We start from the raw sequence: 113691 nt of genomic DNA on the forward strand, positions 1-113691 counted from the left end.
GCGATCCGCGCTACCGCGCTCGGCAAGTCCGTCGTCATGATCGAGCGCGGCATCTTCGGTGGCACGTGTGTCAACACCGGCTGCGTGCCGTCAAAGGCCCTGATCGCAGCGGCCGAGGCCCGGCATACCGCAGCCGACACTGCCCGGTTCCCGGGGATCGCCACCACGGCCGGCCCGGTGGACATGGCGGCCCTGATCGCCGGCACGCACGATCTGGTGGAGTCGCTGCGCTCAGAGAAGTACCTCAACGTGGCCGAATCGTATGGCTGGCAGCGCATTCAGGGCCAAGCGCGGTTCGCCGGAACCCCGGACGCGCCCGTCATCGAGGTCGGCGATGCCACCATCGAGGCCGAGCACTACCTGATCGCCACCGGCGCGAACCCAGTCATCCCGCCCGCATTCGAGGGCGTCGCCTACCTGACCTCGACCACCGCGATGGAAGTCACCGAGGTCCCGGAGTCGCTGCTGGTGATCGGCGGCGGCTACGTCGCGTTGGAGCAGGCGCAACTGTTCGCCCGGCTCGGGTCAACGGTGACGGTGCTGGTCCGCTCCACGCTGGCATCGAAGGAAGAGCCGGAAGTCGGCATGGCGCTGCTGGAGGTGTTCGCCGACGACGGCATCCGGGTGGTGCGCCGCGCCACGGTGAGCGAGGTCGAGCAGGCCGACGATCAGGTCACGGTCACCGCGACCATCACCGGCGGAACGCAGCAGTTCCGTGCCGCGAAAGTCCTCGTCGCCACCGGCCGCCGTCCGAACACCGACGGCCTGAATCTCGAAGCGGTGCAGGTCAAAACCGGCGAGAACAACGAGGTCGTGGTGAGCGACGGGCTGCAGTCGTCGAACCCACGGATCTGGGCGGCCGGCGACGTGACCGGGCACCGCGAGTTCGTCTACGTCGCCGCCCATCACGGCGCGATGGTCGCCGACAACATCTTCACCGACGCCGGCCGCAGGGTCGACTACCGCCATCTGCCCCGCGTGACGTTCACCAGCCCCGCGGTCGGTGCGGCCGGGACGACCGAGGCCGAGCTCCTCGCCGCCGGGACACGGTGCGACTGCCGGGTGCTGCCGCTAAAACATGTGCCGCGTGCGGTGGTCAACCGAGACACCCGCGGTTTCATCAAACTCGTCGCCGACGCCGGCACCGGCCGCATCCACGGCATCACCGCCGTCGCCAAGGATGCTGGCGAGATCGCCGCCGCCGCGGTCTACATCCTCGACGCCGCGATGACCGTCGACCAGGTCGCCGGGTCCTGGGCCCCGTATCTGACCATGGCCGAAGGCATCAAAATCGCCGCCCAGTCCTTCAGCGCCGATATGTCCCGACTGTCCTGCTGCGCATCCTGACGCATGGCTCACTCGAAAGGTTCCTGATGCCCAATTTCCTTGACCGCCTGACCATTCCGGAAGAGTCCGGGCTCGACCCGACGATGCTGGTGCCGTTGCTGCGGCTGCTCGCCGCCGGCGAGCCGGTCACCGTGGAGGCGCTCGCCGCGGCCGTCGGCCTCCCGGTTGACGAGGTGACCCGGCGTCTGGCCGCGGTACCCGACACCGAATACGACGAGCAGGGCCGCATCGTCGGCCAGGGCCTGACCCTGCGCCCGACCCGCCACCGATTCACCGTGGCCGGCCAAGAGCTCTACACCTGGTGCGCCCTGGACACCCTCATCTTTCCCACCATCCTGGACCGGCCCGCCAGCATCGAATCCGAATCACCCGTCAGCGGGCACCCGATCAGGGTCTCGGTCGGCGAAAACGGTGTCACCAGCGTGCAGCCCGAGACCGCGGTGGTCTCGCTGGTCAACCCCGACGACCTCACCTCGATCCGGTCCTCATTCTGCAACCAGGTGCACTACTTCACCTGCGCGCAGGACGCCGCGCCGTGGCTCGCCGAGCACCCCGAAGGTCAGATCGTCAGCGTCGCTGAGGCCCACCAACTCGGCGCAGCCCTGACCACACAAATCCTTACCCAGCTCCATACCCCGCCAACTGCCCACCCCGGCTGCTGCAGCTGACCAGCCGCACCCAACCTGATGAGGAGAAATCAATGAATCAACGTCCACGAAGAAATCCCGTGCTGCTGGGTGCGGCAGCGGTGCTGGTGACGGCCCTGTGTTGCGCCGCGCCAGTCCTGATCGCCGGCGGCGCGCTCGCCGCCGTGTGTGGACTGCTCGAGAATCCATGGGTCATCGGGGCAGCCGTCGCGCTGCTGCTGGCGGCTGTGGTCGCCTTCGCCCGCCGCGGTCAACGCGGCGATCACTGCTGTCCCGCCGACAGCCATTCACCCGCGACGCACACGCTCGACGACCTGACGAAAGGAAGCATCGACAATGTCTGAAACGCGTTCGTTTACACCCCACAGGTGGGCGGGCGTTACGGCTGTGATGCTGGCAGCGGGCGCGCTGACCGCGTGCGGCCAATCGGCCACAACCAGCAATCCGACCTCACCGCCACACGCCAACGCCACAACCCAGGCGACGGCGGCGACACTGACCACGGTGGACGGCAAAACCGTCGAACTGCCCGCTGCCGCCCCGACCGCGATCCTGTTCTTCTCCTACGGGTGCGGCGAATGCGTCGGCGGCGGTAAATCCCTGGCCGCTGCTCGGGCGGCCGTGGAGAAAGCCAGAGGCAGCGCCAAGTTCCTAGCCGTCGACATCGTCCCCACCGAGAAACCCGCCGATGTTCGCCACTTCCTGGACCAGATCGGCGGCACCAGCCTGCCCGCGGTCGTCGATACTAACGGGGCCCTGACCAGCCGCTACCAGGTGACCGCGCCGACCACCGCCCTCGTCATCGACCCGTCCGGGCAGATCAGCTACCGCGGCCACGCCCCGTCCCAGGATCAGATCCTGGCCGCCCTCGGCAGCAGCGCCGCACGGTGAACCTGCTCGCGCTCGCGTTTACCGCTGGCATGCTCGCCCCGGTCAACCCCTGCGGGTTCGCGCTGCTACCGGCGTGGATCACCGGCACCATCGCCACCGGCGGCACCGATGCGGTGCTCGTGCGGCTGGCCCGGGCACTGCGCACCGGGGCCGTCCTGACCATCGGGTTCACCGGCACCCTCACCCTCGCCGGTATCGCGATCAGTGCCGGTGCCCGGACCCTGGTGACGGCTGCTCCCTGGCTCGGGATCACGATCGGGCTCACCCTGGCCATCTTGGGCGGCTTCATGCTCACCGGCCGCACCATCGGTCTGCGTATGCCTGCCCGGACGCGTCATCGGCCGGACTCCCCAACAGCCGGTGGTGTGCTCGCGGCCGGAATCGGCTACGCCCTGGCGTCACTGTCCTGCACCTTCGGGGTACTGCTCGCGGTGATCGCCCAGGCCCAGGCCACCAGCGGATGGGGCGGTCTGCTGGCAGTGTTCACCGCATACACAGCCGGTGCCGCCACCATCTTGATGCTGGTCAGCGTCGGCACCGCCATCGCCGGCACGGCCCTGACCCGGCATCTGGGTATCCTCGCCCGCCACGGGACCCGCGTCACCGCCGTTGTCCTCATCGCCACCGGCGCCTACCTCGCGTGGTACTGGCTGCCCGCGGCCACCGGGCACACCGCCAGCGGCGGCAACCTGCTCACCGGCTGGTCGGCCACCGCGACCGGATGGCTGCAGGACCACGCCCTCCCGGCCAGCGTCATTGCCGCCTTCGCTGTGGTGGTCAGCGCGGTGGCCGCGTGCTGGACCACCCACCGCCGGCCAATCACCGGCAAGCAGCGCCGCCGGTGATGATTCACCGGCCGATACACCCAGCCAGATACCACTGTCCCTAACGATTAGAAAGCCGATAGATACAACCGTCGGACACAGTCAGATGCACACCACAAGTGCCTTACTGATAAGGCACATTCAAGACTGCCGACCCCTAAGCGCGACACGCCAGTTCTGCGCCGTCTGAGCGTGTCGTCAATACGGCAGTGGCGAATAGGCGTCGGTACTGCGCCCATTGCTCGACGGGGGTGGCGTCGGCATGGTGGGCGCCGGTGCGTTCGTTGATGCGGTCGAGCAGTAGCGTCGGCCAGGCGGGTTCCGTTGGCGTCCTGGGCTGTTCAACCCGAGGGCGAGCTGTGAGCAATGTTGCGGCTACGGCGATCACATCGGGGTAGGCCACCACGTGCGCTTCTAGGCCATTCTGCAGAATCCCCGCCGCCACGTGACGCTCTGCGTGAGCCCAGAAGACCAGGATGTGGCGGGCGTCGCCCAAGGCGTCATGAAGGTCGACCTCTGAATACTGACGGGCCAAGCGCCGATGCGTGCGCCCGGCACTGAGCACCGTGGGCCGGTCACGAAGATCCACCTGGTCGTCAAGAACGCGCGTTGGTGAACCGATCCAGCGTCGGTGACGGTGGCATACGGAGACATGTGCAGGCAGGTAGCAGTAGACGGGTTCGTGTATTCCCTTGCGTGCCATACATCTTTGACACAAAGGGCGGCGGAGATATTGCTTGAGCGCGGTGGGGTCGCCAGCAAGCCCGCAGAGACGGGACCGGATTACCTGCTCAGGTTGGCCGCTGACGACGGCCAACCAGTCCGGTCGCGGCCGGGCTGCGCATGATTCGGCGACATGGCCGCGCAGTGTGGAGACGCCGATATGGTTGGCGCGGGCCAGCCTGTCGATGTAGGACGATACGGCTTCCCAACGGAACGGTGCGATCGTTCGCGGGAGCCGCTGGTGTGGCACCGCTCATCCTGATCGGTCTGCCCGTCAACGTCGCCTCCCTGCTCGCAATCGCGGTGGCGATCCAGCTGCTGCTGCAGCACTCCAACGCCGACTACCGCGTGGGCCCCGCCAAGCACGTCTTGGCTCTCAACGAAGGCCACCGCTTCCATCACCTCAAGTGGGCCGGCATCGGCGACGTCAACTTCGGGCTGTTCACCCTGGTCTGGGACCACCTCATGCGCACCTACTCCTATAACCCCACCCGCCGATTCGACTCCACCCAGCTCGGCATGGCCGCACACCCCGACTACCCCACCGCGTACGGGCGGCAGCTGATACACCCCTTCACCCCCGCCGGAGGGTGCAGCCTCAAGTCCACCACCGCGACGAAGGACCCCACCGCGTAGAAACCGACACTGGAGCAGGGCTGAGAGCGACCAGCGTCTAGCGCTCCCGGAACCGTGATTGCCTCAAGCGTTCCCGATCTACGCGTACTAGACCCATAGCCTCCTACGTGGCCCATTTCGCGCCACGGGCCGACGATCGACGAACAAACGATCGGCAGCCCGTTCGGCGCCTGCCAGAGCTAGCCGGATGCCATGTCGGGCAGGCCAGAGCGCAAGTCTGCGTCTTTACTGAATCTTCATCGAAGGACTAAGAAAGCCAAATGACGCATCAGCACACTTGAACCATATTCGTGAACGGTGCACCGCCGCCCGCGAACGGCCGTCGCGGCGCACGCAGTGCCCGCTCATCAGCGATGTCAACATTCGGATACGGAGACCACACTGATGCCGCAGGCGACTTGCCTCCCACCGTTTCGCAGGACGGCGCAGTGGCTGCGGACGGCCGTCCTAGCGATGGCGGTGCTGCTGATCGCGGCCGCGTGCAGCTCGTCGCCGGCCGCCGCGCCCCAGCCCGAGGTCATCACTGATAAAGGCACCCCGTTCGCCGACCTGCTAGTGCCCAAATTGCAGGCGTCGGTGACCGACGGAGCGATCGGCGTCGCGGTGGACTCCCCTGTTACCGTGTCCGCCGGTGACGGCGTTCTCGGCCAAGTCTCGTTGACCAACGAAGCCGGCGAACTCGTCGACGGACAGCTCAGCCCCGATGGCGTGTCCTGGTCGTCGGCCGAGCCGCTGGGCTACAACAAGCAGTACACCCTTCATGCCCAGGCCCTTGGACTGGGCGGCGCGACCACTACGACAGCGACCTTCGAAACCCACTCGCCCGACAACTTGACGATGCCCTACGTCCTGCCCAACGACGGGGAAACGGTTGGCGTGGGCCAACCCATCGCGATCCGCTTCGATGAGAACATCACCGATCGGATTGCAGCGCAGCAAGCGATCGACGTGACCACCAACCCCCCGGTCGAGGGAGCCTTCTACTGGCTCAATAATCGCGAAGTACGGTGGCGCCCAGCCGAATACTGGAAACCGGGAACAAAAGTAGAGGTGGCGGTCAACGCGTACGGCGTCAACTTCGGTGACGGGCTGTTCGGTCAGGATGACGTCACTACCCGGTTCACCATTGGTGACGAGGTCATCGCCACCGCCGATGACGCCACCAAAACGATGACTGTGCGGCGCAATGGTCAGATCGTCAAGACCATGCCCATCTCCATGGGTAAAGCCAAGACCCCGACCGATAACGGCGCCTACATCATCGGAGATCGTTACTCGTTTCTGGTGATGGATTCGTCCACCTACGGAGTTCCGGTCAACTCTCCTGACGGATACCGCACCGAGGTGGAGTGGGCGACCCAGATGTCCTACAGCGGGATCTACGTGCACTCTGCACCGTGGTCGGTGGGCAGCCAAGGTATCGCCAATGTCAGCCACGGATGCCTCAACGTCAATCCGGCCAACGCCCGCTGGTTTTACGACAACACCCGACGCGGCGACATCGTTGAGGTCATCAACACCACCGGCCCCACGCTGTCGGGGACAGACGGTTTAGGTGACTGGAACATCCCTTGGGATCAGTGGAAAGCCGGCAACGCCAACCTCTGAAACTCAGATCAGCAGCGGAGACTCACAACCGCCGCCTCCCAGTCACCTCGTGGCACCAGTTACGTGTGCCAGCAGGACGTTTCGCATCCACCGAACCGGGTTGCGAACTGCCGAGTGTCACCCAAGCATCGCGCCGTGGGGCCCACGCAGCACAGGTAGCGCAGCCCTTTCCGCTACGGCACCTTTGGTTTGCCGCCCTAGGTAAAGGCATTTTCACATGTCCGGACCACCGCTTATTTCGTAGCCTTTGCCATCGACGATCGACACTTTCAAGCACCCATTCGCAAAACACCATTAGCAATTTCAGCTGCCGAAATTCCAGCATTGTAATTATGTTGCAGGTGTTACTGATGAGGCATATGTGAGTTAGGCTGATCTACGTATTCGCTACGTACATCGTTGCTGCACAGTACGGAACGCTCTGTTTCGCCTTTCTTGGCGAAACCAATCACCGGCGCTCCGACAGCCGAAAGAAAGAACGCCATATGGAACCGATGGCCCGATGCGTCCGCCCGGAGGAAGGCCGCGTATCTGCGGTCGGCTTTCGCCTGACTGGGGTGATCGTTGCCGTCGTCGCGACGGTACTTTTGGCGTGCACGCCAGCAGCCTCCGCCGAGCCGACAGGCGGTCCGTGGGATCCACTCCTGCCCAAGATCCCGAGTGCGGGAGCGCCCGGCGATCCGGTTGCCATCGCCAACGCGTCCTTGCAGGCGACGGCCGTTGCCACCCAGACTGCGATGGACTTGGGGCGTAGCTTCCTGAGCAGTCTCGGACTCGTCAGTCCCGCGGCAAGCCCCCAAACGAGCGTCCGCGGCAACCGTCTCTACGGTGCCCAGGCGATCGAATACGTTATCCGCAGGGCAGGAACGCAGATCGGCGTTCCCTACTCCTGGGGAGGGGGCAGCCTCACCGGCCCTAGTCGCGGTGTCGACCAAGGCGCAGGCACCGTCGGTTTCGACTGCTCAGGACTGACACGATTCGCCTTCGCCGGCGTCGGAGTACTGTTGCCGCGATGGTCCGGCGACCAGTACAACGCTGGCCGCAAGGTACCTCCCGCGCAAGCTAAACGCGGTGACCTCCTGTTCTGGGGGCCCGGCGGAAGCCAACACGAAGCGATCTACCTCGGCGGCGGAAAAATGATCGAGGCGCAACAAACCGGCGTTCCCATCAAGATTTCACCGGTGCGTACCGCCGGGATGACACCCTACGTCATACGGATTATCGAGACCTGACCCCGAACGCTTCCGCCAACAGCTTCCTCCCACCAAACGCCTTGTCTGCACCGGGTAATGGTTCAGCCGGCCAGACAGTAGCCGATGCCGCGGACCGTCCGGACATAGCGCGGACGAGACGGGGCGTCACCGAGCTTGCGTCGAAGATTGCCGATGTGCACGCCCAGCGCCGACCGCCCGCCGGGCTGCGTCGCCCCCCAAAGGACTTCCTGAAGTCGTCGGCACGTCACGGGCTCCCCTGGATCATCGGACAACACCCGAAGGATCGCGAACTCCGTTCGAGTCAGCGATATGACGTTGCCGCGCTGATAGACCCGCCGGACCCCCACGTCGATCACCAGATCGTCGACGTGGCGTCGCTGCGCGCCGCCGACCTCGCTGCGCTGGTGAGAACGCCTGAGCGTCTGCCGTATTCGCGTGTTGAGTATGTCGCGGGAGCCGATGGGAGCCACTCCGACGCGCGATATTAGTGGCGCCATCTCTGTGTCGGCGAGGGCGACGACGCCGCACTGGGCGGCCTGGCGAACACGGTCAAGGACGACGGCGCCGTGCGCGGATGATCCCAGGCACACCACCACCACGTCGGGGTCATCGTCGCGCACCGCGGTGAGCGCTGCAGCATCTGAGCGTGCGACGTCGACGGCGAACTCTTCGGCGCGTAGGGTGCGGGCCAACATGTCGGCGTAGATGCGCCGAGGTTCAACCAGCAGAACGCGAATGCGCCCAGCGGCTACCGCCGGAGAGGCAACGCTGCCCGAAGCGGGGTGCGGCTCGATGGTCGTGGCAGTCTCCTTGCCAGCGTGGGCCATTCACGGCGTGAAGGTGTCCGCGCGCTGCTGGAACCAGCATATCGCCATCTACGTAGCTACTACGTAGATGGCGATATGGGGTGTCGGGCATGTTCGCGTCGTTGGGTGTTCAGCGGGGGGTTTGCGCGGAGGATGTCAGCTGTTCGGGTTGAAGTCGGCCCCGTCGGTCCAGCCGGAACAAGGCCGCGGCGGAGGCCAGCCCGATTGCCGACAGCAGAACCCACAGCAGCCAGGGTTGTCCGAGATCTCGGGCGGCCTGCATCAGCGAGCCGGTGGCCAGATTGCCGACAAGAATGCCGACTCCGACGATGGTGTTGTAGAAGCCGTAGTGCGTTCCGATGAGACGGTTGTTGGCCAATGAGACGACGGTGTCCATCTCGAACGGGAAGACGGCCGCCGACCCGACCGCCAGCACCGCCGTGGCGACGAGTAGCGCGGTCGCGGCGGCGACTCTGCCTGCCCTGGTGTCATCGGGCAGCACGATCAGCGGCAAAAACGACGCCGCGAGGATCAGCATGCCGATCACCAGGGAGCGGCCGGCGCCCCAGCGGTGGGCGAACCATCGTGTGATCCGCATCTGGCCGAGGACGGCAACCAGACCCGAGACCAGGAAGATCATGGCGGTGACAACGGAATCGTTGCGCGGAAACAGGTCTCGCGCCTGAAGCGGCAATGCCAGATAGACCTGGAATGACAAGACATACGACCCGATCATGGCCGCGGCGAAGAGCAGAAAGGAGCGGTTGGCCGCGACTGTTCGCCAGTCCTGCAGCACCGATGTTTTCTCGTCAGGTGTCCCCGCGGCGCGGTGGGGCAATGCGAAGAGTTGGGCCACGGTCAGCGCAGCGAACACCACCGCTGCGGCGGCAGCTGTCATTCGGAAATCGACGAACATCAAGGCCAGCCCGACAAGGGGTCCGGCCAGAATGCCCGCCTGATAGAACACGTTGAATACCGCGAAGGCTTCCACGCGCCGTGGGCCCGCGTCGGCCGCCAGATAGGCGCGCACCGCAGGATTGAACAGGGCGCCGGCGAAGCCGGTTGCTGCCGAGGCGATCAGAACCGCCGGTAGCGATTCAGCGAAGACGAGCAGGCCGAATCCTGCTGTCCGGAGGACACATCCGCAGACGATGAGCGGTTTGTAGCCCAGCCGGTCTGCCAGAGTGCCGCCGATGAGAAACATGCCTTGCTGGGAGAAGTTACGTACACCCAGCACCAGGCCGATGGCCCACGCGGCCAGCCCCAACGGGCCGGCGAGGTAGCCGGCCAGGTAAGGCATGAGCATGTAAAAGCCCAGGTTGATGCCGAATTGGTTGATCATCAGCATCCGGCTGGGCCAACCAAAGCTGCGGAAGGCTGACAGCAGGGTCATCGTGACTGCACCTCGGTGGGGTCGACAACGGTGGTGCATCGCGTCCACGCCGTGACTGTCTGGGTCATCGGGTCCTCAATGGTGGCGGGATGCCTCGGGGGCGCTGCGTCGAGCAGGCCGTGGGCGCGGCAGTAGTCGTCGTTGTAGATGGTGTCGAAGTAGCGTTGCGGGCCGTCCGGGAAGATCGCTGCGACAGTGGCTCCGGCAGGGCTATTGCGTGCGACCCAGCCTGCAACTAGGGCGACCGCACCGACGCTCCAGCCGCCACTGGCGTAGTGGGTGGCCGCCAGGGTGCGGCATGCCCACACCGACTCCGCGGGGGCAACCCAATGCACTTCGTTGAACGCTTGGTAGTCGACGTTGCCGGGATAGATGCTCGAGCCCAGGCCTCGCATGAGCCGAGAAGCCGCGGGCTGGCCGAAGATCGTCGAGCCCACCGTGTCGACGCCGATCAGCCGCAGCTGCGGGTTAAATTCTCGGAGGACGCGTGCGACGCCGGCCGAGTGGCCTCCGGTGCCCACCGAGCACACCAGGACATCAACGGCGCCGAGTTGTTCGTTCAGTTCCAACGCGAGCCCGCGGTAGGCCTCGACGTTATCGGGGTTGCTGTATTGATCGGGATGCCACGCGCGCGGGTCGGTGGCCAAGATCTTCTGCACGCGGTCACGGCGAGCCTGCTGCCAGCCTCCCTGTGGGTGCGGTTCAGTGACCAATTCGATGTCGGCGCCGAATGCGGCGAGCATATTCTGAATGATCGGCTCCATCCCGGGGTCGGTGACCAAGGTGACGGGGTGCCCGTAGACCGTTCCGGCTAGTGCGAGACCCAATCCCAGCGTCCCGCTGGTGGATTCAACGATGCGGGCGCCGGGGGTAAGTGCCCCGCGGGAGCGGGCGCGTTCGACCATGTGTAGCGCGGGTCGGTCTTTCATTCCTCCCGGGTTGAAGCCTTCGAGTTTGGCCCAAAAGCCCCGCTCTTCTGACGTGAACGGTGCGCCGATTCTCAAGACAGGGGTCTGGCCGACCATGGTGGCCGGCCGCTCGTTGCGGCCGCGTTGTGGCTGTGCCGATCGGGTGTGGGAAGTGCGTGCATGGCGGATTGGCAGGGCAGGATTCATCGATGAATGTCGCTTCTGTGAGGCCGCGACGAAGCACGGCGACTGACGGCAGGTAGCGGTCACCGGCCACCGTCGAAGACGACGGGGCCTGACGCTAGCCGATCAGCGGCGCGCGATACACAGGTGGGCGAGCACGTCGCGGCCGGTGCGCAGGGCGCGGGCGTTCCGTGGTGGACCGCGGATAGGCGCCTTCGCCGCCTGGCACCACAGCAGCGGAAGTACAGCCACGACGAGGCCCAACGCGAGCGCGATCAGGGAGACCGTTCCCCGCGGCAGGATCGCTTCGGCCAGGGTGTCGGGCGTGCACTCGGCGTCGGGTTGGGAGAGGTGGGGGTGGTCGAGCTCGACAGACATCGGCGCGCCGACCGCACTGGCGGCCAGGGTGTGCGGTCCGTGCGTAGGTGCCGCATTCACGCCGGGCAGTGCCCACTCGGCTCCGACGATGACGGTCCAGAACGCGATCAACGCCGCGACGATGGCGCGGCGGCGTTGCCCAGAGTTCGCGTCGAAGTACTTCACGATGTTGCCGACTGTAGCAGCGGATCGGCGATTTCAGGCTCGGCCCCCTAGCCGATGCCGGGTTGTGATCAGACAGCGACCGCCGTTGCGCCGAGCCATCCGGCCGTTCCGTCGCACGATCGACTTCGCCCGATGCCCTTGCGAAAACGCCCTTTTGGAGGTTCCGCGAAGGAGATACAACAGATCGTTGCGCTGCTTGTACCGCAGATCATCTACGGTTTTACTACGTAGATAATTTGCTCTCTATCGGCCCGCGCGCCAAGCGGTGTTTCCTTTGCTGGCGGCCTACGTGCATTGGCTCCACCTGCGGAACGTGCGGCGGGCGTTGAGGCGCTAGTGGTGGCAGAGCACCTGGATGAGGGCGGGTGTGGCGAGCATGGCGGTGATCGCGGCTGCCAGGCAGATGCGGTGGCGCCATCGCACGTGCCGGCGTGTGGGGGTGAGCAGGCGCTGCGCTCGCGCGATGACCGCTGTTCCCGCCGCGGCGAGGCCTTCCCGTGCAGGCGGGTGTTCTCCGGCCAGAGCAGATAATCCAGCCAACAGCGGATGCGTGCCGACGCGGCGCACGGCGGTGTCGTCAGCGCACATCTCCAGCAGTTCACCCACACGATGAGGGGCCGTCGCGAAAAGCGGAAGCCGCGGCAGTGTGCCCCCCAAAGCGCGGAGCGCCATGAGGATGTGGTGGTGGCGCCCGGAGATGTGCGCGTTTTCATGCGCCAGAACCGCTTTGAGCTGTGATCGGTTCAACGACTTCATCGCCGCGGAGGTGACGATGATGGCGTTCGGGCGTCCGACCACGCAGTAGGCAGCAGGCCGGTCGGCCTCCACGACCACCACATTGGGATGGTCGGTGGGTCGGCCGACGATCCGCGCGGCACGCGCGTGCTCGTGACTTCGCGCCCGCAGCCGCGACAAGCAGCGACCGATCCGCATTACGACGAACCCTGACGTCAGGGTTCCTACCGCGATGAGAACAACAGAACCGATTCGTCCGGCCATGGGGGTGTGCTCGGAGAAGCCAAACAGCTCCAGGCACAGCGTCACGACCGCGCCCGTACGAATACTGTCCGTCGTTGCGCCGATGACCATGATCAGCGCGACGAGCCACGCCGTCAGCGTCGCGGCGACGGTGGCCAGCCAGGCTGCCACTCCCATATGGGGGCTGATGCCGTGACGGGTCATCCGCCTCAGGACCGGTGGCGCCCACCAGGCCAGCGCGCTGCCGTAGAGGAGCAGCCACAGCGCGGCGGTCATCACCGACGACCCTTGCGCAGAGCCGCCTTCAATTGAGCGGACTGCTCGGCGTTCATCTGCTCAACAAAGAAGGCCAGCACCGCATCGGTATCCCCGCCGGCGTCGAACGCGGCCTTCATCAAACGCGCGGAACGCTCCTCGCGGCTCATGGACGCCTGATACACGTACGCTTTCCCATCGCGCTGACGTTGCAACCAGCGCTTGCGGTACAGGTTGTCCATCGTCGACATCACGGTGGTGTAAGCGATCTGGCGCCGTTGAGAGATCTCGTCGAAAACCTCACGCACCGTGACAGGCTCGGCGTAATCCCACACGCAATCCATGACCACCGCTTCGAGGTCGCCGAATCCTCGCTGTTCCATTTGCGCCTCCCGCTCTCCGCGACGAGCTGGCCTCCTCGCGCCCCGAGCTCTTCAGTCCCCAATGTAGCCGCCGAGCTGGGAAAAGCCGCGATACGCCTCACCTGGACCGCATAGGGCCAGCATCTGCACTACCGGCCGCGGCGCGTGAACCTAGCGCCCGTGGCGCACAGTTGTAACCGACCTGAGACTGTGACAGACGTTCCTCCTGATACCAAAGTGATGTACGTTCCGTCTACGTACTATTGTGCTACGTACTTAGCTCGGTAGTAGGAGTGCCGCGGGTGCCTTTCGGCTTAGGTGCGCGGCTCGACAACGCTCACCCCAGCTGAGGAGATTCGATGCGGCGCCTCACTTCTTTTCTGAGTCTCTTCGCATTAATGCCGGCACTGGTGATCAGCGCCCCGGGCACCGCTGTTGCCGGGCATGACGGCAGCCCCGACCGCGACGACGTTCCCTCATTGGTTGCGGCGGTCGCCGAAGCGAACCAGCGGATGGCCGACGTCGGTAGCGACATCCAGATCAAGCAAGAGGGCGTCAACCGTGCCCTGGTCGAAATCGCGGCCGCTCGCGACACCCTCGCGCAGGCCCGACGCGACGTTGTTGCCAGCGACCAAGCCCTTACCGACAGCCAACACGCGATCGAGGCCGCACAACAGCGCTTTGACCGCTTCGCCGCGTCGACCTATATGAACGGGCCGTCGGGTGCGTTGCCGCTGGCAAAAAGTCCCGAGGAGATCCTGGCCGGGGCCTCGACCCAGCAGACCCTCACCATCAGCTTTCAGCGGGTCCGCGACGACCTCCTGCGTCGGCAGACCGATCAGGCCAACAAGCTTTCTGCTGCGACGGCCGCGCGGGCGCGCGCCGAGAGCGCCGCCGCGGACGCCCAACGCCGGCAAGACGACGCGGTAGCCGCACTCCGGGACGCCCAGCAGACGTTTACCGCACAGCAACGCGAGGTCGAACGGCTCGCTACCGAACGCGACTCCGCTCAAGCTCGACTGGAAGCCGCCCGACCGGTGGCGGCGACAGCCGCCGCGCCCAGTGCCGCGCAACCCGGCACTGTTCCGGCATCCGGCGCTCCCTGGGACCGCGGCACCACGTCGCCGGGGGGCGCCACCAAGGGGGGCCTGTGGGACACCACGCTGCCGATGGTGCCCAGCGCTAACGTGGCCGGCGACCCGGTGGCCATCATCAATGCCGTCCTCAAGATCATGGCGACCTCGGCGCAGCTGACGGCCGACATGGGCCGCAAGTTCCTCACCAAACTCGGCATTCTGTCTCCAGTCACCGCCGCCGCAGATCCCGGCATCACCAACGGACGCATCCCCCGCCTCTACGGCCGCCAGGCCTCAGAATTCGTGATTCGCCGCGCCATGTCACAACTGGGCGTGCCTTACTCCTGGGGCGGCGGCAACGCCAACGGCCCGTCACGAGGCATCGACCAGGGCGCCAACACCGTGGGTTTCGACTGTTCGGGCCTGATGCTGTATGCCTTCGCCGGCGTCGGCATCAAACTCGACCACTACTCCGGGTCGCAATACAACGCAGGCCGCAAGATCCCCTCGTCACAGATGCGACGCGGTGACCTCATCTTTTACGGCCCCAACGCCAGCCAGCACGAAGCGATGTATCTGGGCGACGGCATGATGATCGAAGCCCCCTACACCGGGTCGGTCGTCAAGATCTCGCCCGTGCGCACCTCCGGCATGACGCCCTACGTCACCCGCTTGATCGAATATTGACGTCGCCGCGATGCCGCGCAGGTGGACCGGTCAGTGCGCCGCGGTGCGGCCGCTGCGAATCGGCCTCCTCGGGCACGTCAGGCCGCCCCGAACGACGCGGCCAGCGAGAGGCGTTAAATAGCGCCGTCGCGCCGGCGATCGCAGCCGCCCACAGCGCCACGACCACGGCACACAGGATCAGCCACGCTTGCCACCCGAGACTGTTCGGGCACACGTCCATCAGCCAACGCATGTCAGGCCCTCCTCCGCAGTGAGCCTCACCCCACCGTAGGAGGAAAACGGTATGAGTCGTGTGAAGATCTGCTGAAGATCGAGCCGCTCGGTCAGCCATACCTGGTTACGGGCGCACCAGCAGGCACCATATGGGACATGCAGCACCACCACCTGGGCGCGCCTGAGAGCGCGAAGGGATACCGCGCGCTGGTCGTCGACGACGAACTCCCCCTGGCCGAAGTGGTGGCCAGCTATCTCGAACGCGAGCAGTTCGAAGCCGTCGTCGCCGGCAACGGTGTCGACGCAATCGCCGTCGCACGCGACCTGGATCCCGATGTCGTCATCCTTGACCTCGGCCTACCCGGCATCGACGGACTCGAGGTCTGCCGGCAATTGCGGACCTTCTCCGACGCCTACGTCGTCATGCTCACCGCCCGTGACACCGAACTGGATACCGTGCTCGGCCTCACCGTCGGCGCCGACGACTACATCACCAAACCCTTCAGTCCCCGCGAGCTGGTCGCGCGCATCCGCGCCATGCTGCGGCGACCCCGCATCCTGCAAACAGCCGCCGCACCCGCCGAACGAGAGACAGCCCCGCCGCGCCGCTTCGGCGCACTGAGCATCTACGTCGCCGCCCGTGAGGTACATATCGACGACGAACTAATCCTGTTGACCCGCACCGAATTCGACATTCTCGAAGCCCTGTCCGCGCGGCCAGGAATCGTGCTGAGCCGCCGACAACTTCTCGAAATAATCCGCGACGAACCCTGGGTCGGCAACGAACACCTCGTCGACGTCCACATCGGACACTTACGACGCAAACTCGGCGACGACGCCGCACGCCCCCGCTACATCGCCACGGTTCGAGGTGTCGGATACCGGATGGGAACCGGACAGTGACTCCCCCACCCACGTCGACCCCTCGCCGGCGTCGACGGCCGGGCCGTCCCGGTATCGGCCTGCGACTCCTGGCGGCCCAAGCCATCGTGCTGGCGGCCGGAGCGGCGACGACCGCGGTGGTCGCTGCCGTGGTCGGCCCACCGCTGTTCCGCGAACACCTCCACCGTGCCGGTGTCCCGATGGACTCCCTGGAAGAAGTCCACGCCGAAGAGGCCTACGGCTACGCAACGGTGATCTCCATCGGAGGCGCTTTAGCGGTGTCAGCACTGGCCGCCCTCGCGGTCAGCTTCTACGTCAGTCGACGCCTCCAACGGTCCATCACCGAAGTCGCCGCCGCGGCCACCGATGTCGCTGAAGGGAACTACGACATCCGCGTGTCACCGCCGCGCCTCGGCGATGACTTCGACGCCCTCGCAACCGCATTCAACCAAATGGCCTCCCGGCTTCAAGCCGTCGATTCGACACGACAGCAACTGTTCGGAGACCTCGCGCACGAGATCCGCACACCCGTGGCAGTACTCGAGGCCTACATCGAGGCACTCGAAGACGGCGTGCGCTCCTTGACACCCCAGACAGCAGCCATGCTGCGCGACCAAACCCGTCGGCTGGTGCGATTCTCCGATGACGTCGCCGCGCTGGCGAAGGCCGAGGAAAGTGCGGTGTCTATGTCCTACGCCTCCCTCGACGTGGACCGCCTAACCCGCCAGTGCGTCGCAGCAGCACAAGAACGCTATAACGCCAAGGGGGTCGGACTGCACGTACACCTCCCGCAACCGCTACCGCCGCTTTGGGCCGACGAACAACGACTGTCTCAAGTGTTGGGAAACCTGCTGGAGAATGCGCTACGGCACACACCGCCCGGCGGGTCGGTACACCTTCACTGTCTTCGTGACGGCGACCAGGTAAAAATCGCTGTCGCTGACACCGGAGAAGGGATAGCCGCTGAGCACGTCACCCGAGTGTTCGAACGGTTCTACCGGGCAGACACCGCCCGCGACCGGGAGCATGGCGGCGCCGGTATCGGGCTCGCCATCGCCAAAGCGCTCATCGAAGCGCACGGCGGATCGATCTCGGTAGCCAGTGCTGGACCCGGCGCCGGCGCAACATTCACCATCGCCCTGCCCATCACCCCGATACGCAGCGAACACCACCCTGCGACGGCTGCTCAACGCGTCCCTGACTAGTGCCCTCTCCGCGCTACTTGTCCAACATTCCCTGCATCGTGTCGATCTCTGCTTGCTGAGAAGACACGATGTTGCGCGCCATCTCGACTGCCGCCGGGAACTGGCCGTTGTCAACTTCCTGCTGCGCCATCATGATCGCGCCCTTGTGATGCTCGATCATCTGCGTCAAAAAGAGTCGGCTAGCCTCAGCGCCCTGCGCGTTCTGCAGTGCAGCCATATCGGCTTCCGACATCATGCCCATACCGCCGCCGCTCATACCCGGCATATCACCCATGTCTCCGCTGGGCATTTGATGGCCAGGCATGTCATGACCGGGCATTGCGGCGGTGCTGGGGGCCGTTGTCGACGAGGACACTCCCCAGTCCTGCAGCCAGCCCTGCATCTGTTCGATCTCAGGACCCTGAGCGTTCTTGATCTCGTTGGCGAGTGACACTACTTCAGGATCAACTCCCTGCTTGCCGAGCAGCATGTCGCTCATCTCGATCGCCTGCTGATGATGAGGGATCATGCCCTGAGCGAACGTCACATCAGCATCGTTATGGGCAGCGTCACTGCTCGCAGCACTGGGCGAAGCCGACGCCGACGCTGCTGCCGAGGTGGTGCTCGACGACGATGACTGAGACTCGTTCGTTGCATTCGAACAGCCGCTGATATACAGGGCCGACGCCGCAAGCGCCGCAAGCCCGAATCCAAAACGCTTGTGCTGCATCGCACATCCTTCCTCGAACATCTTCGTGACACCATGCGTCCACACGGCAAGCCCTTGCGCCGCCGCACCCCAGCCTCAGCATGCCGAGTATGGGTCAGTTCGTGATCCGATGAAGATTTGATGAAGACGACTCCCCCGGTCTGTCACTCGCGGTCGCGCCACCCGAGGCGCAGCCACCTCACGCACCGCCCACCTACTATTGAACTACGTAGATCTCGTGACCGGAAGGTGTCCGTGTGCTGATCCGCAACCTTTTCGCCATCGCCCTGACCGGGGCTCTGGCCGCGGCCTGTTCGTCGAACGCCCCTGAAAGCCCGCCACCCGCCGTCGTGCCGGGCATGGTGCACATCCACGGCCTCGGCATCAACCCATCTGACGACAAGCTCTACGTCGCAACTCATTACGGCCTCTACACCGTTGAGCAAGATCAGGCGCCCCAACGAGTTGGTGAGCTCTCGCAGGACTTCATGGGCTTCACCGTCGCCGGCCCCGACGAATTCCTGGCTAGCGGCCACCCCGACCCCGCCGATCGTCAACAGCCCCCGCACCTCGGCCTGATCAAAAGCAGCGACGCCGGCCAGTCCTGGGAACCTCTGTCGTTGCACGGTAGCGCCGACTTCCACGCGCTCAAATACCGCCACGGACGGGTCTACGGTCACGACAGCCAATCCGGCACCGTGATGGTTAGTTTTGATCAGCGGTCCTGGCAGCAGCGCGCAGAAGTGCCCGCCGCCGTCGACCTCGCAGTATCACCGGGTGCCCCGGATGAGATTCTCGCGACAGCACGCCAAGGGCTGCTCCGAAGCACCGACGGGGCGAGGACGTTCAGCGCAGTCACCGGTGCGCCGGCACTGCTGTTCATCAGCTGGCCCGACCGCGGTCCCCTGCTCGGCGCCGACCTCGAAGGACGGCTGTACACCAGCGCCGACGACGGGCAGACCTGGCAGCCGGGCCACTCGCTCAACAACAAACCCCAGGCCCTGCTCGCCGCCGGCAACGGTCAGGTCTACATCGCCACTGATACCGCCATCTACACCTCCACCGACAACGGCGCGACCGTCAACGTCCTCACCGCTGTCGAATAGACACCCGACCGCAAAACCCCCGTCGAAGCCGTGCGAGACGGGTTTCGAGTACGCAGAACGATTGCCTGCTCAACCCTGCACATCGCTCACACCATCGACGACATCGGCGAATGGACCGAACCGCCAGGATTTCCTCTGGAATGGACCGGCCTCGCTGCGAAGCTCCTAGTACCGCCGCACGTTGTGAATCGGCGCCGACGAGATCGGCGCGACTTTCACCGGCGTTCCGTACGTCGACGCATGCACCATCAACCCGTCGCCGATGTAAATCCCCGCGTGAGACACGTCAGCATAGAAGGTCACGATGTCGCCGGGCTGAACGTCTGAAAGCGCCACCGGCTGCCCGCCCTGCGCAAGCGCCTGACTCGACCGAGGCAACGACTTGCCGTTCTGCAGAAACGCCCACTTAATCAGCCCAGAGCAGTCGAACGCATCCGGACCGGTGGCTCCCCACGAATAAGGCGACCCCACCCGTGTCAGCGCCGCCTGGACCACCGCAACACCGTTCCCCGAGGATCCACCGCCCGCCGGGCCCGGCATAGCAACGATGCTCGGATCGCTCACCGGCGGAGTCGACGGCAAAGGAGGCGGCGCGGGGCCAGGGTCAGCCAAAATCGCTCGCTGATCAGGCGTCAAAGCGTCGTAGCGGGCCTGCACAGCAGCAATCTGCTCCGCCATCCGACGCTGTTTGGCCTCCAGGTCGGTCCGCACTGCCGCCGCCTCATCGGCCGCACTCCGCGCTTGGGCTGCCGACTTCGCAGACCGCTCCGCAGTTGCCGCGGCCCGCGCACTGGCCGACCGGAACGCAGCCATCTGCACAGCCAGCTCCGACGCAACCGTCTTCTGGACTGCCAGCTGATCGATCAAATTCTGAGGAGACGTCGCCGTCAACGCCGCCGCCAAGGTATCCGTGCGCCCACCCATGTAGGCAGCCGCGGCCAACCTATCGACTGCAGCCTGATACCTCACCAGATCGGCCGCCGCTGCATCCGCGGCCATGCGATCCGAAACCGCCCCCTTCTCCGCAACCTGCTGCGCTGCGAGCTTCTCGTCAAGGTCGATCTGCGCCGTGTGAATCTGCTCGGTGGTCTGCTCCGCCAGACGCGACAATTCAGTCAGTTCGGCAAGGGCATCAGCCGCCGGATCAGCGCGGACACCGGTTGCCAAAAGCGCAGCAACAACGCCGAAAGCCACCAAAATGCAGACGAGCCGCCTGCCCAACGCGCGCGGCAGGACCGCCAGCACAGATGAAGTCACAAGAGCGAAAACCTTCGGCTAAGTAGCAAGTACGTACTAGATACGTAGGTCACGGTTAGGTTACGAGGCCAGGCAGCCGCTGTCCAGCCGGATTTTCTAGGGCGCGCTCTGAACTGATGGCCCGAAACTGCGTCGGCTCAGCGGCATCCTTCGGTCCCGCTGTTCGTCACCCACGCGACGTCAAGCGCTAAGGGTATGAAGAAGGCGCAATCGACACCACCGACTCATCGCCCCTTATCAGCTACCGCCTCACGACCGCTTCCCCTAGCGTCACGACGCGCCCTCCTGGTTGAAAGCCCTATTCGGAGTCATAGAGACATTCATCGTGGATAACGACTGATATCCATAGCGCGGTTGACTTGTCCCCCACGACCCGATCGAGTCGATGCGACAATATGCGGGAATCGAATATGCAGGTTTACCGGTATTAGTCTGCTTATTGCATCCGGTGAATTTGGCATCCTCGCACGGTCAGGACAACAAACATTCCCCAGCCGAGCGAGCGTCCAACAAGAACGAGCTGCAAGACGCTCCCCTGGGGCGGGGAGCAGGCCGCCGCCCCTAGTTAAGGGTGCCGCAGTTCTCCGTAGCGGGTAGGTGTCAGATCCTCGCTGTGGCTGACGTGGAGCCGACCGGGGCGGGTCCGTTGTTCGTAGGCGGTGATGACCAAGCCAATTCCCCCGGCGGCAGGCACCAGTACGCCTTGCACATGCAGGAACCATGCGGCATGGCCCACCGCTTGGCACGCCGACCAGTCGTCGCCATAGATGTCGTCGTCCTCGAGCCCCACCGCTTCGCGGGCGTCAGAGGTGATGAGATCCAGGACGGCCAGGTCGGTGGCCTCGATGGTGTGCAGTCGATAGGAAGCTTCGAGCATCTTCTCCGGGGTCGTCGACGCCGCCTGCGCGGCGCGTTCTACTTCGACCATGCACGCTTGCGTGGAGTCGGCCAGATAGATCGCCGAGAAGAGTCCGGCAGGGTTTCCACCTTCCACCGAATCTGCGCGCCCCTTCCCCCGACAAGGGGTCACGGTGGGCGCCGGTGTAGCGAGCGCACGTGCCCGACCACCGGCTGGTGCCGCGCGCGTCAATGCGCTGCACCAGGTCCTCGTCGAGCGCATCGCTCACACGAAGATCCCTTGGGCCATGGCGTCGATGAGGGCCAAGACGCGCTGGTACTCGCCGTCACGCACCAGGTCGGCGGGCTTGGCGTGGGCCAGTAATCGATTCGGGGAGAACATCCAGACGTTGGCCTGGTCTCGGGGAAGCACTTCGGCCAGCGCGTCGGCGACGTAGGCCAGTTCGATGAGTCGTTGTTTGTTGAGTCGTTGTGGAACGACCTGTCCTGAGGTCCAGCGCGCCACCGAGCGCGCCGACGCGTCGACGATGTCGCCGACCTCTTCGTAGGTCAATCCCAAGCGCTCGATCGCACTCGACACGGTCGAGGCGAGCGCGTTAGCTCCCATATCGTCTGCCTGTCTTCCTTTTGTCTGCGTGTGTGTCATGCATTCTGTCATGAAACAACGCCCGAGGTCGAGAGGACGTTTTCACACGATGGGCATTCAGTTTCGGCTCGGACCCAACGACCACAAGCAGGTCGAAGATTTCCTGTCGCGTGAGCACGCTGGCACCGACGCCATCACACTGGACACCAAAGCTGCACGTCACCAGGCCGCTGCGGCGGCAGCCGCCGTGGAGGCGGGCCTGCGGGTGTACTGGGAGCCCGCCGCTGAGCGGCTTGCCGACGAGGGCTTCGGCCTCGACAAGCTGCCGCTGTGCACCGGCCGTCCCTACGGCATCAATGCTCTTGCCGAGGATCAATCGGCACGCCGCGCTGGTAGACCTGACGGTGGAGAAGCACCCGGAGCTCGTCACCCACGTCACGGCCCCGCACTTCTACGTCACCGACGAACGCACTGCACGACTGAACGTCGATCTCGCCGAACGCACCCGCCTGGCCGTCGGCAAGGACAAGCCCACCCGGGCCGTGATTACCGTTCACGCTGAACGTCAAGTTCGCCAACCTCAACAAGGAGTACGGCCTCACCGTCGAGAACGCGGTGCTGCACTACGCTCCCGAGCCGGTACCGAACGCCAACGCCAGCCTGACACTGCTAAAGCCACGCTGGACGATATTCAGCTGGGCAACATCACCCTTGACGACGCCAAGAAGCAGAACAAACTCACCATCGATGGCCAAGAAGCGTCGTTCAACGATTTCCTTGGCCTACTCGACACCTTCCCGTTCTGGTGCAACATCGTCACCCCATAGCCCGAAGCCGGCGTCGCCGTTCACCGAAGACTGACCTGAGATAAAACCGGCCCTAGCTGTAACTCCCAGACAGGTTGTGAACGGCGTGGTGAGCGGAAGTAGGTGAGGACCTCCGGTATCGGTGTGGTTACCAAACACGCACATCCGATTACCGAGAGGTCCTCATGGTCCACGCTAATGCTTCGTTGACTCCTCGTGGGCGGTTGCGGCTTGCGCAGGCGGTTGTTGATCAGGGCTGGAGTTTGCGGCGCGCGGCTGAGCGGTTCCAATGTTCGGTGGCCACAGCCAAGAAATGGGCCGACCGTTATCGCGACGGTGGCGAAGCAGCGATGGTAGACCGGCCCAGCCGGCCGCATCGCAGTCCGTTGCGGTTGCCGAAACGACGTGAGCGGCGCATCGTCAACCTGCGCTTCACCCGGCGCTGGGGCCCACATCGCATCGCCGCTTACCTGCACCTGCCACGCTCGACCGTTGAGGCGGTGCTGCGCCGCTACCGGATGCCATTGCTGCGGCACCTGGACCAAAACACCGGGTTACCGGTACGCCGGCCCAAACCCCGCCGCTATGAGCACCCGGCTCCCGGCGACTTGGTCCATGTCGACGTCAAGAAACTGGGCCGCATCCCCGACGGGGGCGGCCATCGCAAGCTGGGTCGCCAAGCCGGCCGGCGCAACCGCTGCGGCATGGGATACACGTTCTTGCACCACGCCGTTGATGACCACTCCCGGCTGGCCTACTCCGAGGACCTCACCGACGAACGCAAAGAAACCGCCGCGGGATTCTGGAAACGCGCCAACGCGTTCTTCGCCGACCACGGCATCACCGTCAAACGAGTGTTGACCGACAATGGATCCTGTTACCGGTCAAAGAATTTCGCTGAAGCGCTCGGCCCCGACATCACCCACAAGAGGACCCGGCCCTACCGGCCACAGACCAACGGCAAAGTCGAGCGATTCAACCGCACCCTGACCACCGAATGGGCCTATGCGCAGACCTACCGCTCTGAGGCCGAACGCGCCGGAACCTACCAGCACTGGCTGCATCACTACAATCACCACCGACCCCACACCGGCATCGGCGGAATGACACCAATCGAGCGCCTACGCGTTCACAACCTACCCGTGAAGAACACCTAGCCATCGGCACCGATGGCACCTGTCCCAGATGTCGAGTCCGACACCGTGGGCCCGCACACCACATGGCGGTGAAACGCGCGATCTCCGAGGCGTGCGCCAGCCGGTCCACGATAACCTCGCCGCTCTCCTCAAGACCGGTGAACCTAACAGCCGGCACCTACGTTCACCGCGGCCCGCGTATTCGGCCACCGCACCACGCCGCACGCCCCATCAGACAGCGTCCGCGTCGACACGACCGCGACCCCGCAGCCGCGCTGCGGCGACGCATCGCTCAGTGCGCCCAGCAGGCCGGCGGGAGTGCGGGATCGCGGCCCCGCGGCAGCGTCCCCGCGACGGCATCAACTTGCGCGCTGCCCTGCGCCGTCGCAACGCCGCGCCGAGCGCCCTTCTGTCGTCGGGTTCAGGACGTAGCGCACCCTTGAGACTTCCGTCGCCGCGCCACCGCCGAACCGTCACGCTGGCGCCGCTCCGGCCGGCGGTTCGCCCGCGTCCGGGCCGACCTCCCCGTCCGCCGCCGCCTCCCCCGTTCCGGACACATTCCGACCTAGTGCCTGCGAACCGTTCCGCGATACCGGATTTGCCGCTTTCGGCGCATGCCGTGCCATCACGCGCACGATTGCGATCCCGAGGTCGTGTTTGGTGGCGATCGTCGTCAGCGTCTCACCCCGCTCACGCATCCGTTCGACGGCCGCGCCCGCCGCTTCGCGATCGTCGCCTACCCGTTTAGCTTCTTCGCGCGCCAACTGCGCGTCGGCCTGCGCGCGCAGCTCCGCGCGCCGCTGCTTCTTCCACTCGCCAATCGCGTCGAGTTTGTCGATCGCGTGAAGCAGGATCGTCGCGTCCTTGAGGTTCGCCTTCTCCCGCGCCGCAAGCTCCTCGTTGGCGCGCCGAGCCGCTTCCACAGCCCGGCGCCGGGCCTCCGCCTTGGATGTTCTCGCTGCCGTCATGGTTGAGGACCTTAGAAGTGTTCGGGCCGAGCAGGCCACCACCACAGCCACATTCGTCGCCCACGACTTTTTTCGTCCGCCCTCCTGACCGCTTCACCGTCGCCACCCTCAACCCACCGTCACCCACCCCACTCGCCAACCACCGCACCCACCGCCAGCCGCCCTCCTCACACCCCGTTTACAGCCCGCCGACAGACCACACACCTCTTGCACTTCGGAGCCGAAGGTCGCGAATCAACCTGAAGTTGACGCGTATATCTGGCGCATGGGACCAGCGCCGGATGCGCTTCATTGAACCACTTTCGTGTTCCTCCTGGTAGACGGATTTCGCTCGCAGGTGTGGTAACTTGCGGTTGTCATTGACAACTCTAAGTTGACGATAGATGGAGGTTCTCTTGTGAGCGTTCCGGGGTCGGCGCACTTGGTTCTTGCCTCGGGCGTGGTTCACCTGGACGAGGCCAGCGCAGTCTTCGAAGCGATGCTGTCTGGGTGGGGTCGTCAACAGGCGTCTCGGCTACTCGCTGCTGAGGCCACGATCGAGCCGCGGCTGGCGTTGGTGCGGCGGTTCGCAGAGTTCGCCGGGGCGCCTCCGTGGGACTGGACTGCCGGCGATGTCGAAGACTTCACGGCCGCTTTGATGTCGGGCCCGGAACGCAAAGCACCGTCGACCATTCGCGGCTATCACATGTCGTTGCGGATGTTCTGCGACTACCTACTCGATAGCCGCTACGGTTGGATCGCGCAATGCGAGAACAGGTTCGGACGGATCCCATCGCAGGTCTGTCACGACTACAACACCGCCGCGCATCTGGTCGACTACGAGGGCAAGCCCGCGCGTCGCCCGTTCACCTACGACGAACTGGAAACATTGTTCGATTTCCTCGATGATCGCGTCGATGTTCTCGCTCGGTCCAGGAACAAAGGCGCGTTCGCGGCGCTGCGCGACGCACAGATGATCAAGACGGCCTACGCCTTCGGTTTACGCCGCCGCGAGCTGTGCTATCTCGATCTCGCCGACCTGCGTCCGAACTCGCGGATGCCGGCCTGGGGCACGTTCGGCGCCGTCCACGTTCGCTACGCCAAATCACGTCGCGGCAGCTCTCCCAGGCGTCGCACCGTGCTCGCCGTTCCGGAGTTCGACTGGGTGATCGACGGACTGCGCCAATGGGTCGACCACGGCCGCCCACTCCTCAGCCCCGGGAACCGTCAAGAGCTCTGGCTGACCGAGCGTCGACGGCGCGTGGCGACCAAGACCATGGATAGGCGATTCGCCGTCGCACGGGTGCAAGCGGGACTGCCTGCCGAGCTCACCTTGCACTGCCTGCGGCACTCCTATGTCACCCATCTGATCGAGTTCGGTTATCCGGAGCGGTTCGTCACCGAACAGGTGGGGCACTCGTATGCCTCGACCACCGCGATCTATACCTCGGTGTCCGACGACTTCAAGACCAAAACACTGCAGGCGGCGCTGCGCCGCGTCTACGGATCATCCACGACGACAGGTGAAGGCGGAGATGAGCACTAGGACCGTGCTGCGGTGGAACCTGCGTCAGCTGATGGCCCAGAACGGAATGTTCGCCACCACCGACCTTGTCGCACCGCTGCACGAGCGTGGCGTGGAGATCTCCCGACAGATGGTGCACCGGATCGCGACCAAGCCCCCGCAGCGCATCAATCTCGACCTGCTCGCCGCCCTCTGCGACATCTTGTCGTGCACGCCCAACGACCTGCTCGAGCTCGTCGCCGAACAAGTCCGTGAGGCGCCCGCGGTCAACGACAGCGGACCCGGCATCGGCGACCTGCGACCCATCCGCGCCACCATCCGCCGCCCCCACGACAACCAGTGACTCAGCGGGCCTGCTGGGAGTGTGCAAGCACCATCCGGCTAACCCCACTGACGCACGGGCGTCGCATCTGTGTCGCATGCCGTCGCAGACGGCACTATCACCCCGAGAAATGCCCGCGGTGTGAGACCGTGCGGCCACTGGCGTGGCAGCTCGACGATGCCATCGTGTGCGCCTCCTGCGCCGGTGTCGCATCGATCTTCACCTGCAGCGAATGCGGCCGCGAAGAACACCCCTACGGGTTCTACCGATGCGCCCGCTGCTTCCTACGCGAGCGCCTCACCGAGCTGCTCACCGACCCGATCAGCGGCACGATTCATCACCGACTACGGCCCGTGTTCGACGAACTGATCAACGCCGACCGCCCACAGACGGTGCTCTGGTGGCTGCGAAAGAAGCCCGGTACCGGCCCGCAGCTCCTTCGCGACATGGCCTGCGGAACGCGTGAAATCAGCCACGACACCTTCAGCGATCTTCCCTCGGACCGAGCCCACGATTACTTGCGCAGCCTCCTGGTCGCGGTCGGCGTTCTGGGCCCGATCGACATCCGCGTCGAACGGATGCTGCCCTGGATCGAGGACGTTGTAGCCGAGCTTCCGGCCGAAGACGCCGCCATCGTTCGCCGATTCGCGCATTGGCATGTACTGCGCCAGATGCGCAAGGCCTCCCACGAGAACCGGCTGACGAGATCGATGACCGATGCCTGCCGTCGTCGCGTCCGCGTGGCGATTCAGTTCATGGCGTTTCTGCACACCCACGACGCCACTCCGGCGACAGCGACACAGGAGATGCTGGAGCGCTACCAGGCGCTCCACCGGAGGCCGCTCACTGCCGAGTACGCCTTCCTCGTCTGGCTACGCCAATCCCGCATCAACACCACACTGAGGGTCACCGATCCGCCACGGTCACCTCCCTCGGTAACCGTCTCGGATTCCCAGCGGTGGGCCGCCGTCGGGCGGCTGCTGCACGACGACACAATCCGCCGCAAAACCCGCATCGCGGGACTGCTCACATTGTTGTTCGCCCAACCTCTTTCGCGCATCGTCGCCCTGCGATCAAGCCAAATCTCGATCTCCGACGATCACGCCGTGCATGTCGTCTTCGCCGCCATCCCCATCCAAATGCCTCCCCTACTCGACGACCTCATCCGCGAGCATCTGGAGCAGCAATGCGAAAGCCGCTACACCCCATCCCATACGGGCTGGCTGTTCCCCGGCCGACTTCCCGGCACCCACCTGTCCACCGAGAACATCCGCACCCAGCTCGTCGCGGTCGGGGTGAAACCCTACGAACATCGCAAAGCCGCCCTCTTCCAGCTCGCCAGCGACATGCCCGCACCCGTGCTGGCCGAACTGCTCGCGATCACCACCAAGAACGCAGCCGCCTGGGCCAAACTCGCCGCCCGCGACTGGACCGATTACGTCACCGAACGCGGCAGATCAATGCCGCATCGAAGGCGGAGCTAACTCGCAACAGCGATGTCGTAACCACTCCATGCCGCCGAGGCCACGATTCGCCTGCTCTCGTCAAAGTTGTTCTTTGTCAATCCTCCTCGCCACAAGTCAAGCAATCGAGAAACGGGTTCAAGCAGTTGCGCGCCCTCAAGCGTCTGAGACGCCGAACCGCGGGTGACCTGCACTTCGGGTAGCTCACTACCCTGCTGCGAGTCTCCGCACCTCGCTGTGGAACGGAAACCAGCGTACGGCCTCGCCGATGATGGCGACGAATGGTCCTTCGATGCCATCACCGACGCGATTTGCGAGAGGCGAAAAGGGCCCGAAGACCAGCCGGCTCGACATTGTGATTTCGTTGTGCCTAGCGAGCTGAGCGCGCCGGGCGGCCCGTCTTCTTGGTGGCGATGTTCGATTTTATGGCGTCGCTGTCGGTGTTGCGGTGGGCGGCGAGAAAGTCATCGACGATGTTCGCGCAGTCATTGTGAGTGATAGTGCGAAGCCCGGTCATTCGGGCGAAGGCGAGTGGTCCGACGAGTTGGCAAAGCGCCAGTTCCTGGTCGAAGTCGTTGAGTTCGGCTTGAGCTTTTGGGCTGGTGAGTACGGCGTCAAATGGTTGACGATATTGATCGACAACTCGGGTCCGTAGCGCCCCGGATGTGTGGCGGTCTTCCGCTTGGGCATTGGAGCCGGTGGGCCCCAATGAGAGCCACGCGAGTGTCGTGACATGCAGCGGTGCGTCGTTGAAAAGGGCGGCTTGGCGGCTGAGCAATTCGATCAGCTGCTCACGGAGGGGTCCGCTGGTCGGTGCCGGAGTGGTCACTTGTGGAAGTAGGCGTTCGAACGTGGCTGCCAGTAAATGCGACGAACTGTGGAAGTGGCGGTACAGCGTGGTTCGGGCCACTTTGGATGCTTTGGTGACGGCATCGATAGTGACCGCTTCCACCCCACCGGTGCTCAGTAGCGTTGCCGCAGCATCCAGCAGCCGGGTGCGTGACCGGATGAGCCGAGGGTCCACGTCGTCGTCAGGGACGGGCACTGCCTGACTGTCGCTCACTCGTTCACCTCGGCGGTCGATCTTCACGCGATGCTGTCACGGCAGTCTAGCAGTGTGGTACTAACGGTAGCGCAGCGAAACCGATCGTATTGGAGGGTGACGGTGCCCGAAAGCCTGTTGCCGCCCGAGCGGCTGCCCTCGCACACCACGACATGCATGGGTTGCGGCCCGGACAACCCCCACGGACTGCGGTTGGTGGTGCATCGTAGCGGCGACGCGGTGTACACCGATGTGACGTTCGATGAGCGCCATATCGGGGCCCCGGGCCTGGCCCATGGCGGGGCAGTGGCCGCGGCATGTGATGACGTCCTGGGCTTCACGTTGTGGATCGCCGGAACCCCGGCGGTGACCCGCACCCTGACGGTCGAATATTTGCGGCCGGTGCCGCTGCATCAGACCCACCGGATTACTGCCCACATCGTCTCTCGTGAAGGGCGGGCGCTGCATGTCACGGCGACAGGCACGGGTGAGGGTGGGATCGCCCGCTTCACCGCCAGTGCAGTGTTCATTGTCGTCAGCCCTGAGCACTTCGCCGCACACGGCGATGTCAGCGCTTTCGGCGATCTTCTGGAGCAGTTCTCGCGCCGCGGCGGCCTCGACCCGGAGCCGTCATGACTGTCCCTCAGGCGCGCAGCCACGGGAAAACCCCGCCTTCGGAAGCGAACTCGGTCGCTGCAGAGAAGCGAGCCGCTAACGCGTCGCGTTCACGCGCGTCCGCACGGCGCCGGGAGACCATTCTTGATGCAGCTTTGGTCGTGGCCGCGGCGGGTGGTTACGAGGCGGTTCAGATGCGGACAGTTGCCGAGCGGGTCGGCATCGCCGTCGGCACGCTTTACCGCTATTTCCCGGCGAAAACCCACTTGCTGGTGGCAGCGCTGACGCGCGAGTTCCGTCGACTCGACTCGGCCGGGGACTGGGCGAGTGGTGAGGGCACACCGCTGGAACGGCTCGAACGGCTCACCGCACATCTGCATGACCGCTGGCAGCGCGACCCATGGCTGACGACGGCCATGACACGGGCCTTCGCAGTCGCAGATACCCGCGCCGCCGCGGAACTCGACCGCGCGGCCGATGAGATCCAGATCCTGCTGGCCCGCACGCTCAGGGGCGGCGAGCCCACTCCTACCGATCTGCACGTGGCTGGGATCATCTCCGACATCTGGCTGGCCAACCTCGTGGCCTTCAGCGGCCACCGCGCGACAGCCGCCGACACCCGCGACCGCATTGACCGAGCCACCAGGCGCGTCGTGACCAGCGCTGCTAGGCCAGCCGTCTACCGGTAACGATACTGCTGGTATCGCAGCGATACTTGGCGTACTCTTTGGGGATACGGCTCAACGATGCGTCGAAAAGAGACTGCCATGTACACCCAATGGATCGAAAACCTTGTCGTACAACGCCTCTCGCTGCACGGCGGCCTGGTTCTGGATTTCGATGATTACAACGAAATCGTCATCTCCTGCCCCCTACTATTGACGCTTCCTGCCGTCGGCACCTACCCCATCGAGGCGGTGCGTATTGACCCCCTCAGGATCGCGACCCACGAACGCCCGCTGCTGAACCTCGCCGGCGCACTGTGCACCCAGGCCTGGTCCAGCGACGATGGAGGGCTACACCTGAGCTTCTCGCGCGGACATCGCATCGATGTCGATCCCGACGCTGAACAGACAGCGTGGGAGCTCTATGGCATGCGCCACGGCTACATGGCCTGTCTACCTCAAGGACGGGTACGCGTGGTCCGCCATGACCTCCCCGACACCGACGACGCCAACATCGTCAACAGCGTCAGGCAATCATCGGCGGGGTCGGCGCGGCAGACCCACTAATCCGGCCGCGGACACTGCGACGGGTCGACTTGGGCGGCAATACGTGGATCAGGTTGAACGTGGACAGGACCGCCCTGGCGACATCGAGGCGGGCGAGCATTCCCGGATGATGCTGTCGAGGTTTTGTTGCACGCGTTCGGCAGTGATGCCGACCGATGGTGAATACAGCATGATGTGGTCGAGGACGCCGTTGTACCGTCTCAATTGTTCACGGACCTCGTGCGCCGTCCCGGCGACACCCATGGCGTCGATCATCTCCTCGGACACAGCGGCGAACATCGCCGGGAAATCGCGCTGGGCGAATGCTTGCCGGATGGCTCGGCCTTCGCTGGCGAAGCCGTTCACATCGAGTACCGTCTCGTAGGATTTGACCGAGGAGTAGAACGCAATCTGCTGCGCCAGTTCGCGCCTGGCGACCTCGGCGTCGTCGTGGATGGCGCACATCACCATGGAAATGATTTCCACGTCATTGGGGTCGCGGCCGGTGTGCGCGGCGCCCCTGGCGATAGCGGGCCGGACGACCTCTTCGACGTAGGTGGTTGTGAACAGCGGATGTCCGGCTAGGCCGTCGGCCACCCGCCCGGCCGCCTCGCACATCCGGGGCCGGACACCGGCAGTGACGATCGGGATCGGCCTGCTGGAGGGTCCCACGTCGCCGGTCGGGGTGAGATTCATTCTGTAGAAACGGCCCTCGTGATGGATCGGGCCTTCATGCAGGTTCCATATCCGGCGCAGCAGCATCACGAGTTCTTCCATCCGCAGGGCGGGTGCGGAGGTGTCGGGCACGCCGTGCCAGTCGCCCATCATCCGTTTGGTGCCGTTGCCGATGCCGAGTACCAGTCGTCCGTTGGAGAGTTCGTCGAGGTCGCGCGCCTCGGTGGCCAGCACCAGGGGGCTTCGGCCGACGCCGTAGAGAATGGAGGAACCGATCCGACAGTTCTGGGTGCTGTTGGCCATCGCGGCCATGGAGATCGATCCGGACCGAGAATAGAACTCCGAGGCCCATACGGCGTCGAACCCGGCCGCATCAGCGGCCTGGGCGGTCTGGGCCAGTGACTTCAGATCCGCGCCGAGAACCGACAGGCCGTAGGTGCTCATGACTGGTCTCCTGTGCGCGGGCGCAGCCCGTCGAACATGACGGCGCTGAGGGTGCTGGCGACCACCGTCTCGTCGAGGTGGTTATCGGTGACCAGGTACATGAGTGCATTGATGGTGACCGCGCCGAACAGCGCAATCGACGTCGATCGCGCATCGGGCTGAGCGACGAGGGATCCGTCGCGGGCCCCTTCGATGAGCAGGGTTTCGACGGGTTGTTGGTAGGCGGTATTGATCATCTCGGCGATAGCCGGCATGCGGGCCGCTCGTCCCAATTCGCCGATGAGTGCACGGCATACCGCTGGCCGCTGCGCCATTGCCCGCAGTTGTGCGCGGATCACGAGTTCGAGGCGTTCGGCACCGGTGCCGCCGGTGTGCACGATCGCGGTCACAGCATCGAAGATGTCCTTGAGGAGGTCTTCGAGCAGGAAAGCAAGGATGTCCTCTTTACCGGCGAAGTAGTAGTACAGCGTCGCTTTCGGCACACCGGTCACCGCGGCGACGTCTTCGATCTTGGAGTCGTTGAGCCCCTTCTCGGCGAACAAGTCCGCCGCGGCGGGAAGCCGGTCAGAGATCTGACGTGGAATCTTGCGCATTGCCCCCCTGTCCCGTTCGGCCGGTTTAGACTGCGAGTCTAAACCGTCGTTACTTTGGTGGTCGGAGGTCTTGGTGGTCTCGGTGCAAATTCGTTACGACCCGTTCGACGCCTCGATTCTCAACGACCCCTATCCGACGTATCGGTCGTTGCGTGACACGGCTCCGGTGTACCGCGCCGAGGAATCCCATACCTGGGTGTTGAGCCGGCACGCCGACGTCCAGGCCGCAGCACTGGATCACGGCACGTACTCCTCGGTGGACGGCATCTTCCCCACCCCACCGGGATCGGACTTCATCGGCTCGTTCCTGCCGATGATGATCGTGATGGACCCTCCGCGCCACGACCAGTTGCGTGCCCTGGTGAGCCGGGCGTTCACTCCCCGGCGGGTGGCCGGGCTGCAGGGCGCCATCACACAGATGGCCGCGGAGTTGTTCGAGCGCCTCGACGAGGGCTCTGGTTCGGCGGACTTCGTGACCGACTTCGCCGCGATCCTGCCCGCCGCGGTGATCGCCGATCTACTGGGCATTCCCGCCACCGATCGTGATCAGTTCCGATTGTGGTCGAGCCAACTGGTCCAGGTCGACGTCAACCACGGACAAACCACCGACGCACTGACCGCCGCCACCTCGATCTACGCCTACTTCACCGACTTCCTCGCCGACCGCCGCCAAACCCCCCGCGAGGACATGATGTCGGCGTTGGCGAACGCCACAGTCGACGGGATCAGACTGACCGACGAGGAAGTCCTCGGCTTCTGCGCGCTGCTGCTCGTCGCGGGCTACGAGACCACCACCAATCTGCTGGGGAACTCCGCGGTCGTGCTGGCCCAGCATCGGCAGACCCGCCGACGCCTGGCCGCCGATCGAACACTATTGGGGCCGGCAGTTGAGGAGTTGCTGCGCTACGACTCACCGGCACAGGGACTTTCACGAACCCTGACCCGCGACGTCACACTGCACGACACGACCATGCGTCAAGGTGAGAAGGTGCTGCTGCTGTTCGGGTCGGCCAACCGCGACGAGCGCGCCTTCCCCGATCCTGACGTGTTCGACATCGAGCGCACCAGTGAGCACCAGGTCGCCTTCGGTCGCGGCATCCACTTCTGTCTGGGCGCGGCACTGGCGCGGATGGAGGCCCGCATCGCTCTGGATGCTCTGTTGGACAAGGTGCCCGACTGGGAGGTCGATCTTGAATCGGCGCGGCGGCTGCGGTCCGGACCGATCCGCGGCTACACATCGCTGCCCATCACTTGGACCACACCGGTCTAGCCCGTGCCCCTCCTCGACGACGCGTCGTGTGCATCACCGCGCGGCCAGGTTCTTCATCGCCGTCGATATCGAGCACTCCGCCGCGCACGGCGACCTCGGCGCATTCGGCGACATGCTCAAACGATTCGCGGGCTCGAACGGTGATCGACCCATGACCGGACAGGAGAAAGGGGCATGGTGGTGGCAGTGACATTCGCGCACTTCGATGAGCAGATCGCCGACCAGCTGCTCAGATCGCCGAACACAGCAGGTGGACTGTCGAGGTTTCTGAGCTTTCGGCACACCGAACTCGCCGCCGGTCGGCTGGTGGCAGAGATGGAAACCCGTGCCGAACTGCTCACACCCTTCGGCACCCTGCACGGCGGATGTCTATCGGCGATGGTCGACCACTGTCTCGGAGTCGTGTTCTACCCCGTCATTCCGGCCGGATCATGGGTCGCCACCACCGAATTCAAGCTAAACCTGCTGCGACCCGTGTCCACCGGTGTGTGTGTCGCCGTCACCGACATCGTGTCGCTGGGCAAGCGCAGTGGAGTGGCGCGCATCGACATTAGCAACGGCGACAAAGCCGTCTGCGTAGCCCAGGGCACGGTCACGATCGTGAACGCCGCGGGCAACGCACTATGAAGGCGCTTGCTGCCGGGCCCACGCTTCGGGCGGACGACGATCTCGCCAGGAAGGTGTCATGACCTCCGCCGTGCAGCATCGGGTCCGAACCCAGGACGGGATCGCCCTGGCTGCGGACTGCTACGGCCACGATGACGCCCGTCCCGTCGTGCTGCTCCTGCACGGCGGCGGCCAGAACCGGCACGCGTGGAGCACTTCAGCGCGTCGCCTCCACGCATGCGGATACACAGTCGTCGCCTACGACACCCGCGGTCACGGCGACAGCGACTGGGACCCAGCCGGCAGGTACGACATCGAGCGACTCGCGACCGATCTTCTCGCCGTGCGCGAGCACTTCAGCGCCTATACCGCCCCTGCGGTCGTAGGTGCATCCCTTGGGGGCATGACCGTGCTCGGCACGCATCTGTTGACATCCGGGGCGTCGTGGGCGGCGGTCGTCCTGGTCGACGTCACCCCGCGACTTGAATTCCAGGGCGCCCGTCGCGTGGTGACGTTCATGGCCGCACATCCCGATGGCTTTAGCACCCTCTCTGACGCCGCAGAGGTGATCGCCGCGTACAACCCCCATCGCTCGCGCCCGGCCAACGTCGACGGCCTGCGCAAGGTGCTACGGCAGCGTCACGACGGCCGCTGGATCTGGCGGTGGGACCCGGCATTCATTCACTCCAACTTCGACTTTCTCCGCGACGAATCGACCACGGGAACGGAGCAATTCGACGCAATCAGCCACCTGCTGATCGACGGAGCCCGACGGGTCAATGCCCCAACACTTCTCGTAAGGGGCCTCTTGTCCGACGTGGTCTCCCAAGCCACCGTCGACGAGTTCAAGCAACTGGTTCCCCACGCCGAGACCGTCGACGTATCCGGCACCGGACACATGATCGCCGGCGACGACAACGACGCCTTCGGCTGCGCCGTCACCGAGTTCCTCGGCCGGAACCTCCTGTAGGTCGCGACGTTGGTCGAGCACCATCGATCGGCCAGTAGTCAGAACCGATCTTGACTTCACAGCGCGCGAAGCGGAGCCCATGAAGTGTTCTTCGGTTAAGGCCGACTTTGAACTGTGCCGGGCTCTGGTCGAGCTAGACGCCACTACGCACTTGCTGGCCACCATCGGCGTCGAAGAGTTCCTTGGTCCAGCGTTCGAGGATTTCTGCGCTGTCCCAGTCGTCGGGATGAAATCCGGCGCGGGTGTAGGAGCGAAAGCGCGCAATTGCTGCTGGGCTGAATAGCGGGTTATGACGGAAGGCTCGAAGGCTGCGCAGCAAGCGCACCGGGTTGTAGGCGGAACGGTCACCAGCCAGAGAGCGGGTGGTCTGGATGACCAACTCGCTGAACAAGAGGAGGCTGGCGATCCGCATCCCCCAGACCCTGGTGCGTTCGCTTCCACCGACCGTCTCGTAGACATCGAAAGCAACGGCCTTATGCTCGCATTCTTCCAGTGCGTGCCAGAGCAGAATAGGCCGCACTTCGGTGTCGCCGATCAGTTCTTGAGCTTCGTCGCTGGTGAGAATGATCTCGGCGAATGTCGCCGTGTAGTGCTCGAGGGCGGCCGTCACAGCCAGGCGCATCTTGGGAGAAAAACGCTTCTCAAGTCGGCCAACCAGCTTCTTGACATGCCGATCGATCCCCTCGGTGGGATAGCCCATTGCTTGAAGCCGATCGTTGAGCAGCCGATGCTGGTGTCGGTGGGTGGCCTCTTGTGCGATAAACCCCTTGACCGCCTCCTTGAGGTCAGCGTCGCTGATGTGGTCCCGGTACTCGCGGACTGACCGGATAAAGAAGTCTTCGCCTTCGGGGAACGTGGCCGACAAGGTGGACACAAAGTGGCTCATCACCAAGTCGCCATCAACGAAGTGCTGCCGACTGGTCCCAGCAGGCATATCGAATCGAACACGGCGGGGCTTCGGGACGACCCGTGCGGTGGGCCGTGTGGACGAATCGTCGCTCATGTTGTTCTCCCATTCGCCAAGGACGCGCTGTCAATCTGACTCTAAGCCTTGTCAGAATTAGATGGCAAGCTATCCACGTGGTTTCGGCGCGGGTGTATAGCGGAATGTCCGCCGAGGAGCGTCACCGGAACCGGCGCACCCGTCTCATCGAGGCCGCAACGGAGTTGATCGGCACGCGCGGCGTTGCCGCCGCCACTGTGACTGCCGTCTGCGCTGAATCGGGTGTCACGTCACGGTACTTCTACCAGCACTTCTCCGACCGAGACGCACTCCTGCGGGCTGTCTACCAGCAGCTCTATGCCACCTTCCAGGAGGTGATAGTCGACGCGATCCCCGATGCCGGCGAGCCACCGGAGGTATTGGCGTACGCGCCAATCCGCAGGCTGGTCGGCATGATCGACAACGACCCGCGGCTGGGTCGGATCCTGTTCGTGGAATCTGCAACCGAGCCGCTGCTCCGAGAGCTACGCAGCGAACTAATGGCAGGTTTCACCGACCTTGTCTTGCGCGAAGCCAGACTTCACCTCGACATCGCCGACTCTGCCGTGGGGGTTGCCCATTTGGCTTCGACCTTGGGCGTGGGAGGGCTATTCGAAGTCTTGCGCCGCCGACTCGACGGAGAACTGGAATTCACCACAGATGAACTCGTTCAGCACTGCGCAGGTTTCCTGGGCAGCCTAGGCAATTACGTGCTGCTGCAGAACACGGGCCAGTCGGCCACAACCGAAGCGCAAACCTAGAGCTAGCGGCCCCGCTACGCGATGTGGCCGTGCGTGCGCCCGACGACCAACGTCCGAGAACAGCAACAGCAAGACCCTGAACGGCATCCAAGGCCAGTGTCGTCGACTTACAGCGTCAGCCCTGGCTTCCAGAAACCCACTGAGTGTTCGATCATTCCTCTGCCCACTGCGACCGTCGGCCCGGTCCCGACTCGATAGCGGTCGCCGGCCCCTTCGCCAGCCGCGCGCTTTGCGCGGCCTGGCGACGACGGCCCCGCCACCACTTGCACTACATGCGGTAGCGTAGCGATACCGATAGTATCGCTACGATTCGCTACTAGTGGAGGCCCAGTGACCGACGGCACTGCAGATTCCCCAGGCCAGGCCACGCGCCGTGGCCAGCGGGACAACGGATCCCCCAACCCGGCCGAAACCCGCGAGTACAGCGAACGGTTGGCAGCGCTAGCCCGATTCACCCTCCGACACAAAGCGCTGGTCATCGGGGTATGGCTAGGCGCCGCGGTCGTCCTCGCGTTGCTGTTCCCCCAGCTAGAAACCGTGGTGCGCCAACAGTCGGTGGACCTCATCCCTCGCGATGCGCCGTCCTTGCAGACGGTTGACCGCATGAGCGCCGCTTTCGGCGAAGAAGGCTCAAAAACCATGGTGTTCGTCGCCATGGAAGACCCCAATGGCTTGACTCCGACTGCACGGCAGCGCTACGGCGAACTCGTGCGCCGGTTGCAGGGCGAAGGCAACCACGTCCTGCTGGTGCAGGACCTACTGTCCGATCCGATTACCGAAGCCCAGGCAGTCAGCGCCGACCGCAAAGCTTGGTACCTGCCCGTAGGTGTCACCGGCACCCTCGGAGACCCCACGGCCGCCGAATCGGTAAACGCGGTGCGCAACATCGCCGCCGAGGTCTTCACCGGCTCGACCACGACTGTGCAAGTGACGGGACCACCGGCAACCTTCAGCGACATGATCGCATCCGCCGAGCACGACCTGCTGCTGATCTCAATCGCTACCGCGGGCGTGATCGCCCTGATCCTGCTGATCGTCTACCGGTCGGTGTTCACCGCGCTGTTACCGCTGCTAGTAATCGGGTTGAGCCTGGCAGTCGGGCGCGGCGTGCTGTCCGCCCTCGGCGAGATGGGCATGCCCGTCTCCCAGTTCACCGTCGCCTTCATGACTGCGATCCTGCTCGGCGCGGGAACCGACTACACCGTATTTCTGATCAGCCGATACCACGAACAGCGCCGCGCCCAAGTACCCGCCGATCAGGCCGTCATCCACGCCACCGCCAGCATCGGGCGCGTCATCCTCGCCTCCGCCGCCACCGTCGCACTCGCGTTCCTGGCCATGGTCTTCGCGCGGCTCAGCGTCTTCGCCGCCCTTGGCCCCGCGTGTGCCATCGCCGTACTGTTCGGATTTCTGGCCACCGTAACCCTGCTGCCACCGGTGCTGTCGCTAGCCGCCAAACGCGGCATCGGTGAACCCAAACCCGATCGCACCCGCCGCTACTGGAACAGCGTCGCCGTCGCCGTGGTCCGCCGTCCCGTGCCACTACTCATCGTCAGCCTGGTCATCTTGCTCGCCCTGTCGGCAGCGGCAGCAACCATCAAAATCAGCTACGACGACCGCAAGGGCCAACCAGACACCACGGCCAGCAACCTGGGCTACCACCTGCTGGACCGCCACTTCCGCAAAGACGTCGTCATCAGCGAATTCCTCGTCGTGGAAAATCCGACCGACATGCGGACCGGCAAAGGACTGGCCGATCTTGACGAGATGGCCTCCCGCGTCTCCCAGATCCCCGGCGTCACCAAGGTTTCCGGAGTCACCCGCCCCACCGGAGAGCGCCTCGACCAAGCAGAACTGGCCTGGCAGAACGGCCAGATCGGCGACAAAATGGCCGGCGCCGTCGCCGAGGGCAACTCCCGCAAGGACGACCTCACCAAACTCACCGACGGCGCCGACCAGCTCGCCGACGGCCTCGCCCAACTCGACAGCACCGTGCGCACCGCCTTCACACCACTAGCCGGAATCCTCACCCAAGCCCAATCCGCAGGAACTCAGGTCAACCAATTCCGGCCGCTGCTGCAACAACTTTCCGCCACTGCCCCCGCCGTCGACCAAGCCATCCAATCCGGCCCAGGACTACGACCGCTGGCCAACCAAGCCCAAAACGCAATCACTCAACTCGACCCACTCGTCGGCGCCCTCAACACCTCACCCTGGTGCGCCACCACCCCACAATGCGCCCAAATCCGCAACCAGGTCCAGATCCTGGTCACTCTGCGCGACAACGGATTCTTCAACCAAATCGCCGACCTCGGGGACCGCTACGATCCCGCCACCAATGCCACCGTTGGTGGCACCCTCGCCAACGTCCAGAACGCAGTCGCCTCACTGGACAAGGCATTCGGAGCCCTGGGTGACCCCGCCGACCTGACCACAAATCTCCGCCGATTGCAGGACGGAATCGGACAGCTGGCCTCCGGCGCCCAAGCACTCGCCACCGGCGTCCGCACCCTCGCCGACAGCAACATCGAAATGCTGTCCGGCATGAGCCAGATCGCCACCCAACTACAGAACTCCTCGCGCGCAGCGGCCGACTCCGACTCCTCGAGCGGTTTCTACCTGCCCGCCAACGCATTCGAGAACCGGCAATTCACCGACGTCGCCGAACAATTCCTCTCACCGGACGGCAAAACAGCGCGGTTCATGATCGAAAGCAGCCACGACCCATACAGCGTTGAAGCCATGGACCTCGCCAGCCGCATCACCGACACCGCCAACACCGCACGACCCAACACGTCACTCGCCGACGCCACCGTGTCCGTAGCCGGCTTCCCCGCCGTCAACTCCGATATCCAACGACTCCTCTGGGCCGACTTCGCACAACTAGCCATCGCCACCATCATCATCGTCGGCGTCATCCTGGTCCTACTACTGCGCGCACTCCTAGCACCGCTCTACCTACTAGGCACCGTCGTGCTCAACTACCTCGCATCACTCGGCATCGGCGTCGTAGTCTTCCAATGGGGACTGGGCCACGAAATCGCCTGGCCCGTACCGCTGCTGGCGTTCATCATCCTCGTCGCCGTCGGCGCCGACTACAACATGCTGCTCGTCTCACGGCTCCGCGAAGAATCCGGAACCAACATCCGCGTCGGCGTCCTGCGCACCGTGGCAAACACCGGAGCCGTCATCACCTCCGCTGGCCTCATATTCGCCGCCAGCATGTTCGGCCTCATGGTCGGCTCAGTCGCCATCATGATCCAAGCCGGCCTCATCATCGGCTTCGGGCTGCTGCTCGACACCTTCCTCGTGCGCACCCTCACCGTGCCCGCCATCGCCACACTCCTACGCGAAGCCAGCTGGTGGCCCACCAAAGCAACAAACCCGCGACCCGGTCAGACCAACCCAGGAGGCATTAAGGACGCACCTCACGTGCTGGTCCAGGAGAGGTGAAAAGCGAACAGAGCAATACCCGGCGCTACATGCCGACCAGCGTGAAGGCGTATTCACCCCGAATGAATACGACCCCTGCGCCGGTACAAACAGCCGATTATCGACGGACGAAAATCAAAACGCCCGCCAACGAAGTTGCACGGGTCGACTGTTGGTTCGCGAGGATGGCGAGGCTGGCGAACCTCGCACATCTTGCATGCCGCAAACAATCGCGAGGTCCTCAACGTCCGCTCTGCTGCGTGCAGATCTCCACGCGAGAAACTGGCCGAGGCGGCCGATAGGGCTCGATAAGAGGGCTGAAACATTGACGGACGCGAGCACGCTGTACGAGCCCTACGCCAGGGTGGACTACCTAGGCTAAAGCGGGACTTACGAAGTTGCGCTTTGCTGCAACCAACACGTCTCCGTCGGACCCGCGTGAAACGATGTAGCCATGACCACGGTCAAGGTCCAAGCAGGTCAGTCCATTCTGGAGGGGTACGTCAAAAAGCCCTCCACTGGCCTGACCGAACTCATCTGGAACGCCTTCGACGAAGACGCGCACCACATCGCCGTGACCTGCGAGTACAACGACCTCGGCGGGATCGAACAGATCGCCGTGACCGACGACGGCAACGGCATGAATCGCGAGAAGGCGGAGCATGCATTTTCCCGTGTTGGCGATAGCTGGAAGCTGATGCCAGGCACTCGAAGCGAGAGTGGCCAGCGCGTAGTGCACGGACGGCACGGACGGGGCCGTTACACCGCGTTCGCGCTGGGCAGTCTGGTGCGCTGGGTCTCCACGTCGGAGCGCGTGGAGGGCGGGCTCGGCGTTGTGCAAGTGACCGGTCACAGGTCGTCGCTCGACACCTTCGACATCGAAGCCTCCGACGTCGGTTCGGACGTTGCCGAGTCCGGGACAGTCGTCTCAGTACACCAATTGGCGCCAGGTGCGTTGTCGAGCTTCGACGCACCCGACGACCTACGGCAGGCTGTTCTCACCGAGTTTGCACTGCATCTTGAGCGCTACAAGGATTTCCAAATTCGTTTCCTCGGCGAGCGTATCGATCCGGCGTCGGTCGAGATACACCGTGAGGAGATCCCGCTGAGCGACCCGCAACGCTGGGACGGCCAAGCCAACCTCACGGTCATTGAGTGGGATTTGCAGAACGTGCGGCGGTCCATCTTCCTCTGCGATGCGGATGCCCGCGTCCTCGACGAGGTAGAGGCCAGGGTCCAAGCTCCCGGCTCGGAATTCACCGCCTACCTGACTTGGGAGGGCTTCGTCAGCGACGATCCGGTCGCTTTGGAAGACGACACGGACACGCCTCGCGGGCAGTTGATCCACGCTGCCCGCGATGCGCTACGTGACCATCTCGCGGAAAGACAACGACTCCGCGAAGCCGCCACTGTCCAACGCTGGCGCGACGAAGGGGTGTGGCCCTACAAGGACCAGCCCAAAACACCCGTCGACCAGGCGACGCGAGACACGTTCAAGGTCGTCGCCCTTGCCGCTTCCCGGACCATTGACGAGAGCAAGAGCGGCGGCCCAAAAGCGATGGCGCTGCGACTTCTCAAAGAAACGTTCGAGACCGACCCCGAGGCGCTCTTGCCGATCCTGTCCGATCTGGCCCGGCTGCCAAAGTCTCGGGTGGATGAGCTCGCGCAGCTGTTGAGGCACACATCGCTGACGCAGCTGATTCAAACCGGCCGCGCCATCGGTACCCGCATGGAGTTTCTCAGCGGGTTGGGCACGATCCTGTTCGACCGGCAGATCAAGCGACGGCTGCTGGAACGCCGGCAGTTGCACCGCATCCTTGCGCACGAAACCTGGATCTTCGGCGAGGAGTGGAGCCTGACCGGTGACGACGAACGCTTGAGCAAGGTACTCAAGAAGTTCCTTGAGAAGCTGGGAACGCACGTCGAGCTAGCTGACCTTAAGGAGGTGCGGTTGGAGGACGGCTCAGATGCGATACCGGACCTGGTACTCGGCCGTCGGCTGCAGACGAATGCCGACTCGTTTGAACATCTCGTGGTTGAGCTTAAACGACCCAAGCACAAGCTGGATGACGACGACGTGAGCCAACTGCGGTCCTACGCCAGCGCAATCGTCAACGACGAGGCGTTTGCTCAACCGAATGTCAAGTGGGACTTCTGGCTGGTCGGCAACGAGACCACCCGGACCGTTGACGAGCAACGGCGGCAACCGCATCTGCCGTTCGGTGTCGTACAGGAGAGCCCGTATCGGATCGTCGTGAAGCAGTGGAGCGAGCTGATCTCGGACGCCGAGCACCGACTCAAATTCGTCCAGAACTCGCTGGAGTACGAAACCTCTCACGACTCGGGATTGGCTTACCTCCGAGAAAAATACTCGCAGTTCTTACCCGCCGAGGTCACCGACTCAGTCAGCCAAGAGGTTCAATCGGCTTAGAGTGCTGGCGTTGGCAGGCATTGTCACCTATTGTCTAGTCCCCTTGACTAGAAATAGTCCAGGCAACTAGACTAGAATTATGGTCAAAGAAGAGCCGACCCGAAAGGTCCACAGACGCTTGAGGGATGCCGGCTTCGCTCCAGCGGGCGGGAAGGGAGACCACACCAAGTGGCTGCACCCCAGCGGGTTCCACGTGTCCATTCCCGATGCTGACAAATCTATTTCGCCTGGAGTTGTGCGGCAAATAAACAAAGCAATCGAAAAAGCGGCGCAGTCCAGCAGGGCGAAGCCAGACACTGATCCCGCCGATGCGCAGAAGGGGGAATGATGACGCACCAGTACAAGATCGAAATTGCTCGTGAAGGCAAGTGGTGGATGGTCTACATCCCTGATATCGACGGGGTGACCCAAGCCCGAAGGCTGTCTGAAGCGACGACTCGCGCACGCGAGTACATCGCGCTAGATCAGAACGTCCCTTACGACGACATTTCGATCGAGACAGCCAGCGTCCGCATGCAAGACCCAGTATTTAGGGAGCTACTCGAGAGTGCCCGCGGAATCAGGAACATGCGTGCACACGCCCAAACGCTCGAGAACGAAGCAATGCGGAACGCTCAAGAGTTCGCACTCTGGCTCACTAGATACGGAATCCCGGTCCGAGACGTTGCCGAACTGCTCGACATTTCACCCCAGCGAGTCAGCCAACTGGCCAATGAACAAGGGGACGAGCGAGGTCCGGGGCTCGAAGGGCTGGACCCCGATGATGTGTCTGATCTTCTGGCGAAACTCGAGTCGAGCGTCGCTCGGCGTCGCGGAGTATCGCCTTCCCCTGTGACGGCGGTCAAGGCTGCAAGTCCAGTCATCGGAACCAGGCTCGCTCAGCCCGCTAAAGTGCCGATCAAGAAAGTTCCGACCAAAGCGGTGGCTCGCGCGAAGACAGGTGCGACAGCACGAAGGACGACCGGGCAAAGGCGTAGTCGAGGCTAAACGACAAAGCCCCCTTGCCATCTGCGTAAGCCTCAGGCGGATCTCGCGCTACATGTGTCTCCACAACCGGCGGCCCATTCGCGTATCGGAACGCCACGACCAGATCACCGGTGCTGACCGTTCGATTCCAGCCCAGCGCCCCGGGGAGAACGCCATGCCCAGAACCAAGCGCGCAGCCCCTTCTATGCAGCCATCCGGTCGAATGCGTCGTCGCACTCGACATAAAGCTACCGACCACGTCTCGGCCGGAAACCTGGTATGCGACTCAACGTCACCACCACGGTCGTGGGCGGCCCCGAAGAGCACGAACGCGAGAAGCCCTCAAGCACCGCGCACGCCGGCACCTTCAAAATGTACGCGTCGCGCTCCATCGCCGCCGCCAGCAGTCGCAGTCGCAGATCGGCGACCCAATGCCTGACGACAGCCCGGTCGTGAAGCTCTACGCCGCCGGTCTTGCCGAGGCTTCGTCCATCCAACGGCACCCCGTAACACGATCTCCAACCGCCGCGACCGCTGGATCCGGAGATGGCCGCCGAAGCAAGAAATAAGGATGCCGCGTATGAGGTGCGTAGGCGAAGGACCCACCAGAGATACCGCAGTGGATACCGCAGCGCTTTCAGCTAGCTCCACGGCGCGACAACACAACCAACTTCATAGTCGCAGCTATAGCGGATTGTTCCGTTGACTGTCGAAGCCACCCAACGCTCCAAACGCCCAGGTCGGAGGATTTTAAGTCCGCTGCCTCTGCCAATTGGGCTATGGGGGCCGTCGCCTGATCTTAGCGACGCGCTCCCCCGCATCCGATGACTGTCAACGTTCGGGCAACCTCATGTGGACCATAGCGCAGAGTGCGGTGGACCAAAGTGAGCCGACCAGCGCACCTGCAGTGCGCCGGCCGGCCGTTGGGCGTTGTCGGTGCGGTCCCCGACCTCAGCTCGTCGGGGGTTCGTAGTGCGCTTCGGGGTTCTTGGCGTGCCAGTCCTGTTGCTGAAGCTGCACTTTTCGGTGCATCCTGGCCAGCCACAGCAGTCCGCCGCCGATCAGGATCAGGGCAACAACGATTCCGATGATGCCGCCCATGGTGGCGGCATTGGCCAACGCGTACAGACCGACCACCAACGAGAGCACACCGAGGCCGACTGCGATCAGGCCCGGAGCGTTGTGGCCGGCCTTCATCGTCTCCCCGGCATGCTGGCGGGTGGTGCGGGCATGATCAACCGGATCTCTTGAGGTATCAGGCATTTCGTTCTCCTCTCGCCGTGGTATCTCGGCGTTCGTCACTGGTAAGGCGGGTACTGCGACTGCTGCAGCGCACGCGCCAGATGCACCGCGTTGCGGGCGGCCGCCGCGGTGGCCGAGGCCACCGATTCCGGCACCTCGTCGATGTCCTTGTAGTCGGTCGACCCCATCGCCGGGCCATTCCAATACGTGCACCCCTGCGCCGGAACACTGAAGCCGATGTCGTTGAGCCCCTGCAGAACATCGGCGACCACCTTATGCGCGCCGTCCTCATTGCCGACGACGCTGACGATCGCGACCTTGCCGGCCATCACGGGCCGGCCCTGATCGTCCTCGTTCGACATCTCGGCGTTGAGCCGCTCCAGCACCCGCTGGGTGACCGACGACGGATGTCCCAGCCAGATCGGTGTGCTCAGCAGCAGAATGTCGGCTGCCAGCACCTTTTCACGGATTTTCGGCCATTCATCACCGCCGCCCATGTCCGCCTCGATGCCCGGGGCGATGTCGTAGTCGACGCAGCGCACCGTCTCGCACTCTGCTCCCTGGCTCCGCAGTGTCTTGGCGACGTCGTCGGCGATCAGGGCACTGCTGGAATCGGCGGGGCTGGGTTTCAGACTACAAATCAACCCGACAGCCCGCACCGGTCTGTTGGTATCCGACATGCCTGCGAGATACCCGGCGTGATCATGACCAAACGGCACGCAAGACATCGGTAAGGAATGCCACACCGGCGCCCATCACGTCATCACCTCACGCGGGTTTCGGAACCCCGCGGCGCGGGCATCACTGCACGGACGCAACGTAGGAGGTCCGTCATGAGTGATCCGCGCTCCGAGAAAGCCGAATCTGACGTCGAATCCGACCCCAACGTCGCGGGGTCCCGCGTCGACGAGGACGGCGAAAATCCCGACTCCGGTCCTTATGTGGGGCGCATCGGCTCCGACGACGACATCGACGCCGAGGAGTCCGGTGCTGAGGCGCGCGCCAAAACGGAGTGACGTCAGTGGTTGCGCAATTTGGTGATCAGCTTGTCCTTCGTCAGATGTGAGTAGTTCGACATCCCGAGTTCTTTGGCGCGCTTCTTGAGGTCAGAGACGCTCCAGTCGTAGTAGGAACCGGAATGACCGCCCTTGCGGCCCACTGCTGACCTGCCCCGGGCCGCCGCAGCATTGGCGATGCGGGCCGACTTCTCTTTGGAGTTGCCCTGGTCCCGGAGCTCTTCGTACATTTTCTCGTTCTTTATCGACGAGTTCGGCATCTGCTGTCCTCCTCATATGACAAGTGACGACGGCTTCTGACCGGATTTCCACACCGCGGCGTGCCCAAACACCTCGTTCAGCTGCGCGCGACGCGCCGTATCAGCAATCGTGTCGCCTTCTCCAGCACCGCCTGCGCCTCATCGGGGTCGCCTACCTTCGAGGCCCGCTTGGTCGCCGACGTGATGGTCAGCCCCTGCTGGTAGCCGGTGACCACCCGTGGGTCGACGTAGGACGAGCGCGCCACCGCGGGCGTGTTACCCAGTTCCTCGGACACCTCTTTCATCACCCCGGCTGCGGCCCGCTTGATCGCCGTCTTCGATGTCGGCGGCTTGGCGTCGGCGAAGGCGGCTGCCGCCAGCACGGTGCCGTGCCAGGTCCTGAGGTCCTTGACGGTGTAGTCGTCGCCCACCAGTTCCTTGAACCGGGCGTTGAGGTCGTCGGCGCGCAGGTCGACCCAATCGCTGTTGGGGCTGCGGCACACCAGCAACCGGCCGGATCGGTCGGTTCGACGCATCAGCGACCGTACGGCGCGCACCACCTCCGGGTCGCTGACCTCGATGGTGCGCTGCACTCCACTCTTGGCCGGGTAGTCGAACTCGACCGCATCGCGCTTCAGCGTCACGTGCTCACACAGCAGCGTCGCCAACCCGTAGTGCTCGTGTTCTTCGGCAGACTGCTCACCCCCGGCGCGAAAATATCCCCGGTCCAGCAGCTGCAGCGCCAACGCCAACACCCTGTTGCGGGTGAGTCCGCGCCCGGCAAGGTCTTTGGCAACCTCGGCCCGCCACTGCGGAAGTAGCGCCGACATCTCCAACACACGGTCGAACTTTTCCTCCGCGCGCTCCTGCCGCCACCGCTGGTGGTACAGGTACTGCCGGCGACCCGCCGCGTCGACGCCGACGGCTTGGATGTGGCCGTTCGGTTTCGGACTGATCCAGACGTTCTTCCACGCCGGCGGGATGACCAATTCCTGAATGCGTTGAGCGGTGTCGGGGTCGGCGAGCAGCTCGCCGTCCGGTCCGTAGTACGCGAAACCTTTTCCGCGACGCTTTCGTGTGATACCAGCTGAATTCAGCTTGCTGCGGGCCAGCCTCACCGGGGCCTCTCAGGGCTCCAGGATGATCTTGACGGCTCCGTCCTGCTTCTTCTGGAAGACCTCGTAGGCGTGTGGGGCCTGATCTAGTGGCAGCACGTGGGTGGCAAAGGTGTCCACGCCCAGCGGGTCGGAGTCGGTCAGCAGCGGCATGATGTCGTCGACCCACTTCTTGACGTTGGCCTGGCCCATCCGCACCTGCAGCTGCTTGTCGAAGAGGGTCAACATCGGAATCGGGTCGGCCATCCCGCCGTATACCCCAATCAGGGACAGCGTGCCACCGCGCCGGACACAGTCGATCGCCGCATACAACGCATCGAGTCGGTCCACCCCGGCCTTCTGCATAAGCGGTTTGGCGATGGCGTCGGGAAGAAACGCCGTAGCAGTCTGAGCGGCATGCGCGATCGGCGAGCCGTGCGCCTCCATACCGACCGCGTCGATCACCGCGTCGCTGCCCCGGCCGTCGGTCAGGTCACGCACCACATCGCCGACCGAACCGTTGACCTCACGCAGATCGATGGTGTGGATGCCGCGGGCCTTGGCCCGCTCCAACCGCTCGGGAACCCGGTCCACCGCGAACACCCGATAGCCCAGATGCGCAGCGATACGCGCCGCCATGTCACCGATCGGGCCCAAGCCCAGAACTGTCACCGAACCGCCGTCCGGGATATCGGCGTAGGCCACCGACTGCCACGCTGTCGGCAACACGTCAGACAGGTAGACGAAGCGCGAATCTGGCGGCCCCTCCGGGACTTTGATGTGAGTGAACTGCGCCTGCGGAACGCGCAGATACTGCGCCTGGCCGCCCGGCACCTGACCGTAGAGCTCCGAGTAACCGAAAAGCGCCGCCCCCATGCCCTGGTCGCGGACCTGAGTGGTCTCACACTGGGTGAACAGTTGCTGGTCGCACATGAAGCAGTGCCCGCACGAGATCTGGAACGGGATGACGACCCGGTCCCCTACCGACAGGTTCGTCACCTCGGCGCCGACCTCACGGACGATCCCCATCGGCTCGTGGCCGAGGATGTCACCTTCGTGCATGAACGCACCGAGCACCTCATAGAGATGAAGATCGGAGCCGCAGATGTTGGTCGACGTCACCTCGATGATGGCGTCGCTGGGCTGCTCGATTTCGGGGTCGTCGACGGTGTCGACCCGGACATCTCGCCGGCCATGCCACGTGACTGCTTTCATGCCGCTGCGACTACCCCACGCCGCAGAAACCAAACGCTGCTCCGACCTCGCGACTGGCCGGCTGTCAGGTCATGGCCGAAAAGTTCTCAGCCTGGCAGTGTTTCACCACCGATGGGAGCCAGCACCTCACCGCTGTAGTACGACGACAGCCGCCCGGCAGCGAAGAACACGTAGGACGGGGCGATCTCGTCGGGCTGGGCGGCGCGGCCCATCGGCGTCTGCTCTCCGAACCCTTCGGTGTTCTCCTGGTCCATCGTGGCGGGGATCAACGGCGTCCACACCGGTCCCGGCGCCACACAGTTGACGCGAATGTTTCTCTCCGCCAGGGATTGCGCCAGTGAGTAGGTCAACGCGTTGACCGCCCCCTTGGTCGCCGAGTAGTCGATCAGGGTCTTGTTGCCCCGCAACCCGTTGATGGAGCTGGTGTTGATGATCGCCGACCCATCGGGCAGATGCCGCAATGCCGCCTTGGTCACATAGAAGAAGCTGTCGATGTTGACCGCGAAGGTCCGCCGCCACTGCTCGTCACTGATGTCGGTGAAGTCTGACATCGGCGACTGGAACGCCACATTGTTGACCACGATGTCCAGCCCGCCCAGCGCGCTGACCGTCTCCTCGACGACCGAGCGGCAGTGCGTCGCATCGGCGAGGTCACCACGCAACCTCACCGCGCGCCGGCCTTCGGACTCGACCAGCGACACGGTGTGTGCCGCATCGTCATCCTCCTCCAAATAGGCGATCGCGACGTCGGCGCCCTCTTTGGCGAACGCAACGGCCACCGCCCTTCCGATGCCGGAATCACCACCGGTGATCAAGGCGCGTTTGCCCGCCAGCAGGTTCGATCCGAGGTAGTCGCGCATCTCGTCCTGCGGCTTGTCGGCCATGTCGGCGGTCTTGCCCGGGTAGGGAATCACGCCCTCAGGTGTCACGTCGCTGTCAGCCATCACCCCTCCTTGAAGTGTCGTCAGCGCCGCATACCCTCGACCCAGCGCACGAAACTCCACGACCTGCAGGGACTACGGCGTCGGCTGCTGCGATCGACGCATCTCCAACGGCAGCAGCAGCCAGAACGCGCTGAACACCACCAAGGCGCAACCACCGGCCACCAGTGCGGGCACCGAGCCCACCACGGCGTAGAACACGACCACCGTCATCCCCACCACCGACAATCCGAGGAGCAGCACGCCCGCGTAAGCGCATACGTGCGAGGCCGACACCAGGCTGTCCAGCTTCTGCCGACGGAACAGCACTCGGTGCATCGCCACGGGCGCGACGAGCAGCGCGGTGGAAACCACCGCGGTGCACACGGTGAACAGGTAGACCACGCGCATTGGGCCGCTGAGAATGTCAAAACGACTCTGGAAGGGCAGCATCAACAGAAAGCCGGTCAGCACCTGCACGCCGGTCTGAACGACTCGCAGCTCCTGCAGCAAGCTGTTCCACTGGCGGTCCAGCCGTTCGGTCCTGGTCTCCCGGCGGCCGCGGTAGAGCTGTTGATCCTCGTCGTCAGGCACACCAGCCATAGCGTGATCATCGCATGTCAGCCGCGAAACACCCCAGGTTTGACCTCAGCGCGCTCGGGTACGCAGAGGTTCAGCCTGCGCCGCGCCACAGACACATCGGGAGTGAACCATGAGCAAACTGTCCAGATCGCTGTACACGCCGCTGTCACTGGCCGCCGGAGTCGGTGGCGGTCTACTGGCCGGCACCATTTTCAAACAGGTCTGGAAGCGTGTCGGCGACAATGACCCGGAGGCACCCGACCCGACCGACCTGCAGCAGTCCACCGTCACCGTCATCACCGCCGCGGCCATCCAAGGTTTGATCATGGGCGTCGTCCGCGCGAGTGTGCAGCGCGCCAGCGCCCACGGCTACCAGGCCCTGACCCACGAGGCACCGCCGTCCTAGCAGTCTCCAAGGAAGTTCACAGATTGCGGTGAGCCCGCTCTTAGCTACGGAGCTGATCGTGGAGGCATGACCGCGACAGTTGACCCTCGCCCCGCCACGGGTTTCGGCAACGCATGGCGGATCCGGTGGACCCCGATTCTGGCATTGCTGGCAAGCGTAGTGACGATGCTGGTTGTCACCAGCGCCGCGCTGGCCCCGACCGCATACTGGGTCCTGTCCAGCGTGGCTCTCACCGCTGCGCTGGCCGCGCTGGTGGTCGGCGAGACAACCTGGGAGAGCGCCGTCGACCGCGCCCGTGCGGCCGGCATCGTCGCGCACTGAACGCCGTAAGCGATCCGCCCGCGGAATAGCGTTCCTCATTGCGGAAATCGGAAATCTCTGACCTGGAATGCTGATATGGGGAGCGTTTTGTCAAGTGGGCAGGGTGAAGCGGCGGCCGCAACCGTCGTTGTGGCCGCCGCTTCCTCGGCCAGTGCGGTGGTGTCGATGCGGGACTGGCGCGCGTGTCGTGGCGACGGCTTGTCAGTCTGAAATGCGCGGGTTGGTTACCGCAGGGCGGTGTTTCGAGTGACGGTGGACCGCTGTCTATTCACGAGCGTGATCCATTGTGGCGTTTGGGGATTACTCATAGCATTCGCGCGGGTCACCGTCAGCTTGCCCGCCTGTACCCGGCAGCGACACGGCACTGGACGTTTGTGGGGTTGGCCTACTCGTCGAGGACGGCCAACGACCAGCACCAGCCGGCCAACTCGCGGGCGATCGCGGTGTTGGCCACCGCGGGGCGTTTGGCGCGGGCGTCAAACCCGCGCCAGCGGGTGTGCAGACGCTGGTTGGCCTGCTGACCGCGTCGGCGTGCCGCCGGGCTGGCTACCTGCCAGCGCCGTCGCAGCGCCACCCCGGGGCGGTAGGGGCGGCGATGGTGCCAGGCCGCCTCGATCAACAAGCGACGCGCGTGGGAGTTGCCGGTGCGGGTGATCGCTCCCTGCACTCTGGAGGCGCCCGAGGAGTACTCGGTAGGCACCAATCCCAGATAGGCCCCGATGGTGCGGCCGTTCAGCCGTGACCAGTCTCCGATCTCCACCGCTAAACCGAACGCCGTCAACGTGGACACCCCGCGCAGACAGCCCAGCCGACGCACCACCGCGCCGAACTCGCTGTCGCCGGCCATGTCGGTGATCGCGGCATCGAGGCGGTCCCGCCGATCCCCGCACGCCAACATCGTCTCCACCGCAGTGTCATAAGCAGCCTGGGCCGGCGCCGCGTCGAAGCGTTGCCGCTGCAGCCACGCCTCATGTGCCACCGTCCACGCAGATCCGCCGCTGTAGACCAGGTTGTGACGCAACAGCAGCGCAGCCACCCGATGTCGGGCCCGCATCAGGTCAGCCCGGCAGTCCTCCCGGGCGCGCACCAGATCCCGTGCCGCTTCACGCTCGAGGCTGGGAATACAGACCGGCGTGATCTCGCCCAGATGCAGCAGACGGGCCAGATGGGCGGCATCGCGGGCGTCAGTCTTGACCCGATCGCCGGACGGGCGCACCAACTTCGACGGTGCGGCAACCAGACACTCAACCCCAGCCTCAAGCAGGAACCGGGCTAACCCGAAACCGGTCGGTCCGGCCTCGTACGTCACCGCAACCGGGCCGGGCAACCCGCTGACCCAACTCTGGATCTCGCGGTGATCTGGACTCAACCGGCGCTGGAACACCTCACCGGTCTGACCATCAAGTGCACACCCGAACACCGAACGTGCGTGCACATCTAAACCAACACTCGTACGCTGAAACTTCACTGGGGCCTCCCACAGTTGTGGCTCTACCGGCCAGGACCCAATTCCTGACGGCAACCCACGCTCACATGTGGTGAGGCCCCAGCCTCCCCATACTGTCTATTCCGCGGCCCGGCGTTCTGAGTGACCTTAACGCGTGGTCAGTTCGGCTGCCAGGGCGTTGACGCGTGCGGCTATGTCGTCACGGATGATTCGCATGCGGTCGATTCCTTCGATACCGCGCAGTGACGGTTCGTCGGTCTCCCATCGCTGGATGAGCGTGTCGGGGTGGTGCTTGAGGTCGGCTTGAGTTCCTACGATGACGACTCGGTCGGCGTCGGCGATCATCTGGTCGGTGAGCTGGGTCGGACGATGGTCGCTGATGTCGACGCCGACTTCTGCCAATGTCTGCACAGCGACATCGTTGACAGCAGTTTTCGCGTGGGTGCCCGCTGAGGCGACGTGCACGTCGCCACCTGCGAGGTGGCGCATGAGGCCGGCGGCCATCACAGATTTTCCGGCGTTGCTGACGCAGACGAACAGCACCGATTTCGCTGACATATCGGGTTTTTCCTTGCGGTTAGGGCGGTGGGGACGTCCGGGTCGCTCGTATGTCGATGCCCACCTTCAGGAGCACACACCACGATATTGATAGTCATCGATTCGGTGCACAAGCGAACACCAGGTGAACCAACCCGGGATACAGGGATCGGCGCCGGGCCGTGCGGTACGGACGCCGATCCCCTCCCGCTGCATACCGTTCAGCAGCAGGCTGCGCCCGCGACGGCCGGCTGCTCGGGAGTCGCTTGTCCACCGCAGCACACGGCCTGATCGGAGTCCTCGGTCGGGCGCTGGGGGCTCGCGCCGAAGGTGTCGGAGTCAGCGAGCACGGTGTAGACCTCCCACTTCTCACCGCCGGGCCCGGTGACCCAGACCTTGTCCTGGGTGGCGAAACAGCACGTGGTGCCCATCTCTTCCTCGGTGAACAAGCCTTCGCCGGCCAGTCGTGCGATCTCGGCGTTCACGGTGTCGCTGGATCCCACCTCGACGCCCAGGTGGTTGAGCGTTCCCCCATGGCCGGGGTTTTCGAGGAGTACCAGCTTCAGTGGTGGCTCTGTGACCGCGAAGTTGGCATAGCCGGGCTTGCGTTTGGCCGGTTCGGTGTTGAACAGCTTGGTATAGAACGTGATTGCGGCCTCAAGGTCATCGACGTTGAGGGCCAGTTGAACACGGGACATGATCGACCTCCTGACAGAGAGTTAGACATATATCGAACTGACGCGTCAGCGCTCAGCATGCCACCTTTTTGATATATGTCAATATCTATGGCAGTCTGGGATCATGCCCAAAGCGCTGCCGGTGATCGACATCTCCGCTCCCGTTTGCTGCGCCCCGGTCGCCGCCGGGCCGATGAGCGACGACGACGCCCTGCAGGTGGCGCTTCGGCTGAAGGCCCTGGCCGATCCAGCGCGGGTCAAGATCATGTCCTACCTGTTCAGCTCGTCGGCCGGCGAGGAGATCAGCGGCGCACTCGCGGCCGCGTTGAACCTGTCCGACGGCACGGTCAGCCACCACCTGACCCAACTGCGCAAGGCCGGCCTGGTGATCTCCGACCGCCGCGGCATGAACGTCTACCACCGGCCACACCCGCAAGCCCTGCAAGCCCTCTGCGCGGTCCTGAACCCCGACTGCTGCACCTGACCACCCAGACCCGATGCCTGCGCCCGGCGAGCCCAGTGACTGCACCGCCGCCAGCATCGAATCCCACGCTGCGACGTCGGTATCGCAAGGTTCGACATCAGGGCTCGATCCGGAGATATCGGTCGCCAACGCCGGCATGCAGGCTCCCCGAATGGCCACCTCCCGCGCCCTGCTCGTCACCACCGTCGAGAACGGTGATCGCGGGACTCGGATGCTTGGCCCGCCGAAAGGGGATTCTGGGAACTGGTCGGACAACACCGCCACATCCGCACCGTTGTCCACCTGCGGAAGGGATCGTGATGGACACGTATGGCTTTCAGACCTGATACGACTACCTCACCCTCGCGACGCTGCTCGTCATGGCGTCGGTGACGGCGGGTGTTCCTGATTCGGGACTTCAAGAACAATCGGTCCGTCAACCGAGTCCGACGACGCGGTCGATGTCGTTGACCCGGCCACTGATGAGGATGACATCGTCGTAGACCAACTCGGTGTCTGCTGCCGCGTAGGTGAACTCCCCACCGTTGGATTTCACAGCTACCACAGTGACGTGAAACTTCGACCGTAACCTCGTCTCCCCCAGGGGCATTCCCACAAACGCGTGTGGTGGCCGGATCTTGGCGATCGCGAAGTCCTCGTCGACCTGGAGGTAGTCGAGCAACTGGCCGGAAACCAGGTGGGCAACCCGTTGCCCGGCTTCACGCTCGGGGTACACGACGTGTCCGGCACCGATCCGCTCAAGGATTCGCCCGTGATGGTCACTGACCGCTTTGGCCCAGATATCGTCGACCTCCATCTCCACCAGCATCGACGTGATCAGAATGCTGGCTTCGATGTCGGTGCCCACCGCGACCACGGCCCGGTAGAACTCGTCGACACCGAGTTCGCGCAGCGTCTCCTCATCGGTACAGTCTGCGGCGACCACACGGGTCAAGCGGCCGGCCAAGCTCTGCACCAACTTTGGCGACTGGTCGATCGCCAGCACCTCGGTTCCGCGCCGGGTCAGTTCCAGTGCGATCGAACTTCCGAAGCGCCCCAGTCCGATGACGACGACCGGCTCGTTCGAGACATCAGCCAAGATTGATCCTTTCCATCGGCAATTCGTATCGGCGCTCACGTTGCCGCAGCGCCAGCGCCGACGCCAGCGTCAGCGGTCCGATCCGGCCGACGAACATCAGCACGATCAACACCACTTGACCGGCCTCGGGCAGATCTGCGGTGATACCCGTCGACAGACCTACCGTCGCGAATGCTGAGACCACCTCGAACAGGACGTCCTCGAAGGCAAGCTTGGTTTCTGCCAGCAGGGCGAACACCGAGATCGCGATCAACGCCACCGACACCAGTACCACCGCCAGTGCCTGCCGCTGGTTGTCGGGCGGTATCTGACGGGGTCCGACGTTCACCCGATCCTCCCCGCGTAACTCGGCCCACACCACGACCGCCAACAGCCCGAATGTCGTCACCTTGATTCCCCCGGCTGTCCCTGCGCTTCCGCCCCCGATGAACATCAGGAACTCGGTGAGGAACAGTCCTTCAGGTGTCATCGCGCCGATGTCGATGGCGTTGAATCCAGCGGTTCGGGGCATCGTCGCGCTGAAGAACGCAGCCAACAGACGACCTGGTGGAGCCAGCGCACCCAGGGTGTCGGGGTTGGTGTGCTCGACGGCCGCCAGCGCCACCGTGCCGAGGAACAGCAGGACCACCGTCACCCAGACCGTCACCCGTGTGGTCACCGACCACGACCCCGGATGGCGCCACGACTTGGCCAGTTCGAAAACCACCGGGAAACCCAGTCCGCCGACGATCACCGCGATCGCGATGGTCAGCAGGATCCAGGCGTCTCCGACATAGCGGGTCAAGCTGTCGGCGTACAACGCGAAACCGGCGTTGTTGAAGGCCGAGATGGCATGGAACACACCGTGATAAAGCGCTGAGCCGAAGCTCATGTCCGTGCTCATCAACAATCTGGCCGTCAACACAGCCGACACGATGATCTCGCAGACCACCGCGAAGATCGTCACATTGCGCACCACGCGGCCGATGTCGCGCACCGTCAGTGACCGTGTCTGCGCGGCGGCGATCAACCGAGCGCGCAACCCCAGCCGGCGTGACAGGAGCACCACCGTCAACGACGCAATGGTCATGATCCCCAGCCCACCGACTTGGATGAGGAGCAAGATGACGACTTCACCGAAAGTGGACCAGTAGGTTGCGGTGTCGACGACGACCAGGCCCGTCACGCACACCGCGGATGTCGCGGTGAACAGCGCCTCCATCAGAGTCGCACTCTCCCCCGCCTGTGCGGCGATCGGCAGCGACAGCAGCGCGGTGCCCACGGTGATCGCGATGAGGAAAGAGCCGGCGATCACCAGACCGGGATGGCGGAACCTGTCATTTGTGGCCATCAACCATGCCCCCGCGGAATAGACAGTATGGGGAGGCTGGGGCCTCACCACATGTGAGCGTGGGTTGCCGTCAGGAATTGGGTCCTGGCCGGTAGAGCCACAACTGTGGGAGGCCCCAGTGAAGTTTCAGCGTACGAGTGTTGGTTTAGATGTGCACGCACGTTCGGTGTTCGGGTGTGCACTTGATGGTCAGACCGGTGAGGTGTTCCAGCGCCGGTTGAGTCCAGATCACCGCGAGATCCAGAGTTGGGTCAGCGGGTTGCCCGGCCCGGTTGCGGTGACGTACGAGGCCGGACCGACCGGTTTCGGGTTAGCCCGGTTCCTGCTTGAGGCTGGGGTTGAGTGTCTGGTTGCCGCACCGTCGAAGTTGGTGCGCCCGTCCGGCGATCGGGTCAAGACTGACGCCCGCGATGCCGCCCATCTGGCCCGTCTGCTGCATCTGGGCGAGATCACGCCGGTCTGTATTCCCAGCCTCGAGCGTGAAGCGGCACGGGATCTGGTGCGCGCCCGGGAGGACTGCCGGGCTGACCTGATGCGGGCCCGACATCGGGTGGCTGCGCTGCTGTTGCGTCACAACCTGGTCTACAGCGGCGGATCTGCGTGGACGGTGGCACATGAGGCGTGGCTGCAGCGGCAACGCTTCGACGCGGCGCCGGCCCAGGCTGCTTATGACACTGCGGTGGAGACGATGTTGGCGTGCGGGGATCGGCGGGACCGCCTCGATGCCGCGATCACCGACATGGCCGGCGACAGCGAGTTCGGCGCGGTGGTGCGTCGGCTGGGCTGTCTGCGCGGGGTGTCCACGTTGACGGCGTTCGGTTTAGCGGTGGAGATCGGAGACTGGTCACGGCTGAACGGCCGCACCATCGGGGCCTATCTGGGATTGGTGCCTACCGAGTACTCCTCGGGCGCCTCCAGAGTGCAGGGAGCGATCACCCGCACCGGCAACTCCCACGCGCGTCGCTTGTTGATCGAGGCGGCCTGGCACCATCGCCGCCCCTACCGCCCCGGGGTGGCGCTGCGACGGCGCTGGCAGGTAGCCAGCCCGGCGGCACGCCGACGCGGTCAGCAGGCCAACCAGCGTCTGCACACCCGCTGGCGCGGGTTTGACGCCCGCGCCAAACGCCCCGCGGTGGCCAACACCGCGATCGCCCGCGAGTTGGCCGGCTGGTGCTGGTCGTTGGCCGTCCTCGACGAGTAGGCCAACCCCACAAACGTCCAGTGCCGTGTCGCTGCCGGGTACAGGCGGGCAAGCTGACGGTGACCCGCGCGAATGCTATGAGTAATCCCCAAACGCCACAATGGATCACGCTCGTGAATAGACAGCGGTCCACCGTCACTCGAAACACCGCCCTGCGGTAACCAACCCGCGCATTTCAGACTGACAAGCCGTCGCCACGACACGCGCGCCAGTCCCGCATCGACACCACCGCACTGGCCGAGGAAGCGGCGGCCACAACGACGGTTGCGGCCGCCGCTTCACCCTGCCCACTTGACAAAACGCTCCCCATATCAGCATTCCTGGTTACGAAATTCGAAAATTCGCGACCAGGAATGCTATTCCGCGGCCCCGGCCGGTGCAACGCGGGGCGGGAACTCTTGTGCCAGCGCGATCAGCTTGGCGCGCACCAACTCCGGGCGTTCGTCGAGGATGAAGTGGCCGCAGTCGGTGTACTCGACCGTGTAGTCGTCGGCGCGCGCGGTCTCGGCGGCCGCGAGGTCGGGATGGATGGCTTCATCACCCGTCCCGAAAAGCGCCCGGATAGGCACCGTGGCACGCCGCCGCTCGCCCTTGCGCGCCACCGACGGCACTTCGTGCAGCAGGAACGTCCGATAGGTGTCGCGTGCGGTGCGCGCCACCAGCGGATCCCGGAAGCGCTCGGTGTAGACCCGCGCGGTGTGCGGGTCTACCTCCGAGACCTTGCGGTACACCACGTCGAGGAACGGTGTCCGCGTCTGCACCGGCACGCCGGCAAAGGCGATCAGCGGTTGATACATCAGGAACCGCCACAGGTGCGGCGCGAGCACTTTCGGCGGCACCCACAGGTGGGCGATGTTCAGCGGCAGGTACGCATCGATGCGCTCGGGGGCCTGCAGCGAAACCAGGAACCCGATGTAGCCGCCCCAGTCGTGCCCGACCAGCAGCAACCGCTCCAGGCCCAGCGCGTCGATCAACGCGACCAGGTCGGCGGCCACATCCTCTTTGGCCCAGCGGTGCGGCGCCGCCCCGGACCAGCCATAGCCCGGCAGATCGGGGGCAATGATGCGCAACCCGGGGGGCGGATCGCCCAGCAGGTCGCGGTACACATAGTGGTGCTGCGGCCAGCCGTGCAGCGCCAGCACCGGCCTGCCGTCCTCGGGGCCTGCCTCGGTCACGTGGAAGTTCACGCCACGGGCGGTGACAAAGCGTCTGCGAACGCCAGGAATCTCCGGAGGTTGGCTCGTCATGCCCCTGAGACTAATCCGAAAGGTCTACGGTGCACCCATGCCTGGGTATCGCGAACTCTTCGAAGCCAGCATCAACGACCCCGAGCGGTTCTGGGCGGACGCGGCCACCGCCGTCACCTGGACAAAACCTCCGCAGCGCATCCTCGACGACGACAACCCGCCGTTCTACCGCTGGTTTCCCGACGCCGAACTCAACACCTGCGCCAACGCGCTGGACCGCCACGTCGAGGCCGGTCGCGGCGACCAAGCCGCCCTGATCTACGACTCGGCGGTCACCGACACCCAGCGCACCTACACCTACCGGGAACTGCTCGACCACACCGCGCGGTTCGCCGGCGTGCTGCGCGACCTGGGCGTCGGCAAGGGCGACCGCGTCGTCATCTACATGCCGATGATCCCCGAAGCGGTCATCGCGATGCTGGCCTGCGCACGATTGGGCGCGGTGCACTCGGTGGTGTTCGGCGGATTCGCCCCGCACGAACTCGCGGTGCGCATCGACGACGTGCGCCCCGCCGTGGTGGTGTCCGCATCCTGCGGGATCGAGCCCAACCGCACCGTCGAGTACAAGCCCATGCTCGACGCCGCACTGGCCATGGTTGCCCACCCGCCCGCACATTGCGTGATCGTGCAGCGCGAACGGTTGCGCTGCGACCTGGTCGAGGGCCGCGACCTGGAATGGGACGCCGCGATGGCCGGCCGCACCCCGGCCGACGCGGTGCCGGTCGCCGCAACCGACCCGCTCTACGTGCTCTACACTTCGGGCACCACCGGCAAACCCAAAGGCATCGTGCGCGACAACGGCGGACACGCCGTCGCACTGTTGTGGAGCATGCGCCACATCTACGACATCGATCCGGGCGACGTGTTCTGGGCGGCCTCCGACGTCGGATGGGTCGTCGGCCACTCCTACATCGTCTACGCTCCATTGCTGCTCGGCGCCACCACGGTGCTCTACGAAGGCAAACCGGTCGGGACACCCGATCCCGGCGCGTTCTGGCGAGTCGCCGCCCAGCACGGCGTCAAGGCACTGTTCACCGCCCCGACGGCGATCCGCGCGATCCGCAAGGACGACCACGAGGGCACCCACCTGAATCGTTACGACACCTCCGGCTTGAAGTACCTGTTCCTGGCCGGCGAACGACTCGACCCCGATACCTACTATTGGGCGGCCGAGAAGCTCGCAATCCCCGTCATCGACCACTGGTGGCAGACCGAGACAGGTTGGCCGATCGCCGCCAATCCCATGGGCACCGAACACTTTCCGGTCAAAGCTGGTTCGCCCACGGTTCCGATGCCCGGTTACGAAGTACACATCCTGCGCGAAGACGGCCACCCGTGCCAGACCGGCGAGGAGGGCGCCATCTGCATCAAGCTGCCGTTGCCGCCGGGAACGCTGCCCACCCTCTGGCACGCCGACGACCGGTACCGCGCGTCCTACCTGACCGAGTACCCCGGCTACTACCTCACCGGGGACGGCGGACGGTTCGACGTCGACGGCTACCTGTTCGTCATGGGGCGCATCGACGACGTCATCAACGTTGCCGGACATCGCCTTTCCACCGGGGCCATCGAGGAAGTCCTGGCCACCCACCCGTCGGTGGCCGAGTGCGCCGTGATCGGCGTGCCCGACGACATCAAGGGGCAGGCGCCGCGCGGACTGGTGGTCGTCAAAGCCGGCGCCCCCACCGAGGGTCTGGCCGATGAGCTGGTGGCGTTGGTGCGCAACGAGATCGGCGCCGTGGCATCCTTCAAGCTCGTCGACGTGGTGCCTGCGCTGCCCAAGACACGCTCCGGGAAGATCCTGCGCAAGACCATGCGGGGAATCGCGGCAGGCCGCGACGAACCGGTGCCCTCGACCATCGAGGACCCGTCTGTGCTGGACGCCCTCGACAAGATCCTGCGCAGCTGACGAAGCCGGACCGGGCGATCAGACCAGTTCCGGCACCCTCAGGTGCGCGATCGCCAACTCGAAGTTGCACTCCTCCAACACCTCTGCGCCCGTCTGCTCGACCGTTGCATCTCGGATCCGGTCCAACTCGGCCCGGTGGTGCGCTAGCGTATCCATGCTGTCGTAGGCTGACGACACCACCGCGCGCCCCGCAGCGCGGTTGACCAACATGCTTGTGCTGCAGTGCCCTTCGAGTCCGTCGAGAACGGGTAGCACAGCCTGTTTGAAGATTTCGATGCCTGAATCCATCCGGGCTGGATCAACGGCGACCCAGCTCACCCGCACGCAGGCTCCTTCGGCACTCTCGTGGTGGCGGTGCATGACGGCGATCTCCCAGTCCGCCACCTCCATGGTTCCGCCCAGCATCTGCGCTGCGCGGTCTCGCACCTCGCGCACCAGTGGTGCGCTGGCCTGAATCGCGTCCTCGGATTGCCATGCGCTGGCCGCGATGCACCGCCCCGACCTGCGGTCGACGAGCAGCGAGAAACCGACAAAACCGTGCAACTTCTGCACCACGGGCATCACAGAGTCGCGGATGTACGCGATACCGTCGTCGACCGACGACGGCCGCCCCCAGACGGTCGTTGTTCGTGCGTACACAATCTGCCTCCTTCCGGTGAGGCAGCGTCGTGACGGCGCTGCCGTCGGAACCGATTGTCCTCCCTCGGCCGCCACACGACAAGGTCCTGGACGCGCTCAGGCGATCGACAGCGCGATGCCGTCGAGGATGTCGTGCTCGCTGACGATCAACTCCTCGATAGCCGCGCGCTCGCCCAGGATGGCGGCCAGCTCCCGCACGATCAATGCTCCCCCGCCGATGACGTCGACCCGCCCCTCGTGCATGGGCCCCAGGACTGCGCGTTGCTGACGGGTCATCGCCAACAGCTGATCGCAGATCTCGAGCAGATCCTCGAACGGAACTCGCGACAGGTGGATCGCATCGGAGTCGTAGGTCGTCATCTTGTGGGCCAGCGCGGCCAGCGTCGTCATCGTGCCCGCCACGCCTACCCAGGTGCGTGCCTGCTCGACGGGCACCACCCGCAGCGCCTCGTCGAGCGCGGCGCGTACCACCGATCGGGCCTCGTCGATCTGCTGTCTGCTGGGTGGATCGGAATGCAGGCAGCGTTCGGTCAGCCGAACACACCCGATGTCGGTCGAGAAGGCGGCCGTCACCTCACGCCCGCCGAGGACCAGCTCCGTGGACCCGCCGCCGAGGTCGACGACGACGAAAGGTGCCTGCGCAGCGGCGAGTTCGCCGACCGCGCCCCGAAACGACAACTCGGCCTCCTCGTCACCGGTGATCACCTCGGCGACCGCGCCGGCCACCACATCTGCGAGCACCTGTGACGTCATCGCGAAGAACTCGTCACGGTTGGCGACGTCGCGCGCTGCCGAGGTGGCCACCATCCGCACCGCGTCGACCCCGTGCAGCTGCATGGTCTCGGCGTAGCCGGTCAGCGCTACCCGAGTGCGCGCCAACGCATCCGGGGCGAACTCACCGGTGGCGTCCACACCTTGACCCAGCCGGACGATCCGCATCTCCCGAACAACGTCGGTCAAGGTCCCATCGGCGACATCGGCGATCAACAGCCGGATCGAATTGGTTCCGCAGTCCACCGCTGCCACTCTGGTCATGCCCACCGCTCCCGATCCACTATGCCGGCCATCGCCGGCTCGATTGCCAGCACTGCCAGCGCTTCGTCACCGAACGGGTTGACTCCCGGGCCTTTCGCCAGCGCGTGCGCGATCACCACATGCAGACATTTCACCCGGTCGGGCATCCCGCCTCCGGAGAATGTGGTACCCAGTGGCTCGATCGCGTCGCGCTCGGCCAGGTAGGAGTCGTGCGCCCGACGATATGCCGCGGCCAGCTCCGGATCGTGGACCAGCCGCTCGGTCATGTCCCGCATCATTCCCGAGGACTCCAGCCTGCTGGCCGCCGCGGTGAGCGCCGGATGGGTCAGGTAGTACAGCGTCGGAAACGGCGTGCCATCGGGCAGTTTCGGTGCGGTCTTGACGACCCCGGGCTCGCCGTTGGGACAACGATAGGCAATCTCGAGTACGCCGCGCGGCTCCCGGCCCAGCTGTGCCGCGACGGCTTCGAGGTCAGCCGGGTCAACCACCGGGCGGTGGCGGGTCGGGCGGCGGCTCCGGCGCAGGCGCACCGGGCGGCGGTATCGGCGTCGGCGGCGAAATCGTACGTGGCACATCGGAAATCGTATTCCACAGCGCGGTATACCACGGATCACTGCTGGCAACCTCGGCCGGATCCTCGATCACGGCTTCGGGATCGGTTGCACCAGGAGGTAATTGGACCTGATACGGGATCTCCCCGGGCATCACGAAGCCGAGCCGTTCGCGCGCCTGCGCCGCGATGAACACCGGGTCTGCGAGCTTGGCCTTCTGCTCCTCCAACTCGGCGATCTGTTCGCGCAGCTGGGCTTCGCTGGCCTGCAGCTGTCTCATCTCGGTGCGCTGTGAGAAATAGGTCCGCACCGGCCCGGCGATCGTCAACGTCAGCACACAGATCACCGCAGCCAGGATGGCAGCCCGCCGTGCAGTCGAGCCGAATCGCTGCTCTGCGGCCGCCTCGGCCGAGATGAGGATCGATTCACGGATCGACCCGGTGGACTTGGTGGCAGCATCGTCCTCATGGCCGGTACCGGCCAGTTCCTTGCCGGGCTCCCCATTTCGCGCCTCGCGACGAACCGACGTCCCCCGCGGCTTGGCGCGCCCGGCGTCGCCGGACCTGCCCGGCTTGGCTGGCCGGGACGCCGGAGTCCGCCGACGGGGGTCGGGCCGTTTCGCGTCGGGCACGAGCTATTTGGGGTCCAGTGAGAATCGCGGGAACGCCAGGTCGCCGGCGTAGCGGGCGGCGTCGCCGAGCTCTTCCTCGATGCGCAGCAGCTGGTTGTACTTCGCGACACGCTCGCTGCGCGCCGGGGCCCCGGTCTTGATCTGACCACTGCCCACCGCGACCGCGAGGTCGGCGATCGTGGTGTCCTCGGTCTCACCGCTGCGGTGGCTCATCATGGTCTTGTACCCGGCCGTGTGCGCCAACGACACCGCGTCGAGAGTTTCGGTCAGCGTGCCGATCTGGTTGACCTTGACCAGCAGCGCGTTGGCCGCACCGCGCTGGATTCCGTCCTCGAGCCGCTCGGGGTTGGTGACGAACAGGTCATCGCCGACGATCTGGACCCGGTCACCGATGGCCGTGGTCAGCGCCACCCAGCCATCCCAGTCGTCCTCCGACAGCGGGTCTTCGATCGACACCAGCGGGTAGGACCCCATCAACTGCTCGTAGAACGTCGCCATCTGCTCGGCGGTGCGGGTCTGCTTCTCGAACGCGTAACCGCTGTCCTTGTTGTAGAACTCGGTGGCCGCGACGTCCAGCGCGAGCGCCACCTCGCTGCCCGCCTTCAGTCCCGCCGCGTCGATCGCCGACAGGATCAGATCCAGTGCTGCCGACGTCCCGGGCAGGTCGGGGGCGAAACCACCCTCGTCGCCCAGGCCGGTGCCCAAACCCTGCTTCTTGAGCACAGATTTCAGCGAGTGATACACCTCGGCGCCCCAGCGCAGCGCTTCCTTGAACGACGGCGCACCGATCGGCGCAATCATGAACTCCTGGACGTCGACGCCGGTGTCGGCGTGTGCGCCGCCGTTGATGATGTTCATCATCGGTACCGGCAGGATATGGGCGTTGGGCCCCCCGACGTAGCGGAACAGCGGCAGCTCCGCCGACTGCGCAGCGGCCTTGGCGACCGCCAACGACACGCCGAGGATCGCATTGGCGCCCAGCCGGGACTTGTCGGGGGTGCCGTCCAGATCCACCAGCGCCTGATCCACCAGGCGCTGCTCGTCGGCGCCCAGGCCGATCACCGCGGGGCCGATCTCGTCGAGCACCGCCTCGACGGCCTTCTGCACGCCCTTGCCCAGGTAGCGGGAGCCGCCATCGCGCAGCTCAACGGCCTCGTGCTCACCGGTCGACGCGCCCGACGGCACCGCTGCGCGGGCCACAGAGCCGTCGAGCAGGCCGATCTCGACCTCGACGGTGGGGTTGCCCCGAGAATCGAGGATCTCGCGGGCGGCGACCTGCTCGATGATGGGCACTGTTGTCTCCTTGGGTCGGGTCCGGTGAGGTGATTGTCTGTGAAGAGCCTAGAGCCTGCCCCGCACGGCGGCGCTGCCTAGAGTCGTCGGCCGCTGGCGTAGGCGGTCGCCCAGTCGCGCACCGCGCGCGCGTACTGCTCGGAGTTGTTGTAGGCCAGCACCGCGTTCATCCAGCCCCGCGGTGTGTCGAGGTTTTTACCACTCCAGCACAGGTAGCCCGCCGCCGACAGCGCCGCGTCGTCGATGTTGTCGGCGTCGATCACCCCGTCGTTGTTGGCGTCCACGCCGTAGAGCCGCCATGTCTCGGGGATGAACTGCATCGGCCCCATGGCCCGGGCGTATGGCTCGTCACCGTCGTGGCTGACCGCATCGTGGTCGAGGATCTCCAGGTTGCCGGCGGTGCCGTCGAGCAGCACGCCGCGAATGGGCGGCTCCACGTCACCGTTGGGCGAGACGATGGCACCCCGGTAGGTGCCGTGGTGGCTTTCCACCTGCCCAATGCCGGCCAGCGTGGTCCACTTCAGGTTGCAGTCCGGGTTCTCCACCTCGGCGACCCGCGCCGCGAACGCGTAGGCCTCCAGCGCGGTGACCGGAATGCCCAGAGAGGGGGCCCGCGCGGCAGCCCAGTCGTGCAGCTGGTCGGCGGGTCGGCCGGCGGCGTAGGTGTCGATCTGCGGCACCGGGTCCCCGGGCGGCGGGGGCACGCCGCGGGGGATGCCCGACCCCAGATGCCAGGAACAGCTCGCAGCCATGAGCAGCGCTGTCGCGCCGATCACGGCTATCGCCTGCAGCCAACGCACCCGCGTCACCGGACTCCTCAACCCGTCTCGGACGTAGCCCATGGTCCCATGCATTTGGGAGTGCTCGGCCCGACACACCCGCCCCACAGTCCTGACGTCACCGGGAAACCACCGGACCATGCGCAATCTGCGTTAGGTATGCCTACTCTCATCCAGGCGCGGCGTGCTACGTTGCGCCCCGACTACGAGGAGGCTCAGTGAGACGTCATCATGGCTGGCCAGCGGCGGTTGGTGCGCTGGTGTTGGTACTGGCCGGCTGCGCCGGGGGCGGCTCCGGCGACCAGGACGCCGACACCACCACCAGCCCGGCCGAAACCACGACATCGGCCGCCGCGGCGACACTCGATCCGCTGGTCGAGCAGGCGGCCACCGAGTACAAGACTTACGCCAGCAGGCAGATCGACGAACTCGTCGGCGTGGTCAAGGTCTTCACCGACGCTGTACGCACCGGTGACCTGCAGGCCGCTCAGGATGCCTACGCCCCGTCGCGGGTCCCGTGGGAGCGCATCGAGCCGATCGCCGGCCTGGTCGAGGAGATCGACGGCAAGATCGACGCCCGGGTCGATGACTTCGAAGGAGTCGACGACCCGGAGTTCACCGGCTGGCACCGCCTGGAGTACATCCTCTTCGAACAGAACACCACCGAAGGCGGCGCACCGTTCGCCGACCAGCTCGACGCCGACGTCGCCGAGCTGCAACAGCAGTTCGCGACGGTCGAGGTCAAACCCATCGATGTCGCCAACGGCGCGGCCGAGCTGATCGAAGAGGTCTCCGAGGGCAAGATCACCGGCGAGGAGAACCGCTACGGCAAGACCGACCTGTGGGATTTCGAGGCCAATCTGCAGGGTTCTCGCGACGCGATCGACACGTTGAGCCCGGCGCTGGCCGAGGCCGACCCGGCGCTGCTGGGTGAGATCGACGGGGGCATCAACACGGTGTTCGAGACCATGGCGCCATTGCGACGCGGGGACGGCTGGGTGCTCTTCTGCACCGAGAACGATCCGTACCCGTCGCCGCGCTGCCCGGAGGTGACTGTCGATCCGCAGACCATCGACGTTCTCAAGGCCGAGTTGGCGAACCTGTCGGAGAACATGTCCCAGGTCGCCGGAGCGCTGAAACTGCAGTGAGCGACCGGCCGCGGCGCCCGGGACTGTCCCGCCGGGGGTTCGTCACCGCCGTAGCGGGAGCCGGCGCCGCGGCCGGAGCGGGTGCGCTGGTCGGGTGCTCAGCGCCCGACTCGGCACCCGCGGCCCAGCCCGCTGAACGCTTCGTCGACTTCGAAGGACCGCACCAGACCGGCATCACGGCCCTGCCGATCCCCGAACAAGGGCTGATCGCGACGTTCAACGTGCTCTCGAAGGACCGCGCGCGGTTGACCGACACACTGCGCGAACTCACCGACGAGATCCGCGCCCTGATGGCCGGCCGCGCGCCCGAGGCGCGCGACCCGGCCTACCCGCCGGTGGATTCCGGAATTCTCGGTGACAAACCGCCGGCGGACAACCTGTCGATCGTCGTCAGCGTCGGCGCGTCGTTGTTCGACGACCGGTTCGGCCTGGCCGATCGCAAACCCCGCGAGCTGGTCACGATGCCGTTCCTGGCCAACGATCGGCTGGATCCGAAGCTGTCCCACGGCGACATCGCGATCTTGTTCGAAGCCGGCCACAACGACACCGTGCAGTTCGCGCTGCGCCAGCTGATGCGTCGCACTCGCCGTGACCTGGTGCTGCGCTGGATGATCGACGGTTACGCACGCGGAATCGGCGCGGGCCGCGCCTCGGAGGCCGGCACGCCGCGAAACCTGATGGGATTCAAGGACGGAACCTCGAACCTCGATGTCGGCGATGCGACGGTGATGGACCGCCACGTCTGGGTGGGGCCCGACGACGGTGAACCCGAATGGGCGGTGGGCGGCTCGTATCAAGCCGTACGAATCATCCGGATGTTCGTCGAGTTCTGGGACCGCACCCGACTGGCCGAGCAGGAGGCGCTGTTCGGACGGGCCAAGGTCAGCGGCGCTCCGCTGGGGCTCGACGGCGAGTTCACCGATCCCGACTATGCCTCGGATCCCGACGGACAGCGGATCCCGCTCGACGCGCACATCCGGCTGGCCAACCCGCGGACCCCGCGGACCGAGGAGAACTTGATCCTGCGGCGCGGCTTCAACTATTCGCGGGGTTTCGACGGTGCGGGCCGCCTCGATCAGGGGCTGACCTTCGTCTCCTATCAGCGCAGCCTCGACAAGGGGTTCCTGGAGGTGCAGCGCCGTCTCAAAGGCGAACCACTCGAGGAGTACATCCTGCCGGTCGGCGGCGGATTCTTCTTTGTGCTTCCCGGAGTGCCCGGCCCGGACCGCTTCCTCGGCGACCGACTGATCGACTGACCCGGACTTCCGCGAAAGTGCTCCCACGGTAGTGATTTGGCTACACGAACTACCGTGAGGTCACTTTCGCGGTGTCACCGGCCAGTGCGTGCGCCACTCGTCGCCGTCGATCGCGGTCACCGCTGCGTCGTCGAGTTCCTCGGCCACCTCATCGCCCCGGCGCGCGGCTGCCACCGCACGCTCGGCACCGCGCACTTGGTCCATGAAGTTCAACACCGCAGTGCGTAAAGCGGTTTCGGCGTCGACGTCAGCCGACACCGTCACCGAGGTCAATGCTTCGGGGATCAGGTCGGCGGGCACACCGGCAGTCTCGGCCCGAGCCAGCACCTTCTGCGCCAACGCCAACGCCGGCTGCCCGGTGGGAATGTCGTCCATACAAGATGCCCGGGACTTCTTCTCCAGAGCCTTGCGCTGCTCCCACTGCGCCAGTTGGTCTTCCAGCGTGACAGTCTCACCGGCCAACACCGCAGGCACTCGGTTGCCGAGCTTGCGCACCAACGCGTCGGCGACATCGTCGACGCCGAAAGCATTCTCGGGGGCATCCTCGGCGATCCGGGCATGGAACAACACCTGCAGCAACACATCGCCCAGTTCGTCGCGCAGCTCGCTCAGATCACCACCGTGCACCGCATCGAACAGTTCGTAGGTTTCTTCGAGCAGGTAGCGCCGCAACGAGTCATGGGTCTGCTGGCTCTCCCACGGCCCCGCGGTCCGCAGCCGGTCCATCATCGCGACGGCATCGACCAGGCGTTCACCGGGCTGCGCGGCGGGCGCGGAGATCACCCGTTCGCCACCGGCGATGCGCGCAGCCACTGCCGGATGCTCAGGATCGGACGACAACAGCGTCGCTGCGGCGTCACCGTCGTGGACCGGCCGCGCCGAGGGCAACGACCACGGCACCTTGATCGGCATCTCCTCGGTGTACTGCACGTCACCGGCCAGCAGGCCGATTGCCTCGATCGGGATCAGCGAAGGCCGCCGCGGGTCCACCAGGACAACCGTCATGCGCCACCTCCGAACTTGGTTATATCAACTTCGCCCTCGGTCTTGCCGTCGATCGCCAGCAACAGCCCGGCGACGAACGCAACGAGCTCCAGGTCCCGGATCCGCGGCGCGCCGACACCGTTACCGGCCCGCGGAATCGGCACCTGAACCGTCGACGTGGTGGCCCGGTAGGTGCTGCCCGCGTAGAGCCGTTTGAGCCGAAGCTGTCCCGAATCCGCAAGTGTCAGAGGAGAAATACGTATGGTCGAGGCCGACGAAGCCCCGATCTCGGTGATGGCGTGGGCGCGGGCCAGCAGCCGCAACCGCGCTACCGCGACCAAGCGCAGCGCCGGCTCAGGCAGCGGGCCGTATCGATCGATGAGCTCCTCGACCACCCGATCGATGGCAGCATCGTCGGGTGCGGCGGCCAGCCGGCGGTAACCCTCCAGCCGCAACCGGTCGCTACCGATGTAGTCCGGCGGCAGGTGAGCGTCGACGGGCAGATCGATGCGCACATCTTTGGGTTCCTCGGCAGTGGCAACCGTCTTCCCGTCTGCGGCTGCACGATATGCCTCCACGGCCTCGCCCACCAGCCGCACATACAGGTCGAAGCCCACGCCGGCGACGTGCCCGGATTGCTCGGCACCCAGAACGTTTCCGGCGCCGCGGATCTCGAGGTCCTTCATCGCGACGGCCATACCCGCGCCCAGTTCGTTGTTCTGCGCGATGGTGGCCAGCCGGTCGTAAGCCGTCTCGGTCAACGGAATCTCGGGCGGATACAGGAAGTAGGCGTAACCGCGTTCGCGCGAGCGCCCCACCCGGCCGCGCAGCTGGTGCAGCTGTGAGAGTCCGAATGTGTCCGCGCGCTCGACGATCAGCGTGTTGGCGTTCGAGATGTCCAGGCCGGTTTCGACGATCGTGGTGCAGACCAGAATGTCGTATTCACGGTTCCAGAAACCCTCGACGGTTTTCTCCAGCTGCTCCTCGGGCATCTGGCCGTGGGCGACGACCACCCGCGCTTCGGGTACCAGCTCACGCACCTTGGCTGCCGCGGCATCGATGGTGCGCACCCGGTTGTGGATGTAGAAGGCCTGCCCGTCGCGCAGCATCTCGCGACGCAGCGCAGCGGCGACCTGCTTGTTGTCGTGCGGGCCGACATAGGTCAACACCGGATAGCGTTCTTCGGGCGGGGTCAGGATCGTCGACATCTCGCGGATGCCGGCCAGGCTCATCTCCAGCGTGCGCGGAATCGGCGTGGCGCTCATGGTCAGCACGTCGACGTGGGTGCGCATCGACTTGATGTGCTCTTTGTGTTCGACGCCGAAGCGTTGTTCCTCGTCGACGATCACCAAACCGAGGTCTTTCCAGGTCACTCCGGTCTGCAGCAGCCGGTGCGTGCCGATCACAATGTCGACGCTGCCGTCGCGCATACCCTCCAGCGCGGCGCGCGAGTCGGCGGGATCGGTGAAGCGCGACAGCCCTTTGACGGTGACCGGGAACCCGGCCATCCGCGCAGCGAACGTCTGAAGGTGCTGGTCGGCCAGCAGCGTGGTGGGCACCAGCACCGCAACCTGCTTGCCGTCCTGCACCGCTTTGAACGCTGCGCGCACCGCGATCTCGGTCTTGCCGTAGCCGACGTCGCCGCAGATCACCCGGTCCATCGGGACCGGTTTTTCCATGTCGGACTTGACCTCTTCGATCGCGGTCAGCTGATCGACGGTCTCGGTGAAGCCGAACGCGTCCTCCATTTCGCGCTGCCAGGGCGTGTCCGAGGCGAACGCATGGCCGGCTGAAGCTTGGCGTTTGGCGTAGAGCGCAACCAGTTCGGCGGCGATCTCCCGGACCGCACGCCGTGCTTTGGTCTTCGTGTTGGCCCAGTCGCTGCCGCCCAATCGGCTCAGCGTCGGCGATTCCCCGCCGACGTAGCGCGACAGCTGGTCCAGCGAATCCATCGGCACGTACAGCTTGTCGGTCCCGCCCCCGCGCTTGGCCGAGGCGTACTCCAGCACCAGGTACTCGCGTCGCGCCCCGCCGACCACCCGTTCGGTCATCTCGACGAACTTGCCGATGCCGTGCTGGTCGTGCACCACCAGGTCCCCGGCCGTCAGCGCCAACGGATCGACGACGTTGCGGCGCTTGGCCGCCAGTTTCTTGCCTTCGGTGACCGCGGCCCGGTTGCCGGTCAGGTCGGCCTCGGTGATGACGACCAGGTTCGTGCCGGGCAGCACCACACCGTCATGCAGCGGACCTTTCAGGACCCCGACAACACCTTCCTTCGGCGCTGCGCCGGACTCCAGAACCGTTGCAGCGATGTCAGATTCGCTCAGCTGCTCGACGACGCGCTGAGCGGTTCCGGTGCCCGGGGTGACGATGGCGCCATAGCCACCGGTGGCGATGTGCGCCCGCAGCATCGCGAAGATCTCCTGGAGATTGTGCTGCTGCCCCCGCGCGGATGGGGCCGGCCGGATGTCGAGGGCGACAGACTCGCCCGAACCGCTGTCGAGCTGGCTCAGCGTCCACCAGGGGTGCCCGCCGGCGCGGGCTGCCGCGCGCGCGTCGTCGAACCCGACGAAGCCCGAGGCGCCCAGGGCCTCCAGGTCGATCGGCGCGTCACCCCCGACCGCCGCCGTGGACCACGACGCCTCCAGGAACTCCTGGCCGGTCTTGATCAGATCCGCGGCACGCGAACGAACTTTCTCCGGGTCGCACACCAGCACCGGGGCGTCTACCGGAAGGTGGCTCGGCAAGGTCACCAGCTCGGTGGGGCGCAGCAGCGGCAGCAGCGCCTCCATACCGTCGACCGGGATGCCCTCGGCGAGCTTGGCCAACATGTCGGGCACACTGCCCGGCACGCTGTTGTCCCGCACCGGGTGCTCGGCGCCCAGCGCCGCGGCGCGCTCGCGCACATCGGCGGTCAGCAGCAGCTCCCGGCACGGCACGGCGATCACCGAGGTGACGTCGATCTCGGGGATCGAGCGCTGATCGGCCACCGAGAACATCCGCATCTCGGAGACCTCGTCGCCCCAGAACTCGACACGTACCGGATGCTCGGCGGTCGGCGGGAACACGTCGAGAATGCCTCCGCGAACCGCGAATTCGCCGCGCTTGCCGACCATGTCCACGCGGGTATAGGCAAGGTCGACCAGGCGTTCGACGACGGAATCGAAATCGTGCTCGGCACCGACTGTCAACGTCACCGGTTGCAGGTCGGCAAGGTCGGGCGCCATCGGCTGCAGCAGCGAGCGTGCCGTGGTCACCACGATGCGCAACGGCGGCCCGAGCCGCTCGTCGTCGGGTTGGGCAAGTCGGCGCAACAGCATCATCCGCGCGCCGACAGTGTCGACTCCCGGAGAGAGCCGCTCGTGGGGAAGCGTCTCCCACGACGGGAACAGGGCGACGGCGTCACCGATCACCCCACGCAGCTCGGTGGTCAGGTCGTCGGCTTCGCGGCCGGTCGCGGTAACGACCAGCAGCGGCCCGCCGTGCGACGTCGATGCGGCCAGCGCGGACACCGCGAAGACCCGCGCACTGGCCGGGCCGACGAGGTTGAGATCTACGGGCCGTTCGGCGGCGCGCCGGGAGACCTCCTGCAGGCAGGGATCACGCAGCGCCAACTCGACGAGGCCCGCGATCGGGGTGTGGACACGGAGGGTCCCCGATGCGGTCATGATGGACCCATTCTAAGCGGCACCACCGATCGCACCCCGACCACGGTGCCGAGCGTTCTCGGCAAATTCGTCGCAAAGTAATTGACAGCAAAAGCAATTTTATTATGCTTCTCAAGAAGCGTTCGGAAAGCAGCGCTTTGCCGCGGCTGTCGCAGTCACAGACCCGTGGTTCTGTCTCCAATCTCCTTGTCACGCTCACCTCTGAGCAAAGCAGTCAGCCCTGGCTGGATGCTGAATCGACACCGATGCGCCCCAGGCCGGGGTGGCACAACCGAGAGGGTTGCATGGCGCGTACGTCTGTCGGTCGGGCCGCGGTCGCGGCGGCTGCGGTGAGTGTCGGACTCACCGTGCCGTTCGCCGCCGGCGCAGCGCCGACACCTCCGACCCCGGGTCACCTGTCGATTTCGATCGACGGCGAACTCAAGCACCAGGAAGGCACCGCGACCGCCAGCTCCGCCGGCTTCGCTTCAGAGGCGATCGCCCGAGGTGCTGGAGCCAAGGCAGCGGCGCAGGCCGAGGACACGATCGCCGAAGCCACCGGTGACGGCGCCACCGCGGTGGCGGCGGGGATCGGAAACCTGGCCCGGGTGACCGGCGCAGGCAGCAGCGCGACGGTCAAAGGGCGGCGCAGTACCGCCATCGTCTCCGGAGACGGCATCAGAGTCTTCGTCGACGACGGCGACCACAACAGGGTCAGGGCCGAGGGTTCGAACTTCTCTCTCGTTCTGCGGGGCGTATTGAACGACGTCGACTACCGGGATGTGCACGCAGGCAGCTACGACCTGTTCGGCGACGGGAAGACCTTCTGCCGCAATGTCGAGTGCCCGACACGTCGCGACCCTGAACTCATCGGGCATCGGATGCTCATCCTGGCGCCAGTGGGCGGGCCGCTGTTCGGGCTGTTCGGCAACGGTGTCGACGCCCCGGCCGACTGCATTGGCGAGGCGTGCAACGGCGGGCGTGGCGGACTGTTGTGGGGCAACGGCGGCGCCGGGGCCAACGGCGGTCACGGTGGCGCTGCCGGACTGTTCGGCAACGGCGGTCTCGGAGCGGCTGCCACCGCGACGACCGCGGCAGGCAACGGCGGGCGCGGCGGGTTGCTGATAGGCAACGGCGGCAACGGCGGCAACGCGAACGCAATCTTCACCACCGCGGGTAACGGCGGCCACGCCGGCCTGCTGGGTAACGGCGGCCAGGGTGGATCGGCCACCGCAGACGGTGGCGACGGCGGTGACGGTGGCCGCGGCGGACTGCTGGCCGGAAATGGTGGCCGGGGTGGTGACGCCAGCGGTGACTACGGCACCGGAGGCGACGGCGGCAACGCCGTGACCGTCGGCACCGGCGGACGGGGCGGCAACGGCGGATCCGCCCAAGCGGGCTCGGGCTACGGCGGCGACGGCGGCCAGGGCGGATCGCTCGCCGGCCACGGTGGCCCCGGCGGAGATGCCAACGGCACCAAGACGGCAATCGCCGGATGGGGCGGCGACGCCCGGGGCACCGGCAACGGCGGGCAAGGGGGCAACGCCACCGCCACCAGACCCGACTTCGGAGTGGCCGTAGGCGGGGACGGCGGTGATGCCGGACAGTACGGCCGCGGCGGCCACGGCGGAGCGGCGACCGGTACCTTCGCCGGCATCGGCGGTGACGGCGGCAACGGCGGCAAGCGGCGCGGCAACGGCGGCGATGGTGGCGCAGGAATCGGAGACTCCGCGATCGGCATCGGCGGTGGCGGGGACGGCGGTGACGCGGGTGCGCGCGGTATCGGCAAGGGCGGAAAGGGCGGCCAGGGGACCGGGTGGTCGGGATCCGGGGGCAATGGCGGGGACGGCGGCGGCCGCTTCGGTTACGGTGGCGACGGTGGCGACGGGGAGCGCGTCGGTGGCACCGGAGGCAGCGCCCCCTCGGCGACGGGCAGAAACGGACGCGACGGCAGCAGCGGCCGAAGCGCCGACTGACCGCGTTATTCCTCGTGCAGGGTCGGGTCGGACTCCAGATGCGTCAGGCCGTTCCAGCACAGGTTCACCAGGTGTGCGGCGACCACCTCTTTCTTCGGCTCGCGCACGTCGAGCCACCACTGGGCGGCCATCGACACCGAGCCGACCAGGGCCTGGGCGTACAGCGGTGCGAGGTCGGGATCGAGCCCGCGCCGGGAGAAGTCACCGGCCAGAATCGACGCCACCTGGCTGACCGCATCGTTGAGCAGCGTCGAATAGGTGCCCTGGGTGATGCTGGCCGGTGAGTCACGGATCAGGATCCGGAATCCATCCGTGTGTTCCTCAACGTAGGTCAGCAGCGCCAGCGCGACCCGCTCGACACGGACCCGGGACCGGTTGTTGGTCAGCGACGACGTGATGCCGTCGAGCAGCGCGGACATCTCGCGGTCGACGACCACCGCGTAAAGGCCCTCCTTACCGCCGAAGTGCTCGTAGACCACCGGTTTGCTCACGTTGGCGCGCAGCGCGATCTCCTCGACCGAGGTGGCGTCGAAGCCACGCTCGGCGAACAGCGATTTGGCGATCTCGACCAATTGCTGGCGCCGTTCGGTGCCCGTCATCCGGGCCCGTGGGGCGCGCAGCTCCTTCTCCGTTCCAGCCACGGCTTCAGCGTAGAGGGTGATTGCCGCCACACCGGGTAGCGTCAGGCACCGTGATCACGCTGGACCGGCTGATCAATGTCCTCGGGGGATACGGCGCTCGGCTGCGCGTCACCTCGGTCGTCAGGTCGACCGAGCTGCGTAGCGTGGTGCTACCCGAGGTCGTCGACGGCCGCACCGTGTCGGGTGACGTTTTGCTGGCCGTCGGCGCGTCAACGGCAGAGGAGGCACTGCAGTGGGCGCGGTCGGCCCGCGCCGCGGTCGTGATCATCCGCCACACCGAGTCGGCGCTCCCCGCCGAGCCCGCCGACATCGCCGTGGTGGCGATCGACTCGGCGATGCCGTGGAGCGACTTCGCCGCCATTGTCTACGGGCTGGTGATGGAGGGCCGCGAAACCGAGTCCGGCCGCGGCCCGACCGACCTGTTCGCGCTGGCCGACAGTCTCGCCGGAGCGCTCGGCGGTCCCGTGGTCATCGAGGACCGGCTCTCCCAGGTGCTGGCCTACTCGCGGGCGCAGGAGTCCGCCGACCCGGCGCGGGTCGCCACCATCCTGGCGCGCCAGGCTCCACCGGAGCTACGCGCGGTGTTCGAGCAGCACGGGGTCTTCAGCCACCTGGCCGGGTCCGACGAGCCGATGTTCGTGCCCGGTGACGACGCGACCGGTCTGCGCGGTCGCATGGTGGTGGCCGCCCGCGCCGGGCGCGAGCTGCTCGGCTCGATCTGGGTGGCCTGCGCGGCGCCGCTGACCGGGCCCCAGGCATCCGCGCTCGCCGAAGGCGCACACACCGTGGCGCTGCATCTGCTGCGCTCGAGGGCCAGTGCGGACCTCGAGCGGCAGGTGGAGTCGGAACTGGTGATTCGGCTACTGGAGAGCCCCGCCGATGCCGCCACCGTGGCCAGCCGGCTGGGCCTGCCGCAGGCCGACCTGCGGGTGATCGCGGTGCGCGCCCACCAGGGCGGGCAGGGTCACGCGGCGCTGCTGCAGGTCTTCGAACGTGCCACCGCAGGTTTCGGCTGGTCACGCCCATCGCGCAGCGCGCTGGCCGGTACCACCGTCTACACCGTGCTGGCCGCGCCGGAGGCCGCCGCCGCGCGCGCCTGGGTCGACGGTCTGGTCACCACGCTGACCGCGCAGGTGGTCGTCGCCGCCGGCATCAGCGCACCGGCCGACGCCACCGGCCTGGCCGCCGCGCGGACTGAGGCCGATGAGTGCCTGGCCCTGCAGGAGAGCGCCAACCCACCGGCCTTCCCGGCCTACGACGAGTCGTGGGACGACCTGCTGCTGCAACGGCTACGCACAGCGGCGCGGTCGGGCCGCACCCGGCCCCGCGGTGTGGTCGCCGAGCTGCGCGACCATGACCGCCTTCACCGCACCGCCTACGTGGACACCCTGCGTGCCTGGCTGCAGGAGCACGGCGATCCGGCGCGAACCGCCGCGCGACTGGGTGTGCACGAGAACACCGTCCGCTATCGGATGCGGCGGATGACCGAGGTCACCGATCTGCGTCTCGACGACGCACACAAACGGTTCGCGATGATGATCGAGTTGACCGTTCTGGACTGACGTTTGTCCCCAGGCGACACCATCTCGCGGTTGATTTGTCGAATTTTGACAACCCCCGCCGGTGGGTCCGGCCCGACCATGGAGCCATCGAACGGCACACATACCGGCACCGACGGGGAGGAATGGCGATGGCGGGCAGGTCAGGGATAAACGACGGTCCCCGATCCGTGGTCGTCGTCGGCGCCGGCATCGTCGGGCTGTCCGCCGCATGGTTCCTGCAGGAGCGCGGCGTCGAGGTCACCGTCGTGGACCGCGACGGTGTCGCCGCCGGTGCCTCGTGGGGCAACGCAGGATGGATCGCGCCGGCACTGACCGCACCGCTGAACTCGCCGGCGGTGCTGCGGGCCGGGCTGCGGTCGCTGGCCGATCCCGGCGCAGCGCTGCACATTCCGCTGCGCCCCGACAGCGCCTTGGTGCGCTTCTTGACGCGGTTCGCCGCGCACTGCCGGCCGTCGGTGTGGCAGGACGCCGTGGCCGCCAACGCCGTCCTCAACGACGAGGCGATCGAGACCTACGACGTCCTGGTGGCCAACGGGGTGGAAGCCCCGGTCACCGACACGTCGATCTCGGTGGCGTTCCGGGACCCGCGCAATGCCCGTGGATTCCTGACCGAGTTGAACCACATGCGTACCACCGGCCATGAGCTGCAGACCGAGCTGCTGAACGGCAGCGCACTGCGCGAACAGATGCCGCTGGCGTCGTCGGGCGTCGCCACCGTCGTCATCGTGTCCGGGCAGCGGTTCGTCGACCCGGGCCGGTTCACCCGCGCGCTGGGCCGCGCGGTGGTCGAGCGCGGCGGACACATCGTCACCGGCGAGGCCACCGGCTGGTCGGGAACTCGCGGCGAGCTGCGGGTGCGGCGACGCGACGGCGAACCCCTGCCCGCCGACGCGGTGGTTCTGGCTGCCGGCGCGTGGCTGCCGGCGCTGACCGGCCGCCGGGTCCGAGTCCGGGTTCAGGCAGGCCGCGGTTACTCGTTCACCGTGCCCGTCGACCGCGCGGTGCCCGGCCCGATCTACCTGCCTGAGGCTCGGGTCGCCTGCACCCCGTACCACGGCGGTCTGCGGGTGGCAGGAACCATGGAGTTCCGGCGTCCGGACGAACCGTTGATGCCGCGCCGAATCGACGCCATCGTCGCGTCGGCGGCCCCGCTGCTCGACGGTGTGCGCTGGCATCAGCGGCACGACCTGTGGGTCGGCTCACGCCCGGTCAGCGACGACGGCAAACCGCTGATCGGCCTGCTCGAACCCGGCGTTTTCGTCGCCGGCGGCCACGGCATGTGGGGTCTGGCCCACGGGCCGGCCACCGGCCGGCTGCTGGCCGAGCAGATCATCACCGGCAAACAACCCGAGGTGCTGCGGCCGTTCGACCCGCTGCGGCGAGGATCTCCGGCCACCGACCCGACCGACACCTGACATCTGCGCCCTCGACCGAGGGCTCCCCAGCCGTCAGGGGCGGCGCCGTTCCTCGGCCCGCCCCTGACGACGATCACTCCCATCGGAAGGACGAATCCTCGTGTACGACACCGACCGCATCTGGATGACACCGCAGACCCGGCAGAGCCTGGAAGCCGAACTGGCCGCCCTGCTGGCACTGCCGAACTCCGCCGACGTCGACGACACCGAGCGCACCGACCAGGTGGTGGACGCCTGGCTGGCCCGCAAAGAACGCATCCGCGAGATCCACGAACTGTTGAGCAGGGCTGACGGTTCGGAGCTCCCGCCCGACGACGGCATCGTCGAACCGGGCATGGTGGTGACCGTCCGCTACGAGGACACCGGCGAATCGGAGGCGTTCCTGCTCGGCACTCGCGGCACCTCCGACACCGAGCTCGACGTCTACACCGTCAACTCCCCGCTGGGCAGTGCGCTGCTGGGCGCAAAGGCCGGTGAGCAGCGCAGCTACCAGTTACCCAACGGCACCGTTCAGCAGGTTACGGTGCTGACGGCCAAACCCTTCGGCGCCCACGCACTCGACAACGCCGCGACAGGTTGACCCGCACGTCGGATAAAGTGCACGCGTACGAGACGTCCGATCCGTCTCCGATCCGTCGTGGTGTAATCGGCAGCACCTCTGATTTTGGTTCAGATAGTTCAGGTTCGAGTCCTGGCGACGGAGCACATCATCGCGAGCGTGCGCCTGCGCTGACACGCGCGTTCGCGGGGGAAGGACGAATATGGCTCAGGCCGCGGTTCTGATCCTGGCCGCCGGTGCGGGCACCCGGATGAAGTCGGACACCCCCAAGGTGCTGCACACCCTGGGCGGGCGCAGCATGCTGGCCCACGCGCTGCATGCGGTGGCCGAGCTTGACCCGGGACACGTGGTCGTGGTGGTCGGCAAAGACCGCGAGCTCGTCACGCCCGCAGCATTACAGATCGGGCAGCAGCTCGGACGAGACATCGAAATCGCCGTGCAGGAACAGCAACTCGGTACCGGCCACGCTGCCGAGTGCGGCCTGGCGGCGCTACCCGGGGACTTCGCCGGAACCGTCGTGGTCACCTCCGGCGACGTTCCGCTGCTCGACGCCGGCACCTTGGCAGGGCTGATCGGCACACACCAGACCGCGGGGGCCGCGGTCACGGTGTTGACCACCACGCCGGCCGACCCGACCGGCTACGGACGCATCCTGCGCAATACCGACGGCGCGGTGACGGGCATCGTCGAGCAGGCCGATGCCACTGCGCAACAGCGGGCGATCACCGAGGTCAATGCCGGGGTGTACGCGTTCGACGCCGTTGCGCTGCGCTCGGCTCTGGCCCGGCTGCAATCCGACAACGCCCAGCATGAGCTGTACCTGACCGATGTGCTGGCCATCGCACGCGCCGACGGCCGGGTGGTGCGGGCCGAGCACGTTGCCGACAACATGCTGGTGGCCGGCGTCAATGACCGGGTGCAGCTCTCCGCGCTCGGGGCCGAGCTGAACCGGCGCATCGTCGCAGCCCACCAGCGCGCCGGGGTCACCGTGATCGACCCGGCGACCACCTGGATCGACGTCGAGGTGACCATCGGCCGCGACACCACCGTTCGTCCGGGCACCCAGCTGCTGGGGAGCACCGTGATCGGCGCGCGGTGTCAGATCGGCCCGGACTGCACCCTGACCGATGTCACGGTGGGAGACGGCGCCGAGGTGGTACGCACCCACGGCAGCGCGTCGACGATCGGTGCGCACGCCGTCGTGGGACCGTTCACCTACCTGCGTCCCGGCACCGCGCTGGGTAGTGCCGGCAAGCTCGGCGCGTTCGTCGAAACCAAGAATGCGTCGATCGGCACTGGCACCAAGGTGCCGCATCTGACCTACGTCGGTGACGCCGACATCGGTGAGCACTCCAACATCGGCGCGTCCAGCGTGTTCGTCAACTACGACGGAGAAACGAAGAGTCGCACCACGATTGGCTCTCACGTACGGACTGGGTCGGACACCATGTTCATCGCCCCGGTGACCGTCGGCGACGGCGCCTACACCGGCGCCGGCACGGTGGTCCGCGACGACGTCCCGCCGGGGGCGCTGGCGGTGTCGGCCGGCCCGCAACGCAACATCGAGGGGTGGGTGGCGCGCAAGCGCCCCGGCAGCACCGCCGCGGCAGCGGCAGCAGCGGCGTCGGCGGCCGCGAGCGAAGAAGAACCTGGTGCAGCCACCGAGCGGTAGTGATCGGCGGCCTTTTGTTGGCATTCTGGTAACCCGCCAGCGCAGGTGCGTAACCGCTACGTACGATGGCCCCGTATCGATCCCCGACGCCGAGGGCAGCCCGTGAGCCACGAATGGACTGACAACCGCAAGAACCTGATGCTTTTCTCGGGTCGGGCGCACCCTGAGCTGGCCGACCAGGTCGCCAAGGAACTCGACGTCCCGGTGACCGCGCAAACTGCGCGAGTCTTCGCAAACGGCGAGATCTTCGTCCGGTTCGACGAATCGGTCCGAGGATGCGACGCCTTCGTACTGCAAAGCCATCCCGCGCCGCTCAACGAATGGATCATGGAGCAACTGCTCATGATCGACGCGCTAAAGCGGGGCAGCGCCAAACGCATCACCGCGATACTGCCGTTCTATCCCTATGCCCGGCAGGACAAGAAGCACCGTGGCCGCGAACCGATCTCGGCCCGGCTGATCGCCGACTTGTTCAAGACTGCCGGCGCCGACCGTATCGTCACGGTCGACCTACACACCGACCAGATCCAGGGTTTCTTCGACGGCCCGGTCGACCACATGCGAGCGCAGAAGCTGCTCACCGGGTACATCGCCGAGAACTACTCCGAGCACGACATGGTGGTCGTCTCCCCCGACTCCGGCCGGGTCCGTGTCGCGGAGAAGTGGGCCGACGCGCTGGGCGGCGTTCCGCTCGCCTTCATCCACAAGACCCGGGATCCGCTGGTGCCCAACCAGGTGGTTTCCAACCGTGTGGTCGGTGACGTACGCGGCAAGACCTGTGTGTTGACCGACGACATGATCGACACCGGCGGCACCATCGCCGGCGCGGTGCGGTTACTCAAGCAGGACGGTGCCGGTGACGTGATCATCGCCGCAACCCACGGCGTCCTGTCCGACCCCGCACGGGATCGACTGGCCGACTCCGGTGCATGCGAAGTGATCGTCACCAATACACTTCCGATCAGCGAGGAGAAGCGTTTCCCGCAGCTGACCGTGCTGTCGATCGCCCCGCTACTGGCCAACACGATCCGCGCCGTGTTCGACAACGGCTCGGTCACAAGCCTTTTCGACGGATCAGCCTGATATGAGCGCCCGGTCCGATGGGCGGCCCGCCGCCCGCATCTACCACAACCCGAAGTGTTCGACTTCACGCAAGACCCTGGATCTCTTGCGCGACAACGACATCGAACCCGAGGTGGTGCTGTACCTGAAGACACCTCCGACCCGGGCAGAGCTTGAGCAGCTGATCGGCGATGCCGACATCGACGTACGCACTGCGGTGCGCAAACGCGAGTCGCTCTACGCGGAGCTGAGACTGGCCGAGGCCTCGGACGACGAACTGCTCGACGCGATGGCCGAGCACCCCATCCTGATCGAGCGGCCTTTCGTGGTGACCGACAAAGGCACCCGCCTGGCCCGTCCACTCGACTCGGTGCGCGAAATTCTGTGACCCGGCGCATCCGGCTGACTTCGGCCGCGGCGGCACTGCTGCTGTCCGCGGTCGCCTGCGCACCGGAAGCCCCTGACTACCAAACGATCTGGTCGACGACGAATACCCCTGCCGCCGCGACCGCTGATCCCGAGGCCGAGGCCGACCAGGAGCGGATGTCGATCGCCGCGTGGCTGGAGCGCGCAGGTGTGGTCGGTCAGCAAGTGGCCCCCGACAAGCTGACCGACATCACGGTCTCGATGCCGATGCCGCAGGGCTGGCAGCCTTACCAGAACCCCAATCTCAGTCCCGGCACCCGGGTCATCGCACAGGGCTCCACTTATCCGATGGCCATGCTGATGGTGTTCGAACTCGACGGTGACTTCAATACGACCGAGGCGCTCAACCACGCCGACGTCGACGCCAAGGCGTCGGAGAACTTCCGGGAACTCAACGCCTCACGCAACGATTTCCGGGGATTTCCGTCGTCGATGATCGAGGGCAGCTACGATCTCAACGGCGCCCGGATGCACAGCTACAACCGCATCGTCATCGCCACCGGCGCCGCGCCGCAGCGGCAGCGCTACCTGGTGCAGTTCACCGTCACCGGTTTCGCCGACAAGGCCGCCGAGGAAGCGCCCGACATCGAAGCGATCATCAGTGGTTTCACCGTAGAGGTGCCGGTCGGGCCGCCTCCCCCGTGACTCCCGCTCCCGCTTGACGTGCCCGTACCGCAACTTAGGGTGTGGGAATGAGCGACTGGACCGCAGCAGAGCTGCCCTCCTTTGCCAGTCGAACCGTCGTCGTCACCGGCGCCAACAGCGGATTGGGTCTGATCACCGCGCGTGAACTCGCACGCGTCGGGGCCACGACCATCCTGGCCGTGCGCAACCTGGACAAGGGGCATGCCGCAGCGGCGAGCATGGCCGGTGACGTACAGGTGCGCCAACTCGACCTGCAGGACCTGGCGTCGGTGCAGGACTTCGCCGACAGCGTGGACAGGGTCGACGTGCTGGTGAACAACGCGGGCATCATGGCTGTGCCGTATGCGCGCACCGTCGACGGATTCGAGAGCCAGATCGGGACCAACCATCTGGGCCATTTCGCGTTGACGAACCTGCTACTACCCCGGATCACCGACCGCGTGGTGACGGTGTCGTCGCTGATGCACCTGTTCGGATACGTCAGCCTGACCGACCTGAACTGGAAGTCGCGGCCCTACCTTGCCTGGCCCGCCTACGGGCAATCCAAGCTGGCGAACCTGTTGTTCACCAGCGAACTGCAGCGAAAGCTGACCGCGACGGGCTCTGCGGTGCGGGCGGTGGCTGCCCATCCCGGGTACTCGGCGACCAACCTGCAAGGTCAGAGCGGCAATCGGATCGGTACCCGGATCGCCCTGCTCGGCAACCGGTTCATGGCCACCGACGCCGACTTCGGCGCGCGCCAGACGCTCTACGCCGTGGCCGCCGACGTTCCTGGTGACAGCTTCATCGGTCCGCGGTACATGTCACGTGGGGCGACGGGACCATGCTGGCGCAGCCCATTGGCACGCGATCGCGCCAAAGCAGCGGGACTGTGGTCGTTGTCCGAGGACCTCACGGGTGTGCGATTTCCGCTCTGAGGCGTCGCTGCGCTAACCTGGCGAGCGCGTCACGGCGAGGGTGGCCCTACCGGCCACCGTTATCGACGGGAACCAGCACATCTTTGTGAGCAGCCCTGGCCGTGCCCGAGAAACCGAACTTCGGCACAGGAGCAACGACCATGGCACAGACGCCCGTCAACAATCTCACCGCGCACGTCCGCGATACCACCGGCAAGGGCGCCTCGCGCCGCGCCCGCCGAGAGGGCCGTGTTCCGGTGGTGCTCTACGGTCACGGATCCGAGCCGCAGCACCTCGAGCTCGACGCGCACGACTTCGCCGCGGTGCTGCGCCACGCGGGCACCAACGCGGTGCTGACGCTCGACATCGCCGGCACCGAACAGCTCGCACTGACCAAGGCCCTCGACATTCATCCGATCCGCCGCAGCATTCAGCACGCCGACCTGTTGGTCGTGCGCCGCGGCGAGAAGGTGACCGTGGAGGTCAACGTCATCGTCGAAGGCGACGCCACGCCGGGCACGCTGGTCACCCAGGAGGCCAACACCATCGAGATCGAGGCCGACGTGCAGTCCATCCCCGAGCAGCTGACCGTCTCGGTCGAGGGTGCCGAAGAGGGCACCCAGTTCCTGGCAGGCCAGGTCGAACTGCCCGGCGGAGTCACGCTGGTGACCGACCCTGAGGCGCTGGTGGTCAACGTTGTCGCTGCGCCGTCTGAAGAGGAACTCGAGTCCGAGGGCGCCGGTGCGCCGGACGGGGAGCAGCCCGAGGAGGCCGGGGCAGCCGACGAGGCCGCCGAAGCCCCCGCCGACTCCGAGTAGGTCGAACCGATGGCCGAGCCCGTCTTGGTGGTCGGCCTGGGCAACCCCGGACCTCGGTACGCCACCACTCGGCACAACCTCGGCTTCCTGGTCGCCGACATCCTGGCCGATCGCATCGGCGCGGGATTCACCGTGCACAAGAAGTCGGGGGCCGAGGTGGTGGCCGGACGCCTCGGCGGGAAGTCCGTGGTGCTGGCCAAACCGCGCACGTACATGAACGAGTCAGGTCGCCACGTCGGCCCGCTGGCGAGGTTCTACTCCGTCGCGCCTGCCGATGTGATCGTGATGCACGACGAACTGGACATCGACTTCGGCCGTATCCGGTTGAAGTTCGGTGGCGGCGTCGCCGGACACAATGGTCTGCGTTCTGTCGGATCAGCGTTGGGTACCAATGATTTCCACCGCGTGCGCATCGGCGTCGGACGTCCCCCGGGGCGGCAGTCCGGTGCGTCGTTCGTGCTGGAGAACTTCAATTCGCGGGAACGCCCGGAGGTCGCCACCATCTGCGAGCAAGCCGCCGACGCCACCGAACTGCTGATCGCGCAGGGGCTTGAGGCTGCGCAGAACATCGTGCACGCCTGGGGTTAGTCGTGTCAGTCCGACGTGCGGCGCCGGTAGGCGTAAAGCGCGAACGGCGCGAATATCGCGGTGAGGGCGACCGACCAGAGCACGGTGGACAACACCGGATGGTGCAGAGGCAACTGGGCACTGGCCGGTGCCGGCCCGCCGTTGCCCCAGAGCTCTCGCATCGCCTGCGCCAGCGAGGACACCGGATTCCATTCGGCGATGACCCGTAGCCAGTGCGGCATCGGTTCGGTGGGCACGAAGGTGTTGGCCAAGAACGTCATCGGGAACAGCGCGGTGAACATCACCCCGTTGACCGCCTCGACGGTGCGCATCAGAGAACCGACCAAGATGCCAAACCAGATGATCCCGAAACCGAACAGCAGCAGCAGGATGAACGCCAGCACCGCCTCGGCCACGCCATTGCGGATGCGCCATCCGATCGCCAGGCCGGTCAGCGACATCACCACCACACCGAGCGAGGAGTGGATCAGGCTGGCGATGCTGCGGCCGATCAGCACCGCCGAACGCGAGATCGGCAGCGACCGGAAGCGGTCGATGATGCCCTTCTCCACGTCGGCAGTGATACCGGAGGCGACGACGAAGGCCGAAAAGACGATGGTCTGCGCCAGTATTCCGGCCAGAAGGTACTCCCGGTAGGACGACCCGCCGGTGTTGATCGACGCACCGAAGACGAACGCGAACAACAGCACGAACATGATGGGTTGCGCCGTGACGTCGCTGAGCATCTCCGGCATCCGCTTGGTGTGGATCATGTTGCGCTTGACCATGATCCAGGACTGCTGAGCTATGTTGGTCGGGTGGGTCGGGACCGGGTCGGGCCGGACCGAAGCCCGCGCCCTGGCGTCGAGTGCGGTCATACGCCGGCCTCCTGGTTGTCGTCGGTGCGGTGCCCGGTCAGGGAGAGGAACACGTCGTCGAGGCTGGGTCGTGACAGTCCGATGTCGTCGACCGCGACGCCGCCGTCGCGCAGCCAACCCGCGACGGTGATCATGTCGTCGAGTCCGTCGGCCGAGGCGGTGAGTTTGCGTGCCGCGGCGTCGACGAAAACCTCTGCCCCGGTACGGGCCAGCAGACCCCGCGCGCGCTCGAGGTCGGCCCCGGCCGAGACGGTGACCACCAGACTGGCGCGCCCGGCCTGCTGCTTGAGTTCCAGCGGCGAACCCTGCGCGATGATCCGGCCGCGGTCGATGACGACGATGTTGTCGGCCAACTGATCGGCCTCCTCGAGATACTGGGTGGTCAACAGCAAGGTGGTGCCTTGGGCCACCAGTGCGCGCAACACATCCCACAGCTCGCTGCGACTGCGTGGATCCAGACCCGTGGTGGGCTCGTCGAGGAACAGCACCGGCGGTGCGGCCAGCAGGCTCACCGCCAGATCCAGCCGCCGCCGCATGCCCCCGGAGTAGGACTTGACCACCCGGTCTGCGGCATCGGTGAGCGAAAACTGGTGCAGCAGTTGGTCACCGAGCCGGTCCAGGTCCTTCCTGCGGATACCGTACAGACCGCCGATCATCCGGATGTTCTCCCGGCCGGTCAGGATCTCGTCGACGGTGGCAACCTGGCCGGTCAATCCCATATGTCGGCGGACCTGATCGGGCTCGGTTCGGATGTCGTACCCGGCCACCCGGGCCGTCCCACCGGTCGGCTCGGTCAGCGTCGTCATCATCCGCACGGTGGTGGTCTTTCCCGCACCGTTGGGGCCGAGCAGCCCCAGCACGGTCCCCGGCGGAACCGTGAAGCTGACCCGCTCCACCGCGGGGACCCCGTCGTAGTGTTTGACCAATTCGACGGCCTCGATCGCCGGCGCAGTAGACATGGCTCGACGGTATCGGGTCGCGCCGACACGCACCGACCGGCAGTGCCACAGGCTAATGGCGCCGGCCTGGGGACAGGCCGGGGCGCAACGCGAAGGCGCCCACACCCCAGGTGTTTCTGCCCGACACAAAGTTGCGGCAGAAAATTCACGCATTTGGCCAGCAACGTCATTCGTCGGTCCCTACGATCCTGCTAGCTCGTTTACGCGGGTGTCAAAAACAGTGTCCGTTTCCGTGCGGACCGATCCGGGGGGAATGACGTCGATGGCTGCTTGCGCTGCAACGAACCAGGTGGACCGTGCCGGGTCCGGCGATGCCGCACCGAGAAATGCTCGCGCAACACGGCGGCCGTCGGAGGACTTCGCCGTGCGGCGCTGGTTGAAGGTCGGCGCCGCGTCGGCCGGCCTCGGTGCAGCACTGGTGGGTTTCTCCCTGATGGGTCCTCAGATCGGCGTCGCCGCCGCCGAGGACACCAGTTCGTCATCGTCAGCCAGTTCGTCACCACGCAGTTCCGAATCCACCTCGGCCGGCACGAGAAGTGACCGTTCAGATCGTGATTCCGCGACGCCCGGCAAGCGGACGCGCGCATCTGCGGATGCGTCCACCGCAGCCCGCAAGAGCACCACGTCGCGCAGCACCGTCGATGTCGAGGCGGCCCTGACAACCGAAGGGAACCACTGGGCAGCCGAGAAAGCCGACACCGCGGAGCCGTCGAGTACCACAAGCCGCTCGACCACCAACCAGCCCGACCCGGCACCGGCGTCAACCTCCTCCGATCGTCGCAGCGCCCAGCCGTCCACCACCAGCACCGAGGTGCAGGTGGTGGTCGACACAGTCGATCTTGAGCCGAAGGCCCTGAGCTCCAATGCAGCCCCACTGGGGCCCGTGACCACACCAGGCCTGTTCACCTTCCTGTTCGGCAACGGCACCGCCGCCCGACCCAACGGCGGCATCCTGATCGGCAACGGCTTCTCCTGGACTGCTGACACCTGCCCCGCAGTGACCTCCTGCAAGGGCGGTAACGGTGGCATCTTCGGCAACGGCGGAAACGGCTTCAACGGCGGAAACGGCGGGCGCGCAGGCTGGTTCGGGGATGGCGGAAACGGCGGGATCGGTGTGGCCGGACTCAACGGCGGCGCCGGCGGAAACGGCGGCGCGGGCGGGCTGATCTACGGCAACGGTGGTGCGGGCGGCGCCGGGGCCACCACGGTGGCCGGGTCCCTCGGCGGGCGCGGCGGCTCGGCCGGTGTGTTCGGACACGGCGGCGACGGCGGCGCCGGTGGCACCTCGACCGGTGACTTCCGCGGCGGAACCGGAGGTCAGGGCGGCACCGGTGGCCTGCTGTCCGGAGACGCCGGAGACGGCGGCGACGGCGGCGACGCCATCCTGAACGGTCAGACCGGCGGCACCGGTGGCCGCGGCGGCGACACCGGACTGGTATCGCTGTCGGGCAACGCCGGCGCCGGCGGAGCCGGTGGCAACGCCAGTTTCGGCGGACAAGGCGGCGACGGCGGAAACATCGGCCTGCTGGCCCCCTCTGGCATGGGCGGCGACGGCGGCGCGGGAGGCAACAGTCCCCGCGAGGGCAACAGCGGCAACCAGGGCGGAAACGGCGGAAACGGCGGCCGGGCCGGTCTGCTCATCGGCAACGCGGGCGACGGCGGCGAAGGCGGACGCGGCGGCGGGAACGGCGGCAACGGTGGCAACGTCGGGCTGCTGTCCCTGTTCGGCGCCGGTGGTGACGGCGGCGACGGCGGACAGGGCCAGGCGGGATTACCGGGGCTCAACGGGACGAATGCAGAACCCGACGGCGCCGAGGGCGGCACAGGCGGCTTGGGCGGGCGCGGCGGCAACGGTGGCCGGGGCAGTCAACTCTTCGGCGTCGGCGGCAACGGCGGTGACGGTGGCGCGGGCGGAACCGGCGGCAAGGGCGGTCAGGGACGCTACGGCGAGCGCGTTCCCGTCGGGCCCGGCCGGGACGGAGGCAACGGCGGAGACGGCGGAACCGGAGGACCCGGCGGGGCGCTCGGCGGCCTGCCCGGTACCGGTCGCTTCTTCCTTTTCATCGCCGCGAACGGAACCGCCGGTGCCGTCGGTGCCGGCGGCACCGGCGGTGAGGGTGGCGCCGGCGGTGACGGCGGCTTCTCCGATGACGGTAGCGACGGGGGCAACGGCGGCAAAGGTGGAAACGGCGGGGCCGGTGGAGCCGCCGTCGCAGGCGGCGACGGCGGTGACGGCGGAAACGGCGGGGTCGGCGGCGCCGGCGGGGAAGGCGGTGACCTCACCGCCGGCGGAACCGGCGGCACCGGCGGTAACGGCGGGGTCGGCGGCGCCGGTGGGCCCGGACTCGATGACGATGATCCCGGCGGCGACGGCGGGGCGGGCGGCAGCGGAGGGGGTGGCGGTAACGGCGGTTACGGCGGAACTCCCGGAGTCGGTGGCAACGGGGGCGACGGCGGGGACGGTGGCGACGGCGCGCCCGTCGACGGGGACGGCGGCCTGGGTGGCGCCGCAGGTGAGGGCGGCCTGGGCGGTTACGACCCCGACGACGACCAGGCGGCCAGTGGCCAGGACGGTGACCGCGGCGCCGACGGTACACCGGCAACCAGCGCCACGGCCACGGTGACCGACTCGGCGTCGTTCTTCACCGAGATCAGCCGTGCGCTGGCCTACGTGTACTTCAATCGCGCGCCGAGCGTCTCCCCCGACATCGGCGGCCAGGTCGGCGACGACAAGTCGATCACCATTGATCTGAATGGCAAGAGCAACAACGGCTTCGAGGTCTCCTACACCATCAAGGAGGGGCCGCGGTACGGCCGCTTGGAGCTCGGGGAGTCACCCGGCACCTTCGTCTACGTCGCCGACGAGACGTTGATCAGGCCGGGCATCGTCGACAGCTTCATCATCACCATCGACAACGGCGCGGCGGCCAAGCGTCCCGGTCTGGCAGGCCTGTTGCAGACTCTGTTGCACAGTTTCGCTGTGCGGATGGGCTATTCCGACGCCGACACCATCGACGAGCAGATCACCGTCACGGTCAGCGGAGATGGACAGTACGGAAATGCCAAGGACGCCGCGGAATATTGGGTCTCACAGAATTACGAGAATTGCGTGCTTCAGGCCAGTGCGGCCGCCATCGGCCAGGCCACCCGCAGCACCCCGCCCGGTGAGGAGTGGATGGTCCATCTGGCCAAGACCACCGACAGTGTGGCCGAACCGGGCCGGAAGATGTATTTGCACGAGCGCATCTCCGAAGGTGTCGACGAAGAGGATGCGGCGGCACTGATGCAGATGTACTTCGACGTCACCGCAACCCACCGGAAATACGGCACCTTGGACAAGGAGACCGATACCTGGAGTTCCACAGAGCAAGACGGTCAGGATGCGCTGCGTGACCTGCAGGCCGCACTGGCTCGCGGCGACGCCGCGATGGTCGCCTATCCCGTCGCGATCGTCTGGAGCGCCGTCACCGATTTCATTCCGGGCCCTGAGAACAGCTACACCTACGCCGACCACGCAGCAGTTGCGACGCAGGTCGATCTGAAACGAGGCATCGTCTACGTCAACGACAGCTCGATGACCGATAAGGGGGAGCCGGTCGGACAAGCCAAGGCATTGCCGATCGGCGTCTTCATGGCCGGTTGGCAGGCCGCCAACTATGAGCTGACCATCGTGTCGGCCAAGAAGTCCGACTAGCCCGCGCCGATTCCCGGCGTAGCCCAATCCTGTTGGGCCCGCCGGGATTCGGCATTCTAGGTGACCAGCGAGACCGAGGTGGAACGGCGCAGCTTGCCCGAGGATGTCTTCGGGATGCTGCCCGGGCCGAGCACCACGACATTGCGCGGGCGCACGTCGACCTCGGCGACGACCTCGTGAGCCACCTGATGTTCGATGCGGCGCACCTCGACCGGGTCCTGCCAGGCGTTGGACTCCACAGCGACAGCGAACGTCTCCCGGGAGTGCCCGGCATCCAGGCGCACCGCGACGGCACAACCCTGCCGGACCCCGTCGACGCGGCCGGCGGCGCGCTCGATGTCGGTGGGATAGATGTTGCGCCCGGCCATGATGATGACGTCCTTGACGCGGCCGCACACCACCACATGACCTGACTCGGTCAGATAGCCGAGATCTCCGGTGTCATACCAGCCGTGCTCGTCTTGAGCCGGGATGAACCCGCCCATGGTCATGTAGCCCGGGGACACGCATTCGCCGCGCAGCTCGATCACCCCGACGCCGCGCGGCGGCATCACGTTGCCGTGGTCATCGATGACGCGCGCCTCGAGATCCTTGAGCAGCGGGCCGAGCGTGGCCAGTCGCTTGGTGTGCCCTTTGGTGGCGGGAACCGCCCGCCGCAGGGCGGCCAGCAGATCGGCGTCCACCTCGTCGACCACCAGACCGGCTCCGCACGGCGAAAACGAAACCGCCAGGGTGGTTTCGGCCATGCCATAGGCGGGCAGGATCGCCTCGGGCCGCAGCCCGAACGGCTTGCCCGCGTCGATCAGGTCGTCGACGTCGGCCGGTTCGACCGGCTCCGCTCCGGACAGCGCGAAACGCAACGTCGACAGATCGAACTCGCCCGGCTTGGCCTGCCGGCGCAGCCGTTTGGCGAACAGCGCGTAGGCGAAGTTCGGCGCCGCGGTCATGGTGCCCTTGTACTTGTCGATCAACCGGGCCCACAGCAGAGTGTCGCGCAGGAAGTCGACCGGGGTGACCTTGACCAGCTCCGCGCCGAAGTACATCGGGATGGTCAGAAAGCCGACCATGCCCATGTCGTGGAAGCAGGGCAGCCAGCTGACCATCACGTCGGTGTCGACGTCATATTCGGCACCGATGAACATCGCCTCGGCGTTGGAACGGATGTTGCGGTGGGTGATCTGAACGGCTTTGGGCGACCCGGTGGAGCCCGAGGTCAGCTGCATCAGCGCCAGATCGTCCTCGCCGACATCGATCGGATCGATCGGGTCCGAGGCGAGCAGCTCCGCGACCGTCAGCACCGTGATGCCCTTCTCCTCGAGTACCGGGATGGCGACGGTGAAGGGCTCGGAGACGATGACGGCCTTGGCTTCGATCATGCCGATGACGGTCAGGGTGTCCTCGGCCCACAGCGCGAGGTCGGTGCGCGGAGTCGGCTGATGCAGCATGGTCAGGCTGGCCCCGCGCATCCACAGGCCCTGCGCGGTCGGAGCGATCTCGACCGGGTATCCGGCCAGGACACCGACCGCGTCACCGCGTCCGACGCCAGCCGCAGCCAGCCCACCGGCAATGCACCGAGCACGCTCGTGCACCTGCGCCCAGGTGTGCCGAACCGGAGTGTGCGGTTCACCGGTCACCATGCCTCGCGAACTGGCGCGGGCGCTGGCATACATCTTCTCGGTGAATTTGCTCACGACGACCTCCTCGTCGACATCTGCCCGGGTGCACATGCCCTTTTGCCATGCTCCGCCTGATGCGCGGCCTTTTCGCGGAGGCGCGCAAACAATTGGGGAGCGGTTGTGTCTCGAATCGGTGATGTCCTGAAGACCAGGTCAAAGCCGGTACCGGCAGCCCGCCGCCCACCGTCCGCGACGGCGGGCGGGCCGTTTTCGTCCACTGCTTGACCGCTGGCACTCACCGACGTCATCTTAGGCAACTCTTAAGTAGCTGCCAAACGTAAGCGATTATTGAGGTGCGTGTCACATCACCCTCCCCACCGCCGGTACCGGAGCAGGTCATGCCGACGGCGACGTTCCGGGAATGACGCGCGCACCGGGGACCGGCCCACTGGCCACCCGCACGGTTCTGCACACCCCGGCGCCGGCCAATTCGGCACCGACCCGCACGGCCGCGTCACCCGAGGAACACAGAAATGCGCACGTGGGCCCGGACCCTGACACCACGCCCGCCAAGGCGCCGGCCTCGATGCCGGCGCGCAACGTACGCCGCAGTGCCGGTTGCAGATTCAGCGCTGCCGGTTGCAGGTCGTTGCCCAGTAGCGCGGCCAGCTGCGCGGGGTCACCGGAGGCCAGCGCGGAAAGCACCGGTTCGGGTGATTCCAGCCGGGCCGGAAGCTGGCGCTCCTGTTCGGCACGCAACCGATCGATCTCACCGAAGACCCTGGCCGTCGACAGCCCGCCCGACGCGAAGGCCAGCACCCAGTGGAAGGTGTCGCGGGCCAGCACGGTGGTCAGTTCCTCGCCGCGACCGGTGCCCAGAGCGGTCCCGCCGTGCAGAGCGAAAGGCACGTCGCTGCCCAGTCGCGCGGCCAGCGTGTGCAGGTCCCGGCGCGGCACGCCGAGCTCCCACAACTCGTTCATCGCCACCAGAACCGCAGCGGCATCGGCACTGCCGCCGGCCATCCCGCCGGCGACCGGGATCGCCTTGTCGATCGCGATGGCGACGTCCGGGGCGCGCCCGACGTGCTCGGCCATCAGGACGGCGGCCTGCCAGGCAAGATTGCTCTCGTCGGTGGGCAGCGTCTGAGCACCCTCCCCCGTCACCTCCAGTGACAGCAGGTCGGCGGTGGTGACGGTGACTTCGTCGAACAGCGAGACCGCGTGGAAGACGGTGGCCAACTCGTGATAGCCGTCGTCGCGGCGATCACCGACCTCGAGATAGAGGTTGACCTTGCCGGGAACACACACCGTCACCGACCCGGTGGTCACCCAGTCGGTGGCGGTACTGCCCTCACCCACGGTCATCGGACGACACTAACGTCCTCGAACCCACCCGTGCGCGCGCGCAGGCCGCAGGCTTACCTCCACGGTGCACCAGATCGGTCGCCGTCAGAGCGTGGAGACCTGAGCGTCCTCGCCGTCGACGGCGGCCGGCACAGCCGGAACCTCGGCAGCCTCCGGCTTGGGCACGATGTGCCAGTCCTCGGAGCGCTGCAGCAGCCGCACGAAGTCGTTGATGGCCAACGTCTCCGGGCGACGGGCAGGATCGATGCTGGCGGCCAACAGGCGGCTGGCGGACTCGTTGCCCGATCCGGCCCAGTCGGCGAATGCGTTACGGGCGGTCTTGCGTCGCTGCGCGAAGCCGAGGTCGATGAGGCTGAAAACCTGGTCGCGGAATTCGGCGTCGGTCGGCCAGGGCGATGTCTCGAAGCGGTCGATACGCACCAGACCGGAGTAGACGCGCGGGATCGGCCAGAACACCGTCGGCGAGACCATGCCGTAGCGGCGCACGTTGCCGTGGAACCGGACCTTGGCGCTGGGCACCCCGTAGTCCTTGCCGCCGGGCTCGGCGGCGAGCCGCTCGGCGACTTCGGCCTGCACCATCACCATCACGGTGCGGATGGACGGGAACTCGGCCAGTAGGTGCAGCAGCGCCGGAACGGCGACGTTGTAGGGGAGGTTGGCAACCAGTGCGGTCGGCTCTTCGGTCATCTCCGAACGCTCGAACGTCAGGATGTCGCGATTGAGCACCGTCAGCCGGTTGATCTCGCTGTGCGAGTGGTCACCGATCGTGATGGGCAGCTGCCGCGCCAGGATCGGATCGATCTCCACCGCGGTGACCTTGGCGCCGCGGTCGAGCAGCGCCAGCGTCAGCGAGCCCAGGCCCGGACCGACTTCCAGCACGTGATCGTTGCGGTTGACGCCAGAGGCGGACACGATTCGGCGCACGGTGTTGGCGTCGTGGACAAAGTTCTGGCCGAAAGACTTCCTGGGCCTGAAGTCAATCGACTTAGCCAGGTGTCGGATTTCAGTTCGCCCGAGCAGTCGTATGGTCACGATGCACCGATCCTCCCGCTACATGTCGGCCACGCCCCCCAGCCTTGGCGCGCCTTGGTTACTTCAGCTATCGCGATCTGCTCTTCTCGCGTTGCCAGATCCGCCCGCTGAGCATACCTCAGACCACCGTTGCGCTCCCAGGTGTTTTGATCAAATTGGACGCCACCAAAATATCCGTTGCCAGTATTGATCGACCAGTTACCTCCTGCTTCGCAGCGGGCGAGCGCGTCCCAGGTGGCGCCGTTGGACACCGGAGGCACCTCGGTGCCCGGCTTGGCGCCGACCCTCAGCACACCATCGCGCGCCGGAGCGACGATGACATTGGCTACTGGCAACTTTCCGGTCTCGACGCCGTTGACCGTGGCCACGGAGAATGTGACGTCCTGGACACCGGCAGCACCGGGATCCTCCACGATCTGGCGGCTCATGTTCAGCGTCTCGTCCTCGATGCGCTGGTGGTTGGGCTCGAGCGGGAGGCGCTCGGTGACCTTCGCGATCCGGACCCGGGTGACCCTGATCTGCATCCCCTCGACGACCGGCGAGGCAGGTGCCGGGATGACGGTGTCACTTTGCTGGAGTGGGGCCCCCGCAGCTTCCAGCAAGGCCGCGACGTTCGGTGCGGCGAGCCGGACCTCACGGACTGCCCCGGCGTCGTCGAGCTGCACTTTTTTGGCGCTGACCACGGGAAGCGCCATGCCGGCCAGCGGTACGCGGCTGCCGCGGGAAGCCGCCAGCGGGGCCTTGTCGGTCATCTGCAACTGCGCCAGCGCCTCGTCAACCGTCGACGCCGTAGTCCACACCTGCTCGGTGCCGCCGCCGTCGGTGGAGATCTCCAGCGGACGGCTGCGCTGCAGCACGATGGTGTCGGACTGGTTCAGCGGGGTGTCGGCGGCCGGGAAGAGGTCGTCGCGCTCACCGACCTGGAAACCGTTCTCGGTGACCACGTCGATCACCCGGGATTTCATTGTCGGCACCGTCATCGACGCCCCGTCAACGGTCAGCGTTACGGTTTTGTGAGAGGCAACGGCGACACCACCGGCAAAGGCCAAAGCGAGTAAAAGCGCCGCAACCACCAGTCGTAGCAACGGCGAGCGCGTCTGGTGCAACGTGTTCAATGCGTTCAAGATGTCGTCTATCCCCGACCCGCGCGCACGGCTGCGGCGGCCAGTCATTTTCGGTCACAGGACCGTAACGAAAAGGTCTACGTCCGGCAACTCGCCAGACCGAAAACCCGCTCGGCGGTTGCCGAGCTCTCCTCGGCGATCGCCTGCGCCGGTCGATCCAGCAGCTCGGCGAGCGCTCGCACAGTGTAGGGCAGGCAGTAGGGCTCGTTCTTCGCGCCGCGATACGGGTGCGGCGTCAGAAACGGTGCGTCAGTCTCGACCAGCAGTTGCCGCGGCGGAATCAACGGCGCGGCTTCGCGCAGCTCACGGGCATTCCGGAAGCTCACCGTGCCGGACAGGCTCAGGATCCAGCCGGCCTCGACGCACGCGCGGGCCATCTGAGGGCCGGAGGAAAAGCAGTGAAAGATCACAGTCTGCGGTGGGCCCTCGGCATGCAACACGTCCAGAATCTCGGCATCGGCGTCCCGGTTGTGGATCATCAGCGGCTTGCCGGTGCGCTTGGCCAGGTCGATGTGCCAGGCGAACGCCTCCCGCTGCTGCGCGGGCTGCGCGCAGCCGTCCAGCCGCCCCGGCCAGTACAGGTCCATGCCGGTCTCACCGATCGCCACCACCCGGGGGTGCGCGGCGAGCGTCTCGATCTCGCCGCGCGCCTGCTCGGTCAGCGCATCAGCACGCGTCGGGTGCAGCGCCACCGCGGCGTACACCCGCTCATCCCACTCGGCGGCCGTGGTGACCCAGCGCGCCGACTCCATGTCGTCGGCGATCGTCACCACGGCGCGCACCCCGGCGCTCGCGGCACGATCCAGCATCGCGTGCACATCGTCGGCGTCGGCGGCACCGCATGCGTCGAGGTGGGTATGAGCGTCGATCAACGGTGTGAGGGGTTCCGGTGGCGGCGGCGGCTCACGCCGCTGTTTCGTGGAGCTCACAGGCCACACTCTAGGGTGAGGTGGACATGAGCGAGCCCTACTACATCACCACGGCGATCGACTACCCCAACGGTGCGCCGCACATCGGTCACGCCTACGAGAAGGTCGCCACCGACGCCATCGCCCGGTTCAAGCGTCTCGATGGCTTCGACGTGCGATTTCTGACCGGAACGGATGTGCACGGTCTGAAGATGGCCGAAACCGCAGCCAGGCTCGGTGTACCGACAGCCGAACTGGCCCGCACCAATTCCGAAGTGTTCCAACACATGCAGGAACGCCTCGACGTCTCGTTCGACCGGTTCATCCGCACCAGCGACGCCGACCACTTCCAGGCCTCCGAGGAAATCTGGCGGCGCATGAACGACGCCGGCGACATCTATCTCGGGACCTACGCAGGCTGGTACTCGGTGCGCGACGAACGCTTCTTCGCCGAGGACGAGATCGAGGAGCGCGACGGCGTCCGCGTCGCGATCGAGACCGGCACCCCGGTGACCTGGACCGAAGAGCAGACCTATTTCTTCCGGCTGTCCGCCTATGGCGACAAGCTGCTCGAGCATTACCGCACCCATCCGGAGTTCATCGCACCCACTGTGCGACGCAACGAGGTCGTCAGCTTCGTCTCCAGTGGACTGCGCGACCTGTCGATCTCGCGGACCACGTTCGACTGGGGCGTGCCGGTGCCCGAACACCCCGACCACGTCATGTACGTGTGGGTCGACGCACTGACCAACTATCTGACCGGCGTCGGCTTCCCGGACACCGGCTCCGAGATGTTCACCCGCTTCTGGCCGGCCGACCTGCACATGATCGGCAAGGACATCATCCGGTTCCACACGGTGTACTGGCCCGCGTTCCTGATGTCGGCCGGCATCGAGCTGCCCAAGCGGGTTTTCGCCCACGGGTTCATCAACGTCAAGGGCGAGAAGATGAGCAAGTCGGTGGGCAACGTGATCGATCCGCTGGCACTCGTCGACGAATTCGGCGTGGATCCGGTTCGCTTCTTCCTGTTGCGCGAGATCCCGTTCGGACAGGACGGCAGCTACAGCGAAGAGGGCATCATCGCGCGGATCAACGCCGACCTGGCCAACGAATTCGGCAACCTGGCCCAGCGTTCCCTGTCCATGGTCGCCAAGAACCTTGACGGCATGGTGCCGACACCGGGCGAGTTCAGCGCCGAGGACGAGGCGCTGCTCGCCGACGCTGAGGCGCTGCTCGAGCGAGTCCGCGCCCACTACGACGCCACCGCCATGCACCTTGGGCTGGAAGCGATCTGGTCGGTGCTGGGTGCGGCCAACCGCTACTTCTCGGCCCAAGAGCCGTGGGTCCTGCGCAAGAGCGATCCGCAGCGCTTTGCCACCGTGCTCTACACGACGCTGGAAGTCGTGCGGATCGCCGCGCTGCTCAGCCAGCCAGTAATGCCGGCCTCGATGTCCACACTGCTCGACCTGCTGGGCCAGACCCAGGACCAGCGCGCGTTCACCGCGGTGGCCACCCGGCTCGTCCCGGGCATCGCATTGCCTGCACCCACCGGCGTGTTCCCTCGATACCAGACGGCATGAGATGACAGACCTGCACGGAAGACTGCAAGACATCTACGACGAAGTGGCACATCGCAATCCGGGTGAGGCCGAGTTTCACCAGGCCGTCTTCGAAGTCCTCAACAGCCTGGGCCCGGTGGTCCAGAAGCATCCGGACTACGTCGACTCCGCGGTGATCCGACGACTGTGCGAGCCGGAGCGTCAGATCATCTTCCGGGTGCCCTGGATCGACGACCACGGGGTGGTACAGATCAACCGGGGCTTCCGGGTGGAGTTCAACTCCGCACTCGGACCGTTCAAGGGCGGGTTACGTTTTCACCCGTCGGTGTATCTGGGCATCGTGAAGTTCCTCGGCTTCGAGCAGATCTTCAAGAACTCACTGACCGGCATGCCGATCGGCGGCGGCAAGGGCGGGTCCGACTTCGACCCGAAAGGCCGCAGCACCGGCGAGGTCATGCGGTTCTGCCAGTCGTTCATGACCGAGTTGTACCGCCATCTCGGCGAGTACACCGACGTGCCGGCCGGTGACATCGGCGTCGGAACACGGGAGATCGGCTACCTGTTCGGCCAGTACAAGCGGATCACCAATCGCTACGAATCTGGCGTCTTCACCGGCAAAGGCATGACCTGGGGCGGTTCGCAGGTACGCACCGAGGCCACCGGCTACGGCACGGCGTTCTTCATCAACGAGATCCTCAACGCCGCCGGCGACAGCTTCGAGGGCAAGAACGTGGTGGTGTCGGGCTCGGGAAACGTCGCAATCTACGCGATCGAGAAGATCCACGAGCTCGGCGGCACCGTGATGGCCTGTTCGGACTCCAGCGGCTACGTGGTCGACGAGAAGGGCATCGATCTATCGCTGCTCAAGGACATCAAGGAAGTGCGCCGCGGCCGAATCTCGGAATACGCCGAAAAGCGAGGGGGTGGCGTCTCTTCGGTCGAGGGCCGCAACGTGTGGGAAGTCCCGTGCGACATCGCCGTTCCGTGTGCCACCCAGAACGAGATCAACGGCGACGAGGCCACGGCGCTGATCAAGAACGGCTGCCGGATCGTCGCCGAGGGCGCGAACATGCCGTGCTCGCCGCAGGCGGTCAAGCAATTCACCGACGCCGGGGTGATCTTCGCGCCGGGCAAAGCGGCCAACGCCGGCGGCGTGGCAACCAGCGCCCTGGAGATGCAGCAGAACGCCTCACGCGACTCGTGGACGTTCGCCGACACCGAGATGCGACTCGAGCAGATCATGCGCCGCATCCACAATCGCTGCCTGATCACCGCCGAGGAGTACGGCCAACCGGGCAACTACGTCGCGGGCGCCAACATCGCGGGGTTCACCCGGGTCGCCGACGCGATGCTGGCACTCGGCGTGGTCTAGTGATCTAGGTCACTCTTCGTCACGACCGAGTGCGCCCCGGTGTCTTGAGGACATGACCGAAAACACCACACCTCCCACGGTCGTCGTCCTCGGCGGCGGTTACTCCGGAACGCTGGCAGCCAATCAGCTCCGCATGCGCGGCGGCGGGATACGTCCCGACGTCACGCTGGTCAATCCGCGTCCCACGTTCGTCGAGCGGATACGTCTGCACCAAGTGGTCACCGGCGGTTACGACGCCGCGCTGGACTACAGCACGGTGCTGGGCGACGGTATTGACCTGATCGTTGACACCGCGACACGAATCGAGGCCGCGGCGCGTTCGGTGCGCCTGGCCTCGGGCCGCTCACTGGACTACGACTACCTCATCTACGCGGTGGGAAGCACGGCAGCCGTACCGTCGTCAGTACCGGGTGTGGGTGAGTTCGCCTATACCGTCGCCGAACTCGAGGAGGCCCAGCGACTCCACGCGCGACTGGTTGATCTGCACCCGGCGGCGCCGATCACCGTTGTCGGCGGCGGGTTGACCGGAATCGAGGTCGCTGCCGAGCTCGCCGAACAGGGCCGTCGTGTGACGTTGGTCTGCGGCGGACAACTCGCGCCGACCCTGTCAGATCGCGGTCGTCGGTCGGTGGGCAGGGTGTTGGCCCGGCTGGGAGTGGCAGTCCTCGCCGACGACGTCGTCGCCGAGGTGCGTGCCGATGCGGTGGTTTTCGCCGACGGAGCGGTCCGGCCCACCGCCGTCACGGTGTGGGCTGCGGGTTTCGCCGCCCCGGGGCTGGCCAGCGCGAGCGGCTTGAGCGTCGACATCGTCGGCCGCCTGCGGACCGATGAGACACTCACCAGTGTGGATGACGACCGGATCGTCGCAGCCGGTGACTGCGCCGCGCCGTCGAGTGCGCCGCTGCGCATGTGCTGCGCGACGGCATCGCAGCTCGGGCCACAGGCCGCCAACACCGTCCTGAGCCGGATCGCCGGCACCGAGCCGGCGGCCCTGGAGTACGGGTTCGCCGGCAATTCGTGCACCAGTCTGGGCCGCCGTCGTGGCATTTTTCAGTTCGGCCGCAGCGACACCACGCCGATCAACCTCTACCTCGGCGGCCGCGCGGCCGCGGCCTTCAAGGAGATCGTCTGCCGAGGCACGGTCTGGGGGCTGCGTCGTCAAGCTCGCAAACCCGGTTCGGCTCGCTGGTTCACGGGTGGCCCGCGACCCAGCGCCGACGATGGACGCCTGCGAGAAGAACCCGTCACCGAAACGGGTGGGCACTTGTGACGTCACCGGAACGGCACGCCGAACGCTTCAACCACTTCCGCCCGCTGCTGTTCACCATCGCCTACGAAATCCTGGGATCGGCGGTCGAATCTGACGACGTGTTGCAGGACAGCTACCTGCGCTGGGCTGACGTCGATCTTCAGAAGGTGCGCGACACCAAGTCTTATCTCGCGCAGCTCGTGACACGGGAGGCGCTCAATGCACTGCGGGCCGGGGCCCGCCGCCGCGAGCACTACGTCGGCCCGTGGTTGCCCGAGCCGCTGCTGGTCGACGAACGCGATGCGGCCACCGATGTCGTACTGGCCGAATCGGTTTCGGTCGCGATGCTGGTGGTGTTGGAGTCGTTGACGCCGGACGAACGCGCGGTGTTCGTGCTGCGCGAGGTCTTCGGCTTCGACCACGAAGAGATCGCAGACGCGGTCGGCAGATCCGTGGGTGCGGTGCGCCAGATAGCGCACCGTGCCCGCGCACACGTTCAGTCCCGACGTCGACGGTTCGGCCCGGCAGATGCCAAGTGGACGGCACAGGTCACCGATAAGTTTCTCAAGGCGGCCCACACCGGTGAGGTGGCGGAGCTGATGGCGATGCTCGCGCCAGACGTCGCGTTCGTCGCCGACAGCGGCGGCAAGGCGACCGCCGTCCGCCGCCCCATCGTCGGTGACGAACGGGTGGCCAGGATTCTGACGCGATTCTTCCAGTTCATCCGCGACACGGCCGACGTCCGCATCGAGCTGACCACGTGCAATTTCGCTCCTGCCATCGCCATTCATCGAGGACCCACCTTCGAAGGCCTTGTCCTCATCGAGGTCGCCGAGGGCCAGATCACCAACTTCTACGCCGTCCGGAACCCGGACAAGCTGGCCGCGTTCGCGGTACGCCGGACCATCAGTCGGCAGTGACCTGCGCCACATTCAGCCGTCGGGTGTCACACTGTGCGGGTGCGCGGTGTCTCGAGGGCAGACCGACTCAGCAGCGAGCCGGATGACCGAAGGAGATCGTCATGACCACCACCCCCAGCGTCGTCGTCATCGGTGGCGGATACGCCGGCGTGATGGCCGCCAATCGGCTGGCCCCGCACGCCCGCGTCACCCTGATCAACCCACGGCCGCAGTTCGTCGAGCGCATCCGCTTGCACCAATTGGCTGCAGGCAACGACGACGCCGTCGCCGACTTCGCGACGCTGCTGCATCGTGATGTCGAGCTGGTGGTCGACAACGCCACCACGATCGACGCCGCCGCGCGCCGGGTGCAGCTGGGCTCGGGCGGCCCGATCGCCTACGACTATCTGATCTATGCCGTCGGCAGCACCGGCGCGGTGTCGCCGTCCCTTCCTGGTGCCGAATTCGTCTATCCGATCAGCGAATTGGAACAGGCGCAACGATTGCGTGCACGGCTCGACGACATCGCCGACACCGCGCCGATCGTCGTGGTCGGCGGTGGCCTGACCGGCATCGAGGCGGCCTCTGAGTTCGCCGGAGCGGGTCGCGCCGTCACCCTCGTCGCGACCGCGGTCGGCCCGTCGCTGAGCGCACCGGGCCGCCGTTCGGTGGCCAGGCAGCTGCGCAAGCTCGGCGTGACGATGCTGGAGGGCCCGGAAGCAAACGTGACGGCTGTGACCGCCGACCGGGTGCGGTTGGCCGACGGGCGCAGCCTGCCCAGCGCGGTGACCGTGTGGACCGCGGGCTTCGGAGTCCCCGGGCTGGCGGCCGCCAGCGGACTGACCACCGACGTGCTGGGCCGCATCATCACCGACGAGACGTTGACCAGCGTCGACGATCCCCGCATCATCGCTGCCGGCGATGCCGCATCACCGTCGCGGCTGCCGTACCGGATGAGCTGCCAGGCCAGCCTCCCGATGGGAGCCCATGCCGCCGAAACCGTGCTGGCCAGGATCTCGGGAACCCGGCCCGACGACGTCTCGGTGCTGATGTCGGCTCAGTGCATCAGCGTGGGCCGCCGCGGCGGGACCCTGCAGATCCAGCGCAAGGACGACACGCCGCTCCCCCTCTACCTGGGTGGTCGCACCGGTGCGTTCATCAAGGAGCAGGTGTGCCGGTTCACGCTGAAGTGGCTGACCGCCGAAGCCGAGCGTCCGGGGTCCTACACACTGCGCCGCGGAGCGGACCGTTCGGCGCAGCTGATCCCGGCAGTGCCCTCCCGATGACGACCGAACGGGACGAGCACGCCGAGAGGTTCACCCTCCTGCGTCCGCTGCTGTTCACAATCGCCTACGAAATCCTCGGCAGTGCCACAGAATCCGACGACGTGCTGCAGGACAGTTACCTGCGCTGGGCAGAGGTGGACCTCGCGACGGTCACCGACACCAAGGCCTACCTCGCGCAGCTCGTCACCCGCCAGGCGCTCAACGCGCTGCGGGCGCAGTCGCGCCGCCGCGAGGACTATATCGGGCCGTGGCTGCCGGAACCGCTGCTGACCGACCATGACGCATCGGCCGATGTGCTGCTGGCCGAGTCGGTTTCGATGGCGATGCTGGTGGTCCTGCAGACATTGAGCCCCGACGAGCGGGCAGTGTTCGTACTGCGCGAGGTGTTCGGGTTCGGCCACGACGAGATCGCGTCGACGATCGGCAAATCCAGCGCCGCGGTGCGCCAGCTCGCCCATCGGGCCCGTGAACACGTCCAGGCCCGCCGCAAGCGGTTCGAACCGGTGGATCCGAAAGTGTCCACCGAGATCACCACCCGGTTCTTCACCGCCGCGGCCACCGGTGACCTCGACGGTCTGATGGCGATGCTCGCACCCGACGTGGTGTGGACCGCCGACAGCGACGGCAAGGTCTCCGCCGCGCGCCGGCCGGTCGCGGGCGCCGACCGCGTCGCACGGCTCATCATGGGATTCGTGCGGCTCGCGGGTGACCAGGGCCGGGTGCAGACGGCGATCTACAACAGCGCGCCGGCGTTGGTGCTCTACCTCGGCGATCAGCTGGAAGGCGTGGTCACCTTCGAGGTCATCGACGGCAAGATCACCAACTTCTACGCGATGCGCAATCCCGAGAAGCTCTCGACCGTCACCGTGCCGCGGCCCATCGGCCGGTAGCTCACCATCGGCATCTGACAAGCTGAGCCGGTGCATGTCGAGCGGCTCGGTGCTGTGGGCGCGGCCCCCACGGTGTTGCGCGCGCTGGCCGCTGCGACCGCCCGACTGGGTCTGCCGCCGCCCGCGGCGCTTCTCGGCGAATGGTTTCACTCACGCGCGGTGATCGCACCGTCACTGTCGGTGACCCCGGTCGCCGTCGCCGAGGCGTTCGACGTACCCGCCGGCGCCGGGACCGATGGGCCGGTCGGCGGCGGCTGGTTCGGTTACCTCGCCTACCCGGACGCCGGCGCCGACGGTGCCGGTCCCCGGGTTCCGCCAGCAGCCGGCGGATGGTCGGACTGTGTACTGCGATGCGACAACGACGGAATCTGGTGGTACGAAAGCCTCTCCGGTGCAGCCATTCCCGACTGGGTCACCGAGGCCCTCAGTCGTCGACCCCCGCCGACTGACGCGGTCATCCGCTGGGGCGACGCGGACCAGGAGGCACATCGACGAGGCGTCGCGTCCTGCCTGGAGGCCATCGCCGCCGGAGAGGTGTACCAGGCCTGCGTGTGCACGCAGTTCACCGGCACGCTGGTCGGCGAGCCGTGGGAGTTCTTCGCCGAGGCGGTGGCGCGCACCGCGCCGGCCCGCGCCGCCTACCTCGCCGGAAACTGGGGTGCGGTGGCGTCGCTGTCGCCGGAGTTGTTCCTCCGTCGCCGTGGCGAATTGGTCACCTCCAGTCCGATCAAGGGCACGTTGCCGCACACCGCTGATCCAGTAATGCTGCGGGCATCGGTCAAGGACGTCGCCGAGAACATCATGATCGTCGATCTGGTCCGCAACGACCTGGGCCGGGTCGCGCGCACGGGATCGGTGACAGTACCCGAACTGCTGTCGGTGCGCGCCGCTCCCGGCGTGTGGCATCTGGTGTCCACGGTGGCAGCCCAGGTTCCCCACGACGTGCCGATGTCGGCGCTGCTGGCGGCCGCATTCCCCCCGGCTTCGGTCACAGGAACACCGAAAGTCCGTGCTCGTCAACTACTTTCGACATGGGAACCTCGTCGGCGCGGCGTCTACTGCGGCACCGTGGGGCTTTCCTCGCCGGTGGCCGGCGCTGAGCTCAACGTGGCGATCCGAACCGTCGAGTTCGTCCACGACGGCACCGCGGTGCTCGGCGTCGGTGGCGGAATCACCGCAGATTCCAACCCGGCCGCCGAGTGGCAGGAGTGTCTGGACAAGGCCGCACCGATCCTGGGCGACGCACGTCAGGCGCGTGCGCGCAGCACCGCGTCGTAGAGCTCACGGCGCGGCGGCGCCCCCGGCGTCGAGGACACCACCGCTGCACACGCGTCCTTGACGCGCATCCCGTCGTCGACCAACCGGTTCACCCGATCGACCAGCTCATCGGTGTCGGCGACCGGTGTCGCGCCGTCCAACACGACGGTGACCTCTCCGAGGACCCCGTCAGCAGCCCAGTCGGCAAGCTCACCCAACGTCCCGCGCACGATCTGCTCATGAGTCTTGGTCAGCTCGCGGCACACCACCGCGCGGCGCTGCGGACCCAGGACGTCCACGGCGTCGCGCAGGCAGTCGGCCAGCCGGCGCGGGGACTCGAAGAACACACACGTGCGCGGCTCCAGCGTCAGCCCCTGCAGCCAGGTGGTGCGGGCGGACTGCTTGCGTGGCGCGAAACCCTCGAAACAGAACCGCTCCGCGGGCAGCCCCGCGACGGCCAGCGCCGTCGTCACCGCCGACGGGCCCGGCAGACACTGCACCGGTAGGTCAGCCTGGACGCACGCCGAGACCAGCCGGTAGCCGGGGTCGCTGATCAGCGGCATGCCGGCGTCGCTGACCAGCAGCACCGTCGCGCCGCTGCGGATGTCGTCGACCAACGCCGGGACTTTGGTGGCTTCGTTGCTGTCGAACAGGCTGACCACCCGGCCGCCGATCCGGACCTCCAGCGCAGCGGCCAGCGACCGCACCCGGCGGGTGTCCTCGGCGGCGATCACGTCCGCGCCGGCCAGCGCGCGCACCAACCGGACCGAGGCGTCCGACGGCTGCCCCAGCGGCGTGGCACCGATGAGCAGTCGTCCGGTGGTCATGTCAGACAGCCTACGATCGCTTAGGTGACCGCCCCCGCCACCGACGCCACGCGCGCGGTTGCGGTGGCAAGCCCCGCACCGCTGGTGCCGGTGGCCGACTTCGGCCCACTGGACCGGTTGAACGGCTGGGTGATGACCGCGGTGCTGGTCGCGCTGGCCGCCATCACCCGATTCCTGAACCTGGGTTCGCCCACCGATGCCGGAACCCCGATCTTCGACGAGAAGCACTACGCACCGCAGGCCTGGCAGATGCTGCACAACGGCGGTGTCGAGGACAACCCCGGCTACGGGCTGGTGGTGCATCCGCCGCTGGGCAAGCAGCTGATCGCGATCGGCGAGGCGATATTCGGATACAACGCGCTGGGGTGGCGGTACTCCGGAGCGGTCTGCGGCGTGGTGTTGGTCCTGCTGGTCGTGCGGATCACCCGGCGGATCAGTCGCTCGACGCTGGTGGGAGGGATTGCCGGGCTGCTGGTGATCGCCGACGGCGTCACGTTCGTCACCGCCCGCACGGCGCTGCTGGACGGTTTTCTGACGATGTTCGTCGTCGCCGCGTTCGGCTGCCTGATCGTCGACCGTGACCAGGTTCGACAGCGGATGCACAACGCGTTCTTGGACGGCCGGATCGCCGAGACTCGGTGGGGTCCGCGGCTGGGTGTGCGGTGGTGGCGATTCGGCGCCGGGGTGTTGCTGGGGATGGCCTGCGCGACGAAGTGGTCCGGCCTGTACTTCGTGGTGTTCTTCGGTTTGATGACGGTGGCGTTCGACGTCGCCGCCCGCAAGCAGTATCGGGTGCCACGGCCGTGGCTGGGCACCCTCGGCCGAGATGTCGGCCCCGGGCTCTACGCGCTGGTGCTCATCCCGTTCGGGGTCTACCTGGCGTCCTACACACCGTGGTTCGCGTCGGAGACGGCGATCAACCGGCATCAGGTGGGACGGGCGATCGGTCCCGACAGCGTGCTACCGGTACCCGACGCGGTCCGCTCGCTGTGGCACTACACGTATGCGGCCTACAGATTCCACTCCGGCCTGACCAACGCCGACGGCAACCACCACCCGTGGGAGTCCAAACCGTGGGCATGGCCGATGTCGCTGCGGCCGGTGCTCTACGCGATCGACACCGAGAACATTGCAGGGTGCGGCGCGCAGTCGTGCGTGAAAGCGGTGATGCTGGTCGGGACCCCGGCGATGTGGTTTCTCGCGGTGCCGGTGCTGGCCTGGGCGTTGTGGCGAGCGTTCGTCAAGCGCGACTGGCGCTACGCGGCGCTGCTGGTGGGCTATGGCGCAGGCTTTCTGCCCTGGTTCGTCGACATCGATCGGCAGATGTACTTCTTCTACGCCGCGACCATGGCCCCGTTCCTGGTGATGATCATCGCGTTGATCCTGGGCGACATCCTGCACAAACCCAAGCAGAACGCCGAGCGGCGCACGCTGGGCCTGTTGGTGGTGTGCTGTTATGTCGCGCTGGTCATCACCAACTTCGCCTGGCTGTACCCGATCCTGACCGGGCTGCCGATCTCCCAGCACACCTGGAACATGCAGATCTGGCTACCGTCCTGGCGCTGACTGTTGCGTCTCGCCAAAGTGCACCCACCGTAGTCACATCTGCCGCGTCGCTACCGTCAGTGCACTTTGGCGGAACCGAAGCCCACGCTAGAGCGGGTCGCGGGCAGCCGGACAGGACATACACCGCGGGCCGCCTCGCCCGGTCCCCAGCTCGGAGGCTGCGATCGACAACACCTCGATACCCGAGTCCGCGAGGCGCGCATTGGTTTCCGCGTTGCGCTCGTAGGCCACCACCACGCCGGGAGCCAGCGCCAGCGTGTTGTTGCCGTCGTCCCACTGCTCACGCTCTGCGGTCACCGGATCCAACCCGGTGTCGATGACGCGTAGCTTGGCGATGCCCATCGCATCGGCCGCCGCGGCAACGAACGGCGCAGCGCGGTCGATCGTCACCCCGCCGGCGGACCGCCGGATCGTGAACGCTGTCAACGAGTCGACCACATTCGGGTACATGACCACGGCGTCGGTGTCGACCATCGTGCACACCGTGTCCAGGTGCATCTGGGCGCGACCCTGCTCGATCGGCACCGCCAGCACGGTGTGCGCCAGGTCGTCGTCGAAGAGGCTGCGGGCCAGCGCTTCCGCCCCGGCCGGTGTGGTTCGCTGCCCGACGCCGACAGCCACCACCCCGGGCGCCAGCAGCAGCACATCTCCACCCTCCACCGGCGCCGATCGCGACTCGTAGGCGCGGCGCACGCCGAGGAAACGGGGATGATGGGCATAGATCAGGTCCGTCAGTGAGGTCTCACGCACCCGCGCAGGCAGCGCCAAGGAGGTGATCGCCACGCGTGGGCCGATCCAGAACGAGGAGTCCCTCGCGAACAGCAGGTTGGGCAGCGGGTCGATGACGAAGTCGGCGCCATGGTGCATGCGGCGAACCAGCGAGAGCTCATTCTCGCCGAAAGGCAGCTCGTCGAACGTCATTCCGGCGATCAGCACCCGCGCCAGGTCCACGGCGGGAAGCGTCCGCAGGTATGTCGAGAGTTCCTGAGCCAATGGCGATCCCAGGCGGCGGGCGTTGACCGCAGCCGAGATTCCGTGCATCCGCGCCGCGCCGCTGTGAGCGATCGCCTCGGTCAGCAGATCACCGAGCAGGAGTACCTCCACGCCGCGCGACCGCAACAGGTCGGCGAACGCGTCGTGCTCCTGCTGCGCCCGATCCACCCACGGAAGGCCGTCGAACAGCAGCGAGTCGTTGTTACGCGGAGTCAGCCGCTTCAGCTCCGGACCGGGCCGGTGCAGCACCACCACCCGCAGTGCACCGACCTCGGAATTGCATCCCAGCACCGCCTCCGCCACACGTAGCACCGTAGCGCCGACAGGAGCCTCAACTATTGTTCAGGTCATGGACAGGTCGTCGGCGATGACCCCCGGGGAGATGGCGGCGCGCAGCGGAGTCGCGGTGTCGGCGCTGCACTTCTATGAACGTCAAGGCCTGATCGTGAGCACCCGCACCGGAGGCAACCAACGTCGCTACGCGCGCGAGACGCTGCGACGTGTGGCGTTCATCCGGATGTCGCAACGACTGGGGATCCCGCTGGCCCGTATCCGCGACGCGCTGGCCACCCTTCCTTCCGACCGCGTGGCGACCAGTAAGGACTGGGCCCGGTTGTCGGCCGGTTGGCGCAAAGAACTCGACGAGCGCATCGCCCATCTGGAGCGGCTCCGTGACAATCTGACCGGCTGCATCGGATGCGGTTGCCTGAGCTTGAAGGCGTGCACCCTGGTCAACCCTGGCGATGTGTTGGCCAGCCAAGGACCCGGGGCCACCGGACTGTAAAAGTCGAACAATTGTGCGATAAACTGCAGCCCATGGAGCAGGCGGTGCAGAGCTCTTTGTTCGACCACGCCGACCGTCGCGACCTCGGCAACGGGGCCTGGCTGGAGGTGCGTTCGGGCTGGCTGTCGCAGGATGGCGCCCGCGACGACGACCTGTTCGGCGAACTGCTGGAGACGATTCCCTGGCGTGCCGAGCGACGCCAGATGTACGACCGCGAGCTCGACGTACCGCGGCTGGTCAGCCATCACCATCTGGTGGACGAGCCGGCTCCGCATCCGCGCCTCAAACAGCTGCGCCGGCGCCTCAACGACACCTACGCAGGCGAACTCGGTGAACCTTTCGTCACCGTGGGGCTCAACCTGTACCGCGACGGTGAGGACTCGGTGGCCTGGCACGGCGACAACATCGGGCGCAGCCGCACCCACGACACCATGGTGGCAATCGTCGGGCTGGGTGCGACCAGGGTCTTCGCGCTGCGTCCGCGAGGCGGCGGCGCCTCGCTGCGACTACGTCATCACCACGGCGATCTGCTGGTGATGGGCGGCTCGTGCCAACGCACCTGGGAGCATGCAGTCCCGAAGACCACCCGCCCCACCGGTGCCCGAATCAGCATCCAGTTCCGTCCGCACGACGTGCGCTGAGCTATCCCCGCACCAGAGCGACCGCCTGACCGACCAGGTCGCGGGCCCGGGCAGTGTCGATCTCGGCCACCGGCGCGTCGGCCACCACCAACGGGTTCGCGGTGACGATGACAATGAAATTGCCGAACTTGGCGACATAGTTGTAGAGCTCGCCGGTACGCGGACCCTGCGCCGTCGTCGTCTGCAGGATGCGATGGGTACCGACGGTGTCGGTGTGCTCGATGTGGGGGGCCTCTACCACTTCGACCAGCCCGCGTACTCCTTGTCCGCTGAACGTGACCTTGTGGCACTGCTCGTCGGGGGTGTTCACCGGCACCGGCGCCGAGGTCTCCACCGCAATCACGATGTAACGCACCCCCTCCCCCTCGGCGGTGACCGCGGCCATGTTGCCTCGGGTTCCCTCCGGCACGGTTTGGTCAACGGCACTGGCGGCGCAGTCGCCGGGATCGAAGGTCAGGCCCGCAGGCAGCGTTTGCGGCGCCAACAGTCGAGGGTCGACTGCGGCCGGACCCACCGAGCTGACGGTGAACGGCGGACCGAAACTGGTCTGGAGATCAGCGATATTGGCGATGTCGGCACCGGACAGGTCGTCGCCCTGCCCGGCCTGACACGCGACGACACCCGCGCACGCCATCAGTGTGGCCACCAACTTGCCCCGGTTCGACATCGGCGCCAATGTACCTGCGCACGGCGCCTCAGCCGCGCAACGCCGCCACCGTTTCGGTCAGCAGATCAGCGGCGTCGTCCGGCGTCAGCGCCGGATGGCCGGCGCCGGGGTCGGTGACGACGGTGACGAAACACACGTGACCGTCCAGGTAGGCCACGAAAGTGTCGGCATGCATGCCGGTTTCGGTCCCGCCCTCGACGACCGTACGGGCCTGCGTGCTCATGCCGTAGACCACTGCGGAGTCCACCGCGGGGGCGGGGATCTCGGTGACGGTGGCGCTGCTGGGCGCCGCGGTGACCTGCCAGTCCCGGCAGCCGCCGATCAGGCCGGCGTCCGGCCGGTCCGGTGTGGCCGCCGCGACGGCGTAGATGATGCCGCCCGCTCCCGAGGCCGACCAGCCGCGCACCGTGGCCGGATCCACCGTCGGCGCGCCCAGGGCCAGGCAGTGCGGCGGATCGGCGCTGGCCGCATCGCGCAGCCCCCACAACGAGATCGGCGATGCCGGTCCGGAGTAGCGCGCCACCTCGTAGCCGTCGGGCACCAGGTCGCGGGCTCGGTCGATCCTGGCCGGGTTGACCGGCTGCACCGCCACGGCCGCCGAGGTGTCGGGTTGCGGTGACGATGTCTGCCCGCAGGCCACGCACAGCGGCACCAGCGCCCATGCCGCCAACCACCTCACGAGGCCTTGATACCACCGACTCGCCCACCCACGCGGCAGGACGCAGGGCGCAGCCGAACTGTCGGATATCTTCCGCTCGGCCCGATATGCTGCGCTGCGATCCGGCCTTCGTTGCGCACAGACCGTGTCGCCGCATCACGGGCCGACGAACAGGAGACCACATGACCAACCCCATGCGTGCCGGCGCTGTCGCGATCGCCGCGGCTGCGCTCGCAATCGGCCTGTCGGCCTGCGGGTCCGACGGCGAGCCGGCGGACCAGACGTCACCAACGGCCACCGAGACCACGGCGCCACCCACCGAGGCACCCGAAACCACCGGCGAGGCGGCCGGCCCCGCCACCACCCTCGACGACTACATCGCAGAGAACAACCTGGTGCGCAGTCCGGTGCTGCCCGGGGACCCGGGGTCACCGACCGTGGAACTGCCCACCCCCGAGGGTTGGGTCGACATGGGCGCGGACACTCCCGAGGGCGCCTACAAGGCGATGACCTTCACCGGAGAACCCCCGGCAGCCGACCCGGCAACGATCGTCACTCGGATGTTCAAGCTGACCGGCAACGTCGACCCGGCCAGGGTTCTTGAGGTCGCACCCAATTTCTTGCGGACCCTGCCCGAGTTCGAGGGACCCGAGACCGGGCAGAGCGGGACCCTCAGCGATTTCGAGGCGGTGACCATCGGCGGTCTCTACGTCCGCGAGGGCGTTCCGCGGATGATCGCCCAGAAGACGGTGGTCATCCCCGGCCAGGACGGGTTGTTCGTGCTGCAGATCGACGCCGAGGGCACCGAGGAGCAGGCCTATCCGCTGATGGACGGGACCGCCGCGATCGACGACGAGACCCGCATCACCCTGTGAGCGAGCTGGTCAGCCGACCGCACGAATGGCCTGGCGCGCCATCGCGCGGATGTTCTTGACCAGCTCGGCGGGCAACGGCAGATCGCCGGCCTTGGGCACGTCGATCTCGGTGACCACCACACCGAGATCGTCGCGCTGCCACGCGGCGCCGAAGCGGTCGAGGATCGCGCGCATCGAGGAGTTGTCGGCGAGCACGCGGGCGGTGAAGCGGCGTACGCCGTCATCGCGGGCCGCGACCGACAGCGCCCACATCATGAAGGTGCCGACGCCACGGCCCTGGTAGGCGTCGCCGACGATGAACGCGATCTCGGCCACGGCGGGGTCGTCGCCGTCACGGACGAACCGCGCGTCGGCGACGACGGGCCCATCGACGCCGTCGGTGAGCACGAACACGAAGTGCTCCAGGTAATCGACCTCGAACAGGTAGGTCATCAATGACTTCGTCGGAGCGCGCACCGACTGGAACCGCCGATAGATCGTCTCGGTGGAGAACTCCACCGGACCGTTGACGGTGCGCTCCACATCCCCGGGAAGCACCGGCCGCAGATACAGTTCGGTGCCGTCGCGCACCCGCACCGGGATGGGAGTGATGAACGCGGCCAGCCGCTGGCGTGCGGTGCGCACCAGCCGATCGACCATGCCGGGTACCTCCAGCATGGTCGAAAACGCCTCGCGCCCACCGACCCAGCCGGTCAACGCTTCGGTGGCCACCACGGTCGCGGTGCGCGGCGCATCGCGCAACAGCGCGATCTCCCCAACGATCAAACCGGGGACGAGTTCGACGACGGTGTCGTGGCCGTCGTCGCCGATATGGGTGACCTCGGCGCGGCCGGACTCGATCAGCAGGAACGACACCGCAAGCTCGCCCTGCTGCATCAGCACCTGACCGGCTGTCGCGGCCAGCGGCCGCAGCTGCTCGGCCAGGGCCGCCAGCGCCCCGACGGGCACACCGGAAAAAACCACCAGCGAGGCCAGGTCCTCGGCACACGCGATGGGCTGGCCCGCCATTTCACGAGATTACGGCTGTCCGACGAGGTCGGGCAAGGAATCGAGCGCTGCCGTGGAGACATTCGGCGGATACACCCCCTGGTCGGATCTGGTTTGCTAGACAGTGGGACTGCAGCCCTGAGACAGGACGAGATGCCCAGCCACCCACGACGCGGCGACCACTACGAGTGGTTCAGCAGTTACCTCGACGCACGGCACACGACACCGGCCGTGCGTGCGTTGATGGCCGGCATCGCACTGATGATGTCGACAGCCGTGCTGGTTTTGATCTTGGATCTGGAGCAGCCGCAGCACTTTCCGCGGCTGGCCATGATGTGGTTCGCCTTCGGCGGCGGCCTGGCCGGAGCGGCACTGTGGGTCTGGC

111 protein-coding genes, 1 tRNA gene and 2 pseudogenes (2 of these 114 only partly in view) are annotated in these 113691 nt (G+C 66.2%); 63 read left to right on the top strand and 51 right to left on the bottom strand.

What is annotated here, in order from left to right:
- The 5 genes in view from merA to KXD98_RS20365 are tightly spaced (at most 46 nt apart) and all read left to right on the top strand, a layout consistent with a single transcriptional unit that may run on beyond the window.
- Positions 1–1347, top strand: the 3' portion of a protein-coding gene (merA, locus tag KXD98_RS20345; protein ID WP_005148655.1) for a mercury(II) reductase. It extends 57 nt beyond the left edge of the window; the window shows 1347 of its 1404 coding nt (coding positions 58–1404); its start codon lies off the left edge, out of view; the stop codon is at positions 1345–1347.
- 26 nt (positions 1348–1373) lie between these two features.
- Entirely contained in the window at positions 1374–2015 is a 642-nt protein-coding gene (gene merB, locus KXD98_RS20350) for an organomercurial lyase MerB (protein WP_005148656.1), read from the top strand.
- A gap of 32 nt (positions 2016–2047) precedes the next feature.
- Complete coding sequence (locus KXD98_RS20355) at positions 2048–2338, top strand: hypothetical protein (RefSeq protein WP_005148657.1); 291 nt, start codon at positions 2048–2050, stop codon at positions 2336–2338.
- A 46-nt stretch (positions 2339–2384) separates the two neighbouring features.
- Entirely contained in the window at positions 2385–2885 is a 501-nt protein-coding gene (locus KXD98_RS20360) for a redoxin domain-containing protein (RefSeq protein WP_234788714.1), read from the top strand.
- Positions 2882–3730, top strand: a complete 849-nt coding sequence (locus tag KXD98_RS20365; RefSeq protein ID WP_024444598.1) for a cytochrome c biogenesis CcdA family protein — start codon at positions 2882–2884, stop codon at positions 3728–3730. The genes KXD98_RS20360 and KXD98_RS20365 overlap by 4 nt, the downstream gene beginning before the upstream one ends.
- Before the next feature lie 136 nt (positions 3731–3866).
- Here the strand turns inward: KXD98_RS20365 and KXD98_RS20370 are convergent, their stop codons facing one another.
- Positions 3867–4298 carry a hypothetical protein gene (locus tag KXD98_RS20370; protein ID WP_225503056.1) on the bottom strand — a complete coding sequence of 144 codons (432 nt, stop codon included), beginning with the start codon at positions 4296–4298 and terminating at the stop codon, positions 3867–3869.
- A gap of 368 nt (positions 4299–4666) precedes the next feature.
- Here KXD98_RS20370 and KXD98_RS20375 point away from each other — a divergent pair.
- The 3 genes and pseudogenes from KXD98_RS20375 to ripB form a co-directional block, all read left to right on the top strand.
- Positions 4667–5068, top strand: a pseudogene (locus KXD98_RS20375) (sterol desaturase family protein); the annotation flags it as partial.
- A 384-nt stretch (positions 5069–5452) separates the two neighbouring features.
- Complete coding sequence (locus tag KXD98_RS20380; RefSeq protein ID WP_059090336.1) at positions 5453–6676, top strand: Ig-like domain-containing protein; 1224 nt, start codon at positions 5453–5455, stop codon at positions 6674–6676.
- Between the two features lie 485 nt (positions 6677–7161).
- A complete protein-coding gene (ripB, locus tag KXD98_RS20385; RefSeq protein ID WP_046361656.1) occupies positions 7162–7908 on the top strand; it encodes an NlpC/P60 family peptidoglycan endopeptidase RipB in 747 nt (248 codons plus the stop codon).
- A gap of 62 nt (positions 7909–7970) precedes the next feature.
- On the opposite strand, the gene KXD98_RS20390 is transcribed toward ripB, so the two are convergent.
- The 6 genes from KXD98_RS20390 to KXD98_RS20415 form a co-directional block, all read right to left on the bottom strand.
- Positions 7971–8717, bottom strand: a complete 747-nt coding sequence (locus KXD98_RS20390) for a response regulator transcription factor (RefSeq protein ID WP_260760101.1) — start codon at positions 8715–8717, stop codon at positions 7971–7973.
- Positions 8718–8826: 109 nt separating this feature from the next.
- Complete coding sequence (locus tag KXD98_RS20395) at positions 8827–10089, bottom strand: MFS transporter (protein WP_260760102.1); 1263 nt, start codon at positions 10087–10089, stop codon at positions 8827–8829.
- Positions 10086–11204: a PLP-dependent cysteine synthase family protein gene (locus KXD98_RS20400; protein WP_073683290.1), complete on the bottom strand. Its 1119-nt coding sequence runs from the start codon at positions 11202–11204 to the stop codon at positions 10086–10088. The genes KXD98_RS20395 and KXD98_RS20400 overlap by 4 nt, the downstream gene beginning before the upstream one ends.
- 102 nt (positions 11205–11306) lie before the next feature.
- Positions 11307–11723 carry a hypothetical protein gene (locus KXD98_RS20405; protein ID WP_073683291.1) on the bottom strand — a complete coding sequence of 139 codons (417 nt, stop codon included), beginning with the start codon at positions 11721–11723 and terminating at the stop codon, positions 11307–11309.
- Positions 11724–12056: 333 nt separating this feature from the next.
- A complete protein-coding gene (locus KXD98_RS20410) occupies positions 12057–12977 on the bottom strand; it encodes a M56 family metallopeptidase (protein ID WP_073683292.1) in 921 nt (306 codons plus the stop codon).
- Entirely contained in the window at positions 12977–13339 is a 363-nt protein-coding gene (locus KXD98_RS20415; RefSeq protein ID WP_024444607.1) for a BlaI/MecI/CopY family transcriptional regulator, read from the bottom strand. Before KXD98_RS20415 ends, KXD98_RS20410 begins: the two co-directional genes overlap by 1 nt.
- Before the next feature lie 338 nt (positions 13340–13677).
- Between KXD98_RS20415 and ripA the strand changes: the two genes are divergently transcribed.
- The 3 genes from ripA (at position 13678) to KXD98_RS20430 (ending at position 17381) form a co-directional block, all read left to right on the top strand.
- Complete coding sequence (gene ripA / locus KXD98_RS20420) at positions 13678–15081, top strand: NlpC/P60 family peptidoglycan endopeptidase RipA (RefSeq protein WP_396881729.1); 1404 nt, start codon at positions 13678–13680, stop codon at positions 15079–15081.
- Positions 15082–15450: 369 nt separating this feature from the next.
- A complete protein-coding gene (locus KXD98_RS20425) occupies positions 15451–16197 on the top strand; it encodes a response regulator transcription factor (RefSeq protein WP_260760103.1) in 747 nt (248 codons plus the stop codon).
- Positions 16194–17381 (top strand): cell wall metabolism sensor histidine kinase WalK, encoded by a 1188-nt coding sequence (locus KXD98_RS20430; protein WP_260760104.1) that lies wholly within the window; start codon positions 16194–16196, stop codon positions 17379–17381. Before KXD98_RS20425 ends, KXD98_RS20430 begins: the two co-directional genes overlap by 4 nt.
- 13 nt (positions 17382–17394) lie before the next feature.
- Here the strand turns inward: KXD98_RS20430 and KXD98_RS20435 are convergent, their stop codons facing one another.
- Positions 17395–18090 (bottom strand): DUF305 domain-containing protein, encoded by a 696-nt coding sequence (locus tag KXD98_RS20435; protein WP_114733526.1) that lies wholly within the window; start codon positions 18088–18090, stop codon positions 17395–17397.
- Positions 18091–18326: 236 nt separating this feature from the next.
- Between KXD98_RS20435 and KXD98_RS20440 the strand changes: the two genes are divergently transcribed.
- Positions 18327–19175: a F510_1955 family glycosylhydrolase gene (locus KXD98_RS20440; protein WP_046361665.1), complete on the top strand. Its 849-nt coding sequence runs from the start codon at positions 18327–18329 to the stop codon at positions 19173–19175.
- Positions 19176–19340: 165 nt separating this feature from the next.
- Here the strand turns inward: KXD98_RS20440 and ripC are convergent, their stop codons facing one another.
- The 3 genes and pseudogenes from ripC to KXD98_RS20455 all read right to left on the bottom strand — a co-directional run bounded on the left by ripC (position 19341) and on the right by KXD98_RS20455 (position 21897).
- On the bottom strand, positions 19341–20432 hold the full coding sequence (gene ripC / locus KXD98_RS20445) for a peptidoglycan hydrolase RipC (RefSeq protein ID WP_220098461.1): 1092 nt from the start codon (positions 20430–20432) through the stop codon (positions 19341–19343).
- 565 nt (positions 20433–20997) lie between these two features.
- Positions 20998–21559, bottom strand: a pseudogene (locus KXD98_RS20450) (RES family NAD+ phosphorylase).
- On the bottom strand, positions 21556–21897 hold the full coding sequence (locus KXD98_RS20455; RefSeq protein WP_163678469.1) for an antitoxin Xre/MbcA/ParS toxin-binding domain-containing protein: 342 nt from the start codon (positions 21895–21897) through the stop codon (positions 21556–21558). The pseudogene KXD98_RS20450 and the gene KXD98_RS20455 overlap by 4 nt, the downstream one beginning before the upstream one ends.
- 335 nt (positions 21898–22232) lie before the next feature.
- Between KXD98_RS20455 and KXD98_RS20460 the strand changes: the two genes are divergently transcribed.
- Both KXD98_RS20460 and KXD98_RS20465 read left to right on the top strand, forming a co-directional pair.
- Positions 22233–22703, top strand: a complete 471-nt coding sequence (locus KXD98_RS20460; RefSeq protein WP_260760107.1) for an alkyl sulfatase C-terminal domain-containing protein — start codon at positions 22233–22235, stop codon at positions 22701–22703.
- A gap of 164 nt (positions 22704–22867) precedes the next feature.
- Positions 22868–23839 (top strand): IS481 family transposase, encoded by a 972-nt coding sequence (locus KXD98_RS20465; RefSeq protein ID WP_043988055.1) that lies wholly within the window; start codon positions 22868–22870, stop codon positions 23837–23839.
- 452 nt (positions 23840–24291) lie between these two features.
- Here the strand turns inward: KXD98_RS20465 and KXD98_RS20470 are convergent, their stop codons facing one another.
- Positions 24292–24786, bottom strand: coding sequence for a hypothetical protein (locus tag KXD98_RS20470; RefSeq protein ID WP_011856867.1), 495 nt, complete (start codon positions 24784–24786; stop codon positions 24292–24294).
- Positions 24787–25183: 397 nt separating this feature from the next.
- Between KXD98_RS20470 and KXD98_RS20475 the strand changes: the two genes are divergently transcribed.
- The 3 genes from KXD98_RS20475 to KXD98_RS20485 all read left to right on the top strand — a co-directional run bounded on the left by KXD98_RS20475 (position 25184) and on the right by KXD98_RS20485 (position 28096).
- Positions 25184–26311, top strand: a complete 1128-nt coding sequence (locus KXD98_RS20475; protein ID WP_046363131.1) for a tyrosine-type recombinase/integrase — start codon at positions 25184–25186, stop codon at positions 26309–26311.
- Positions 26301–26633 carry a helix-turn-helix transcriptional regulator gene (locus tag KXD98_RS20480; protein ID WP_024449211.1) on the top strand — a complete coding sequence of 111 codons (333 nt, stop codon included), beginning with the start codon at positions 26301–26303 and terminating at the stop codon, positions 26631–26633. Before KXD98_RS20475 ends, KXD98_RS20480 begins: the two co-directional genes overlap by 11 nt.
- 128 nt (positions 26634–26761) lie before the next feature.
- Entirely contained in the window at positions 26762–28096 is a 1335-nt protein-coding gene (locus tag KXD98_RS20485; RefSeq protein ID WP_011856875.1) for a hypothetical protein, read from the top strand.
- A 349-nt stretch (positions 28097–28445) separates the two neighbouring features.
- Here KXD98_RS20485 and KXD98_RS20490 read toward each other — a convergent pair whose 3' ends face one another.
- Complete coding sequence (locus KXD98_RS20490) at positions 28446–29138, bottom strand: TetR/AcrR family transcriptional regulator (RefSeq protein ID WP_011856876.1); 693 nt, start codon at positions 29136–29138, stop codon at positions 28446–28448.
- Positions 29139–29240: 102 nt separating this feature from the next.
- Here KXD98_RS20490 and KXD98_RS20495 point away from each other — a divergent pair, with 102 nt between their 5' ends.
- The 3 genes from KXD98_RS20495 to KXD98_RS20505 all read left to right on the top strand — a co-directional run bounded on the left by KXD98_RS20495 (position 29241) and on the right by KXD98_RS20505 (position 30964).
- A complete protein-coding gene (locus tag KXD98_RS20495; RefSeq protein WP_011856877.1) occupies positions 29241–29753 on the top strand; it encodes a PaaI family thioesterase in 513 nt (170 codons plus the stop codon).
- Complete coding sequence (locus tag KXD98_RS20500) at positions 29750–30421, top strand: TetR family transcriptional regulator (protein ID WP_011856878.1); 672 nt, start codon at positions 29750–29752, stop codon at positions 30419–30421. Before KXD98_RS20495 ends, KXD98_RS20500 begins: the two co-directional genes overlap by 4 nt.
- Before the next feature lie 78 nt (positions 30422–30499).
- On the top strand, positions 30500–30964 hold the full coding sequence (locus tag KXD98_RS20505) for a DUF6188 family protein (protein ID WP_024449209.1): 465 nt from the start codon (positions 30500–30502) through the stop codon (positions 30962–30964).
- A 48-nt stretch (positions 30965–31012) separates the two neighbouring features.
- Here the strand turns inward: KXD98_RS20505 and KXD98_RS20510 are convergent, their stop codons facing one another.
- Both KXD98_RS20510 and KXD98_RS20515 read right to left on the bottom strand, forming a co-directional pair.
- Positions 31013–32062, bottom strand: coding sequence for an LLM class flavin-dependent oxidoreductase (locus tag KXD98_RS20510; RefSeq protein WP_011856880.1), 1050 nt, complete (start codon positions 32060–32062; stop codon positions 31013–31015).
- The gene (locus KXD98_RS20515; RefSeq protein ID WP_011856881.1) at positions 32059–32655 is read right to left on the bottom strand and encodes a TetR/AcrR family transcriptional regulator; all 597 of its coding nucleotides are present in this window, start codon (positions 32653–32655) and stop codon (positions 32059–32061) included. Before KXD98_RS20515 ends, KXD98_RS20510 begins: the two co-directional genes overlap by 4 nt.
- Positions 32656–32728: 73 nt before the next feature.
- Between KXD98_RS20515 and KXD98_RS20520 the strand changes: the two genes are divergently transcribed.
- The 4 genes from KXD98_RS20520 to KXD98_RS20535 are packed head-to-tail and all read left to right on the top strand — an operon-like array spanning position 32729 to position 35501.
- Positions 32729–33925 (top strand): cytochrome P450, encoded by a 1197-nt coding sequence (locus tag KXD98_RS20520; RefSeq protein WP_011856882.1) that lies wholly within the window; start codon positions 32729–32731, stop codon positions 33923–33925.
- 28 nt (positions 33926–33953) lie between these two features.
- On the top strand, positions 33954–34115 hold the full coding sequence (locus tag KXD98_RS20525; protein ID WP_156442342.1) for a hypothetical protein: 162 nt from the start codon (positions 33954–33956) through the stop codon (positions 34113–34115).
- Entirely contained in the window at positions 34100–34552 is a 453-nt protein-coding gene (locus KXD98_RS20530) for a PaaI family thioesterase (RefSeq protein ID WP_011856883.1), read from the top strand. Before KXD98_RS20525 ends, KXD98_RS20530 begins: the two co-directional genes overlap by 16 nt.
- Before the next feature lie 58 nt (positions 34553–34610).
- Positions 34611–35501 carry an alpha/beta fold hydrolase gene (locus tag KXD98_RS20535; protein WP_011856884.1) on the top strand — a complete coding sequence of 297 codons (891 nt, stop codon included), beginning with the start codon at positions 34611–34613 and terminating at the stop codon, positions 35499–35501.
- 133 nt (positions 35502–35634) lie between these two features.
- Here KXD98_RS20535 and KXD98_RS20540 read toward each other — a convergent pair whose 3' ends face one another.
- Positions 35635–36504, bottom strand: coding sequence for a metal-dependent hydrolase (locus KXD98_RS20540; RefSeq protein ID WP_011856885.1), 870 nt, complete (start codon positions 36502–36504; stop codon positions 35635–35637).
- A gap of 104 nt (positions 36505–36608) precedes the next feature.
- Between KXD98_RS20540 and KXD98_RS20545 the strand changes: the two genes are divergently transcribed.
- The 5 genes from KXD98_RS20545 to KXD98_RS20565 all read left to right on the top strand — a co-directional run bounded on the left by KXD98_RS20545 (position 36609) and on the right by KXD98_RS20565 (position 44094).
- On the top strand, positions 36609–37244 hold the full coding sequence (locus tag KXD98_RS20545) for a TetR/AcrR family transcriptional regulator (RefSeq protein ID WP_011856886.1): 636 nt from the start codon (positions 36609–36611) through the stop codon (positions 37242–37244).
- A 330-nt stretch (positions 37245–37574) separates the two neighbouring features.
- The gene (locus tag KXD98_RS20550) at positions 37575–40697 is read left to right on the top strand and encodes an RND family transporter (RefSeq protein WP_011856887.1); all 3123 of its coding nucleotides are present in this window, start codon (positions 37575–37577) and stop codon (positions 40695–40697) included.
- 433 nt (positions 40698–41130) lie between these two features.
- Entirely contained in the window at positions 41131–43107 is a 1977-nt protein-coding gene (locus tag KXD98_RS20555; protein WP_260760116.1) for an ATP-binding protein, read from the top strand.
- Between the two features lie 79 nt (positions 43108–43186).
- On the top strand, positions 43187–43435 hold the full coding sequence (locus KXD98_RS20560; protein ID WP_163678473.1) for a type II toxin-antitoxin system HicA family toxin: 249 nt from the start codon (positions 43187–43189) through the stop codon (positions 43433–43435).
- On the top strand, positions 43432–44094 hold the full coding sequence (locus KXD98_RS20565) for a hypothetical protein (RefSeq protein ID WP_260760118.1): 663 nt from the start codon (positions 43432–43434) through the stop codon (positions 44092–44094). Before KXD98_RS20560 ends, KXD98_RS20565 begins: the two co-directional genes overlap by 4 nt.
- A gap of 930 nt (positions 44095–45024) precedes the next feature.
- Here KXD98_RS20565 and KXD98_RS20570 read toward each other — a convergent pair.
- Both KXD98_RS20570 and KXD98_RS20575 read right to left on the bottom strand, forming a co-directional pair.
- Positions 45025–45336 carry a DUF308 domain-containing protein gene (locus tag KXD98_RS20570; RefSeq protein WP_260760119.1) on the bottom strand — a complete coding sequence of 104 codons (312 nt, stop codon included), beginning with the start codon at positions 45334–45336 and terminating at the stop codon, positions 45025–45027.
- Between the two features lie 35 nt (positions 45337–45371).
- On the bottom strand, positions 45372–45995 hold the full coding sequence (locus KXD98_RS20575) for a flavodoxin family protein (RefSeq protein ID WP_260760120.1): 624 nt from the start codon (positions 45993–45995) through the stop codon (positions 45372–45374).
- Positions 45996–46148: 153 nt separating this feature from the next.
- Between KXD98_RS20575 and KXD98_RS20580 the strand changes: the two genes are divergently transcribed.
- Entirely contained in the window at positions 46149–46331 is a 183-nt protein-coding gene (locus KXD98_RS20580; protein WP_260760121.1) for a hypothetical protein, read from the top strand.
- 2 nt (positions 46332–46333) lie between these two features.
- Here the strand turns inward: KXD98_RS20580 and KXD98_RS20585 are convergent, their stop codons facing one another.
- The 5 genes from KXD98_RS20585 to KXD98_RS20605 all read right to left on the bottom strand — a co-directional run bounded on the left by KXD98_RS20585 (position 46334) and on the right by KXD98_RS20605 (position 50402).
- A complete protein-coding gene (locus tag KXD98_RS20585; RefSeq protein ID WP_260760122.1) occupies positions 46334–46591 on the bottom strand; it encodes a Rho termination factor in 258 nt (85 codons plus the stop codon).
- Between the two features lie 77 nt (positions 46592–46668).
- Complete coding sequence (locus KXD98_RS20590) at positions 46669–47688, bottom strand: DNA topoisomerase IB (protein ID WP_260760123.1); 1020 nt, start codon at positions 47686–47688, stop codon at positions 46669–46671.
- Positions 47689–47697: 9 nt separating this feature from the next.
- Positions 47698–48879 (bottom strand): zinc-dependent alcohol dehydrogenase, encoded by a 1182-nt coding sequence (locus KXD98_RS20595; protein ID WP_260760125.1) that lies wholly within the window; start codon positions 48877–48879, stop codon positions 47698–47700.
- An 86-nt stretch (positions 48880–48965) separates the two neighbouring features.
- Positions 48966–49823 (bottom strand): SDR family oxidoreductase, encoded by an 858-nt coding sequence (locus KXD98_RS20600; RefSeq protein ID WP_260760127.1) that lies wholly within the window; start codon positions 49821–49823, stop codon positions 48966–48968.
- A 72-nt stretch (positions 49824–49895) separates the two neighbouring features.
- On the bottom strand, positions 49896–50402 hold the full coding sequence (locus tag KXD98_RS20605; RefSeq protein WP_260760128.1) for a DUF6328 family protein: 507 nt from the start codon (positions 50400–50402) through the stop codon (positions 49896–49898).
- Positions 50403–50511: 109 nt separating this feature from the next.
- On the opposite strand from KXD98_RS20605, the gene KXD98_RS20610 reads away from it, so the two are divergent.
- Both KXD98_RS20610 and KXD98_RS20615 read left to right on the top strand, forming a co-directional pair.
- Positions 50512–50787, top strand: a complete 276-nt coding sequence (locus KXD98_RS20610) for a DUF4235 domain-containing protein (protein WP_260760130.1) — start codon at positions 50512–50514, stop codon at positions 50785–50787.
- 66 nt (positions 50788–50853) lie between these two features.
- On the top strand, positions 50854–51108 hold the full coding sequence (locus tag KXD98_RS20615; RefSeq protein WP_260760131.1) for a hypothetical protein: 255 nt from the start codon (positions 50854–50856) through the stop codon (positions 51106–51108).
- A gap of 385 nt (positions 51109–51493) precedes the next feature.
- Here the strand turns inward: KXD98_RS20615 and KXD98_RS20620 are convergent, their stop codons facing one another.
- The 3 genes from KXD98_RS20620 to KXD98_RS20630 form a co-directional block, all read right to left on the bottom strand.
- Positions 51494–52543, bottom strand: coding sequence for an IS110 family transposase (locus KXD98_RS20620; RefSeq protein WP_260760132.1), 1050 nt, complete (start codon positions 52541–52543; stop codon positions 51494–51496).
- A gap of 159 nt (positions 52544–52702) precedes the next feature.
- A complete protein-coding gene (locus KXD98_RS20625; RefSeq protein ID WP_260760133.1) occupies positions 52703–53113 on the bottom strand; it encodes a low molecular weight phosphatase family protein in 411 nt (136 codons plus the stop codon).
- Positions 53114–53313: 200 nt separating this feature from the next.
- The gene (locus KXD98_RS20630) at positions 53314–53790 is read right to left on the bottom strand and encodes an ArsI/CadI family heavy metal resistance metalloenzyme (RefSeq protein WP_260760134.1); all 477 of its coding nucleotides are present in this window, start codon (positions 53788–53790) and stop codon (positions 53314–53316) included.
- Positions 53791–53893: 103 nt separating this feature from the next.
- Between KXD98_RS20630 and KXD98_RS20635 the strand changes: the two genes are divergently transcribed.
- The gene (locus tag KXD98_RS20635; protein ID WP_260760135.1) at positions 53894–54253 is read left to right on the top strand and encodes an Rv2640c family ArsR-like transcriptional regulator; all 360 of its coding nucleotides are present in this window, start codon (positions 53894–53896) and stop codon (positions 54251–54253) included.
- 13 nt (positions 54254–54266) lie between these two features.
- On the top strand, positions 54267–54641 hold the full coding sequence (locus KXD98_RS28585) for a potassium-transporting ATPase subunit C (RefSeq protein WP_396881745.1): 375 nt from the start codon (positions 54267–54269) through the stop codon (positions 54639–54641).
- Between the two features lie 27 nt (positions 54642–54668).
- Here the strand turns inward: KXD98_RS28585 and KXD98_RS20640 are convergent, their stop codons facing one another.
- Both KXD98_RS20640 and KXD98_RS20645 read right to left on the bottom strand, forming a co-directional pair.
- Positions 54669–55331 (bottom strand): TrkA family potassium uptake protein, encoded by a 663-nt coding sequence (locus tag KXD98_RS20640; RefSeq protein ID WP_260760136.1) that lies wholly within the window; start codon positions 55329–55331, stop codon positions 54669–54671.
- Positions 55324–56661 carry a TrkH family potassium uptake protein gene (locus KXD98_RS20645; protein WP_260760137.1) on the bottom strand — a complete coding sequence of 446 codons (1338 nt, stop codon included), beginning with the start codon at positions 56659–56661 and terminating at the stop codon, positions 55324–55326. Before KXD98_RS20645 ends, KXD98_RS20640 begins: the two co-directional genes overlap by 8 nt.
- A gap of 151 nt (positions 56662–56812) precedes the next feature.
- Between KXD98_RS20645 and KXD98_RS20650 the strand changes: the two genes are divergently transcribed.
- On the top strand, positions 56813–57862 hold the full coding sequence (locus tag KXD98_RS20650) for an IS110 family transposase (RefSeq protein ID WP_260760132.1): 1050 nt from the start codon (positions 56813–56815) through the stop codon (positions 57860–57862).
- 356 nt (positions 57863–58218) lie between these two features.
- Here KXD98_RS20650 and KXD98_RS20655 read toward each other — a convergent pair whose 3' ends face one another.
- Positions 58219–59109: an alpha/beta fold hydrolase gene (locus KXD98_RS20655; RefSeq protein ID WP_260760138.1), complete on the bottom strand. Its 891-nt coding sequence runs from the start codon at positions 59107–59109 to the stop codon at positions 58219–58221.
- A 37-nt stretch (positions 59110–59146) separates the two neighbouring features.
- On the opposite strand from KXD98_RS20655, the gene KXD98_RS20660 reads away from it, so the two are divergent.
- Positions 59147–61018: a propionyl-CoA synthetase gene (locus tag KXD98_RS20660; protein WP_260760140.1), complete on the top strand. Its 1872-nt coding sequence runs from the start codon at positions 59147–59149 to the stop codon at positions 61016–61018.
- Positions 61019–61036: 18 nt separating this feature from the next.
- On the opposite strand, the gene KXD98_RS20665 is transcribed toward KXD98_RS20660, so the two are convergent.
- The 6 genes from KXD98_RS20665 to KXD98_RS20690 all read right to left on the bottom strand — a co-directional run bounded on the left by KXD98_RS20665 (position 61037) and on the right by KXD98_RS20690 (position 65976).
- Positions 61037–61657: a hypothetical protein gene (locus KXD98_RS20665; protein ID WP_260760142.1), complete on the bottom strand. Its 621-nt coding sequence runs from the start codon at positions 61655–61657 to the stop codon at positions 61037–61039.
- Positions 61658–61753: 96 nt separating this feature from the next.
- The gene (locus KXD98_RS20670; RefSeq protein WP_313901245.1) at positions 61754–62692 is read right to left on the bottom strand and encodes a Ppx/GppA phosphatase family protein; all 939 of its coding nucleotides are present in this window, start codon (positions 62690–62692) and stop codon (positions 61754–61756) included.
- Complete coding sequence (locus tag KXD98_RS20675) at positions 62689–63180, bottom strand: DUF501 domain-containing protein (RefSeq protein ID WP_260760144.1); 492 nt, start codon at positions 63178–63180, stop codon at positions 62689–62691. The genes KXD98_RS20670 and KXD98_RS20675 overlap by 4 nt, the downstream gene beginning before the upstream one ends.
- The gene (locus KXD98_RS20680) at positions 63173–63874 is read right to left on the bottom strand and encodes a septum formation initiator family protein (protein WP_260760145.1); all 702 of its coding nucleotides are present in this window, start codon (positions 63872–63874) and stop codon (positions 63173–63175) included. Before KXD98_RS20680 ends, KXD98_RS20675 begins: the two co-directional genes overlap by 8 nt.
- A 3-nt stretch (positions 63875–63877) precedes the next feature.
- Positions 63878–65167 (bottom strand): phosphopyruvate hydratase, encoded by a 1290-nt coding sequence (gene eno / locus KXD98_RS20685; RefSeq protein ID WP_260760147.1) that lies wholly within the window; start codon positions 65165–65167, stop codon positions 63878–63880.
- Positions 65168–65244: 77 nt separating this feature from the next.
- Positions 65245–65976 carry a lytic transglycosylase domain-containing protein gene (locus KXD98_RS20690; protein WP_260760148.1) on the bottom strand — a complete coding sequence of 244 codons (732 nt, stop codon included), beginning with the start codon at positions 65974–65976 and terminating at the stop codon, positions 65245–65247.
- 188 nt (positions 65977–66164) lie between these two features.
- Between KXD98_RS20690 and KXD98_RS20695 the strand changes: the two genes are divergently transcribed.
- Positions 66165–67094, top strand: coding sequence for an EfeM/EfeO family lipoprotein (locus KXD98_RS20695; protein ID WP_260760149.1), 930 nt, complete (start codon positions 66165–66167; stop codon positions 67092–67094).
- Complete coding sequence (locus tag KXD98_RS20700) at positions 67091–68350, top strand: Dyp-type peroxidase (protein ID WP_260760150.1); 1260 nt, start codon at positions 67091–67093, stop codon at positions 68348–68350. The genes KXD98_RS20695 and KXD98_RS20700 overlap by 4 nt, the downstream gene beginning before the upstream one ends.
- Before the next feature lie 60 nt (positions 68351–68410).
- On the opposite strand, the gene KXD98_RS20705 is transcribed toward KXD98_RS20700, so the two are convergent.
- Together KXD98_RS20705 and mfd are read right to left on the bottom strand one after the other, a co-directional pair.
- Complete coding sequence (locus KXD98_RS20705; protein WP_260760151.1) at positions 68411–69355, bottom strand: nucleoside triphosphate pyrophosphohydrolase; 945 nt, start codon at positions 69353–69355, stop codon at positions 68411–68413.
- On the bottom strand, positions 69352–73002 hold the full coding sequence (gene mfd, locus KXD98_RS20710; protein WP_260760152.1) for a transcription-repair coupling factor: 3651 nt from the start codon (positions 73000–73002) through the stop codon (positions 69352–69354). Before mfd ends, KXD98_RS20705 begins: the two co-directional genes overlap by 4 nt.
- Positions 73003–73286: 284 nt before the next feature.
- Here mfd and KXD98_RS20715 point away from each other — a divergent pair, with 284 nt between their 5' ends.
- The gene (locus KXD98_RS20715; RefSeq protein WP_260760153.1) at positions 73287–74957 is read left to right on the top strand and encodes a PGRS repeat-containing protein; all 1671 of its coding nucleotides are present in this window, start codon (positions 73287–73289) and stop codon (positions 74955–74957) included.
- Positions 74958–74962: 5 nt separating this feature from the next.
- Here KXD98_RS20715 and KXD98_RS20720 read toward each other — a convergent pair whose 3' ends face one another.
- Positions 74963–75556: a TetR/AcrR family transcriptional regulator gene (locus tag KXD98_RS20720; RefSeq protein ID WP_260765328.1), complete on the bottom strand. Its 594-nt coding sequence runs from the start codon at positions 75554–75556 to the stop codon at positions 74963–74965.
- A 92-nt stretch (positions 75557–75648) separates the two neighbouring features.
- On the opposite strand from KXD98_RS20720, the gene KXD98_RS20725 reads away from it, so the two are divergent.
- From KXD98_RS20725 to pth, 11 genes are all read left to right on the top strand, one after another.
- Entirely contained in the window at positions 75649–77160 is a 1512-nt protein-coding gene (locus tag KXD98_RS20725) for a CdaR family transcriptional regulator (protein WP_260760154.1), read from the top strand.
- Positions 77161–77288: 128 nt separating this feature from the next.
- Positions 77289–78575, top strand: coding sequence for an FAD-binding oxidoreductase (locus KXD98_RS20730; RefSeq protein WP_260760155.1), 1287 nt, complete (start codon positions 77289–77291; stop codon positions 78573–78575).
- A gap of 100 nt (positions 78576–78675) precedes the next feature.
- Positions 78676–79155, top strand: coding sequence for a GreA/GreB family elongation factor (locus KXD98_RS20735; RefSeq protein ID WP_260760156.1), 480 nt, complete (start codon positions 78676–78678; stop codon positions 79153–79155).
- Between the two features lie 51 nt (positions 79156–79206).
- Positions 79207–79278, top strand: a tRNA-Gln gene (locus KXD98_RS20740).
- Positions 79279–79336: 58 nt separating this feature from the next.
- Positions 79337–80806, top strand: a complete 1470-nt coding sequence (gene glmU, locus KXD98_RS20745) for a bifunctional UDP-N-acetylglucosamine diphosphorylase/glucosamine-1-phosphate N-acetyltransferase GlmU (protein ID WP_260760157.1) — start codon at positions 79337–79339, stop codon at positions 80804–80806.
- Positions 80807–80908: 102 nt separating this feature from the next.
- Positions 80909–81889 carry a ribose-phosphate diphosphokinase gene (locus KXD98_RS20750; RefSeq protein ID WP_260760158.1) on the top strand — a complete coding sequence of 327 codons (981 nt, stop codon included), beginning with the start codon at positions 80909–80911 and terminating at the stop codon, positions 81887–81889.
- Between the two features lies 1 nt (position 81890).
- Complete coding sequence (gene arsC, locus KXD98_RS20755) at positions 81891–82256, top strand: arsenate reductase (glutaredoxin) (protein ID WP_260760159.1); 366 nt, start codon at positions 81891–81893, stop codon at positions 82254–82256.
- A complete protein-coding gene (locus KXD98_RS20760) occupies positions 82253–82939 on the top strand; it encodes an LpqN/LpqT family lipoprotein (protein ID WP_260760160.1) in 687 nt (228 codons plus the stop codon). Before arsC ends, KXD98_RS20760 begins: the two co-directional genes overlap by 4 nt.
- Before the next feature lie 47 nt (positions 82940–82986).
- Complete coding sequence (locus KXD98_RS20765; RefSeq protein ID WP_260760162.1) at positions 82987–83856, top strand: oxidoreductase; 870 nt, start codon at positions 82987–82989, stop codon at positions 83854–83856.
- 140 nt (positions 83857–83996) lie between these two features.
- Positions 83997–84653, top strand: a complete 657-nt coding sequence (locus tag KXD98_RS20770) for a 50S ribosomal protein L25/general stress protein Ctc (protein ID WP_260760163.1) — start codon at positions 83997–83999, stop codon at positions 84651–84653.
- A gap of 9 nt (positions 84654–84662) precedes the next feature.
- A complete protein-coding gene (gene pth / locus KXD98_RS20775) occupies positions 84663–85241 on the top strand; it encodes an aminoacyl-tRNA hydrolase (RefSeq protein WP_260760164.1) in 579 nt (192 codons plus the stop codon).
- A gap of 5 nt (positions 85242–85246) precedes the next feature.
- Here pth and KXD98_RS20780 read toward each other — a convergent pair whose 3' ends face one another.
- From KXD98_RS20780 to KXD98_RS20790, 3 genes are all read right to left on the bottom strand, one after another.
- On the bottom strand, positions 85247–86098 hold the full coding sequence (locus KXD98_RS20780) for an ABC transporter permease (protein WP_260760165.1): 852 nt from the start codon (positions 86096–86098) through the stop codon (positions 85247–85249).
- Positions 86095–87057 (bottom strand): ATP-binding cassette domain-containing protein, encoded by a 963-nt coding sequence (locus tag KXD98_RS20785; RefSeq protein ID WP_260760166.1) that lies wholly within the window; start codon positions 87055–87057, stop codon positions 86095–86097. Before KXD98_RS20785 ends, KXD98_RS20780 begins: the two co-directional genes overlap by 4 nt.
- Before the next feature lie 441 nt (positions 87058–87498).
- The gene (locus KXD98_RS20790) at positions 87499–87888 is read right to left on the bottom strand and encodes a hypothetical protein (protein ID WP_260760167.1); all 390 of its coding nucleotides are present in this window, start codon (positions 87886–87888) and stop codon (positions 87499–87501) included.
- On the opposite strand from KXD98_RS20790, the gene KXD98_RS28435 reads away from it, so the two are divergent.
- Complete coding sequence (locus KXD98_RS28435) at positions 87878–90751, top strand: hypothetical protein (RefSeq protein ID WP_313901246.1); 2874 nt, start codon at positions 87878–87880, stop codon at positions 90749–90751. The genes KXD98_RS20790 and KXD98_RS28435 overlap by 11 nt on opposite strands.
- 56 nt (positions 90752–90807) lie before the next feature.
- On the opposite strand, the gene KXD98_RS20800 is transcribed toward KXD98_RS28435, so the two are convergent.
- The 5 genes from KXD98_RS20800 to KXD98_RS20820 form a co-directional block, all read right to left on the bottom strand.
- Positions 90808–92442 (bottom strand): fatty acyl-AMP ligase, encoded by a 1635-nt coding sequence (locus KXD98_RS20800; RefSeq protein WP_260760168.1) that lies wholly within the window; start codon positions 92440–92442, stop codon positions 90808–90810.
- Positions 92443–92763: 321 nt separating this feature from the next.
- A complete protein-coding gene (locus KXD98_RS20805) occupies positions 92764–93732 on the bottom strand; it encodes a 4-(cytidine 5'-diphospho)-2-C-methyl-D-erythritol kinase (protein ID WP_260760169.1) in 969 nt (322 codons plus the stop codon).
- An 84-nt stretch (positions 93733–93816) separates the two neighbouring features.
- Entirely contained in the window at positions 93817–94764 is a 948-nt protein-coding gene (gene rsmA, locus KXD98_RS20810; protein WP_260760170.1) for a 16S rRNA (adenine(1518)-N(6)/adenine(1519)-N(6))-dimethyltransferase RsmA, read from the bottom strand.
- Positions 94761–95888: a resuscitation-promoting factor gene (locus KXD98_RS20815; protein ID WP_260760171.1), complete on the bottom strand. Its 1128-nt coding sequence runs from the start codon at positions 95886–95888 to the stop codon at positions 94761–94763. Before KXD98_RS20815 ends, rsmA begins: the two co-directional genes overlap by 4 nt.
- Before the next feature lie 77 nt (positions 95889–95965).
- Positions 95966–96817: a TatD family hydrolase gene (locus tag KXD98_RS20820; RefSeq protein ID WP_260760172.1), complete on the bottom strand. Its 852-nt coding sequence runs from the start codon at positions 96815–96817 to the stop codon at positions 95966–95968.
- A 26-nt stretch (positions 96818–96843) separates the two neighbouring features.
- Here KXD98_RS20820 and metG point away from each other — a divergent pair, with 26 nt between their 5' ends.
- From metG to KXD98_RS20855, 7 genes are all read left to right on the top strand, one after another.
- Positions 96844–98376, top strand: a complete 1533-nt coding sequence (metG, locus tag KXD98_RS20825) for a methionine--tRNA ligase (protein ID WP_260760173.1) — start codon at positions 96844–96846, stop codon at positions 98374–98376.
- A 1-nt stretch (position 98377) separates the two neighbouring features.
- Positions 98378–99727, top strand: coding sequence for an NADP-specific glutamate dehydrogenase (gene gdhA, locus KXD98_RS20830; protein WP_260760174.1), 1350 nt, complete (start codon positions 98378–98380; stop codon positions 99725–99727).
- A gap of 52 nt (positions 99728–99779) precedes the next feature.
- The gene (locus KXD98_RS20835) at positions 99780–100997 is read left to right on the top strand and encodes an NAD(P)/FAD-dependent oxidoreductase (protein ID WP_260760176.1); all 1218 of its coding nucleotides are present in this window, start codon (positions 99780–99782) and stop codon (positions 100995–100997) included.
- Complete coding sequence (gene sigJ / locus KXD98_RS20840) at positions 100994–101896, top strand: RNA polymerase sigma factor SigJ (protein ID WP_260760178.1); 903 nt, start codon at positions 100994–100996, stop codon at positions 101894–101896. The genes KXD98_RS20835 and sigJ overlap by 4 nt, the downstream gene beginning before the upstream one ends.
- A gap of 101 nt (positions 101897–101997) precedes the next feature.
- Positions 101998–103161, top strand: a complete 1164-nt coding sequence (locus tag KXD98_RS20845; RefSeq protein ID WP_260760179.1) for an NAD(P)/FAD-dependent oxidoreductase — start codon at positions 101998–102000, stop codon at positions 103159–103161.
- On the top strand, positions 103158–104051 hold the full coding sequence (locus tag KXD98_RS20850) for an RNA polymerase sigma-70 factor (protein WP_260760180.1): 894 nt from the start codon (positions 103158–103160) through the stop codon (positions 104049–104051). The genes KXD98_RS20845 and KXD98_RS20850 overlap by 4 nt, the downstream gene beginning before the upstream one ends.
- A 30-nt stretch (positions 104052–104081) precedes the next feature.
- Complete coding sequence (locus KXD98_RS20855) at positions 104082–105329, top strand: aminodeoxychorismate synthase component I (protein ID WP_260760181.1); 1248 nt, start codon at positions 104082–104084, stop codon at positions 105327–105329.
- On the opposite strand, the gene rsmI is transcribed toward KXD98_RS20855, so the two are convergent.
- Positions 105299–106135, bottom strand: coding sequence for a 16S rRNA (cytidine(1402)-2'-O)-methyltransferase (rsmI, locus tag KXD98_RS20860; protein ID WP_260760182.1), 837 nt, complete (start codon positions 106133–106135; stop codon positions 105299–105301). The genes KXD98_RS20855 and rsmI overlap by 31 nt on opposite strands.
- 24 nt (positions 106136–106159) lie before the next feature.
- Here rsmI and KXD98_RS20865 point away from each other — a divergent pair, with 24 nt between their 5' ends.
- On the top strand, positions 106160–107701 hold the full coding sequence (locus tag KXD98_RS20865; protein ID WP_260760183.1) for a dolichyl-phosphate-mannose--protein mannosyltransferase: 1542 nt from the start codon (positions 106160–106162) through the stop codon (positions 107699–107701).
- A gap of 87 nt (positions 107702–107788) precedes the next feature.
- Here the strand turns inward: KXD98_RS20865 and arcA are convergent, their stop codons facing one another.
- Positions 107789–108997: an arginine deiminase gene (gene arcA / locus KXD98_RS20870; protein WP_260760184.1), complete on the bottom strand. Its 1209-nt coding sequence runs from the start codon at positions 108995–108997 to the stop codon at positions 107789–107791.
- A 46-nt stretch (positions 108998–109043) separates the two neighbouring features.
- On the opposite strand from arcA, the gene soxR reads away from it, so the two are divergent.
- Positions 109044–109478 (top strand): redox-sensitive transcriptional activator SoxR, encoded by a 435-nt coding sequence (soxR, locus tag KXD98_RS20875; protein WP_260760185.1) that lies wholly within the window; start codon positions 109044–109046, stop codon positions 109476–109478.
- Between the two features lie 32 nt (positions 109479–109510).
- The gene (locus tag KXD98_RS20880; protein WP_260760186.1) at positions 109511–110119 is read left to right on the top strand and encodes an alpha-ketoglutarate-dependent dioxygenase AlkB; all 609 of its coding nucleotides are present in this window, start codon (positions 109511–109513) and stop codon (positions 110117–110119) included.
- Position 110120: 1 nt separating this feature from the next.
- Here the strand turns inward: KXD98_RS20880 and KXD98_RS20885 are convergent, their stop codons facing one another.
- Both KXD98_RS20885 and KXD98_RS20890 read right to left on the bottom strand, forming a co-directional pair.
- Positions 110121–110786, bottom strand: a complete 666-nt coding sequence (locus KXD98_RS20885; protein ID WP_260760187.1) for a DUF5642 family protein — start codon at positions 110784–110786, stop codon at positions 110121–110123.
- Between the two features lie 28 nt (positions 110787–110814).
- Entirely contained in the window at positions 110815–111465 is a 651-nt protein-coding gene (locus KXD98_RS20890; RefSeq protein WP_260760188.1) for a DUF5642 family protein, read from the bottom strand.
- 161 nt (positions 111466–111626) lie between these two features.
- Here KXD98_RS20890 and KXD98_RS20895 point away from each other — a divergent pair, with 161 nt between their 5' ends.
- A complete protein-coding gene (locus KXD98_RS20895; protein WP_260760189.1) occupies positions 111627–112319 on the top strand; it encodes an LpqN/LpqT family lipoprotein in 693 nt (230 codons plus the stop codon).
- A 9-nt stretch (positions 112320–112328) separates the two neighbouring features.
- On the opposite strand, the gene KXD98_RS20900 is transcribed toward KXD98_RS20895, so the two are convergent.
- Positions 112329–113327, bottom strand: coding sequence for a GNAT family N-acetyltransferase (locus KXD98_RS20900; RefSeq protein WP_260760190.1), 999 nt, complete (start codon positions 113325–113327; stop codon positions 112329–112331).
- 132 nt (positions 113328–113459) lie between these two features.
- Here KXD98_RS20900 and KXD98_RS20905 point away from each other — a divergent pair, with 132 nt between their 5' ends.
- Positions 113460–113691: the beginning of a diguanylate cyclase gene (locus KXD98_RS20905; protein WP_260760191.1), read on the top strand. The gene runs 890 nt beyond the window's last position; 232 of the gene's 1122 nt are visible here — the first part of the coding sequence; the start codon lies at positions 113460–113462; its stop codon lies off the right edge, out of view.

Source organism: Mycobacterium sp. SMC-4 (genome assembly GCF_025263265.1).
GTDB lineage: Bacteria > Actinomycetota > Actinomycetes > Mycobacteriales > Mycobacteriaceae > Mycobacterium.

Bases quoted from the DNA above. Each gene is read 5' to 3' on its own strand.
- merB (WP_005148656.1), top strand. From the start codon at position 1,374: ATGCCCAATTTCCTTGACCGCCTGACCATTCCGGAAGAGTCCGGGCTC.
- KXD98_RS20355 (WP_005148657.1), top strand. From the start codon at position 2,048: ATGAATCAACGTCCACGAAGAAATCCCGTGCTGCTGGGTGCGGCAGCG.
- KXD98_RS20360 (WP_234788714.1), top strand. From the start codon at position 2,385: ATGCTGGCAGCGGGCGCGCTGACCGCGTGCGGCCAATCGGCCACAACC.
- KXD98_RS20380 (WP_059090336.1), top strand. From the start codon at position 5,453: ATGCCGCAGGCGACTTGCCTCCCACCGTTTCGCAGGACGGCGCAGTGG.
- ripB (WP_046361656.1), top strand. From the start codon at position 7,162: ATGGAACCGATGGCCCGATGCGTCCGCCCGGAGGAAGGCCGCGTATCT.
- KXD98_RS20390 (WP_260760101.1), bottom strand. From the start codon at position 8,717: ATGGCCCACGCTGGCAAGGAGACTGCCACGACCATCGAGCCGCACCCC.
- KXD98_RS20395 (WP_260760102.1), bottom strand. From the start codon at position 10,089: ATGACCCTGCTGTCAGCCTTCCGCAGCTTTGGTTGGCCCAGCCGGATG.
- KXD98_RS20400 (WP_073683290.1), bottom strand. From the start codon at position 11,204: ATGAATCCTGCCCTGCCAATCCGCCATGCACGCACTTCCCACACCCGA.
- KXD98_RS20410 (WP_073683292.1), bottom strand. From the start codon at position 12,977: ATGACCGCCGCGCTGTGGCTGCTCCTCTACGGCAGCGCGCTGGCCTGG.
- KXD98_RS20415 (WP_024444607.1), bottom strand. From the start codon at position 13,339: ATGGAACAGCGAGGATTCGGCGACCTCGAAGCGGTGGTCATGGATTGC.
- ripA (WP_396881729.1), top strand. From the start codon at position 13,678: ATGCGGCGCCTCACTTCTTTTCTGAGTCTCTTCGCATTAATGCCGGCA.
- KXD98_RS20425 (WP_260760103.1), top strand. From the start codon at position 15,451: ATGCAGCACCACCACCTGGGCGCGCCTGAGAGCGCGAAGGGATACCGC.
- KXD98_RS20435 (WP_114733526.1), bottom strand. From the start codon at position 18,090: ATGCAGCACAAGCGTTTTGGATTCGGGCTTGCGGCGCTTGCGGCGTCG.
- KXD98_RS20455 (WP_163678469.1), bottom strand. From the start codon at position 21,897: ATGGGAGCTAACGCGCTCGCCTCGACCGTGTCGAGTGCGATCGAGCGC.
- KXD98_RS20460 (WP_260760107.1), top strand. From the start codon at position 22,233: ATGCTCTTGCCGAGGATCAATCGGCACGCCGCGCTGGTAGACCTGACG.
- KXD98_RS20465 (WP_043988055.1), top strand. From the start codon at position 22,868: ATGGTCCACGCTAATGCTTCGTTGACTCCTCGTGGGCGGTTGCGGCTT.
- KXD98_RS20470 (WP_011856867.1), bottom strand. From the start codon at position 24,786: ATGACGGCAGCGAGAACATCCAAGGCGGAGGCCCGGCGCCGGGCTGTG.
- KXD98_RS20480 (WP_024449211.1), top strand. From the start codon at position 26,301: ATGAGCACTAGGACCGTGCTGCGGTGGAACCTGCGTCAGCTGATGGCC.
- KXD98_RS20500 (WP_011856878.1), top strand. From the start codon at position 29,750: ATGACTGTCCCTCAGGCGCGCAGCCACGGGAAAACCCCGCCTTCGGAA.
- KXD98_RS20505 (WP_024449209.1), top strand. From the start codon at position 30,500: ATGTACACCCAATGGATCGAAAACCTTGTCGTACAACGCCTCTCGCTG.
- KXD98_RS20510 (WP_011856880.1), bottom strand. From the start codon at position 32,062: ATGAGCACCTACGGCCTGTCGGTTCTCGGCGCGGATCTGAAGTCACTG.
- KXD98_RS20515 (WP_011856881.1), bottom strand. From the start codon at position 32,655: ATGCGCAAGATTCCACGTCAGATCTCTGACCGGCTTCCCGCCGCGGCG.
- KXD98_RS20530 (WP_011856883.1), top strand. From the start codon at position 34,100: ATGGTGGTGGCAGTGACATTCGCGCACTTCGATGAGCAGATCGCCGAC.
- KXD98_RS20535 (WP_011856884.1), top strand. From the start codon at position 34,611: ATGACCTCCGCCGTGCAGCATCGGGTCCGAACCCAGGACGGGATCGCC.
- KXD98_RS20540 (WP_011856885.1), bottom strand. From the start codon at position 36,504: ATGAGCGACGATTCGTCCACACGGCCCACCGCACGGGTCGTCCCGAAG.
- KXD98_RS20545 (WP_011856886.1), top strand. From the start codon at position 36,609: ATGTCCGCCGAGGAGCGTCACCGGAACCGGCGCACCCGTCTCATCGAG.
- KXD98_RS20555 (WP_260760116.1), top strand. From the start codon at position 41,131: ATGACCACGGTCAAGGTCCAAGCAGGTCAGTCCATTCTGGAGGGGTAC.
- KXD98_RS20560 (WP_163678473.1), top strand. From the start codon at position 43,187: ATGGTCAAAGAAGAGCCGACCCGAAAGGTCCACAGACGCTTGAGGGAT.
- KXD98_RS20565 (WP_260760118.1), top strand. From the start codon at position 43,432: ATGATGACGCACCAGTACAAGATCGAAATTGCTCGTGAAGGCAAGTGG.
- KXD98_RS20570 (WP_260760119.1), bottom strand. From the start codon at position 45,336: ATGCCTGATACCTCAAGAGATCCGGTTGATCATGCCCGCACCACCCGC.
- KXD98_RS20575 (WP_260760120.1), bottom strand. From the start codon at position 45,995: ATGTCGGATACCAACAGACCGGTGCGGGCTGTCGGGTTGATTTGTAGT.
- KXD98_RS20580 (WP_260760121.1), top strand. From the start codon at position 46,149: ATGAGTGATCCGCGCTCCGAGAAAGCCGAATCTGACGTCGAATCCGAC.
- KXD98_RS20585 (WP_260760122.1), bottom strand. From the start codon at position 46,591: ATGCCGAACTCGTCGATAAAGAACGAGAAAATGTACGAAGAGCTCCGG.
- KXD98_RS20595 (WP_260760125.1), bottom strand. From the start codon at position 48,879: ATGAAAGCAGTCACGTGGCATGGCCGGCGAGATGTCCGGGTCGACACC.
- KXD98_RS20600 (WP_260760127.1), bottom strand. From the start codon at position 49,823: ATGGCTGACAGCGACGTGACACCTGAGGGCGTGATTCCCTACCCGGGC.
- KXD98_RS20605 (WP_260760128.1), bottom strand. From the start codon at position 50,402: ATGGCTGGTGTGCCTGACGACGAGGATCAACAGCTCTACCGCGGCCGC.
- KXD98_RS20610 (WP_260760130.1), top strand. From the start codon at position 50,512: ATGAGCAAACTGTCCAGATCGCTGTACACGCCGCTGTCACTGGCCGCC.
- KXD98_RS20615 (WP_260760131.1), top strand. From the start codon at position 50,854: ATGACCGCGACAGTTGACCCTCGCCCCGCCACGGGTTTCGGCAACGCA.
- KXD98_RS20625 (WP_260760133.1), bottom strand. From the start codon at position 53,113: ATGTCAGCGAAATCGGTGCTGTTCGTCTGCGTCAGCAACGCCGGAAAA.
- KXD98_RS20630 (WP_260760134.1), bottom strand. From the start codon at position 53,790: ATGTCCCGTGTTCAACTGGCCCTCAACGTCGATGACCTTGAGGCCGCA.
- KXD98_RS20635 (WP_260760135.1), top strand. From the start codon at position 53,894: ATGCCCAAAGCGCTGCCGGTGATCGACATCTCCGCTCCCGTTTGCTGC.
- KXD98_RS28585 (WP_396881745.1), top strand. From the start codon at position 54,267: ATGCCTGCGCCCGGCGAGCCCAGTGACTGCACCGCCGCCAGCATCGAA.
- KXD98_RS20645 (WP_260760137.1), bottom strand. From the start codon at position 56,661: ATGGCCACAAATGACAGGTTCCGCCATCCCGGTCTGGTGATCGCCGGC.
- KXD98_RS20655 (WP_260760138.1), bottom strand. From the start codon at position 59,109: ATGACGAGCCAACCTCCGGAGATTCCTGGCGTTCGCAGACGCTTTGTC.
- KXD98_RS20660 (WP_260760140.1), top strand. From the start codon at position 59,147: ATGCCTGGGTATCGCGAACTCTTCGAAGCCAGCATCAACGACCCCGAG.
- KXD98_RS20670 (WP_313901245.1), bottom strand. From the start codon at position 62,692: ATGACCAGAGTGGCAGCGGTGGACTGCGGAACCAATTCGATCCGGCTG.
- KXD98_RS20705 (WP_260760151.1), bottom strand. From the start codon at position 69,355: ATGACGGTTGTCCTGGTGGACCCGCGGCGGCCTTCGCTGATCCCGATC.
- mfd (WP_260760152.1), bottom strand. From the start codon at position 73,002: ATGACCGCATCGGGGACCCTCCGTGTCCACACCCCGATCGCGGGCCTC.
- KXD98_RS20715 (WP_260760153.1), top strand. From the start codon at position 73,287: ATGGCGCGTACGTCTGTCGGTCGGGCCGCGGTCGCGGCGGCTGCGGTG.
- KXD98_RS20720 (WP_260765328.1), bottom strand. From the start codon at position 75,556: ATGACGGGCACCGAACGGCGCCAGCAATTGGTCGAGATCGCCAAATCG.
- KXD98_RS20730 (WP_260760155.1), top strand. From the start codon at position 77,289: ATGGCGGGCAGGTCAGGGATAAACGACGGTCCCCGATCCGTGGTCGTC.
- glmU (WP_260760157.1), top strand. From the start codon at position 79,337: ATGGCTCAGGCCGCGGTTCTGATCCTGGCCGCCGGTGCGGGCACCCGG.
- arsC (WP_260760159.1), top strand. From the start codon at position 81,891: ATGAGCGCCCGGTCCGATGGGCGGCCCGCCGCCCGCATCTACCACAAC.
- KXD98_RS20765 (WP_260760162.1), top strand. From the start codon at position 82,987: ATGAGCGACTGGACCGCAGCAGAGCTGCCCTCCTTTGCCAGTCGAACC.
- KXD98_RS20770 (WP_260760163.1), top strand. From the start codon at position 83,997: ATGGCACAGACGCCCGTCAACAATCTCACCGCGCACGTCCGCGATACC.
- pth (WP_260760164.1), top strand. From the start codon at position 84,663: ATGGCCGAGCCCGTCTTGGTGGTCGGCCTGGGCAACCCCGGACCTCGG.
- KXD98_RS20780 (WP_260760165.1), bottom strand. From the start codon at position 86,098: ATGACCGCACTCGACGCCAGGGCGCGGGCTTCGGTCCGGCCCGACCCG.
- KXD98_RS20785 (WP_260760166.1), bottom strand. From the start codon at position 87,057: ATGTCTACTGCGCCGGCGATCGAGGCCGTCGAATTGGTCAAACACTAC.
- KXD98_RS20805 (WP_260760169.1), bottom strand. From the start codon at position 93,732: ATGACCGTGGGTGAGGGCAGTACCGCCACCGACTGGGTGACCACCGGG.
- metG (WP_260760173.1), top strand. From the start codon at position 96,844: ATGAGCGAGCCCTACTACATCACCACGGCGATCGACTACCCCAACGGT.
- gdhA (WP_260760174.1), top strand. From the start codon at position 98,378: ATGACAGACCTGCACGGAAGACTGCAAGACATCTACGACGAAGTGGCA.
- KXD98_RS20835 (WP_260760176.1), top strand. From the start codon at position 99,780: ATGACCGAAAACACCACACCTCCCACGGTCGTCGTCCTCGGCGGCGGT.
- KXD98_RS20845 (WP_260760179.1), top strand. From the start codon at position 101,998: ATGACCACCACCCCCAGCGTCGTCGTCATCGGTGGCGGATACGCCGGC.
- KXD98_RS20850 (WP_260760180.1), top strand. From the start codon at position 103,158: ATGACGACCGAACGGGACGAGCACGCCGAGAGGTTCACCCTCCTGCGT.
- rsmI (WP_260760182.1), bottom strand. From the start codon at position 106,135: ATGACCACCGGACGACTGCTCATCGGTGCCACGCCGCTGGGGCAGCCG.
- soxR (WP_260760185.1), top strand. From the start codon at position 109,044: ATGGACAGGTCGTCGGCGATGACCCCCGGGGAGATGGCGGCGCGCAGC.
- KXD98_RS20880 (WP_260760186.1), top strand. From the start codon at position 109,511: ATGGAGCAGGCGGTGCAGAGCTCTTTGTTCGACCACGCCGACCGTCGC.
- KXD98_RS20885 (WP_260760187.1), bottom strand. From the start codon at position 110,786: ATGTCGAACCGGGGCAAGTTGGTGGCCACACTGATGGCGTGCGCGGGT.
- KXD98_RS20895 (WP_260760189.1), top strand. From the start codon at position 111,627: ATGACCAACCCCATGCGTGCCGGCGCTGTCGCGATCGCCGCGGCTGCG.
- KXD98_RS20900 (WP_260760190.1), bottom strand. From the start codon at position 113,327: ATGGCGGGCCAGCCCATCGCGTGTGCCGAGGACCTGGCCTCGCTGGTG.